The organism is Paenibacillus sp. SSG-1 (genome assembly GCF_002224835.1).
Classification (GTDB): domain Bacteria; phylum Bacillota; class Bacilli; order Paenibacillales; family Paenibacillaceae; genus Paenibacillus_AQ; species Paenibacillus_AQ favisporus.
The window spans coordinates 5517856-5633198 of record NZ_MBRK01000001.1 but is presented as its reverse complement, the minus strand read 5'-3'; the positions used below and the strand labels follow the sequence as shown (position 1 = coordinate 5633198).

102 protein-coding genes and 1 pseudogene (2 of these 103 only partly in view) are annotated in these 115343 nt (G+C 55.4%); 74 read left to right on the top strand and 29 right to left on the bottom strand.

Annotated elements, in window-relative coordinates; all coding sequences use genetic code 11:
- From BCV73_RS25850 to BCV73_RS25825, 6 genes are all read left to right on the top strand, one after another.
- On the top strand, positions 1-304 hold the final stretch of the coding sequence (locus BCV73_RS25850; RefSeq protein WP_076172909.1) for a carbohydrate ABC transporter permease. The gene continues 674 nt to the left of window position 1, outside the view; the window shows 304 of its 978 coding nt (coding positions 675-978); its start codon lies off the left edge, out of view; it ends in the stop codon at positions 302-304.
- A 120-nt stretch (positions 305-424) separates the two neighbouring features.
- Positions 425-1792 carry an ABC transporter substrate-binding protein gene (locus BCV73_RS25845; protein ID WP_089549070.1) on the top strand — a complete coding sequence of 456 codons (1368 nt, stop codon included), beginning with the start codon at positions 425-427 and terminating at the stop codon, positions 1790-1792.
- 264 nt (positions 1793-2056) lie between these two features.
- Positions 2057-3610, top strand: a complete 1554-nt coding sequence (locus BCV73_RS25840) for an extracellular solute-binding protein (RefSeq protein WP_089549069.1) — start codon at positions 2057-2059, stop codon at positions 3608-3610.
- An 18-nt stretch (positions 3611-3628) separates the two neighbouring features.
- On the top strand, positions 3629-5266 hold the full coding sequence (locus tag BCV73_RS25835) for a response regulator transcription factor (protein WP_089549068.1): 1638 nt from the start codon (positions 3629-3631) through the stop codon (positions 5264-5266).
- A complete protein-coding gene (locus tag BCV73_RS25830; RefSeq protein ID WP_076172913.1) occupies positions 5259-7076 on the top strand; it encodes a cache domain-containing sensor histidine kinase in 1818 nt (605 codons plus the stop codon). The genes BCV73_RS25835 and BCV73_RS25830 overlap by 8 nt, the downstream gene beginning before the upstream one ends.
- Before the next feature lie 107 nt (positions 7077-7183).
- Positions 7184-8503, top strand: coding sequence for a family 43 glycosylhydrolase (locus tag BCV73_RS25825; RefSeq protein WP_218828193.1), 1320 nt, complete (start codon positions 7184-7186; stop codon positions 8501-8503).
- Positions 8504-8634: 131 nt separating this feature from the next.
- Here the strand turns inward: BCV73_RS25825 and BCV73_RS25820 are convergent, their stop codons facing one another.
- Positions 8635-9717, bottom strand: a complete 1083-nt coding sequence (locus BCV73_RS25820) for a substrate-binding domain-containing protein (protein WP_218828192.1) — start codon at positions 9715-9717, stop codon at positions 8635-8637.
- 123 nt (positions 9718-9840) lie between these two features.
- Positions 9841-10719, bottom strand: a complete 879-nt coding sequence (locus tag BCV73_RS25815; protein WP_089549065.1) for an AraC family transcriptional regulator — start codon at positions 10717-10719, stop codon at positions 9841-9843.
- Positions 10720-10860: 141 nt separating this feature from the next.
- Between BCV73_RS25815 and BCV73_RS25810 the strand changes: the two genes are divergently transcribed.
- On the top strand, positions 10861-11832 hold the full coding sequence (locus BCV73_RS25810; RefSeq protein ID WP_089549064.1) for an alpha-L-fucosidase: 972 nt from the start codon (positions 10861-10863) through the stop codon (positions 11830-11832).
- Positions 11833-11856: 24 nt separating this feature from the next.
- On the opposite strand, the gene BCV73_RS25805 is transcribed toward BCV73_RS25810, so the two are convergent.
- On the bottom strand, positions 11857-12687 hold the full coding sequence (locus tag BCV73_RS25805) for a helix-turn-helix transcriptional regulator (protein WP_089549063.1): 831 nt from the start codon (positions 12685-12687) through the stop codon (positions 11857-11859).
- Positions 12688-12844: 157 nt separating this feature from the next.
- Between BCV73_RS25805 and BCV73_RS25800 the strand changes: the two genes are divergently transcribed.
- Both BCV73_RS25800 and BCV73_RS25795 read left to right on the top strand, forming a co-directional pair.
- Entirely contained in the window at positions 12845-13600 is a 756-nt protein-coding gene (locus BCV73_RS25800; protein ID WP_089549062.1) for a sugar phosphate isomerase/epimerase family protein, read from the top strand.
- A gap of 18 nt (positions 13601-13618) precedes the next feature.
- Positions 13619-14749, top strand: coding sequence for a Gfo/Idh/MocA family protein (locus BCV73_RS25795; RefSeq protein WP_089549061.1), 1131 nt, complete (start codon positions 13619-13621; stop codon positions 14747-14749).
- Positions 14750-14946: 197 nt separating this feature from the next.
- Here BCV73_RS25795 and BCV73_RS25790 read toward each other — a convergent pair whose 3' ends face one another.
- Positions 14947-16473: an FAD-dependent monooxygenase gene (locus BCV73_RS25790; RefSeq protein WP_089549060.1), complete on the bottom strand. Its 1527-nt coding sequence runs from the start codon at positions 16471-16473 to the stop codon at positions 14947-14949.
- 325 nt (positions 16474-16798) lie between these two features.
- On the opposite strand from BCV73_RS25790, the gene BCV73_RS35960 reads away from it, so the two are divergent.
- Positions 16799-16930 (top strand): hypothetical protein, encoded by a 132-nt coding sequence (locus BCV73_RS35960; protein WP_256993005.1) that lies wholly within the window; start codon positions 16799-16801, stop codon positions 16928-16930.
- Between the two features lie 740 nt (positions 16931-17670).
- Here the strand turns inward: BCV73_RS35960 and BCV73_RS25780 are convergent.
- The 11 genes from BCV73_RS25780 to BCV73_RS25730 form a co-directional block, all read right to left on the bottom strand.
- Positions 17671-18744 carry a phage baseplate protein gene (locus tag BCV73_RS25780; RefSeq protein WP_089549059.1) on the bottom strand — a complete coding sequence of 358 codons (1074 nt, stop codon included), beginning with the start codon at positions 18742-18744 and terminating at the stop codon, positions 17671-17673.
- Between the two features lie 43 nt (positions 18745-18787).
- Entirely contained in the window at positions 18788-19576 is a 789-nt protein-coding gene (locus tag BCV73_RS25775) for a glycerophosphodiester phosphodiesterase family protein (protein ID WP_089549058.1), read from the bottom strand.
- A 42-nt stretch (positions 19577-19618) separates the two neighbouring features.
- Positions 19619-20953, bottom strand: coding sequence for an ABC transporter substrate-binding protein (locus BCV73_RS25770; RefSeq protein WP_256993004.1), 1335 nt, complete (start codon positions 20951-20953; stop codon positions 19619-19621).
- Between the two features lie 46 nt (positions 20954-20999).
- On the bottom strand, positions 21000-21740 hold the full coding sequence (locus BCV73_RS25765) for a carbohydrate ABC transporter permease (protein WP_084204006.1): 741 nt from the start codon (positions 21738-21740) through the stop codon (positions 21000-21002).
- A gap of 187 nt (positions 21741-21927) precedes the next feature.
- Positions 21928-22806, bottom strand: coding sequence for a carbohydrate ABC transporter permease (locus BCV73_RS25760; protein WP_089549057.1), 879 nt, complete (start codon positions 22804-22806; stop codon positions 21928-21930).
- Complete coding sequence (locus BCV73_RS25755) at positions 22803-23852, bottom strand: ABC transporter ATP-binding protein (protein WP_089549056.1); 1050 nt, start codon at positions 23850-23852, stop codon at positions 22803-22805. The genes BCV73_RS25760 and BCV73_RS25755 overlap by 4 nt, the downstream gene beginning before the upstream one ends.
- Before the next feature lie 166 nt (positions 23853-24018).
- Positions 24019-25107 carry an alcohol dehydrogenase catalytic domain-containing protein gene (locus tag BCV73_RS25750; RefSeq protein ID WP_256993003.1) on the bottom strand — a complete coding sequence of 363 codons (1089 nt, stop codon included), beginning with the start codon at positions 25105-25107 and terminating at the stop codon, positions 24019-24021.
- 112 nt (positions 25108-25219) lie between these two features.
- Positions 25220-25981: a DeoR/GlpR family DNA-binding transcription regulator gene (locus BCV73_RS25745; protein ID WP_076172929.1), complete on the bottom strand. Its 762-nt coding sequence runs from the start codon at positions 25979-25981 to the stop codon at positions 25220-25222.
- An 86-nt stretch (positions 25982-26067) separates the two neighbouring features.
- Positions 26068-26796: an MgtC/SapB family protein gene (locus BCV73_RS25740; protein ID WP_076172979.1), complete on the bottom strand. Its 729-nt coding sequence runs from the start codon at positions 26794-26796 to the stop codon at positions 26068-26070.
- Positions 26797-27151: 355 nt separating this feature from the next.
- Positions 27152-27652 carry a hypothetical protein gene (locus BCV73_RS25735; RefSeq protein WP_076172930.1) on the bottom strand — a complete coding sequence of 167 codons (501 nt, stop codon included), beginning with the start codon at positions 27650-27652 and terminating at the stop codon, positions 27152-27154.
- Positions 27653-27657: 5 nt separating this feature from the next.
- On the bottom strand, positions 27658-28344 hold the full coding sequence (locus tag BCV73_RS25730) for a TetR/AcrR family transcriptional regulator (protein WP_089549055.1): 687 nt from the start codon (positions 28342-28344) through the stop codon (positions 27658-27660).
- 106 nt (positions 28345-28450) lie between these two features.
- On the opposite strand from BCV73_RS25730, the gene BCV73_RS25725 reads away from it, so the two are divergent.
- The 20 genes from BCV73_RS25725 to BCV73_RS25630 all read left to right on the top strand — a co-directional run bounded on the left by BCV73_RS25725 (position 28451) and on the right by BCV73_RS25630 (position 52660).
- Positions 28451-28747, top strand: a complete 297-nt coding sequence (locus BCV73_RS25725) for a hypothetical protein (RefSeq protein WP_076172932.1) — start codon at positions 28451-28453, stop codon at positions 28745-28747.
- Between the two features lie 314 nt (positions 28748-29061).
- Positions 29062-29673: a VC0807 family protein gene (locus BCV73_RS25720; RefSeq protein ID WP_076172933.1), complete on the top strand. Its 612-nt coding sequence runs from the start codon at positions 29062-29064 to the stop codon at positions 29671-29673.
- Between the two features lie 71 nt (positions 29674-29744).
- Positions 29745-30338: a TetR/AcrR family transcriptional regulator gene (locus BCV73_RS25715; protein ID WP_089549054.1), complete on the top strand. Its 594-nt coding sequence runs from the start codon at positions 29745-29747 to the stop codon at positions 30336-30338.
- A 159-nt stretch (positions 30339-30497) separates the two neighbouring features.
- Complete coding sequence (locus tag BCV73_RS25710) at positions 30498-31973, top strand: spore germination protein (RefSeq protein ID WP_076172935.1); 1476 nt, start codon at positions 30498-30500, stop codon at positions 31971-31973.
- Complete coding sequence (locus tag BCV73_RS25705; RefSeq protein ID WP_089549053.1) at positions 31966-33048, top strand: Ger(x)C family spore germination protein; 1083 nt, start codon at positions 31966-31968, stop codon at positions 33046-33048. The genes BCV73_RS25710 and BCV73_RS25705 overlap by 8 nt, the downstream gene beginning before the upstream one ends.
- A 19-nt stretch (positions 33049-33067) precedes the next feature.
- A complete protein-coding gene (locus BCV73_RS25700; RefSeq protein WP_179232065.1) occupies positions 33068-34180 on the top strand; it encodes a GerAB/ArcD/ProY family transporter in 1113 nt (370 codons plus the stop codon).
- 155 nt (positions 34181-34335) lie between these two features.
- A complete protein-coding gene (locus tag BCV73_RS25695; RefSeq protein ID WP_089550402.1) occupies positions 34336-34785 on the top strand; it encodes a Dps family protein in 450 nt (149 codons plus the stop codon).
- A gap of 76 nt (positions 34786-34861) precedes the next feature.
- Positions 34862-35281 (top strand): pyridoxamine 5'-phosphate oxidase family protein, encoded by a 420-nt coding sequence (locus BCV73_RS25690; protein ID WP_076172938.1) that lies wholly within the window; start codon positions 34862-34864, stop codon positions 35279-35281.
- A 193-nt stretch (positions 35282-35474) separates the two neighbouring features.
- Positions 35475-36848, top strand: a complete 1374-nt coding sequence (locus tag BCV73_RS25685; RefSeq protein WP_089549051.1) for a helix-turn-helix domain-containing protein — start codon at positions 35475-35477, stop codon at positions 36846-36848.
- A 1215-nt stretch (positions 36849-38063) separates the two neighbouring features.
- Positions 38064-38987, top strand: coding sequence for an ABC transporter permease (locus tag BCV73_RS25675; protein WP_244879424.1), 924 nt, complete (start codon positions 38064-38066; stop codon positions 38985-38987).
- A gap of 15 nt (positions 38988-39002) precedes the next feature.
- Positions 39003-39911, top strand: a complete 909-nt coding sequence (locus BCV73_RS25670; protein ID WP_076173532.1) for a carbohydrate ABC transporter permease — start codon at positions 39003-39005, stop codon at positions 39909-39911.
- Positions 39912-39952: 41 nt separating this feature from the next.
- On the top strand, positions 39953-41572 hold the full coding sequence (locus tag BCV73_RS25665) for an extracellular solute-binding protein (RefSeq protein ID WP_076175986.1): 1620 nt from the start codon (positions 39953-39955) through the stop codon (positions 41570-41572).
- 279 nt (positions 41573-41851) lie between these two features.
- Positions 41852-44152 carry a glycoside hydrolase family 3 N-terminal domain-containing protein gene (locus tag BCV73_RS25660; protein ID WP_256993002.1) on the top strand — a complete coding sequence of 767 codons (2301 nt, stop codon included), beginning with the start codon at positions 41852-41854 and terminating at the stop codon, positions 44150-44152.
- A gap of 23 nt (positions 44153-44175) precedes the next feature.
- Positions 44176-44343 (top strand): hypothetical protein, encoded by a 168-nt coding sequence (locus BCV73_RS35165; RefSeq protein WP_179232064.1) that lies wholly within the window; start codon positions 44176-44178, stop codon positions 44341-44343.
- 214 nt (positions 44344-44557) lie between these two features.
- Positions 44558-45190 carry a TetR/AcrR family transcriptional regulator gene (locus tag BCV73_RS25655; RefSeq protein WP_084204210.1) on the top strand — a complete coding sequence of 211 codons (633 nt, stop codon included), beginning with the start codon at positions 44558-44560 and terminating at the stop codon, positions 45188-45190.
- A gap of 47 nt (positions 45191-45237) precedes the next feature.
- Entirely contained in the window at positions 45238-46719 is a 1482-nt protein-coding gene (locus BCV73_RS25650) for a DHA2 family efflux MFS transporter permease subunit (RefSeq protein ID WP_089549049.1), read from the top strand.
- Between the two features lie 200 nt (positions 46720-46919).
- Positions 46920-47483, top strand: coding sequence for an NADPH-dependent FMN reductase (locus BCV73_RS25645; protein ID WP_076175978.1), 564 nt, complete (start codon positions 46920-46922; stop codon positions 47481-47483).
- Positions 47484-47957: 474 nt separating this feature from the next.
- On the top strand, positions 47958-49268 hold the full coding sequence (locus BCV73_RS25640; protein ID WP_076175976.1) for a hemolysin family protein: 1311 nt from the start codon (positions 47958-47960) through the stop codon (positions 49266-49268).
- A 2-nt stretch (positions 49269-49270) separates the two neighbouring features.
- A complete protein-coding gene (locus BCV73_RS25635) occupies positions 49271-50446 on the top strand; it encodes an AI-2E family transporter (RefSeq protein ID WP_089549048.1) in 1176 nt (391 codons plus the stop codon).
- Positions 50447-50704: 258 nt separating this feature from the next.
- Positions 50705-52660 (top strand): ATP-dependent DNA helicase, encoded by a 1956-nt coding sequence (locus tag BCV73_RS25630; protein WP_089549047.1) that lies wholly within the window; start codon positions 50705-50707, stop codon positions 52658-52660.
- A 157-nt stretch (positions 52661-52817) separates the two neighbouring features.
- On the opposite strand, the gene BCV73_RS25625 is transcribed toward BCV73_RS25630, so the two are convergent.
- Positions 52818-54089 (bottom strand): serpin family protein, encoded by a 1272-nt coding sequence (locus BCV73_RS25625; protein ID WP_089549046.1) that lies wholly within the window; start codon positions 54087-54089, stop codon positions 52818-52820.
- Positions 54090-54332: 243 nt separating this feature from the next.
- Here BCV73_RS25625 and BCV73_RS25620 point away from each other — a divergent pair, with 243 nt between their 5' ends.
- From BCV73_RS25620 to BCV73_RS25610, 3 genes are read left to right on the top strand one after another with little or no spacing between them, the layout of a single operon-like run.
- Positions 54333-54806: a MarR family winged helix-turn-helix transcriptional regulator gene (locus BCV73_RS25620; RefSeq protein ID WP_076175964.1), complete on the top strand. Its 474-nt coding sequence runs from the start codon at positions 54333-54335 to the stop codon at positions 54804-54806.
- A gap of 3 nt (positions 54807-54809) precedes the next feature.
- Positions 54810-56246 (top strand): FAD-binding oxidoreductase, encoded by a 1437-nt coding sequence (locus BCV73_RS25615; protein WP_089549045.1) that lies wholly within the window; start codon positions 54810-54812, stop codon positions 56244-56246.
- Between the two features lie 3 nt (positions 56247-56249).
- Positions 56250-56783, top strand: coding sequence for an MFS transporter (locus BCV73_RS25610; protein ID WP_089549044.1), 534 nt, complete (start codon positions 56250-56252; stop codon positions 56781-56783).
- Positions 56784-56786: 3 nt separating this feature from the next.
- Here the strand turns inward: BCV73_RS25610 and BCV73_RS25605 are convergent.
- Positions 56787-57520, bottom strand: a pseudogene (locus BCV73_RS25605) (ZIP family metal transporter).
- A 240-nt stretch (positions 57521-57760) separates the two neighbouring features.
- Complete coding sequence (locus BCV73_RS25600; RefSeq protein WP_076175953.1) at positions 57761-58516, bottom strand: peptidylprolyl isomerase; 756 nt, start codon at positions 58514-58516, stop codon at positions 57761-57763.
- A gap of 190 nt (positions 58517-58706) precedes the next feature.
- Between BCV73_RS25600 and BCV73_RS25595 the strand changes: the two genes are divergently transcribed.
- Positions 58707-59636 (top strand): hypothetical protein, encoded by a 930-nt coding sequence (locus tag BCV73_RS25595; RefSeq protein ID WP_089549043.1) that lies wholly within the window; start codon positions 58707-58709, stop codon positions 59634-59636.
- Between the two features lie 241 nt (positions 59637-59877).
- On the opposite strand, the gene BCV73_RS25590 is transcribed toward BCV73_RS25595, so the two are convergent.
- Together BCV73_RS25590 and BCV73_RS25585 are read right to left on the bottom strand one after the other, a co-directional pair.
- Positions 59878-60165 (bottom strand): hypothetical protein, encoded by a 288-nt coding sequence (locus BCV73_RS25590; RefSeq protein ID WP_076175948.1) that lies wholly within the window; start codon positions 60163-60165, stop codon positions 59878-59880.
- A gap of 129 nt (positions 60166-60294) precedes the next feature.
- On the bottom strand, positions 60295-61617 hold the full coding sequence (locus BCV73_RS25585; RefSeq protein WP_343220127.1) for an ArsB/NhaD family transporter: 1323 nt from the start codon (positions 61615-61617) through the stop codon (positions 60295-60297).
- A 345-nt stretch (positions 61618-61962) separates the two neighbouring features.
- On the opposite strand from BCV73_RS25585, the gene BCV73_RS25580 reads away from it, so the two are divergent.
- The 3 genes from BCV73_RS25580 (at position 61963) to BCV73_RS25570 (ending at position 66736) form a co-directional block, all read left to right on the top strand.
- The gene (locus BCV73_RS25580) at positions 61963-63660 is read left to right on the top strand and encodes a glycoside hydrolase family 13 protein (RefSeq protein WP_089549041.1); all 1698 of its coding nucleotides are present in this window, start codon (positions 61963-61965) and stop codon (positions 63658-63660) included.
- Between the two features lie 488 nt (positions 63661-64148).
- Complete coding sequence (locus tag BCV73_RS25575) at positions 64149-66143, top strand: endonuclease MutS2 (RefSeq protein WP_076175939.1); 1995 nt, start codon at positions 64149-64151, stop codon at positions 66141-66143.
- 173 nt (positions 66144-66316) lie between these two features.
- On the top strand, positions 66317-66736 hold the full coding sequence (locus BCV73_RS25570) for a TipAS antibiotic-recognition domain-containing protein (protein WP_076175937.1): 420 nt from the start codon (positions 66317-66319) through the stop codon (positions 66734-66736).
- Between the two features lie 131 nt (positions 66737-66867).
- On the opposite strand, the gene BCV73_RS25565 is transcribed toward BCV73_RS25570, so the two are convergent.
- The 3 genes from BCV73_RS25565 to BCV73_RS25555 form a co-directional block, all read right to left on the bottom strand.
- On the bottom strand, positions 66868-68535 hold the full coding sequence (locus BCV73_RS25565; protein WP_089549040.1) for a DUF4179 domain-containing protein: 1668 nt from the start codon (positions 68533-68535) through the stop codon (positions 66868-66870).
- Entirely contained in the window at positions 68483-69049 is a 567-nt protein-coding gene (locus tag BCV73_RS25560; protein WP_089549039.1) for an RNA polymerase sigma factor, read from the bottom strand. The genes BCV73_RS25565 and BCV73_RS25560 overlap by 53 nt, the downstream gene beginning before the upstream one ends.
- Before the next feature lie 179 nt (positions 69050-69228).
- Positions 69229-69708, bottom strand: a complete 480-nt coding sequence (locus tag BCV73_RS25555; RefSeq protein ID WP_076175928.1) for a GAF domain-containing protein — start codon at positions 69706-69708, stop codon at positions 69229-69231.
- Between the two features lie 247 nt (positions 69709-69955).
- On the opposite strand from BCV73_RS25555, the gene BCV73_RS25550 reads away from it, so the two are divergent.
- Positions 69956-70264, top strand: a complete 309-nt coding sequence (locus BCV73_RS25550) for a hypothetical protein (RefSeq protein WP_076175925.1) — start codon at positions 69956-69958, stop codon at positions 70262-70264.
- Positions 70265-70335: 71 nt separating this feature from the next.
- The gene (locus BCV73_RS25545; protein ID WP_089549038.1) at positions 70336-70818 is read left to right on the top strand and encodes a hypothetical protein; all 483 of its coding nucleotides are present in this window, start codon (positions 70336-70338) and stop codon (positions 70816-70818) included.
- A 116-nt stretch (positions 70819-70934) separates the two neighbouring features.
- On the opposite strand, the gene BCV73_RS25540 is transcribed toward BCV73_RS25545, so the two are convergent.
- Positions 70935-71939 carry an alpha/beta hydrolase gene (locus tag BCV73_RS25540; protein WP_089549037.1) on the bottom strand — a complete coding sequence of 335 codons (1005 nt, stop codon included), beginning with the start codon at positions 71937-71939 and terminating at the stop codon, positions 70935-70937.
- Between the two features lie 302 nt (positions 71940-72241).
- On the opposite strand from BCV73_RS25540, the gene BCV73_RS25535 reads away from it, so the two are divergent.
- The 10 genes from BCV73_RS25535 to BCV73_RS25490 all read left to right on the top strand — a co-directional run bounded on the left by BCV73_RS25535 (position 72242) and on the right by BCV73_RS25490 (position 82445).
- The gene (locus tag BCV73_RS25535) at positions 72242-72964 is read left to right on the top strand and encodes a thioredoxin domain-containing protein (protein ID WP_256993001.1); all 723 of its coding nucleotides are present in this window, start codon (positions 72242-72244) and stop codon (positions 72962-72964) included.
- Positions 72965-72976: 12 nt separating this feature from the next.
- Entirely contained in the window at positions 72977-73414 is a 438-nt protein-coding gene (locus BCV73_RS25530; RefSeq protein ID WP_076175915.1) for a disulfide oxidoreductase, read from the top strand.
- Positions 73415-73595: 181 nt separating this feature from the next.
- A complete protein-coding gene (locus tag BCV73_RS25525; RefSeq protein WP_089549036.1) occupies positions 73596-74174 on the top strand; it encodes a GNAT family N-acetyltransferase in 579 nt (192 codons plus the stop codon).
- A gap of 22 nt (positions 74175-74196) precedes the next feature.
- Positions 74197-74970, top strand: coding sequence for an energy-coupling factor transporter transmembrane component T family protein (locus BCV73_RS25520; RefSeq protein WP_089549035.1), 774 nt, complete (start codon positions 74197-74199; stop codon positions 74968-74970).
- 135 nt (positions 74971-75105) lie between these two features.
- The gene (locus BCV73_RS25515) at positions 75106-75723 is read left to right on the top strand and encodes an ECF transporter S component (protein ID WP_089549034.1); all 618 of its coding nucleotides are present in this window, start codon (positions 75106-75108) and stop codon (positions 75721-75723) included.
- Entirely contained in the window at positions 75683-77299 is a 1617-nt protein-coding gene (locus BCV73_RS25510) for an ABC transporter ATP-binding protein (protein ID WP_256993000.1), read from the top strand. The genes BCV73_RS25515 and BCV73_RS25510 overlap by 41 nt, the downstream gene beginning before the upstream one ends.
- Positions 77300-77492: 193 nt before the next feature.
- Positions 77493-79034 (top strand): MDR family MFS transporter, encoded by a 1542-nt coding sequence (locus BCV73_RS25505; protein WP_256992999.1) that lies wholly within the window; start codon positions 77493-77495, stop codon positions 79032-79034.
- 157 nt (positions 79035-79191) lie between these two features.
- On the top strand, positions 79192-80205 hold the full coding sequence (locus BCV73_RS25500) for a S66 family peptidase (RefSeq protein WP_089549032.1): 1014 nt from the start codon (positions 79192-79194) through the stop codon (positions 80203-80205).
- 180 nt (positions 80206-80385) lie between these two features.
- Positions 80386-81096 carry an ABC transporter ATP-binding protein gene (locus tag BCV73_RS25495; RefSeq protein ID WP_089549031.1) on the top strand — a complete coding sequence of 237 codons (711 nt, stop codon included), beginning with the start codon at positions 80386-80388 and terminating at the stop codon, positions 81094-81096.
- 38 nt (positions 81097-81134) lie between these two features.
- Positions 81135-82445: an ABC transporter permease gene (locus BCV73_RS25490; RefSeq protein WP_218828191.1), complete on the top strand. Its 1311-nt coding sequence runs from the start codon at positions 81135-81137 to the stop codon at positions 82443-82445.
- 128 nt (positions 82446-82573) lie between these two features.
- On the opposite strand, the gene BCV73_RS25485 is transcribed toward BCV73_RS25490, so the two are convergent.
- On the bottom strand, positions 82574-83653 hold the full coding sequence (locus BCV73_RS25485; protein WP_089549029.1) for an NAD(P)H-dependent flavin oxidoreductase: 1080 nt from the start codon (positions 83651-83653) through the stop codon (positions 82574-82576).
- Between the two features lie 23 nt (positions 83654-83676).
- Positions 83677-84939 (bottom strand): BaiN/RdsA family NAD(P)/FAD-dependent oxidoreductase, encoded by a 1263-nt coding sequence (locus tag BCV73_RS25480; protein WP_089549028.1) that lies wholly within the window; start codon positions 84937-84939, stop codon positions 83677-83679.
- A 402-nt stretch (positions 84940-85341) separates the two neighbouring features.
- Between BCV73_RS25480 and BCV73_RS25475 the strand changes: the two genes are divergently transcribed.
- From BCV73_RS25475 to BCV73_RS25425, 12 genes are all read left to right on the top strand, one after another.
- Positions 85342-86928, top strand: a complete 1587-nt coding sequence (locus BCV73_RS25475; RefSeq protein WP_240913480.1) for an ATP-binding protein — start codon at positions 85342-85344, stop codon at positions 86926-86928.
- Between the two features lie 121 nt (positions 86929-87049).
- On the top strand, positions 87050-87484 hold the full coding sequence (locus BCV73_RS25470) for a BrxA/BrxB family bacilliredoxin (protein ID WP_076175886.1): 435 nt from the start codon (positions 87050-87052) through the stop codon (positions 87482-87484).
- A 116-nt stretch (positions 87485-87600) separates the two neighbouring features.
- The gene (nadE, locus tag BCV73_RS25465; protein WP_076175883.1) at positions 87601-88410 is read left to right on the top strand and encodes an ammonia-dependent NAD(+) synthetase; all 810 of its coding nucleotides are present in this window, start codon (positions 87601-87603) and stop codon (positions 88408-88410) included.
- Positions 88411-88783: 373 nt separating this feature from the next.
- A complete protein-coding gene (locus tag BCV73_RS25460; RefSeq protein ID WP_089549027.1) occupies positions 88784-90553 on the top strand; it encodes a sensor histidine kinase in 1770 nt (589 codons plus the stop codon).
- Positions 90550-92190, top strand: a complete 1641-nt coding sequence (locus tag BCV73_RS25455) for a response regulator (RefSeq protein WP_089549026.1) — start codon at positions 90550-90552, stop codon at positions 92188-92190. The genes BCV73_RS25460 and BCV73_RS25455 overlap by 4 nt, the downstream gene beginning before the upstream one ends.
- A gap of 106 nt (positions 92191-92296) precedes the next feature.
- Positions 92297-93988 (top strand): extracellular solute-binding protein, encoded by a 1692-nt coding sequence (locus BCV73_RS25450; RefSeq protein WP_076175876.1) that lies wholly within the window; start codon positions 92297-92299, stop codon positions 93986-93988.
- Positions 93989-94184: 196 nt separating this feature from the next.
- The gene (gene pqqA, locus BCV73_RS36220; protein WP_076175873.1) at positions 94185-94289 is read left to right on the top strand and encodes a pyrroloquinoline quinone precursor peptide PqqA; all 105 of its coding nucleotides are present in this window, start codon (positions 94185-94187) and stop codon (positions 94287-94289) included.
- A gap of 51 nt (positions 94290-94340) precedes the next feature.
- Entirely contained in the window at positions 94341-95264 is a 924-nt protein-coding gene (pqqB, locus tag BCV73_RS25445) for a pyrroloquinoline quinone biosynthesis protein PqqB (protein WP_089550399.1), read from the top strand.
- 1 nt (position 95265) lies between these two features.
- Positions 95266-95976 (top strand): pyrroloquinoline-quinone synthase PqqC, encoded by a 711-nt coding sequence (pqqC, locus tag BCV73_RS25440; protein WP_076175870.1) that lies wholly within the window; start codon positions 95266-95268, stop codon positions 95974-95976.
- Positions 95973-96251 carry a pyrroloquinoline quinone biosynthesis peptide chaperone PqqD gene (gene pqqD / locus BCV73_RS25435; RefSeq protein ID WP_076175868.1) on the top strand — a complete coding sequence of 93 codons (279 nt, stop codon included), beginning with the start codon at positions 95973-95975 and terminating at the stop codon, positions 96249-96251. The genes pqqC and pqqD overlap by 4 nt, the downstream gene beginning before the upstream one ends.
- Positions 96242-97387, top strand: coding sequence for a pyrroloquinoline quinone biosynthesis protein PqqE (pqqE, locus tag BCV73_RS25430; RefSeq protein WP_089549025.1), 1146 nt, complete (start codon positions 96242-96244; stop codon positions 97385-97387). Before pqqD ends, pqqE begins: the two co-directional genes overlap by 10 nt.
- Positions 97374-98315, top strand: coding sequence for a dipeptidase (locus tag BCV73_RS25425; RefSeq protein WP_089549024.1), 942 nt, complete (start codon positions 97374-97376; stop codon positions 98313-98315). Before pqqE ends, BCV73_RS25425 begins: the two co-directional genes overlap by 14 nt.
- 85 nt (positions 98316-98400) lie before the next feature.
- Here BCV73_RS25425 and BCV73_RS25420 read toward each other — a convergent pair whose 3' ends face one another.
- A complete protein-coding gene (locus BCV73_RS25420; RefSeq protein WP_076175861.1) occupies positions 98401-98799 on the bottom strand; it encodes a cupredoxin domain-containing protein in 399 nt (132 codons plus the stop codon).
- Positions 98800-99022: 223 nt separating this feature from the next.
- Between BCV73_RS25420 and BCV73_RS25415 the strand changes: the two genes are divergently transcribed.
- Together BCV73_RS25415 and BCV73_RS25410 are read left to right on the top strand one after the other, a co-directional pair.
- A complete protein-coding gene (locus tag BCV73_RS25415) occupies positions 99023-100759 on the top strand; it encodes a pyrroloquinoline quinone-dependent dehydrogenase (RefSeq protein WP_089549023.1) in 1737 nt (578 codons plus the stop codon).
- Between the two features lie 76 nt (positions 100760-100835).
- On the top strand, positions 100836-101990 hold the full coding sequence (locus BCV73_RS25410) for a carboxypeptidase-like regulatory domain-containing protein (protein ID WP_089549022.1): 1155 nt from the start codon (positions 100836-100838) through the stop codon (positions 101988-101990).
- Positions 101991-102128: 138 nt separating this feature from the next.
- Here BCV73_RS25410 and BCV73_RS25405 read toward each other — a convergent pair whose 3' ends face one another.
- Complete coding sequence (locus BCV73_RS25405) at positions 102129-102587, bottom strand: WGxxGxxG family protein (RefSeq protein WP_084204206.1); 459 nt, start codon at positions 102585-102587, stop codon at positions 102129-102131.
- A gap of 226 nt (positions 102588-102813) precedes the next feature.
- Between BCV73_RS25405 and BCV73_RS25400 the strand changes: the two genes are divergently transcribed.
- From BCV73_RS25400 to mutY, 7 genes are all read left to right on the top strand, one after another.
- Positions 102814-103068, top strand: a complete 255-nt coding sequence (locus BCV73_RS25400; RefSeq protein WP_089549021.1) for a hypothetical protein — start codon at positions 102814-102816, stop codon at positions 103066-103068.
- A 332-nt stretch (positions 103069-103400) separates the two neighbouring features.
- The gene (locus BCV73_RS25395) at positions 103401-104297 is read left to right on the top strand and encodes an ABC transporter permease (protein WP_089549020.1); all 897 of its coding nucleotides are present in this window, start codon (positions 103401-103403) and stop codon (positions 104295-104297) included.
- An 18-nt stretch (positions 104298-104315) separates the two neighbouring features.
- The gene (locus BCV73_RS25390) at positions 104316-105194 is read left to right on the top strand and encodes a carbohydrate ABC transporter permease (RefSeq protein WP_076175851.1); all 879 of its coding nucleotides are present in this window, start codon (positions 104316-104318) and stop codon (positions 105192-105194) included.
- A 10-nt stretch (positions 105195-105204) separates the two neighbouring features.
- Positions 105205-106251 carry a glycoside hydrolase family 53 protein gene (locus BCV73_RS25385; RefSeq protein ID WP_089549019.1) on the top strand — a complete coding sequence of 349 codons (1047 nt, stop codon included), beginning with the start codon at positions 105205-105207 and terminating at the stop codon, positions 106249-106251.
- A 22-nt stretch (positions 106252-106273) separates the two neighbouring features.
- On the top strand, positions 106274-108340 hold the full coding sequence (locus tag BCV73_RS25380; RefSeq protein ID WP_089549018.1) for a beta-galactosidase: 2067 nt from the start codon (positions 106274-106276) through the stop codon (positions 108338-108340).
- A gap of 197 nt (positions 108341-108537) precedes the next feature.
- Complete coding sequence (gene acpS, locus BCV73_RS25375; protein WP_089549017.1) at positions 108538-108933, top strand: holo-ACP synthase; 396 nt, start codon at positions 108538-108540, stop codon at positions 108931-108933.
- Between the two features lie 64 nt (positions 108934-108997).
- Entirely contained in the window at positions 108998-110146 is a 1149-nt protein-coding gene (gene mutY / locus BCV73_RS25370) for an A/G-specific adenine glycosylase (protein ID WP_256992997.1), read from the top strand.
- Between the two features lie 137 nt (positions 110147-110283).
- On the opposite strand, the gene BCV73_RS25365 is transcribed toward mutY, so the two are convergent.
- On the bottom strand, positions 110284-110901 hold the full coding sequence (locus tag BCV73_RS25365) for a superoxide dismutase (protein WP_076175842.1): 618 nt from the start codon (positions 110899-110901) through the stop codon (positions 110284-110286).
- Between the two features lie 611 nt (positions 110902-111512).
- On the opposite strand from BCV73_RS25365, the gene BCV73_RS25360 reads away from it, so the two are divergent.
- From BCV73_RS25360 to BCV73_RS25345, 4 genes are all read left to right on the top strand, one after another.
- A complete protein-coding gene (locus BCV73_RS25360) occupies positions 111513-111938 on the top strand; it encodes a GNAT family N-acetyltransferase (RefSeq protein WP_076175840.1) in 426 nt (141 codons plus the stop codon).
- Between the two features lie 155 nt (positions 111939-112093).
- Complete coding sequence (gene lepB, locus BCV73_RS25355) at positions 112094-112699, top strand: signal peptidase I (RefSeq protein ID WP_076175838.1); 606 nt, start codon at positions 112094-112096, stop codon at positions 112697-112699.
- Between the two features lie 45 nt (positions 112700-112744).
- Positions 112745-114520, top strand: coding sequence for a tRNA epoxyqueuosine(34) reductase QueG (gene queG / locus BCV73_RS36100; protein WP_089549016.1), 1776 nt, complete (start codon positions 112745-112747; stop codon positions 114518-114520).
- Between the two features lie 22 nt (positions 114521-114542).
- Positions 114543-115343, top strand: partial view of an HD-GYP domain-containing protein gene (locus BCV73_RS25345; RefSeq protein WP_089549015.1) — the 5' portion only. The gene runs 234 nt beyond the window's last position; only the first 801 of its 1035 coding nucleotides appear in the window; it begins with the start codon at positions 114543-114545; its stop codon lies beyond the right edge, outside the window.

Below are 115343 nucleotides of genomic sequence, written 5' to 3'. Positions count from 1 at the left end.
GCCGCTTGCCCAATCGGCCTGTCTGGTCGTCTTTCTGTTCTCGTTCATCTGGTACTGGAACATGTACTATGAGCCTTCGATGTTCCTGGCCAAGGGTTTCACGCCGCTCTCCATCCGGCTGGACCAGCTGGAGGATGTGCTGAACCCGTCGCTGCTCGGCAGCAAAGACCTGGTCAGCAATCCGGTGACCGAAGGCACCAAAATGGGTGCCGCCTTCTTGATCATCCTTCCGCCGCTCGTGATCTTCATGTTTCTGCAGCGCTGGTTCATTACCGGCATTGAACGGACGGGGATCGTGGAATAAGCCTTGGCATGCCGTTCTGCCGGAAGCATTGAAAGGGGGAATGCCGACCTAGCAGGTATAGCTTGGGAACGAAGGGGTATCGTCAGCATCCGATGAAATCAAATTGGGGAGGAATAAGGATTGAAAAGAAAACGCATCGCGTCATCCATTGTATCGATGGTCATGCTCATGACCTTCACCCTTGCCGGGTGCAGCAGCAATAATGACAGCGCTTCACCGTCTGGAACAGGCAATGAACCTGCACCCACGCCTGCGCCGAACCAGCCGGCAGCAGAGGAAAAGCATGATCCGGTTACGCTCAAATTCATTTCCTGGAAAAACGGAACCTATGACGAGCTGTACGACTTGTTTCATCAGAAGTACCCCTGGATCACCATTGAGCAGGTACCGGTGACCAATTCGCAGCCGATCATGGAAATCATCGCATCGCTGGAAGCCGCAGGCACGCCTGCCGACGTGACCGAGATCGATAGCGATCTGATCACCTTCGAGCAGAACAATCTCATCGAAGATTTGACGCCTTACATCGAGAAGAGCGATATTTTCAAGAACGCCAAATTCCCTGACGGCTTCTTCGAAACGATGATGTTCAACAACAAGAAGCTTGCTGTACCGATGGTTGACGTCCCGATGTGGGTGCTGGTGAACAAGGATCTGCTGGCCAAACACGGCGTGGATATGCCGGCAAACGACTGGAGTTACGACGACTTCCGTAACATCGCCAAGCAGGTGACCGACCCGAGCGCAGGCGAATACGGCATTACGACACAGCCCGAAATCCAAATGCGCCTGCTGTCCTCCAAAGCGATTGCTGACGGCCATGCGGCGAACCATCAATACATGAACGAAGACCTGACCCAGAGCATGCTCAGCACACCGGACGTCATGAACGACGTGAAATGGTTCCAGGAGCTGGTCACGAAGGACGGGTCGATGCAGAGCAACGCAGCCGCGGAAGAAGGCGGCAACGTGACGAAGGATTTCATCAACGGGAAAACGGCCTTCGCCATCGGCGGCGACTGGGTTCTGCCGACCCTGAAGGAGAAAGCGACATTCGACTGGGACGTTCTCCCGTTCCCGAAAGGCAAGGTCAGCCAGCCGGGGTATTCGATTTACGGACCGCTGGCACTTCTGTCCGGTTCGAAGCATAAGGAGGAGGCCTTCCTGTGGCTCAGCTTCCAATTCACGCCGGAAGCCCAGAAGTGGAAAATTGACCAGGGAGCCAATGCTTCCGTCATCGATCCCGAGCTGACGAGCTACTACGATCAGGCTCCGATCTGGCAGGGCAAAAATATCGAAGCGGTCAAGATCGCTCAGAAGAACGCCAAGATCCAATCCGGCCTGACCGTGCCGGGATGGAACGACTACAACTATAACAACATCTTGAACGACATTATCTTCGGCGACCGGGATATCAATGACATCATTCCGGAAACGGAGACATGGAACAAGAAAACGCAGGAAGTGAGAGCCACCTTGAAGCAATAAGAGAGGGGAGGCTGCCGGGCAGACATCAGTCCGGCAGCTTTCTTTTTGAAGATATAAGAGAGCGATCGCTCCACTTTGTTGGGGCTATTTGCCGTGGGCGGACACATCGGCCAATATATGACGGGATTGTTTAATATCGTCCCATTGTCCATTGACAGCACTTCGTTTATATTAATCTTTGTAGATCGAAGAGAGAGCCGCACAATACATTTGGACTCTTTTGTGAAAACGGTTACAAAATAGATGCGGAAAGGAAGAGTAACTATGTCCTTTTGGCGAATTCCGGGATGGTTCGCCGCCTGTCTGCTGTGCATCACACTGGCATCCGGACTGGCGGGCTGCGCGGCCGGCGGCGATGTCCGCATGGACGGCCCCTCTCTTTTCGGCGATGCGGCCGCCACGTCCGGAGAGCCGGAAGCGACGCTGAAGTTTTATTTCGGCGGCGAGAAAAAGGCGGCGACGGATGAAGTTTGGGCGGCCGTGAGCGATTACGTCAAAACCAAAGGATTGAACGTCAAATTTTCCGTCAATTTCATTCCCTGGCCGGAATATTCGGGGAAATTGCTGGTCATGGCAGCGGCAGGGGACCGGTGGGACCTGAATTTCGATTCGGAAGGCTCGTTTAAGCAAATGGCGTCCCGGGGTTCCTATTTGAGATTAAATGATCTTCTTCCGGTGTACGCGCCTCACTTATATGACCGCTACCGGCAGCAGCATAACCTGCCCTCTGCCACGATTGGCGGGGATATCGTCGGTTTGCCCTGGTCGATCAAGATGAATCAGCGGCCCTATGCCGGATGGCGGGTGGACCTGGCGGAGAAGGCGGGAATTTACCGCGAACCTGAATCGGTACGGACTGCCGAGGATGTCGATTCACTTCTCCACGACCTGAAGAAAGCCTATCCCAATCAGAAGCTGAGCCGGATTCCGGCGCTCCCCCTGTATGTGGTCCGGGACGAATGGGTGGACTTGGGCTTTCACGGCCTCGGTTTTTATCTGAATGACCCACATTACAAGGTGCAGGCGATCGAAGATCAGCCTTTTTACGCGGATGCCGCCTTCATGAGCAAGGCATGGTACGAGGACGGGATTCTAAATCCCGATTCAAAGATCGATACCGAAGACGCTGCGGATCAATGGCGCAACGGAAAAATGCTGTTCACGCTCACTTCCCACGAGTGGGCCTATGCAGCCGATCCGGGTTTTGCCGATGCAAGCTACCGGCAGCAGATGTCGCTGTTGTACCCCGACAAAAAAACGGTCAACCGCAGCCCGATCGCAAACGTCGTGGCCATCAACCGGAATGCCGAGCATCCGGAGCTGGTGCTGCGGTTTCTTGATATGCTGGAGACCGACGAGAGGTTGTTTGATCTTGTCGTGTATGGGATTCAGGGGAAAACCTATGAGCTGGACGGAGGGAAGGTCAAGTACCCGGATAACCTGAACTTTTCCACCAGCAACTACATGGACTGGGGAGGACAGTGGGCGCTGTGGAAACCGCAATTTTTGCGCCCCACCGAAACGTACCCGGGGGACTTCTGGAAGGAGGAAGCCCGCTTTGCGGAGCTGCCCGTGAATGTGGATTCCCCCGTGGAGGGACTGCTCCTGAACGATCAGTCGATCAGTCCGCTGCTTGAAGAGCGCGACCAGATCTATGAGGACTACGGCAAATCGATCGAGTACGGCATGGTGCCGGATGTCGCCAAGGCGCTGTCGGATTACCGTATGCTGCAACAAGATAATGGGCTGGATACGATTATCCGGGAAGTGCAGCGTCAGGTCGACCAATTCCTGGCGGCACAGCATCAACATTCATGACAAGGGGAGGATGCCTATATGATCAGCGTATTAATCGTGGACGATGAATTTGAAATTCGCGAGGGGCTCCGCAAGCGGGTCCCCTGGAATGAATACGGCGTTAGCGCCGTCATGGCCGCTTCGGATGGGGATGAGGCTCTGCAAATGGCCCGTCAACATCAGCCGAATCTGATCGTGACGGACATCAAGATGAACCGGATGTCGGGACTTGAGTTTCTGGCGGAGCTGCATACTTTACCGGATTACCTGTGGAAAGCGGTGCTGATCAGCGGTTACGACGATTTCAGCCTGGTCAAGCAGGCGATCCAGCTTGGAGCGATGGACTATATCCTGAAGCCGATCAAACTGGATGAACTGGAGCGGATCGTCCGTAAAGCGGTGGATGCGATCGAACGGGAACGGCTGCAGCAGCAAACGCAAGACCGCCTCACGTACCAGGTGCAGTTTGCGGAGCCGAAGCTTCAGGAGGAGCTGCTGCGTGAAATGGCGGAGAACGAATACGATCCGTACCGCGAGACCCGCATCTCCCACCGCCTGCAGTCGTTGAGACTGGACTGGATGAGCCGGATGCCGCTGCTGCTGATGGCCATTGAAGGGGACGACCTAAGAGCGCTTCCCGCCCGGCCGGGCATGCCGGATGAGAAGGAGCTTGTCCTGTTCGGCATCGGCAATGTCGTCAGCCATACGCTTGCCGAGCAATTGAACATGCCGTCGGCCCTGTTTAAGGATACGCACGAGCGGTGGGTGGCCGTCATCGGCTGCCCCGATCCCGAGATGCTTGATTCATGCCGCACCATCGCTGAGACCTGCCTGCTTCGCATCAACCAATTCGTGAAGGTCAAGGCCAGCATCGGGATCAGCCCCGCACCCAAAGAGCTGAACAAACTGCATCAGCTCTACGTGGATTGCACCGAGTCCCTGGAGCAAAAGGTGGTCTGCGGGGGCAACCGGGTCTTCACCGGCAGCGTGGAGGACGGAGCCGCAGAGGCCGGCAGGCTGACGATCCGGGAGCCGGGGGCGGTGCTTGACCTGGTGAAGTACGGAACGGACGCCGACATTTCGGAATCCATGAGCGACTTTGAGGATATGGTCAAATCGTGGGAGCTGCCCAATCTAAAAGATATCCAGCAGCAGTTGTTCAAATGGCTGATGGGAATTTATCGTACGGCCGCGTCGGCCGGGTGGCCCGACCGGTCCTGGGAGCAGGACCCGATCGGTCTGTGGGAGCAATTGGAGCAGTACGACACGCTGCAGTCGCTTCAGGATCAGGTGGAGAGCCGGCTGCTGTCCCTGGCGGGAGACTTCCGTAAAATGGCGACCTCCTCCAGCCAGATCGTCCAGGAGGCCGAAAAGATAATCCGTACCCGCTACGCCGAAAATCTGTCGCTGCAGTCGGTGGCCGCGGCCGTTCACGTGACGCCGATCTGGCTCAGCAAGCTGTATAAAAAGGAAAAGGGCCGAACCTTCATCGAGGAACTGACGAGCGTCCGGATTGCCAGGGCCAAAGAGATGCTGGGCGATACGAAATATAAAATTTATCAGGTTTCCCATCAGGTGGGATACAAGGATCCGGTCCATTTTACGAAGCTGTTCAAAAAGCAGGTCGGCGTTACGCCCAAAGAATTCCGCCGCCTGCAGGGGATTCTGGATGATTAGGTCTTTTCTCCGGCTGGCCTCCTCGCTGCGGAACCGGATGATACTGATCTTTCTCGCGATTACGATCGTTCCGTTCATTTTGTTCTCGGCCTACGCGCATACCAAGTCGGTGGAAGGAATCCAGCAGGCCAATGCTACCTTCTCCATGAGCTACCTGGAGCAGTCCAAGATCAATCTGGAGGCATACTTGGCCAAATTGAACGACCAGATGAACGAGCTGATCGGAGACAAGAAGCTGCAAGATTTGCTCGAGCAGCCGCCGGCCAGCAGCCAGGATGAAGTGTCGGCCTCGGTGGACCTCCTGAACATTGTGTACCAGAAGAAAAAGCAGATGGATGCCCTGCAGCTGCGCGTCTATCCGCTGAATTCCGAAGCTTATCCCACTTACTTGAGGGCGCTCGAAGTGACGACCTCGACCCGCAATGAAGACTGGTTTCAGAACGCGGCGAACAGTACGCTCCCGATCTGGCATCTATCGGTGGATGGAGGGCCGAACCGCGGTCCGCTACTCTCCTATGTCAAAACGTTCACCAGCCTGCATAATCGAACGCCGAGGGGGCTGGTGGTTGCCGATCTGGCGGATAACCATTTCAGCCGCTTCTTCTCGCCGACCAAACGGCTGCAGGGGCAGAAATTCCTGATCGTCGACGAAACGGGGAAAATTGTATACGATTCGGCGGGAAGCGAGTGGACCGGAGAGCAGCTGCCGTCCCCCAAATTACTGGCGATGCGGAATGTCCGCAAGGAGGGCGTCGAGACGCTGTCCATTTATGACGAGAAAAATTTGATCGCCTTCGTCCGCATGGACAGCCTGCCCTGGACGATCGTCAGTCTGACACCGATGCACGCTTTGACGGAGCCTATTACTGCGATGCAGAGACTGCTGATCTTTTTTCTGATCGCTTATATGCTATGTGCCGTTGGGGTGGTCATCTATCTCACACGGAATTTTACCCAGCCCGTCTTCCAGTTGGTCCGGCTGATGCGCAAGCTGGAGGAAGGGGATTTCAGCATGCTTATTCCGCATCAGAACCGTAAGGACGAGATCGGCTGGCTGTACCGCGGCTTTGGCAGCATCGTCCGGAAAATTGAAGATCTCATCCTGCAGTCCACGCGCGCCGAGCGAACGAAAAGGGAGCTGGAATTTCAGGTGCTCAGCCACCAGATCAACCCGCATTTTCTCTACAACACGCTGGAATCGATTCGCTGGAAAGCGGAAAACCACGGACGCAACGATATTGGGGAGATGGTATCGGCACTCGGTAATTTGCTGCGGCTCAGCTTGAACCAGGGCAAAGACATTACGACCGTCGGACGCGAGGTCGAGCAGGTGAAGGCCTACGTTCAGATCGAGCAGGCCCGCATCGGCATGCCGCTGCGCGTGCTGTATTTTTTTGACGAAGAGATGCTGGATATGACATTCATGCGCCTGCTGCTGCAGCCTTTGGTCGAGAATGCCATCCAGCACAGCATCCGCGGCAATTTCGAGAAGGGCAAGGTCATCCTCTCCGGCCGCGTGGAAGAGGGGGATCTGGTCATCGATATTAGCGATAACGGCAAGGGAATTCCGGAAGAAGTGCTGAAGGAGTTGAACGATACGGCCGGCAATCGAAAAATGGCGGGCAGATCCGGCGTCGGACTGCGCAATGTGAACGAACGGCTGAAAATTTATTTTGGCCCTGATTACCAGCTGCGGATCGAGACCCAGGAAGGCAAGGGAACCAAAATTACGATCCGTCATCCGATTCTCCCGCCCGGCGGGGAAGAGAGGACGACGCCTGAACGGGGTGCGGATCAGGAAGTCAGTTGAGCGATAAATCCGGTATTGCGGCATGGGGAGGCGCCGTGTACAATGTGGTTAGATATATATCAAATAACAAAGTATGATATATCATACAGATGAGGGGAGAACATACCATGACCACTCAGGGAATTCCGAAAGCCTTTATCAAACCGGCCGGCCATAATCCGGTCATCACCAGCATTTATACGGCGGACCCTTCTGCCCATGTGTGGGAGGACGGAAGAATATACATATACGCCTCCCATGATATCGATCCGCCGCGGGGATGCGATCTAATGGACGCATATCACGTATTTTCCTCAGATGACCTGGTGAATTGGGTCGACGAAGGCGAGATTCTCCATTCACGGGACGTGGCCTGGGGGCGCCCGGAAGGCGGATTTATGTGGGCTCCTGACTGCGCTTACAAGGACGGCACGTATTATTTCTATTATCCGCATCCGAGCGGATCGGACTGGAACGATACCTGGAAAATCGGCGTGGCAACCAGCGATAAGCCGGCCAGCGGCTTTGTCGATCAAGGCTATATCGAAGGGCTCGGCGGCTTCGCCATGATCGACCCTTGCGTCTTCGTCGATGACGACAGCAGGGCGTATATGTATTACGGCGGCGGCAGCAAATGCCAGGGCGGAGAACTGGGCGAGGACATGATGTCCATCAAAGGTTCGATGCAGGACATGACGGGGCTGGAGGATTTTCATGAAGCCGCCTGGGTGTTCAAGCGGGGCGGGCTGTACTACCTCACCTATGCCGACAATCTGGAGGACAACAACCGGATGAGATACGCGACAAGCCGGCATCCACTCGGTCCGTGGACCTATCAGGGCATTTTTCTGGAACCGACCGGCTGCTCGACGACACATGGCTCGGTGGTGGAGTACAAAGGACAGTGGTACCTGTTCTATCATAACCAGGACATTTCAGGACACGGGAACCTGCGCAGCGTGTGCATCGACAGCCTGCATTTTAACGAAGACGGGACCATTCAAACGGTGGTTCAGACCAAGAACAGCGTCAAGCCTGTCGGTGAAGCGCCGGAAGCCGAAATTTCGGCCTACTATGCGGCGTCAGTAAGCACTACGGGAGGCGGTGCTGAAGTTACGGGTGGATCTGGAGCAGAAGCAGTCGTCCGCGGACTGGACGCCGGGGGGGCTTACTGCGAATTCGGCGGCGTCGACGGCGGCAGCGGCGGACGGGCCGCACTGTACATTCATTACAGCACGGACGAAGCCCTGGCCAAGCTGAACTTAACGGTCAACGGCCATGATTACACGCTCATCAACGCTCCCGGAACAGGAAGCGGCGAGGAAGCGGTGGGCGTCGCGTCGTTCACGGTCCGGCTGCAGCCTGGAACGCAGAATACGATCCGGTTGACGGGCGGGCACGGCCGCATTGCTGTAGGCGGACTGTCGGTCAGTCGGTTCGAAGAATAAGAGATTTGGGCTTGGCTTAACCAAGCGGCCCCTGTACACCGGTCAGCTGTTAAGCTTACCGGCGGCAGGGGCCGTTTATGGTTGTGCCAGGGATTAGGAAACCGCGTCTCCTGGGCGCTGCCTTCCTTCCGTTAATCCGCCGTTGCAGGCCCGGTCGAGGCCCTGGGAACGAGGCTTACGGGGACGGTCGTGATAACGGGGCGACGGTCTCCGTTCAGAATGAGGTCGGCGATCGTTTCGCCGATGACGCTGAAATTCTGGTCGATGGTGGTGATTTGCGCGCTGCCGGTCACCGCCCACTCGATATTGTCGAAGCCGGTAATGCTCATCTGCTCAGGTACCCGGATCGACAAACCGAGACAGCACATGTACACGTTAAAGGCGACCTCGTCGTTCTCGCACTCGATGGCGGTGACGCCCGACCGGTAAAACCCGTTAATGATATGCTTCAGCATGTGGTAATCGGGCGTGACATTAAATTTGACGTACTCGGAGACCACTTCGAGCCCGTGGTCGTTCATGCATTTCGTAAACCCGCTAAAGCGTGCGGACAAGCTGGACATGTCACGGGGTGAGAAGCGGGAGACGTAGGCGATCCGGCGGTGCCCGTAATCGACCAGATGCCGGGTCAGCTGGTAGCTGCCCCCGAAATTGTCGCAGACTACGCTGCTTAAATAAGGAATATCATGCGGCTTATCCAGGATGATGACCTGCTTGCCCTGCTCGGTAAACTTCCTGAGCACGTCCAAATGCAGCTCGTTACCTGCCGGATACAGTATGAGGGTGTCCACGTCTTGAGCAAAGAGCCGGAGCAGCAGGCTTCTCATCTTATCCGGATCCGGCTCGCAAATATGGATCGCCAAATGAACATTGGCGCCGTCCAGCCGCGCGGTAGCCGCCTCGACAATGCGAAAGAAACCGCCCTGGTTGACGGCGAAAGGCAGGATGACCGGTATGGTCCTCCCCGGTGCCAGCCCCTCCGGAAGGGAAGTGACAGAGCTGGCCGGCTGAGCGGATAGAGGAATACGCCGCACGAAGCTCCCCACCCCGCGTTTGCGGTACAGGATGCCGGCCTGCTCCAAATCCTCGATAGCCCGCTTGGAGGTAATGCGGCTGACGCCGTACTGCTCGGACAAGCTTTTCTCCGTACAAATCGGCTTATCGTATTCGAACTGATGATTTTCAATTCTGGCGAGGATGTCGTCCTTAATCATTTGATATAACAATTTTGATGGGTCCTTCGGCATTATTATTCTCCGATTCTCGTTAACGTTCTTTGAAATGTGCACGCAAGCCTTGTGCAGCTTTCATTTAGTATATCAAACCAAGCCAATATTTCAATCCACCCGGAACACCTGATACCGTTTCCTGTACTCGCCGGGAGTGAACGAGGTTTGGCGTTTAAACAGACGCGTAAAATAGTTGTTGTCCCGGAATCCGCATTGTTCGGCGACTTTGATCAGGGGCATCTCTGAATGCGCCAGCAGCCGCTTGGCCCGCTCCATCTGCAGATGATGCCGGTATTGAAGCGGACTCATTCCCGAATATTGTTTCAGGCAGCGCGCCAAGTAATCGAAATGGTAATGCAGATCACGCTCCATGCCGGCGGAGTCGAAGGGAGCTTCAAGGTTGTCCGCCAAATAGGCTGCGACCTGCTCTCCAAGGAAAAACGAGCGGGCATGCGGGCTGCCTTTTCTCATGCTTCCCTGCAGCTCGATCAGGAACCTGCCGAATAACATGTGCAGTTCGTAGACTCCGTAGGGGGTAAGCATACCGTGCACTTTCAGCATGTCCTGCAGGATCGGCACCATCGTGCGTAAATCCACCTCGGCAAATTTGGGGATGTCCACCAGGCCCGGCTGGGCCTGGGTATCCTGATCCGACCGGTTCAGCAGCGGCTGATGCCAGTGGCTTTTCTCGGTCAGAACCGGCTGCTCATCCGCCGGGTATTCGAAATGAATCCAATACACCTCGGTTTCGCGCTCGGTCGGACGGCAGCCGCGGTGCGTTTTGCCAGGCTCCAGGACGAGCATCGTTCCTTCCCGGATATCATATGCAATCCCGTTCTCCTCCATATATAGCGTGCCTTTGGCGCAAACGATCAGGTCAAAGGCTTCGAATTGGCGCTCGGCGTGCATCACGCCCGCCTGCCACACCGTATGGCCGACCGCGGCCAGCAGCGGAAACGGCGGCACCTTGAGTTCAAGTACGAGCATATTGCTAAAGCTCCTTTATGAAAAAAACGAATGTAGAGATTGTACTATAAGAAGTCGCCATTGTCAGCTGTGTCAAGGGAGATGATCCTGTAGAGTGGTAGATATTATATGATTTAAGTGAAGTCAGGGAGGCAGTGAGTTATGGATCAACAGGCACTCATCCAAAGGCAGCAGTGGTTTGTGAATCAGCGGTTCGGGATGTTTATTCACTTCAACAGCGCAACGTTTCAGTTTGCCGATTCGGACATTATCGATTGGGAATACGATCACGAGAACGGGGATGAGCCCCGCCGGTTTCCTTTTGACCCGAAGGACTGGAATCCGGAGCAGCTGGACTGCTCGCAGTGGGCAAAGGCCGCCAAATCGGCGGGGATGAGCTTTGCGGCATTGACCGCGAAGCATCATGAAGGCTTCAGCTTGTGGCCGACGAAGTACACGGAGCATTGCGTTCGCAACGCAGCGAGTCAGCGGGATGTCGTCAAGGAATACCTGGACGCGTTCCGGGCGGAAGGGATCGAGGCGGGGCTGTATTTTTCCATGCTGGACCTGCATCACCAAATCGGCCGGAGAACATGCACGCCGGCGGATAAGCAGTTCATTAAAAACCAGCTTGAGGAGCTGCTGACGAGCTACGGCGAGCTTCCGTTCCTCATTATCGACGGCTGGAACGCCCATTGGGGAGGCCCTTCGTACGAGAACCTTCCGTTCGAGGAAATCGATGCATGGGTCAAGCAGCTCCAGCCCCAGTGCTTGCTGATGAACATCAGCTGTGAGACCAACCTGAATCATACGGATGTCGTATTTTATGAAAATGCGGCAGGGCAGGAAGTGGAAGACGGCTTTGTGGGACCGGGCGCGAGCTGCAACGTGTTAACGAAAACCTGGTTCTGGAGAACGACGGATACGGCCAGAGAGCTGAAATCAGTGGATTGGGCACTGGACATGGTTCGGGACTGCAACCGCCAGAACGTGACCTTTCTGTTGAACGGAGCTCCCAACCGGCAGGGACTGCTGGACGCGAACGTGCTGGAGCGCTTCCGGGAGATCGGACAGCGGTACCGGAAACCGGAAGACCTGACCGTCATTCCCGAAGGCTGGCTGACCCGGGGGTAAGCTGCTGCAAGCCCCTGGAGCAATTTAATGGAGCAGCATGGGATGACGTTTGGCGGACGGAGCGCAGCCCAGCACCTTTTTATACGCGCGGAAAAAGGAAGAATAATCATGGAAGCCGACGGCGGCCGCCGCCGAACTCGCGGTATGCCCCTGAAGCATCAAATTCTGCGCCATCACGACCCGTTTATGGATGATATAATTGCCGATGGTCGTGCCCGTCGCTCTGCGGAACATTTTGTTCAAATGATGCTTGCTGATGTAAAAGGCGGCGGATAGATCGTCGAGCGAGACCGATTCGGTGATATGGTCGTTGACGTAAGCAATAATCCGCGGGACTGAGGGTCCGGAGGAAGAGGCATCCGAGGTGCCTTTCAGCGCATAGCTGTGGATTAGAATCTGCGACAGCAGCGCCTCAAGACGCACCCGGAGCGCAAGATCGCGAATGGCGGCATCGGCGTGCCGGGCATCCATCAGCTGCTTGAAAAAAGTAAACATGACGCGGTTACCGTCATCCTTGTAATAGATCCCTGCCGGACCATCATCGGGATGGAAGGGAGATAATAAGGCGGACTGGTTTTCGGGCGGAAGAAATCCGGGCACAAAATGGAGCGATATCCTTTCATAAGGGATGTCGCTTTCGATTTTTACGCCGTGGAACACGTGTGGGGCGATGAGCAGCAGGCTGTGCGGTTCCGGTACGTAGCGCTTGCCCTCGACCAGATAGCTGACTTCTCCGGCGATAAAATAGTACACCTCGTAAAAATTGTGGCAGTGCAGCGCATATTGGTCCGTCTTGCGCCGGTCGGCTGCATGGTGGAAATTCAATGAGTCGGTATGGATATTGGCGTACAGCATCCGTTCGCCCCCTCAAGCTTTTGTTGGGTTTAGTCTAACGAATGACCGCTATATTTGCAATGTTATGGCTTCGATTTACAATGGCGATTCCGGGTGCCGGGACTATAATTAAGGGGAGAATGCACTTTTGGAAATCTTGAAGGAGGGGCCAAATTTCATGATTTTAGGCGCACAATTGTACACCGTCCGATCCTTTCTCCAGACGGAAAAAGATATTCGGCGAACATTGCAAAAAATTGCGGCTATGGGCTATACGTCGGTCCAGATTTCGGCCATCGGTTCCATCCGTCCCGAGACGCTTCGCGCCATTTGCGACGAGCTATCGCTTCAAATTGTGCTGACGCATACGAGCCCGGACCGGATCCTGAACGAAACGGATCAAGTCATCGAGGAGCATCATATTCTGGGCTGCGATTACATCGGCATTGGATCGATGCCTGATAAATACCGCGGTCTCGACTGGTACGGGTATTTCGCGGAGGACTTCCGGGAAGCGGCAGGGCGGATCGCCAAGGCAGGCAAGCTGTTCATGTACCACAACCATCATTTTGAGTTCGAAAAAATCGGCGGCAAGCGCCTTATTGAGCGGCTGGTGGAGGACTTCGCGCCGGAGGAGATGGGCATTACGCTCGATACATATTGGGTACAGGCGGCCGGCGCCGACGTATGCGAATGGATCGGCAAGTTGAAGGACCGTCTTCACTGCGTGCATTTGAAGGACATGGCCGTCCAGGGAACGCAGCAGCTAATGGCCCCCGTCATGGAAGGGAACATGAATTTTCCGGCAATTTTGAAAGCGCTTGAACAAGCGAATACAAAATATCTGCTGGTCGAGCAGGACGTATGCCAGACAAGTCCGTTCGACTGCCTGCAGACGAGCTACAACAATTTGGCTTCCCTTGGCTACCGCTAAGGAGAATGGAGGGTCTTGATGTCTAAATTACGGATCGGCGTCATCGGGATGGGCAATATGGGGTCGGATCATGCCAAAAAATTAAACAAGGGTATCGTACCGGAAGCGGAGCTCACCGCAGTGTCGGAAATGGACGGCAAGCGTCTGGAGGACGCCAAAACGTATTTGCAAGGCGACATCGGCTACTTTGCGACGCCGGACGAGTTGATGGACAGCGGCCTATGTGATGCCGTGATTATTGCGACGCCGCACTACGACCATCCAAGGCTCGCCATTATGGCTTTCACCAAAGGGCTGCATGTTTTATGCGAAAAGCCGGCCGGCGTCTACACGAAGCAGGTGCGGGAAATGAACGAGAAGGCGCGGGAAAGCGGCCGCATCTTCGGCATGATGTTCAACCAGCGGACCAATCCGATGTACCGCAAAATGCATGAGCTCGTGCACAGCGGCGAGCTTGGCGCGATTAAGCGAGTGAACTGGATCATTACCGACTGGTACCGGTCGCAGGCCTATTATGACTCGGGAAGCTGGCGCGCCACCTGGGCCGGGGAAGGCGGAGGCGTGCTCATCAACCAATGCCCGCACAACATCGACCTCCTCCAATGGATTTGCGGCATGCCGGCCCAAGTTCGCGCTTTCTGTCATGAAGGCAAGTGGCATAACATCGAGGTGGAGGATGACGTCACGGCATATATGGAATTCCCGAACGGAGCCACGGGCGTATTCGTCACGACGACGGCCGACCTGCCGGGAACGAACCGTTTGGAAATTACGCTGGAAATGGGCAAGCTGGTGTGCGAAAACAATACGCTGACGCTGCATAAGCTGAGCCAGAACGAGCGTGAATACTGTTTTACAACGAAGGACGGCTTTGCGAAGCCTCCTGTGGAAGTGTCCGTCATCGAGACGCAAGGTGACAACAGCCAGCATACCGGCGTCATCGCTTCGTTTGCCAAGGCCGTCCTGGACGGTGCGCCGCTGATCGCTGACGGCGAGGAGGGCATCAACAGTTTAATGCTGTCCAATGCGATGCATCTGTCGAGCTGGATCGGCGACACCGTTGCGCTCCCCATCGACGAGGATCTGTTTTTAGAGGAGCTGAATAAGCGGATAGCGGCGTCGAAACACAAGGTGACTGCTGGGATCTAACGATAGAAAAGGTATGGCGAGTTGAAACCCGCGGAAGGATTGGATAATGTTTTGAGATCCGGACTGAATTCCAGCCGCCGTACCTCGCTGAGAGTTCAAGCAATATCCAAGCGACAAGCCGAATCCGCCACAGCTGCTGCAGCATGTCTCGGGTACAACCGCATCACAGCAACAAATGAAAAGAGCCGACGACTGCGTCAGCTCTTTTCGCTTGTAAGCGGAGCGATATGAAATCGATTGAGGTATGCCTGAATCGCACCGGTATCCTGGTGAGGCTCCGCCAACGCGACGTATCCGTCCGGCCGGACCAGAAATGCCGAATCGGGATGCATGCCGGCTGCTTTCATGGATAGCGTCCACCCCATTTCATGCAAGGGGATGCCTGTCGTTTCGCTGAGCCGGCGCAGACTTTGCGATGCCTGGCCGTACACATGCAGCTGCCAATCGACGGATTGCAGCGGTTCGAAGTTGTCCCCATGGGCGGTCTGAATCCAGGGCAGACGGTCGCCGCCGTGAACGGAGCCGGAAGCACCGCTGCTCAGCATGCTGTCCCGGTAACGGATTTGCGTTTGCGACAGCCGTTGGAAGGCCATTTTTCGTATAGGCGGGACATCGAGAAGCAGGGGAACGATATGGGGAATGACCATGTCCTGAACCAGGGAGGTCATGATGCCGCCCCCTACGATCGATTGGAACAGCCGGTCTGTGGTGGCCACGAGCGTCCGGGCAAAAGCAATCCGCTCCGTCTCGTAGGAATCGAGAATGCCGGCGTCCGCTTTGTCCAGAAGAACCGCGGCAAGCTTCCAGCCCAGATTCACGGCGTCCCCAATACCGGTATTCATGCCTTGCCCTCCGACCGGGCTGTGCACATGGGCCGCATCCCCGGCGATAAAGATTCGCCCCTTGCGGAAATGCCCGCATACCCGGTGATGGCTTTTATAAGTCGAATACCAGTTTACCTGGCCGATGTGCACTCCCGTATTTCTCTCCACATAAGGAATCAGAGGTTCCAATTCCGCGGGAACTCCCTGATTCAGGATCTTAGGCGGAATCAGTCCGATGAGCCGGACCTGTCCGCTCGTGCGGATCGGGAAGACCAGACAGAACCCTTCTTCAAAAAAGTTCATTGTCACGTTTGTCACGGGCTCTTTACTCCCCACATCAGCCACGAAAAACATCTGCTCATACGTTCCTCCGGGAAACTCCAGTCCCATCTCCTTGCGGACCGTACTATGCGCCCCATCGCACCCGCACACATAGGCATACGCTTGTTTCTCTTCGCTCCCTTGCCGGGTCGTGACGGCATGCACCTCTTCATTCCCTTCCTGAAGGGAAACGAGCCCGGTATTCCACTCCACATGGATTCCTTTGGAGTCGAGATGCTCGATGAGAAGGACTTCATGCTCGTCCTGAGGCAGGCTGAGTACATAGGGATAGGGGCTGATTTCTTCTCCAAAATCACCAAAGTTGATGGTTCCCTTAAGCTTTCCGTTCTTCATAATTTGGCCGGTATGCATGGGGATGCCGCGCTGCACAAATGAATCCGCTATGCCGAACTGCTGGTAGAACTCCAGGGTTCTGGCATGAACGACCATGGCTCTGGAGGCTTCTCCCGGTCCGGAGCGTTGATCGATGATCCGAAAAGGAATTCCCTGCTTCTCCAGGGCCAGAGCCAAAACGAGACCGGTCGGACCGGCGCCGACAATCAATACCTGAGGTTGCATGATCGCTGCCTCCTTTTTTTGGAGCTTATGTGTACATTATAGTTTTTACCCTTCGAAATGCCATCAACAAAAGGGCTGGTTGTGATCAGTAAGCGGCACAAACCGGTGGAGTGTTCAGGGAGCCGGGGAATATGGTTTGGAAGCTGGGGCTGTTAAATCAGATTATATCGAAAGAGAGAGGCATTTTTCATGTGAAATGAGAGGATCCGGTGTCCGGATAAGTGAGAGAATTAGCAATTAGCAAATGGTAGATTGTGGTATAATCGAAAGGACAAAGTAACCGGTGGGAGGACGCGGCGAAGCAAACCCGAAAGGGGGTGACGCCGTGTCCATTCTTGAAGTGGCCTTAAAGCTTTTGGACGGACTGCTGAAGCTGGTCGGTATCATTACTGGCCTGAAAACTTTGGTCAGTGCCTGGAAGCAAGCGCGGCATAACAAGAAAAACCACCGGGATTAGGTTGGGAGCCTAGCAATCCGGTGGTTCTTCATAGCCTTATGAAATTCTCGCCGTGGTCGCCCGCCGGCCTTTGTCAAAAGTCACGATGTTACCAGCATCGTGGCTTTTTTAGTTTACGCTTGATCTATTTCAAGTATACCACAAAAAGCGGACCGCTACACGGTAAGCCTTAAGGTAACGGAGGGCATAGATAATAGCAGACAAACAACGGCTGGGAGAAACCCCTGGCTATTCTACTGAATTTCAAGACGCTCTCGATATAGGAGCAGGTACATATAAAATGGTAAATCCGAAAGAATGAAACTATTTCTAGTAACAGGGGTTTTAAATATGAACGAAAAAGTGAGTCGAGGTCTGCTGTCCTTCGTGACTATGGTTAATGATCCTAATTAGAAATGGGGTATAAAAATGACCTTAAAACGAGTGGTTGTGGCGATTCGTGTTATTGTGATCCTCTTGCTCGTTGCGTTCCTTACTTTGAAAAATTTCGGGAATCATCTAGGGGATGTTATGGAGCAAATGGGGTAAAGTGCTAGGGGCAACTGTCAAATGCATCCGCCAAGGATGGCGCGACGTATACTGATATTTCCTTCAAGCCGTAAAATATCAAACACATGAATATTTCCTTTACATTTGCTCTGGGCATAAACTTTTGAGGAATAGCCTTAGAACCTACCCAGAATACGGCTTCATATAAAAAAGGAAGGCGGCCATACACGGCCGCCTTCCTCATTTGAACTTTAATCCTGCAGCGCCTGCTCGGGCAGGAGCCGATCAAAGGCGTAGATGCTGGCGAGCCGGTTAGGCGTAAAGGCGGACGCAAAGCCGAAGCACAGCTCGGCTTTCTGCGGGTGCCTGATGTCCGGAATCCGGATCGACATGCCCTCAGGCTCCCGGTAAGTCAGCTCCGGCGCGGTAAGGATCAGCTGCCGGTCTACGACCTCCCCGGTGCTCAGCTTCACGACAGTGATGTACGTATTGCCGGTGCCTTCGACCGAGCCGGCCGAACCGTAGGCGCTGCCCTCCAGGAGATACAGGTAACCGCCGTAGGAGGCGAAGCCCTGGAACGTGCCGAGGGAAGGCTGGAGGACGTCCGCCACCGGCTCGTAGATGTGCTGCTTAACTTTCTCCAGCTCATATACGCCAAAATGGAAGGCTCCGTTCAGACGGTAACGCATCGTCAGCAGCCCGTTCGCCTGGTCGATATGGACCGTCGTCCGGTCGGCACCGGGGATCAGCCGGTACTTCTCAAGCTCCGACGACTCCGGCGTCAGGATGGCGCCGTCCTGGAAGGCGAACCGGGTCAGCTGGGTTCCCCAGCCGCTGCCCGACTCCGTCACCGAGTCGGTTTCCGTCCATAAGTAGGCCTGCGACCCGTCTGCCTCCACACCGATCTGCACGCCGTGGCCAAATCCCTTCAGGAACATGTGCCCCAGCTCGTTTCCGTTCATATCCAGCTGGGTCAGGGCCAGATCGCCGCTGCTGGAGCGGGCGGCTCCGCTCACTGGCGCGGTTTCGCCGGGTAGCTGCTGTCCGCCGGCCATGAGCTGAACGGTATAAATACGCCCGTTCGCATTATCGATGGCAAAGGACTGAAGCACGGTCCCGTTATGCAGCGGCTTCTCGCGGATCACTTCCTTCGCCTCCTGCGACAGGTCGAACATTTTGGACTTCAGCGGCGACGGCTGCGCATGAGCGCCGGAAGCGGAGAGAGGCAGGAGGGCGGCGATCAGGAAGCCTGCCGTTAATTTCATGAGTGTGCGGCGGGCCAATCCCTTCACGGCCCAACGGCTGTTAAATTTCGAATGATCCATGGACATCAATCCTCCAATCAAGGGTTGGGATGAAACCGGACATTCACGGCTGCGGCATGAAACTTGTGGGTGAGAGATCCATCTGCTCCCGAATCCGCATGGCGGGGAGCGGGTTGTTCACCGTCATCAGCAGGGAACCGCAGCCAATCGCGTAGTAGACCTGCTGATCGTCATCCGGGCAGTAGCACCACGGCAGGATGCCCAGATCCTCGTATTCCTTCACCCGGGCAGGCGTCAGCAGCTTCATGCTGAGTCCCACCGCCCACATTTTCGAAATCGTCCCCTCGGGTCCCGGCACATAGTTATGCATCTGCTCACCGGGAAAGCCCTGCGTCTTAAGGCCATGTTTGTCGTGGATATGCGCCAGAACCGTGGCGTCAAAGCTGGTAAATACGCACCGGTGAAGCTCCCCGCGGGATGCCAGCTGGACAATGGCGGCGTCTGCGGTTTCCAGAGCCCGTTCGTCCGGTTTGATCTCCACGTTCAGCAGGACGTCCGGATAAGGGGCGATCAACTCGCAGAATTCCTCGAAGGTCGGAACTTTAAGTCCCTCGAACACTTTGCCGAACCAGCCGCCGGCATCCAGCCGCTTCAGCTCCTCCAGCGTATAATCGCCGACCGGGCCCGATCCGTCCGTCGTCCGGTCGACGGTGGCGTCATGGATGACCACCACGACATCGTCGCGGGTCATGCGCAGGTCCAGCTCCAGCATATCGACGCCGAGATCCAGCGCCTGTTGAAACGACAAGAGCGTATTTTCCGGATAAGCGGACTTCCAGCCGCGGTGTCCGGACACCACGATGGACTGCAGCTGCTGCAAATGCTCTAGCATAAGACAGTGTACCTCCTTGTTATTGGCGGGAATGGGGTCACGTTAATTTTTCAAGATCCGGTCCACTTCTTCCTTGTAGCTGTTCAGCGTGGCATCGACGTCCTTGTTATCGTACATGATCGCTTGGATCGCCTTGTTAAACTCCTGCTCGACCTGCGGCCACTGGACGCTCTTGTTGGTATCAACGGCATATTGGAGCTGCTCAAAAGCCACCTTCCGGTTCGGCTCCTTTTCCCACAACTGCTTGATGGCGTCCGAATCGACCATCTGCTTCGTGAAAGGAAGGTAGCCCGTATCGATAACGAACTGCTGCGCGCCTTCCGGACTGGTCATCAGCCAGTGCATGAACTCCCAGGCCGCATCCTTATGCTTGGAGGCCGCCATCATGGCCACGTTGCCGCCCCCGGTCGGAGTAGCGTACTGCTTATCCTGCGGAAGAAATGCCGTCACGTAATCGAACTTCGCACCTTGAGTCAGGCCGGAGATCGAACCGGTCGATTGGAAAAGAATCCCCACCTTGCCGCTCGTAAACATCTGGTTCGTAATGTTGCCGGAGTCCTGGCTAGGCGGATAGTAGAGGGCGCCGATATTTTGCAGCTCCTTCAGATACTTGAAGGTCTTGGACGCTTCGGTCGTATAACCGACGGACGTGCCCTCATCGTTGAAGAACTTGCCTCCGGCCTGCGTAATCATGGCGATTGGATACCAGGTATCGTACGGCATCGTCAGCCCGTAGCGTTTCACCTCGCCGTTTTCCTTGACGACCAGCGCTTCGGCTGTTTTTTTCAATTCGTCCCAGGTTGTCGGGATGGACAGGCCTTTTTCGTCCAGCATCGACTTGTTGATGTGCATCACCGGCGTGGAGCGGTTAAACGGAAGGGAGACCAGCTTATCGTTAAAATAGGAATGCCCCATCAGCCCCTCCTCAAAATCGTCCTTGCTGAGGCCGGACTTTTCCATGTAGGGGGCCAGGTCTTCCAGAACTTCAGCGTCTGCAAACAGCTGGACGTTGGAACGCTCAAGCATCGTCACGTCCGGCGCGGTCTTGGCCGCAACGGCCTGCTGCAGCTTGGTTACCGTTTCCTGGTAGCTGCCCTGGAACGTTCCGACGACCTCGATTTTGTCCTGGGAGCTGTTGAACCGCTTGATCATGGCGTCCAGAAACTCACCGTTCTTGCCGCCGATCGAGTGCCAGAACTGGATGGTCTCCTTGCCGGAGCCGGAATTACCGGCATTGCTGGATGCCTCTCCCGAAGCGGCCTTGCTGTCCGTGCCTGCCGTTTCGCCTCCGGACCCGCTTCCGCCTCCGCTGCATCCTGCCAATAATGTCATGATCAGCGCCAGTGTCAGCGCGATGAATGGAAACTTGTTCTTCACAGAAACTCCTCCATTTTCAGGTGATTTAAATAGTAATAGCGACAGTTTATTTAATACCGGAGTATACAAAAGCCTTGACGATCTGCTTGGAAGCAAACAAATACACGATCAGGATCGGCAGGACGAGCACAACGTTGCCCGCCATGATGATATGCCAGTTGGATACGCCCTCGGATTCCCGGAGCATGGCGATCCCGATCGTCAGCGGCCGGACAGCGGTCGAGTCGGTGACGACGAGCGGCCAGAAGTAGTCGTTCCAATGGCTCACAAAGCTGAACAAGGCGACGGTGGCCAAGGCGGGAACGGCCATGGGGATCATGATCTTCTGCATGATTTTGAACTCGCTGGCATTGTCCAGCCGGGCGGACTCAATAATCTCCTGCGGGATTTGCATAAAATACTGGCGGAGCAGGAAAATCCCGAAGGCATTGGCCATGAACGGAATGATCTGGGGCAGAAGGGTGTTGTTGATGCCCCAATCCGCCATCATCAGGTAGACGGGAATGAACGTCACCTGCCCTGGAATCATGAAGGCGAGCAGCACGATGCCGAACAGCAGGTTCCGGCCCCAGAAGCGGTATTTGGCAAATGCATACGCCGCCGGGATCATCACGATCATTTGCAGCACGATGACGGAGACGGTGATGATGACCGAGTTTTTCGCATAGGTCACGAAGGGAGCCGACCTCATGGCCTCGGCAAAGTTATGCCATTGCGGCGCGGCGGGAATCCACGTCGGCGGAAAGGCCAGCGTCTCCTCAAAGGTTTGCAGCGAAGTGGATATCATCCACAGGAACGGAAAAATAAACACGATCAGCACGGCGAGCTTGGCCACGAAGCCCAGAAGCCGTTTCAGAAGCCGGAGGGACGCATGGTCCCGGATCCGGTAACGCAGCTTCCCGCCGACTTGTTTCTTTTCCTGGATCAGCACGGGAAAAGCACCCCCTCAGGTTGTTGTCTGCCCATGGTGCGGCTCATTGGTAGTGAATCCGCTGGGCAAGGACTTTGAAGTAAACAAAGGTCAGCACCGCGATAATCGCCATCAGCACGACGCCGGTGGCCGAAGCGAAGCCGATGCTGGTCGTTCTGAACTCGTAGATGTAGTACACGAGCGTCGTCGTTGAGCCGTTGGGGCCGCCCCCGGTCATGATTTTGACCGTATCGAACACCTTGAAGGAGCCGATCGTCATGATGACGAGGATGAAAAACAACTGCGGCGAGATCAGCGGCAGCGTAATTTTCCAGAACACCTTGAACCTGCTGGCATTGTCCAGCGCAGCGGCTTCGTAGATGGTCGGGGGAATGCTCTGCAGCGCCGCCACCATAATGAGGGCGTAATAGCCGATGCTGTGCCACACCGAGACCAGGATCACGGAGATCATGGAAGTGCTCGAGCTCTGCAGCCAGGGTGATCCCGGAAGTCCGAAGGCCTTCAGCACATAATTGAGCAGGCCATGCCCCGGCTCCATCAGCCACATCCAGACGAGCGCGATGGATACGATCGAAATGATATGCGGCGTAAACAGGCCGGCCTGCAGAATGGCGTTGAACCGCGACCGCTTCCGCAGCCATACGGCCACGCCGAGCGAGAGCAGCATAGTGCAGAGCACGACGCCCACCGTGTAGACGGCGGTGTTGGCCAGGGCGTGATAGAAATCGTCCCGGGTAAAAATTTCCCGGTAGTTGTCAAGACCGATGAACTTGCTTTTGTCCTTATTGAGCAGGTTGTATTTATACAGGCTTAATTTAATGAGGTAAAAGACCGGGTAGACCACGAACAGGAACAAGGCGATCATCGCCGGCAAAATGAGCGCGTACGGCCTGGTCGTCTCCCATACTCTGCGCCGGTTCATTGGAAACGTCCCTTTAGCGCATGAAGGTAGGTGTTATGCCGTCGGTCATCGCGGTAAATCCGCTTGTCATCTGCTCCGAAGAGAAAGAGCTTGGATTCGTCCACCGAGAGATAGATGTCCTGGTCCACGCTGAACAGGTCTTCGGTGCATTTGATCATAAAGGAATGGTCCCGGGTACGGACCTGGTAGATGGTCTCTGAGCCGAGCATTTCCCGGGTGGAGATGACGCCCTTGGCCGTAAAATGGGCATCCGCCGGCTCGGTGGACAGCAGCCCGTGCTCCGGACGAAAGCCAAAGCGGACTCCGTCCTGCCCCATGTCGCCGACGTTCATCGGAGGGACCCCGATAAACTGCGCGGCAAACAGATTATCCGGTTCGCGGTAAATTTCAGCCGGCGAAGCCTCCTGCTGAATCTCTCCCTGATTCATCAGCACGATGGTGTCGGCCATGGACATCGCTTCGACCTGATCGTGCGTGACGTAGACGAAAGTGGAGCCCAGCTTCTTGTGCAGCTCAATGAGCTCGACGCGCATCTGCACCCGGAGCTTGGCGTCTAAGTTGGACAGGGGCTCGTCCATCAGGAACACTGAAGGTTTCTTGACCATCGCCCGCGCGAGCGCCACCCGCTGCCGCTGGCCGCCCGAAAGGGTGGAGGGCTTGCGGTCAAGGTAAGGACGGAGTCCGACCGTCTCGCTGATGCTTTCCACGAGCCGTGTCCGTTCCTCCTTGGGCACTTTGTTGTTTTTCAGGCCGAATTCGATATTCTCGCGTACGGACATCGTCGGATAAATGGCGTAGTTCTGAAACACCATCGCGACGCCCCTTTGGCCCGGGGCAATGGCGGATACGTCGCTGCCGCCGATCAGAACCGACCCCGAAGTCTGGCGGTCGAGCCCGGCGATCATGCGGAGCAGGGTGGTCTTGCCGCAGCCCGAAGGACCGACCAGGACGGTGAATTTGCCGTCTTCGATCTTCAGGTTCAGACGGGGGATGATGGTGTTTTTGTCAAACGATTGGGATACATCGACCAACTCAATGGATGCCACACGGATTCCTCCTTCACCAGCGGTTGCTATGTGTTGTTTGGGTTCATCGTCCACGGCAAGCGCTTTCATATGATGAAGAACGGAGGGAGGAATGCCTGGGCATCCTCCAGCCGTTTTTACTTCAACCCGCTTGTGTGGTACACTATTGAACAAGATTTTCGCTCTCTCACCAGCGAAAATCGAGGTACATCTTTTTCCAGTCTCTGTGAGCCAGGGCGGATTCCATTGCGCCCGCAAAGTCTTCTGCCTTGCTCACCGGGATATAGTCATCCGGCACCAACTGCCGGAGCGTCTCCTGACATTCCTCCTGCTTCATCACTTCAAGCACCTTCCGAAAATCGCTGTGCGAGCTGCGGCTGCTGCCGTGGATCGTAATGCCTTTCTCCAGCACATCCCGCGTATTGATAGGAACAAGCTCCTCGCTGACGCCCATGGCGATCAGATGGCCCCCAGGGAGAAGTAAGTCGATCCCTTGATTGATGGCGCTTTCACTAAATCTTCCGCCTGTGCATTCCAGCACGACATCAACCTTCCAGCCGCCTTGAAAATCGTATTCCTGCACCATTTCGGTCCGCGCAAACGTGAAATGCTCCAGCTTCTCATGAATGGCGCCGAATACCGTCAGGCGCTCCGTGCTGACGCCAAAGGCGTAATGGAGCATGGCGGCAGTCAGGAAGCCGACCGGACCGTCTCCGAATACGGCGACCTGTGCGCTGTCCAGCAGATCGGCCACGGGGCGGATCGCCCGGTAGGATACGCTGCACAGCTCTGCCAGCACGGCAATGTCATCCGGAATCGAATCCGGGATCGGAATGGCGCATGCCTCCGGAATGACGAGCCGGCTCTGCGCGATACCGTCGATCGTACTCCCGAGAAACTTGCCGTTGTAGCAGTAATTCTCCGGAATGTCTCCCCGGCAGGCCGGACAGCACTCGTCGTGCTTGATGCCGTTCAGCAGATAGCCCGGCAGGTTCGGCACGATGGCGACCCGCTGTCCCGCTTGAAGCTTGGAGGAGCCGCCGACGACTTTCCCGATGCCTTCATGAAGCAGGGCCATCGGCAGCTTGCGGGCAAGGACTTCGGGTTTCCGAAGGCCTCCGAAATATCGAAGGTCGGCATGACAGATGCTGGCCAAAGTGGGTTCAATGACGACGAATCCTTCCGCGACGGTCCGATCCATCGTCATTTCTTCGACATGGTGGGGGTGGGTGAGCCGGAGCGACCGGGAGTCCACCGTTTGCGTAATCGTACTCAAATCAGGGAACACCTCCATGTGAGCGTTATTTGTTTTTTTTAATACTGGATTTCCTTATCATTTGTTCGGGTCTGACGTCATCGTCAGCTCCCCTGAAAGGAGCTGCGTTCCGTCAGACGGTTAAAATTTGAATGCCGGCGTCCTGAAACTGCTTAATGTCGTATTCCGCAACCTCGTTGCCCGTGATCAGGGTATGGATCGAGCTATTGGGAGCGACGTTGTACAGCGAAATTTTGCCGATTTTCGTTTCGTCGGCGACGACGATGACTTCCTGGGCGGCCGCGATCATGCCCTGCTTGGCCACGACCAGTTGGGCTTCCGGAAGCGTAAGGCCGTATTTGGGATGGATCGCGGTGGTCGCGATAAAAGCTTTGGATACGTGTACCGACCGCAGCACGTAATCCGTAAACATGCCGTTCAGCATGAAGCTGGACGGATACAGTTCCCCGCCGGTGACCGTCACTTTGACGCCGGGAGCGTCCCGAAGCTCGGCCGCCACGTTCATGTCGTTGGTAATGACGGTGATGTTGGAGCGGTGGACCAGGTTGCGGGCGATGTGCAGCGTGGTCGTGCCGGAATCCAAAATGATGTGATCCCCGTCTTCCACCAAGCTTGCCGCCTTCTGGCCGATACGTTCCTTCTGATCGAGCTGGATGCCTGATCTTTCGTTGAACGAAGGCTCGTGATGCGTGAGCTGTTCCACAATAACGCCGCCGTGCGTCCGTTTCAGAAGCCCTTCCTGTTCGACCTCAGCGAGATCGCGCCGGATCGTCGCTTCATGAACGCCGAATTCCTTGGCTAACGTGCCGACAGAAGCCGACCGATGCTGTCTGACAAATTCGACGATTCTCATTTTTCGTTCAGCTGCCAGCAATATAACCATCCTTTCCGCCAAATCGCATATACGATTGCTTACTTTTGTTCACTTTTGCTCATTTACCGGGATTGCCGTCAATTCGATTACATCTTGAAGTTGGAATACTTGTTGTTTGCGGAGAACTTTTGTGCGAATTCTGAGGAGATTCCCGACGATTCAATGCCGAGCACGTCGGGCAGGGAAGATATTTTGTCCATGGCGGCAACCACCTGCATCGGATTTGGGGAGCGGATATGGAATTTCAGTTCGACCATGGCATCCGCCAGCCCGTCGGGCGTGCGGATTTCGATATTGTTGATCTTGATGCCAAGTACATCCAGCTCGCTGGCGACCGTCACAAGCATGCCCGGCTTGTCGGGCACCCGGATGAGGAAGTCGAAGTTCCTCTTGCGGTGCATGATGAGCTTTTCCCATTTGTTCAGGGCAAACAGGCTGATAAAAGCAAGACCGGTCGTCAGAAGGGCCGAGTAGAGAAAACCGGCGCCGATCGACAGTCCGATCGCGGCCACGACCCATACCGAAGCGGCGGTCGTCAGTCCGGATACCGTCTGTCCCGAGCGGAGAATGGCTCCTGCGCCGAGAAAGCCGATCCCGCTGATCACCTGCGCAGCGAGCCGCGCCGGATCCAGGCGGACGTTCGTTTCGTCCACGAAGGCCTCAAAGCCGTACATGGACAGGATCATGATGGACGCCGAGCCGAGACAGACCAGGATATGGGTCCGAAAGCCGGCGGCGTGATTGTTCCATTCGCGTTCCATGCCGATCAATCCGCCCATGGCGACCGATAACAGCAGCCGGAGCGTCAAATCCATATTGCTGATATGCCACACACTGTCGATTCATCATTCCCCCTTAACTCAAGCGAAAATGAGCATTCAATGCCCAAATCAAACATAAATGAGTATTATTTGCGTAATATATGCTCGTTTATGTTCACAATTTGTTCATTTGTCGCTATATTAACACGCGGATTTGCGGAAGACAATATATCTGGAGGAAATTTTTGAAATATTTTTTTAGAGCAGGGGCGTGGGCGACGGTGGGGCAGCTGAGGCTAGGAGCAGCAGTTTCGATTTGCCCGAGTTCATTTGGAGAACTGACAACAAAAAACAGCGGAACGCTGTAGTAGATAGCGTACCGCTGGATCGTTAAAGGCCTTCCGGATAACTAATGAATCTTCGTCCATCTTTGTTTGTTTTGAAGCCGTAACAGTACCAAGCCGATCCCGTTGACTAACAGCAGTCCGAAAAGGGTGTTGCCAATGGGAGCCCAACCGTTATCTCCGGTCAACATCAGCGACAATACGACCTTTCCAATCAGGGTCACATTCAGAATAACCAGGCCGATTTTAAAAGAATGCTTCCAGAATGCAACGCCCATGGATACGACAAAAGCCATCATAAATGCCAGCGTGAATACGGCCGAACCTGGATCACTCAAAAGCATTTTTTCATAATCCAATACGGCTTCCATCTGGGGATTGATCGTTTTCGGCGCAGGAAACCAAACCATGCTGCTCATCATAAGTAAGAAAGTGATCATCATACCTTTCCAGTTTCGTTTGTAAGCGAAAAAAGCCAATACGATTAAAAAAATGGGGCGGATATACCAACTTAACGGATTCAAGTGTCTTTGGAAAGCCCAATCTAAGAGTTGATGGAATTCCAATTGGATCACTCCTTTGTGGATACTGGCGATATCGTTAAAGCACTGGCAACCGCATGGAACATTATTTCTTCAATTTCGGCGTAAAGCTTCTCGTCAAATTCCTGTTTATGGACTTCGATCAGCATGGCTGCCCGCATCATACCTACAATGACTCCCGAGTCTTTGTTGATGATTTCTCCTTTGATTTGCTGCTGCTCGATATAATTCATTAAAGGGATAACGTTGCGCTGCAGTTTTCTTTCGATGAATTCAGGGGGCACCCTTCGACGCAATAGCTCCATTTCTTGGGGATGCATAATGAGCTTTTTGGTCAGCGGGTTGGTTTTTAACTCAAGAACCATTTGACGCAGATATGCGATAATTCCGTTATAAGCATCGGACTGTTTCTCTACAGCAGCCCATACTCTTTCCTCCATCCCGGCCGATTCCAACTCCAGCAGATCCAAGTACATAGCTTCCTTGCTGTCGTAAAAAGCGTAAAAGGTGCTTTTAGCGATCCCGGTTGCGGCGGTTAACTGTTCCAGTGAAGTTTTTTTAAGGCCCTGTGCCGCAAACAACTTTTTACCGGCATCGATTAAATCCTGACGAAGTTTTTCCTTTTCAGCTGGAGAGAATTGAGGCAATTTAAAACCTCCTATAAAAACAAATTGTATTTTTGTTTTTATAATAATTCGCTTAGCATCATTTGTCAACGATTTCCACCAGAATACTTTGCTCTATTTCATCCATAATAAGGAGAATGATCGGGTCCAAGTATGCCACGCAGCACGGAGCCGAAAACGCAGGGAGGAATCGCCCATGAGTCAAGAAATGAAGGATGAGAAGCGGGCCCTTTCGACAGACCTGTCGACCGTGGAGTCGCAGCGCAACGATCTGGCCTTCGAGGAGTTTCCGGACGGGCCCTACGGGTCGCCGGTCAACGCCGAGCAGTTGGGGAAAAGCACACCATGGCGGGTGGATCAGCGCAGCTCGGGCCGATTCGACTACGAGAATCATGAGCTGCACGAAGGCCATGTCCGGGATTTCCCGGGCCAGGACGTTTTCGATGAGCGGATTCCGGATGACGTGAATAAGCCGAGGGTTCCGGAGGAATGAGCTTGGGGATGAAATAAAAATTCATAACAAAAGCGTTAAAAATGACCGGTGCATCATGTACCGGTTTTTTCGTATGCATCTTGCGGATTGCGGGCTGCGGATTGCTTCAAGGAAATCAACCGGATGGAGGGAGATTGCAAGTTTGATTTTGATGTTGACATACCTACCGAAGGTAGGTACTATTATAGTCATAGAAAATACCTACCGAAGGTATGACTAACGAAGCAGCGGCCATATTATTGCAGTTCTATTCCCGATTGGATTTCACAGCCTGACACAAACGAATTATTTATTGGAAAGGACGGTTCAAACCAATGACCAAATCGAAAAATGCTATTATCGTGACGCTCATTGTCAACATTGTACTGCCGTACGTCGTGTATACCTTGCTGCTGCCGCACACGAGCAGCCTGGTGGCCTTATCGGCCGCCGCCATTGTACCGCTGATCGATACCGTGTACAGCCTAATACATACCCGCAAGGTCGATATGTTTTCCGGCTTCATTTTCCTCGGGCTTGTTCTCGGCATTGCCGCGGTTCTGCTGGGCGGCGACGAACGGTTCATTTTGCTGAGGGAGTCTTATGTTACAGGGATCATGGGCCTGGTATTCCTTGGATCCCTGCTTGCCGCACGCCCGCTGATCTTTTATTTTGCCGAACGGTTCGCCGGCCGCGATCCGGAAATGCATGACAAGTGGAACCGCCTGCCCGCCTATCGTCAGACCTTTCGCCGCATGACGGCGGTGTGGGGCGTCGCGCTTTTGCTCGAAGCTTGTGTTAAAGTAGGGTTGGTGTACACTTTGTCGATTCCTGCCTTTCTGGCAGTTTCCCCGTTTGCCACCTACGGCATCCTGGCGCTTACGATCTGGTGGAACGTTACCTACGTGAAACGGGTCAAGCGGGAGGCTGCTTTAAACCGTAAATAATTCAGCAATACAACATAAATCATTCAGCTTATGAATCAAATAATAACCCAAGCGATATGGAGGAATAGATGATGGACGACAAGTCGATGAATCCCAGCCTGAAGCTGCTGCTGGACACGGCCGAAGAGATGATCCTGGAGAGGGGATGCCGGGCGACGACGCTTCAGGATATCGCTGACCGCAGCGGTCTGACCAAAGGAGCCATTTATCATTATGTCAAAAGCAAAGACGAACTGTTCGCCCTGATCCTGCAGTCAGGGATGCAGAATACGAACCGACTCTTCTACGAGTCGGTATCCCGGGCGGTCGGAGAGGATGCGGGTCTTCAAGGGCCGCTGTCCGCCCTATCGGGAAAGATGCAGCATATGTCCAGCACGGAGACTGCTTCGAGCCTCATTTTTATTTACCTGCTGAGTCAAAAGGATAAGCCCGCCGTGGCCGACATCCTGAAGCGATACCAGGAGACGGCCATTCAAAATTCGGCTGAGTGGATCAAGGTTGGGCAGGAGCACGGCGTGATCCCGGCCCATGTGGACGCCGAGAAGGCAGCGCGGCTGCTGTCCATCTTCAAGAACGGCCTGCAGGTACAGCAGATTGTGTCCCCGGATGCCGCGGAAATGAGCGAAGAAGATATTTTTAGGTTTATGAAAAATGCGCTGAGCTAATCAAAGGACCCCCAAATGAGCCGATACGGACTGCCGGCTTTCCCTGGGGGTTCTTTTCGTTCTATTCCGTGAGCTGCAGCCGGGAAATGAGGTATGTTTTGACCGGGCGCCGAACATAATGGGATCTATGCTCATTTTCTCACAGGAAAGGAAATCGTCATGAAGCCTGATGCACCCAAGACCCTCCGTGAAATATTGGAGCAAGCCGCCAAGTCCAGCGATTTTCGGCAGTTTTCCCCCTTTGCGGAGAACGACCGGATCCGGATCAGCTACTATTCTTCTCTTGTGGATGCGGAGAAGGTCAACCGTTATCTTATCGCTGAAATCCAGCAGCATGATGATGATATTCATCGGCTGGCGGACATTCAGAACCGCATCCCGTTCGATGAAGCGCAAATCACCGAGGATACGTCGGAAGTCGAGTCCAAGCTGGTCAAAGGGTATGTGATCCTCCAGATCGTGTCGGAAGAGCCGGCTTTTTTGATCGTTAATATCAACCAGACCGAACAGGGGCACCGCCAAAGCAACGAGACCGAAAATGAATTCAGCGTCGTGGGACCCAAAATCGGCTTTGTGGAAAACATTCATGTTAACGTCCATTTGCTGAGACAGCAAATCGCCGTCACGAGGCTGGTGATCGAGGAGGTTTCGGTCGGCAGCCTGTCCAATACGAAGGTCATGATTGCTTATCTTGACGGAGTGACGAATCCGCAGCATATCGAAACGATGAAACAGCGGCTCGGCAGGATCGACTTCGAGGTCGTATTCGACACATCGATTCTCGATCAGATTATATCCGATCATACCAACTCCCCGTTCCCGCTTTTTCTGTCGACGGAAAGGGTAGACCGGGTGGCTTACGCCATTACTTCCGGACAGGTCGCGGTGTTCGCGGACGGATCACCCTATGTCTTTACGGGCCCTTCCACGTTTTTGGACTTTTTCGTATCGCCGGAGGACTATTATTTGCCCTGGATTATCGGGTCTTTCTTTCGCATCGTCCGCATTCTGAGCGTCATCTTCTCCATTTTTGTCACGCCTGTCTATGTCGCCGTATTAACGTATCATTTCGAGGTTATTCCGGAAAATATACTGGAGCCGTTAATCATGTCCCGAACCCATGTCCCGCTTCCTCCCGTGCTGGAGGCGCTCTTCCTGGAAGTGACGATCGAGCTGCTGCGGGAAGCCGGAGCCCGGCTCCCGACCAAAATCGGCCAGACGCTCGGCATCGTAGGCGGGATCGTCATCGGCCAGGCCACGGTGGAAGCCGCCCTGGCGAGCAGCATCCTGCTGATCATTGTGGCGTTGTCGGCGCTGGCCTCGTTTACGACTCCCATTTTTAAAATGGCCAATACGATCCGCCTCCTGCGTTTCCCGCTGATCCTGCTGGCCGGCCTATGGGGCGGGCTGGGGATTGTGGCCGGGCTCTTTTTGCTGCTTGGGCACCTGCTGCGGCTCAAATCTCTCGGCACCCCGTACTTGCTGCCGCTGTTCCCGCTGCGGACCGGCAATTTCGGTGACAGCTTCGTACGGCGATCGTACCGGTATATCACCAACCGGAACATTTACCTGAGGCCTCTGGATTCCAAGCGGTACACCCCGAGTGAAGACCAGGAGGATATTGAGCATGAGTAGCCTCGTAAGATGGCTGGGGATATTCGGTATCGTCTTTGCGCTTGGGGGATGCGGAAACGACCGAATGGTCGATAAGATCCGTATCGTCACGGTGCTCGGATTTGACGACGGCCGCCCAGGTTATATCGGGACCGCTCTCTACAGCGATTTTACACAGAGGGGGAAGGTCGGCACGCTGCAGGGGCGGGCGGGGCAGACCCAGCTCGTCCTGAATGAAATGAACGGCCAGTCAGCCCAGCCGGTCAAAATCGAGAAGCTGCGGCTGCTCCTGTTCAGCCGGGAGCTCGCGGAGAGCGGCCTTTCGTATTTCATCAATTCGATCTGCCGCAACCCGCTGATCAGTAATTATTTGACGGTGGCCGTATCGGAGGAGCCGGTCACGTCCCTGGCCAAGGTCATAGCCGAGCAGGGCAGCCGTGAGCTGCCGTACCATCTCATTGAGCAGAATATGAAATCGGGGAATATTCCGAGATCCAACCTCTCGACGATGTTGTTTGATTACCATGGCCTGGGGAGGGACGTTTCGCTTCCGGTCATCCGGTTAAACGCTGCGGGCAGATTGCAGGTATCGGGCTATGGCATTTTCAAAGGGGACCGTTTAAAACTCACCTTGAATCCGGAGGAAATGTTCTATTATAAGCTTCTTCAGGGATACTCCATGCGCGGGGAAATTCCTTTTACCCTGAAAAAGCACGGGCAGGAAGGAACAGCCCTTTTTTCGGTGAGCTATGGAAGGGAATCCAAGCATGCGGTCATGAGGGCAGATGGCTTGCATATTCAAGTCCAGCTCGCGATCAGCGGAATGGTGAAGGAGTATCCGAGATGGATGGACTTAAGGAAGGACTCCAATGACCGCGAGGTAGACCGCCAGCTGGAAAAGCAGATACGGGAACGCCTGATGTCGCTGCTCGCCAAACTGAGGGACAGCGGTGTGGATCCGCTGGGCGTAGGGGATCTGGTCAGGGCATATTCCCGGGACTGGGACGAGAAGGAATTTTACGAAAGGCTGTATCCGAAAACGGCTTTCGATATCGCTATCAACCTTCAACTGACCAAATCGGGAATCGGAGAATAATAAGGACAGGTGAATGAAGATGTCCAGACAGATCAAGGAAAGCTTAACCGTATCCCCTTATTTGCTGTGGTTCATGATTCACGGAACGCAGTCCGGCATCGCTATGCTGAGCTTTCAGAGCCGTAACATTAAGGGGGCGCAGCAGGACTCCTGGTTATCCTTACTGCTCGTCGGCCTCAGCCTGCACGCGGTCGTGTGGATCATTTATGCGATCATGAAGCACGCGGATGGAGGCGATATCCTCCACCTGCATCGGCAGTTGTTCGGCAAATGGATGGGAGGAGCGATGAATCTCCTGTTCTACGGTTATATGCTGCTGTTTATCGTCTATCAAATCCGGTCTTACATGGAGGTCATCCATATTTGGGCGTTTCCCACGACGCCGCTCTGGTTCGTATGCCTGCTCATTTTGCTGACTGCCGTATATATCGTGACCGGGGGGTTGCGGGTGATCACGGGAATCTGCTTTTTCTGCGTCGTCATTCCCACCCTGCTCCTGGTATCGATTTATTTTCCGCTGCAGTATGCCCATTGGACGAATTTCCTGCCGCTGCTGAACCATTCGCCGCGTGAATATGCCCAGTCGGCGTTCCATTCGCTCAATTTATTTTACGGGGTGGAGTTTCTGCTTCTGCTGCACCCCTTTATCAAGCATCCAGAAAAGTCTCGGAAATGGGCTCATATCGCCGTGGCCCATTCCACAGTACTTTACTTGATCGTCGCTATAGTCACATTGGCGTTCTTTAACGTTCAGCAGCTGGAGCATACGATCTGGCCGACGCTGATTCTGTCGAAGGTGGCCCGGCTCCCGTTCATCGACCGGTTCGATTACGTGTATGTGTTCAATTGGTTTATCGTGATTCTGCCGCCGGTATGTATGGCAATGTGGGCGGGAACCAGAATTTTGAGACAGGTCACCCCATTGAGATCCAAGCCGCTGGTATGGTTCACATGCGGGATGTCATTTGTCATTATCGCCGTATTACAAGGACCCAAGACGATCGACAAGCTGGATTCTGTGGTAACCTGGGCCGGACTGGTCCTGCTGTACGTCTATCTTCCGCTGCTGTGCCTCTGGGTGCATATTGTCCAACGGTATCAAAATCGAAGGGCGGCAGTGGAAGGGGGGTGAAATCGTACCCATGCCTGGTTGGGATTAAAATGATAGAAATGGCATATTGATTTACTGTAACTAAATTGTGTACAATTCAGTTACAGAAGAAAGCTTGCGAACCGAAAGGCTTGCCGAAGGCCTTCACTGACTGATAATAAAGGATGGGATAAATGATGACAAACACAACGACATTAACATTGGAACAGGCATTGAATCAGCAGGTGGCAAACTTCAGCATCCTTTACGTGAAAATTCATAACTATCACTGGTATGTAAAAGGAGAACAGTTCTTTACGCTGCATGCGAAATTCGAGGAACTGTACAACGACGTTACGCAAAAAACGGACGAAATCGCCGAACGCCTTCTGGCGATCAAGGGCAGACCGTCTGCTACATTGGTAGAGTATCTGGAAATCGCTACGATTGCGGAAGCTACAGGAAAAGAGGACGCGCGCGGCATGGTGCAGTCGCTCATCCATGACTTCTCGGCGGTAAGCAAGGAACTGCATGACACCATCAACTTGGCGGAAAGCGCCGGTGACCACCCAACCGCGGATATGCTGATCGCGATGCAGGCGGACTTGGATAAGCATGTATGGATGCTTGAATCCTACCTTGGCTGATTTCAACGATTTCCAATGAACGAGGGGCTCTGACCCCTTCGTCGATGATGTCAGAAGAGAAGGGGTGTGATTATTAATGGAAGCTAAATTCGCCATGGAGCATGAGGTTGCCAAAATTCTGGATCACCACGAATACGCCGCCGTTGCGACGGTGGAGAATCAGAAGCCACGGCTGCGCCGGATGCCGAAGTACAACAAAGGACTGAGCATCTATCTTGTCGCAAATCGGAAAAGCCAAACCTGGGACCTGGAAAGCAAGACGCCGGTGTCGCTGCTGGTAGGGCATGGGGAGAACGACTCCCGGGAAACGGTGGAAATCGACGGAAAATTAACCGTGAACACGGAGGAAGCTCTCCGTCAGCAGATTTGGCGGGAAGAGTTCAGCGCGGATTTCTCCGGCCCGGATGATCCGGATTATGTGATCCTTCAGGTTAAGGCCATTCGTGTAGAGTTAACCGACAAGGACGGACAGAAGCACGAGTGGTTCGATTATTGATTGAATCCCGCGGCAGCGGTGAGAGCCGCCTTATCAGGTTGAAACCTAATAAGGCGGCTTTTTCGTGTGCTGACAACAATCCGTTGTTCTTACGGAGCTGCAGTGAATTGGCGGACTCAAGCAGCGCTTGATATACAAATGCCCGGCGAACCGATACACTTAAGCGCAAATAACCTTTGAAGGAGTGTCGAGGATGTTTGATATGGTCAAGATCGGGAGAACCATTGCCCGGCTTCGCAAGGAAACGGGTTTTACGCAAATGGAGCTGGCGGATCGGATGGGAATCAGTTATCAGGCGATCAGCAACTGGGAACGCGGGGAAACGATGCCCGATATATCGAAACTGCCGCAGCTCGCAGACATTTTCGGCGTCAGCATCGACCGTATTTTGGAGAGTTCGAAAGGGACGCAGATCATCCAGACGATTGTCGAGGACAAGACGTCCGAATTTTTGCAGGCGAACGAGGTATCCGTCGAGGAGTTCGCGAGTATCGCCCCGATTCTCAAGTCAGCCCAGGTAGACGAGGTGTTTGGGCACATTAAAAACAAGTTCAAACCGAAGGACATCCAGTCCATCGCTCCGTTTGTCAGCGAGGAAGTGATCGATGAGGTCGCGCTGCAAGCCTTCGAGAGCGAAGGGATCGGTGCGCTGTCACCGATCGCACCGTTTATGAGCGATGAAGCAATCGATGAGTGTGCGAGGAAAGCTTACGAGAACGAAGGGATTGGTGCGCTGGCACCAATCGTACCGTTTATGAGCGATGAAGCAATCGATGAGTGTGCGAGGAAAGCTTACGAGAGCGAAGGGATCGGTGCGCTGTCACCGATCGCACCGTTTATGAGCGATGAAGCAATCGATGAGTGTGCGAGGAAAGCTTACGAGAACGAAGGGATTGGTGCGCTGGCACCAATCGTACCGTTTATGAGCGATGAAGCAATCGATGAGTGTGCGAGGAAAGCTTACGAGAGCGAAGGGATCGGTGCGCTGTCACCGATCGCACCGTTTATGAGCGATGAAGCAATCGATGAGTGTGCGAGGAAAGCTTACGAGAACGAAGGGATTGGTGCGCTGGCACCAATCGTACCGTTTATGAGCGATGAAGCAATCGATGAGTGTGCGAGGAAAGCTTACGAGAGCGAAGGGATCGGTGCGCTGTCACCGATCGCACCGTTTATGAGCGATGAAGCAATCGATGAGTGTGCGAGGAAAGCTTACGAGAACGAAGGGATTGGTGCGCTGGCACCAATCGTACCGTTTATGAGCGATGAAGCAATCGATGAGTGTGCGAGGAAAGCTTACGAGAACGAAGGGATTGGTGCGCTGGCACCAATCGTACCGTTTATGAGCATTGATGCAATCGATGAGTGTGCGAGGAAGGCTTACGAGAGCGAAGGAATCGGGGCGCTAGCGCCGATCGCACCGTTTATGAGCATTGATGCAATCGATGAGTGTGCGAGGAAAGCTTGCGAAAGGGAGGGGCTCGGGGCCTTGGCGCCGATTCTCCCGTTCATGGATCGGGAGCGGATTGACGCCTGGGTGAGGGAAGGAATCCGCCATATGTCCTGACCGAAGTACACAAGGCAATTATGAAATCCAGAAAGATGAAGACGTTCAAGGGAAGCCGAGAAGGACCGGCTGAGCTTGGACGTTTTTTTAGATATCAGAAAGTATAAGCGAGAAAAAGAGAAAGCAGGGCTGCAGCATCCAAAAGGCGGAAGTGAAATGACCAAACGCCATTGTCAGCCGGTTGTGACGGCAAAATCGATGTAAACGCATACATGTTATTTTTGACCTGCCGCAAAACCGCGCCCCATAAGGGCTCGTGCGGGAATTGTCATTTTTGATATATACACCTTAAAGGTTGTCCAAATCATCAAAAATGACATATTCGGTTCCTGAATCACAAGTGAATGTAACCACCGGAGCCAGATTTCAAGCCGATTTGATGAGGGGGCGAAAACGACATATTTACGCATGGCGGGGGCTCCGATATGTTTAGTGTAAGCGTTATCACACGCCGCTGAAGCGAGATGTGGGGGAACGGGCAGGCTTAACTAACGATCAAAAACCGTGGCCGAGAAACAGGGACATTTGGAGGAGGATCGGCCCGCCGATAGATGCGTTGAAGATGGAAGCTTCACCGAAGAAGGATGTTTCATTTAAAGAGAAGGTTTCATTGAAGAGGGATGTTTCTTCATTGTACGAAGCCATCGGAACCGATCGAAAGAACTCTCAGGATCCTGCTCGAAACGAGGGCGCTAAGCTGCTTGACTGGTTGAACGGCCCTCACCTTTCGAGGAAGGGCATCGCTTAGATGCTGGTCAGCTGAAATTTTTGTTCCCTTAGTAAAAGGAAGAACAGCGTAAGTCGGCTGGTAGGGAACATCATGATAGGGCTCACAAGGGGAAGTTTAACCACAACTCGTCCTTAGTCAGGTAGTATATCAAACATATTTGTGTAACTTAAGTTATCATTGTGATGTTAAGTACTGACTGATTCACCCGAATTCGATGCAAAAACAACATATTCCTCTGGCCAAAACCGGTCGATTTTCTTCTTGTTCGTACGGGTTTTGCCCTGAATTTCAGGCTCATGTGGAAAATGACATATTTACGAAGGTTTTACCGATCGAATACGTTTAGATCACAAACCTTGTTCACCCGCCTTTTTCGGGCTTTAACATCCGTCATCACGGAGAGATAAAGGCAACAAAGAATCTACCAGAGAAGGAGTGATACGATGCATGAGACAAAAGCTGCCATCGCAGGCACGCCGGCTGTGATGCCGAGAAAGAAAACCCACAAAAGCTTGTGGAAGCGCATCATTCTGAACTGGGAGCTGTACCTGTTTATTGCGCCGGCCTTTTTCTACTTTCTTATTTTCTGTTACGGGCCGATGTACGGCATCCAGATCGCGTTCAAGAACTTTATTCCGACAAAAGGAATCACGGGAAGCCCGTGGGTCGGCTTCGACCACTTCATCCGCTTCTTTCATTCCTATTACTTCTGGGATCTGCTCTGGAACACGCTGAGCATCAGCTTGTACTCGCTGGTCGTCGGGTTTCCGATCCCGATCATTCTGGCGCTGGCCTTCAACGAGGTCCGAAACGGCTTCTTCAAGAAGCTGTCCCAGACGGTGACGTACGCACCGCACTTCATTTCCATGGTCGTTATGGCCGGGATGATTATCACGTTCCTTTCGCCGTCGACGGGGATCGTCACCCACATGATCGAGGGTCTGGGCCTGAAATCACCGGACTTCCTCACCGACCCGCGCTGGTTCAAGACGATGTACGTCTTCTCGGACGTGTGGCAGAGCGCCGGCTGGGGCACGATCATCTATCTCGCCGCGCTCTCGGGCGTTGATCCGGGGCTGCATGAGGCGGCGATTATCGACGGGGCCTCGCGCTTCCAGCGCTTGCGGCACATCAACATCCCGGTGCTGGTCCCGACGATGACCATCCTGCTCATCCTGAATATGGGCAGCCTGCTCGGGGTCGGCTTTGAGAAAATCCTGCTGCTGCAAAACCCGCTCAACATGAGCTCGTCGGACGTCATTTCCACCTTCGTCTACCGCTCGGGTCTGGTGGATGCGCAGTACAGCTTCTCGACCGCCATCGGCCTGTTCAACTCGGTCATCAATGCGGTATTGCTCATCGTCGTCAATCAGATCGTCCGCCGTACGAGCGAGAACAGTTTGTGGTAGAGAGGAGGGGCTTCGATGTTATCCGGAGTCAGAGAAACCCGGCGGGATAAAGTTTTTCTCGCCTTCAATTACCTGTATGTGTTTCTGGCGTTTCTAATCGTGTTCTACCCGCTGGTGTACATGGTCAGCGCCTCCATCAGCGACCCGAAAGCGGTCGGGTCGGGGGAGATGTGGCTGTGGCCGAAAGGCATTACGTTTGACGGCTACAAGCGGGTGTTCGAGAACACAAGCATCTGGACGGGGTATGGCAACACAATTCTGTACACCGTGGTCGGGACCGCGATCAACCTGCTCGTGACGCTGCCGGCGGCGTATGCGCTGAGCCGCAAGGACTTTGTCGGCCGCAACTTCTTTATGGGCATGTTCATGGTCACGATGTTTTTCGGGGGCGGCCTGGTGCCGACGTACCTCCTGGTGAAGCAGCTGGGCATGGTCAACACGATGTGGGCGATCGTCATTCCGTCGGCCGCGTCGATCTGGAACATCATCGTCTCGCGGACGTTCTTCCAGAGCTCGATTCCGAAGGAGCTGCAGGAAGCGGCGCAGATCGATGGGTGTACAAACATGCGGCTGTTCGTGAAGATTATCCTGCCGCTGTCGATGCCGATCATCGCGGTCATGGCCCTGTTCTACGGGGTGGGCAACTGGAACAGCTACTTCTCGGCGCTCATTTACCTGAACGACTCGGCGAAATACCCGCTGCAGCTGGTGCTGCGCCAGATTCTGGTGCTGCAGGAAATGGCCGCGCAGGGCGGAGGAGCGATCGATGCCTCCACGGCGGCCGCGATGAACAACAAGGCGGAAATCGCCGCTCTGGTGAAGTATTCCGTGATTATCGTCGCCACGATTCCGGTGATTGTCATTTACCCGTTCCTTCAGCGTTATTTTGTGCAAGGTGTCATGATCGGTTCGGTTAAGGGCTGATCTTGCCATAGATCAATAACTTTAAAAGGGGAGTTGTTGTCATGAAAAATCTTCGCAAAGCATCATCCATTCTGCTCTGCCTGACGATTTCCGCCAGCCTGCTTGCAGCCTGCGGATCTTCTAAGGGAGACGGAGGAAGCGGATCCGCATCATCCGATAGTTCGGCGACCGTGGAGGGAGTCAAGAAGGAAGGCTTTCCGATCGTGGATAAGCCGCTCACGCTGAAAGTCATGTCCCAGGACGCGGGCGTGGCCGACTGGAACAAAATGCCCGTGCTGCAAGAGATGGAGAAATTGTCGGGCATCCATCTGGAATACCAGCTTTCGCCGATCGACAGCTTTGAAACGAAGAAGAATCTGATGTTCGCCAGCGGCGATCTGCCGGATATGCTGTATGCGGCTGACCTGAAGCCGTCGGAGCAGGTGACGTACGGAACCCAGGGCGTCCTGATTCCGCTCGAAAAGTACATCGACGAAGGCTATGCGCCGAACATCAAGAAAATTCTCGATGAGCATCCGGATGTACGCAAGTCGTTTACGACGCCTGACGGTCATATGTATGCCCTGCCGTTTATCGACACGGCCGCCGTCTGGTACCGCAGCCCGATGTGGTATAACGGCAAGTTCCTGAAGGCGCTGAACGTAACCGAGCTGCCGAAGACGACCGACGAGCTGTACACGCTGCTCAAACGCTTTAAGGATGAAGACCCGAACGGCAACGGCAAGAAGGATGAAATTCCGCTGACTTCGGTTAAGCTGGATGATTTGCGGATGTATTTCTTCGGATTCTGGGGCATGTATGACGAGAAGATTTACGCAGACAAGGACGGCAAAGTACACTACTCCCCTCAAGAAGAAGGTTACAAGGGTTACTTGACTTTCATGAACAAGCTGTGGAAGGAAGACTTACTGGATCACGAGACGTTCTCGCAGACGGCCGACCAGAAAAAGGCCAAAGGACAAAACAACCAGATCGGCCTGTTTAACGACTATTTCCCTTACTTCACGCTGGGCGGCGAGCCAAGCTCGGACAACCCGCTCATGACACCGGTTGCCAGCGAAATTGCGGGAACGCCGGTTTACGGCAAACATCCGGGCATGTCGGCTAACGGCACGTTTGCGATCACAAGCAAGGACCCGGCGCCGGAAGCGACGATGCGCTGGATCGACTATCTGTACAGCTATGAGGGTTCGACCCTGTTTAACCAAGGACCGGAAGGCGTGCTGTGGAAGTACAAAGACAAGGAAAACCACGTCAAGGAATGGCTGCCGGTACCGGGCGGCGGTGACCGCGAAGAATACCGCGGCAAAATTACGCCGAACTTCGGCATCCTGACGCCGGGCGTCAACGATCCGGAAGTGACCAAAGGCCTCAGATCTGAGTTCGACGACTGGATTGACAAGGAGAATGCGGAGAAGCTGACGCCAATCGGCAAATCGCCGTTCCCGAACGTCTATCTGACGAACGAACAGCAGAGCGAAGCGTCCGCCTTGATGTCCGACCTCGATACCTACGTGCAGCAGATGGAAGCGAAGTTCATTACCGGACAGGAGCCGCTTTCCAACTGGGATAAATACTTGGCACAAGTGAAAAAGATGGGGTCTGACCGCATCGTGGAACTGTACCAAGCCGCATACGACCAGTGGAACACCGGCAAATAAGCCGATTCATACCAAGTGCAAGGAGCCAACATATCCCGGCCGCGAGGCCGGGGGTTGGCTAATTGTCATTTAAGGTGGGAATGAGGCAACTTGCCCCATCATCCATTTCAATTTTTAACTTATATAAATACATAAAAAACCGTAGCATTTCCGGAAGAAGGCCAATGAGGCGCTGCAGCTTGCGACCCAACGATTCCGTTTACGGGTTCGGTGCAGCCCTTGGTAACCGTCCGGAACCCAGAGGGTGCAGCGGGAACAAGGGATACGGAGGGAAATCCATTGAGTTATCAAGATTCTGCTTTGAGCAGCGAGGAGAGGGCGGAGCATCTGCTCAGCCTCATGACGCTGGAGGAAAAGGTCGGACAGCTTGTGCAGCTGTTCGGCTGGAAAACGTACCGGCGGGAGGGAAACGGCGTCGCGCTGGACGAAGCATTCAAAGATGCCGCCGAACGCGGCGGCATCGGTTCGCTGTACGGCGTGCTGCGCGCCGACCCGTGGACGGAAGTGACGCTGGCGACAGGACTGTCGCCTAAGGAAGGCGCGGAGACGATCAACGCGATCCAGCGGTACGCGATCGAGCGCTCGCGCCTCGGCATCCCGATCCTGTTCGGGGAGGAGTGCTCGCACGGTCATATGGCGATCGGGGCGACCGTGTTTCCGGTGCCGCTGACGCTGGCCAGTATGTGGAACCCGGCGCTGTATGAAGAGATCTGCCGGGCGATCGCTCTGGAGACGCGCAGCCAGGGCGGAGCGGCCACGTATTCCCCGGTGCTCGACGTCGTCCGGGACCCCCGGTGGGGGCGGACGGAGGAGACATACGGGGAAGACCCGTGGATCGCTTCCGTGATGGCGGAAGCGGCGGTGCGGGGGCTGCAGGGCAAGCGGCTGGACGCCGACGACAGTGTCATTGCGACGCTGAAGCATTTTGCCGGCTACGGCAGCTCGGAAGGCGGACGCAACAGCGCGCCGGTTCATATGGGACTGCGCGAGCTGCACGAGGTGGACCTTCGGCCGTTCAAGGCGGCGGTCCGGGCCGGTGCGAAATCGGTTATGACCGCGTATAACGAAATCGACGGGGTGCCGTGCACCTCCGATAAATATCTGCTTACAGACCTGCTGCGCAAGGAGTGGGGCTTCGACGGATTCGTCATTACCGATTGCGGTGCCATCAACATGCTGGTGTGGGGGCATGACACAGCTGCCGACCCGCAGGAGGCGTCCGCCATGGCGGTGAACGCCGGCGTGGATATGGAAATGTCCGGCGACATGTTCCGTGCGCACTTGGCAGCGGCTGTGCAGAGCGGGCGCATCGAGATGAAGACGCTGGACCAAGCGGTACTTCGCGTACTGAAGGCGAAGTTCGAACTGGGGCTGTTCGAGCAGCCTTACGTCGACCCGGAACGGGCATCCCGCGTCATCGGCAGCGAGGAGCACATCCGGCTCGCCCGGCAGGCGGCCGTCGAAGGGATCGTCCTGCTGAAGAATCAGGGGGACACGCTGCCGCTGTCCAAGGAGTCGGGGACGGTCGCGGTCATCGGACCGAATGCCGACAACGTGTACAATCAGCTCGGAGACTATACCTCCCCGCAGCCGCGGGAGCAGGTGTCGACCGTGCTGGACGGCATCCGGGCCAAGCTGGCGCACGCGCCGGAGCGGGTGCTGTACGCGCCGGGCTGCCGGGTTAAGGATGACAGCCGGGAAGGCTTCGACCTGGCGCTGAAGACGGCTGCCGCCGCGGACACGATCGTGCTCGTGCTCGGCGGGTCGAGCGCGCGCGATTTCGGCGAAGGCACGATCGACCTGCGCACGGGTGCGTCGGTCGTGACGGACCGCCCGCACAGCGACATGGACTGCGGCGAGGGCATCGACCGCTCCACGCTGGGGCTGTCCGGCGTGCAGCGGGAGCTGGCGGAGGAGCTGGCCAAGCTCGGGAAGCCGCTGGTCGTGGTGTACATCAACGGCCGGCCGGTTGCGGAGCCGTGGATCGACGAGCATGCCGACGCCATCCTGGAGGCATGGTACCCGGGACAGGAGGGCGGCCACGCGATCGCCGATATCGTATTCGGCGACGAGAACCCTTCCGGCCGGCTGACGGTCTCCGTTCCGAAGCATGTCGGCCAGCTGCCGGTCCGCTATAACAGCAAGCGTACGACCGGACGGCGCTACCTGGAGACGGATTTGGAGCCGGCCTATCCTTTCGGGTTCGGGCTCAGCTACACCGAGTTCGAGTATGGCCCGGTGACCGTCTCGCCGGCGGAAATTACGCCGGAAGGACGGGCGGAGGCTGCGGTAAAGGTGACCAACACCGGCAGCCGGGCCGGAGCGGAAACGGTCCAGCTGTACATCTCCGACAAGGTCAGCACGGTGACCCGGCCGAAGAAGGAGCTGAAAGGCTTCGCCAAGATTTGGCTGCAGCCGGGTGAGACGAAGACGGTCACGTTCGGGATCGGGCACGAAGAACTGTCTTTCATTGACCGTGATCTGAATCCGGTCGTCGAAGCCGGCGAATTTGAAATTCAGATCGGCCGGCATGCCCAAGACGTGCAGTCCGCTGTACTGACGGTCCGGGGAAAAGAGTAAGGCCGCGGGAAACAAACCCTTGTTTGCTGACTGACCCGGCCAAGCTCTCAGAAGTGCCGAGCCGGATCGCGTCGCGGCGGAACGGAAGCCGCCGGTTCCGGCTGGAGCTTCAGGCCGATGAAGGCGGGATCGCGCTGTATGACCGGAATGCCGGCAGTTATCCGCTGGATATCTTGATCCACTGCCAATAACGCAGTCACTTTAATAAAGCAATCGCACGATGAAATAGTTGAGAGGCCTGGCGGCATGATGCTGCCGGGCCTTTTTTTTTTGCGCCCGAGATCCCCGGTTCATCCTTATGTATTTTTTTACAGATAAATATTGACAAAGGGGGGCGGCCGAGAGTAAATTAAACAACGTATTAAACACTGTTTAAATTTGCTGCATGACAGGAGAGGGGGGCAGGTGAAAGAACCGATGAAGGAAGACACCACAGGGCATACCTCAGGAACCGACACCAAACACGATATATTAAAAGCCACCGTTGAGCTGATTCGGGATGAAGGCATTGAGTGTGCCACCTTGCGCCGGATCGCGACCAAGGCCGACACCAACCTCGCGCTGGTCAATTATCACTTCGGCTCGAAGGAAAAGCTGATCACCCAGGCCATCCGTTCCCTCGTGCTGACGTTTAAGGACGTGTTTAACGCGCTGGAGGACGACACGATGCCGGCGAGGGAAAGACTGAAGCAGTTCTTTTACCGCTATGTCCGCCATCTGCAGGAATACCCGGGGCTGGTGAGACAGATGATCGATCAGACCCGCGTTATTTTCGAGTCGCAGCATGAGTACTCGCATTACTGCAAGGTGATGAAGACCCGGCGGCTGATCGGGACGGTCCGGGAAATTACCGGGGAAGAAGACGACGATAACATCCGGAAGATGCTGATGCAGCTGTACGGGGCGATCTTTTTCCCGGTCATCATGAAGTCCTTTCTGGCCGAAGGCGACGAGGATATGGCCTCAACCATCCATATCGCGCCGCTTGAAGAGCAGATTGACACGTTGTTTGAGCACTATTTTCACCAATACAGCTAGAGTGGAACGGGAAACCAAACTATATATAGAAATGAGTGGAGAGATTTATGTCTAAAACCTTGGCGGGCAATCCCGCCGCAGAAGTTCCATTCTCGCTGAAAAAGATCATTCCGCCCATGCTGGCCATTATCGTCGGTATGATCATGGTCATTCTGGACAGCACCGTGGTCAACGTGGCGGTGCCGAACCTGGTGAGCTATTTTCACACCGATCTGAAGACCATTCAATGGGCGATTACCGGCTATACGTTGGCTCTATCGGCTGTTATTCCGCTGGCGGGCTGGATGACCGATAAATTTGGCTCCAAGCAGGTCTTCCTGGCCACCATCATTATGTTTGTCATCGGATCGGCGCTCTGCTCCATGGCGCAGACGTCGACCCAGCTGATTATTTACCGCGTCATCCAGGGGCTTGGCGGGGGCATGGTCGCTCCGATCGGCATGGCGCTGGTCTTTAAGCTTGCTCCTCCGGAGCGCCGCGGCTCGATCATGGGGCTGCTCGGCATTCCGATGCTTCTCGCGCCGGCGCTTGGCCCGATTCTGTCGGGCTGGCTGGTGGAGTATGTGAACTGGCACTGGATCTTCCTGATCAACGTTCCGATCGGGATCGTCGGCGTCATCCTGGGCGTGAAGTTTCTGCCGACAGCGGATCGGCAGCAGACTCCGCACCTCGATTTGATCGGCATGATTCTGGCTCCGATCGCATTCGCCATGCTGGCTTACGGCGTCAATGAGGGAGGCAGCGTAAGCTGGTCCTCGACCGGCGCATTGACCGGGCTCATCGTCGGCGGGGCAGCTCTGCTGATTTTTATCGCTGTGGAGCTTCGGCAGAAGAACCCGCTGCTGGAGCTGCGCGTCTTCGGCTCCTCGGATTTTACCCGGGGCATCATTCTCTCCTGGATCATGCAGGCGGCCTTGTTCGGCTCGATGCTGTTCGTTCCGCTGTATCTGCAGCAGATCCGCCAGTTTACGCCGCTGGAGACCGGCTTCATCCTGCTGCCGCAGGCGCTGGCTTCCGGGATCGGCATGCCGATCGGCGGGAAGTTCTTCGATAAATACGGCGCCCGTCCGGTGGCGATTATCGGCCTTCTCCTCATTTCGGCAGCGCTGTTCAGCCTGTCGCATATTACGGCCGACACGTCGCTGTGGAGCATTATGCCGCTGCTCTTCATGCTCGGATTCGGCATGGGCTTGTCGATGATGCCGCTCAATACCCACGTGCTGAACGCCGCACCGCGCAAGCTGGTGAACCGGGTGACGCCGCTGACCGCCGCTGCCCAGCAGGTCGTCGTGTCCTTTGCGGTCGCCGGCATGTCAGGCTACCTGATCAGCCGCACCACCGCTCACGCGAGCCATGGAGGCAATACGCTGAACGCGGCAGTGCAGGGTTTTGACGATGTGTTCTTCCTGGCCTCCTGCTTTGCGATCGTCGGTGTGGTGCTGTGCCTCATTCTGCGCAGACCGAAGCCGGCCGCCACGGATGCCACAGACGGAAGCCAGCCGGATCCGTCGCTGATGATCAGCCACTGATCGGCAAATCTTCGAATACATGTCTATATGGGAACCCGGAATCCTTCTTGATGGAGAGAGGCCGGGTTCCCTCCTTTTTGGAAAAATTTGATGTTCACCCGTCGAATTCTGTCGTATCATGAAGCTAGGGCCTTTACGGGCACGGAGCGTGCTGCCATATCCCTTACTTCTATACTTACGATAAAAAGGAGAAATCGATCATGTCTGAACGTTTTCATATCGTGGGGATTTCCGGAAGTCTCCGCAAGCATTCCCACAATACACAGCTGCTTCATAACGCGGCAGCGCTTCTGCCGGAGGATTTTCGCTTCACGCTTGCCGACATTTCCGTACTTCCTTTATACAATCAGGATTTGGAAAGTGAACTGCCGGAAGCGGTGAAGCAGTTTGCCGAGCTGCTGCATTCGGGGAATGGCTTTTTGATCAGCTCGCCGGAATATAACGGGCAGCTGTCAGGCGCGTTGAAGAATGCGCTGGATTGGGCTTCAAGACCGGCCCTTCAAACGCCGCTGGCCCAGAAACCGGTAGCGCTTATGGGCGCCACGCCGGGCATGGGGGGTACGGGCAGAGCCCAGGTTGGCATACGCTCACTTTTGTTTGCGCTCAATATGGATTCGGTGAACCGGCCGGAATTTCTGCTCCCGCAATCGCATACCAAATTTGACGAATCCGGTGCGCTGACAGACCCGATGGCCCAACAGATTATGCAGCAGCTCGTGGACAATTTGGTCACCAAAATCAAGAAGCATGCCAGCGAGCAGTAAGTAAAGCCAGCTGGCCTTGCACGTTGATTGCAATCAAGCTGATATCGGCCTATTCCCGGTCAGCCGTCCCGTTCAACGGGGCTTCGGGTTTCTACGCTGCGGTAAGCATTGGGAACGAAATACTTAACAACTTGCCGCTGACAAAGGCCTGTCCAATAAGGGATATGGATGAATCGCTTCGTGCACGCCGTAGGGGCGTCCGCTTACTGGGCGGGAAAGGCTTCGGTACACGGGAAGCGCCGTGATGGCTGGAGCCTTTTTTTAGGAGTCGGTTGAAACCTGAACCCGGGCTTCTGCGTATTACCTAGTTATCCAGCAATATGCGATGGACCTGTTTCGGCGGGCCGCCACATGGTAAATGAATGGGGAAGGCTTAGTTCTGCCCCGTCTACTGCCTTAGCGGCAGAACACGGAGCTTCCTGCAAAATGCCGGATGGAATCATCAAGACTACTTTATAAGGAGAAGATGTTGAAGTGGAAAGTGACAGGTATGTGTTAAATTTGGTTTTGGTTGCATTACTGATCGGTTTGTCGGCCTTTTTCGTTGCGGTAGAGTTTGCCGTGATCCGTGTACGGGGAAGCCGGGTCGATCAGCTGATCGCCGAAGGGCGCAAGGGCGCAAAGGCTGTGAAGAAGGTTATCGACAATCTGGACGGATATTTGTCCGCGTGCCAGCTCGGGATTACGATTACATCACTCTGTCTTGGTTTCCTCGGGGAGCCGACCGTGGAGAAGATCCTTACCCCGGTGTTTGAGAAATGGCATATGCCTGAAGCGTTAGGCCATTTTCTGTCTCTGCTGATTGCCTTTACGGTCATTACGTACCTGCACGTCGTTATTGGCGAATTGGCGCCGAAAACAGTGGCCATCCGCAAAGCGGAGACCATTGCCCTGCTGACGGCGACACCCATTATCTGGTTTAACAAAATCATGTACCCGTTCATTTGGCTGCTGAATGGATCGGCGAACCAGCTGGTCCGATTGTTTGGCGTAAAGCCCGCTTCCGAGCATGAGGAGGCCCACTCCGAGGAGGAGCTTCAGATTATTCTGAGCGAGAGCCATGAGAGTGGAAAAATCAACGATAACGAATTCGGTTATGTCAGCCGGATTTTCGCGTTCGACAACATGCTGGCTAAGGAAATTATGGTACCGCGTACGGACATGATCTGTTTGGACAAAGACAAGTCGCGGTCTGAAAATATGAAAATTATTAAAGAACAGCAGTACTCCAGGTTTCCGCTTATCGACGGAAGCAAGGATAATGTCATCGGCATCATTAATACGAAGCAATTTTTCCTGGCTTATGAAGAAAACGAAGAGTTGGATGTGGCGAGCCTGATCCATCCGGTGATGGCGGTATCCGAAGTGACACCGGTCAATGTGCTGCTGCAGCGGATGCAGAAGGAAGCGACGCACATGGCGATTCTGATCGATGAATACGGCGGAACTTCCGGTCTTGTCACGATCGAGGACATTATTGAAGAGATCGTCGGCGAAATTCGCGACGAGTTCGACAAGGACGAAGTCGAGGACGTCCAGGAGATCGGCGAGCAGCATCTGATTGTGGACGGCAAAGTATCGATTTCAATGATCAATGATTATTTCTTTATGGATCTGGATACAAAGGAATGGGATACGATCGGCGGCTGGCTGTACAGCCAGATCAGCGAAATGGCGGAAGGCGAGACGTTCGTGTACGAAGGAACGGCCTTCACCCTGCTGGAGCGGGATCATAACCGCTACTGCCGCATCGAAATCAAGAAGATCAAGATGAGTGAGGAATAAATATGGACAATCCGGTGAATTGGGCAAGCCGTTTTAAGCGGTTTCTACTAAATAACAGATTTGTATTGTTTATGCTGGTGCTGCTGCTCCTGGGACTGAATATTCTGGTTCTCACCAAGATTTCATTCGTATTCGAGCCGGTGATCGTCCTGGTCAAAACCGTCGTGCTGCCGCTCATTCTCGCCGGAATTGCGTATTATTTGCTCAATCCGATTGTGGATTTTATGGAAAAGCGGAAGGTGAAGCGCCTGCACACCATTCTGCTGCTGTACGTCTTCATTATCGGCATGCTTGCCGCGCTCGTGACGCTGGTCATCCCGGTCATCCGGGAGCAGATTATGGATTTGGTGAACAATTTCCCGGGCTACGCCGAGATTGCCCGCATCAAGGTCGAAGAACTGATGGGAAGCAATCTGGTCAGCAATCTGCAGGAGACCGTGTCGTTCGATCCGCAGGAGTTGATGAAAACCGTCTCGGAGAAAGGCTCGGAATTTCTGAACCGCACCTGGACGGGGCTTGGCGGATTCGTGGGCGGGCTGATTGAAGTAGTTCTGGCCATCGTGACGCTGCCCTTCATTCTGTTCTACCTGCTGAAAGACGGCAAACGGCTGCCGGGTTACATTTTACACTTTGTGCCGACGCGGCTGCGCGGAGAAACCTCGCGGGTCATGAAAGAAATGAACCATCAGATCAGCTCTTATATCCGCGGGCAGATCATCGTCAGCTGCTGTATCGGGGTGCTGCTGTTTGCCGGGTATATCATTATCGGCTTGAAGTATTCGCTGATTCTGGCGATCATTGCTGCATGCACCAGCGTCGTCCCGTATCTGGGACCGGCGATCGCCATTACGCCGGCACTCATCGTTGCGGTCGTCACCTCGCCGATCATGCTGCTCAAGATGGTGATCGTCTGGACCGTCGTCCAGCTCATCGAAGGGAAGTTCATTTCCCCGCAAATTATGGGCAAGACGCTGAAAATTCATCCGATCACGATTATCTTCGTCATTTTGACGAGCGGCAACTTGTTTGGCGTCGTCGGCATTCTGCTTGCGGTGCCGGGATATGCCGTGCTGAAGGTCGTCGTATCCCATTTGTACCGTTGGTTTCGGGTACGCTCGGGGCTTTACGAGCCGGAACCCCCGCCGGCGGTTGCAGCGGGCGACTCCCGGGAGCCGTGATGGCGAGAGCCGATCGAGAGCCGCTATAGAGAAAATCGAGTTTTGCTGCAGATGTCGTACGTCATAAGACGTGGAACGACTTTGCTTGCCTAAATCAAAGAAATTGGCCGTCCCCCGGATGTATGGGTCCGAAGGGGGCGGCTTTAATTTTTGACCGCCCCATTGTAATTCGGGAGGGAGCATGTGATAATGGGTTGTTCGCCTTCCCGAAAGTGGGGGCGGCTGCATTTATGAGTAGCTTGGAGGGAACCAAAAGACGTGGAGCGGTATCCTTTTACGTATGATCCAAAGCGGCCTTTCGTCCAGCAAGCAGGCGAATGGGTCGCCGATGTGTTTTATGATGTTCTGCCGGAAGCGGGATTTGAAATCCGCGACGAGCAGATTTATATGGCTTTTCAGCTGGAGAAGGCTTTTGCCGAGAAGAAAACGATATTTGCCGAGGCGGGGGTCGGGACGGGCAAGACGCTGGTGTACTTGCTCTACTCCGTATGCTACGCGCGGTATACCCGCAGACCTGCGGTGATCGCCTGCGCCGACGAATCGCTGATCGAGCAGCTGGTGAAGCCGGAAGGGGATATTGCGAAATTGGCCCGCCACCTTGGGCTTCACATTGATGCCCGGCTGGGCAAGTCGCCCGACCAGTACCTGTGCCTGCGCAAACTGGACGACGTCCGGCTGCGGGACGAAGAAGGGGTGCGCTGGGACGACTTGGCCGCCGGCCTGCCGGATTTCGTGTATTCTACCGCGCCGATGCAGTACTTTCATGCTTACGGGGACCGGAAGGGATACCCGGAGTTAACCGATGAGGAATGGAGCCGGATTAACTGGGATCCATTCCAGGACTGCTTCACCTGCGACCGCCGCCACCGCTGCGGCCAGACGCTGTCGCGGGATCACTACCGCCAGGCGGCGGACCTGATCATCTGCTCGCATGATTATTACATGGAGCATGTATGGACTTACGAGGGCCGGAAGCGGGAGGGGCAGCTGCCCCTGCTGCCGGAGCACTGCGCCGTCGTCTTCGACGAAGGGCATCTGCTCGAATCGGCCGCCATGAAGGCCCTCAGCTACAAAATGAAGCATGTCGTGTTTGAGGAACTCATCACCCGACTGCTTCAGGGCGAGATCCGCGAATCGCTGGCGGTGCTGATCGACGAGGCGATCGTGCAGAGCGAAGCGATGTTCGCGGCATTCGGCCGGCAGAGCCGCAGCGTAGCCGGCTCCGACCGGAAGGAAATCGTGCTGGACGGCGCGCTGCTCGCCGAGGTGCACCGGTTCCGCTCGCTCCTCACCTCGATCGAGGAGGAGCTCGTGTTTGAGAGCGAGCTGTACACGCTGAACGAGTACGAGCTCCGGATCGTAGAGGAGCACCTGGAGATGATGCAGAAGGCGCTCCATCTGTTCGAGCGCTCCGAGGCGCTGATCTGCTGGGCCGTCGACGGACCGGACGGGCTGACGCTTTCGATCATGCCGAGAACGGTCAAGGAGGTACTGCAGGAGCAGGTATTCGGCGCGAAGATGCCGATCGTGTTCTCCTCAGCTACCTTGTCGGTTCAGGGCGCGTTCGATTACGTGGCGGACAGCCTTGGCATCGAGAGCTTTCTCTCCTTCTCCGTACCTTCCCCGTACGATTACGCGGATCAGATGAAAGTGCTGACCCCGGCGGACTCCAGGTCGACGGCCGATTTTAACGGCAAGCTGGAAGCCGCTGCCCGCCTTCTTCGCGAATCCGGGGGCCGGGCACTGATCCTGTTTAACGGCAGGGAGGAGCTGCGGCGGTTTAAGCAGGAGCTGGCCGCAGGCACCGTCCAGGTGCCCGACGTTCCGTTTTACTTCGAAGGGGACCAGGAGATCAGCCATCTGATCTCCGCCTTCCAGCGCGAGGAGACCAGCGTGTTGTGCGCGGTCAGCCTGTGGGAGGGACTGGACGTGCCCGGCCCGGCGCTCTCGAACGTGATCGTCTGGTCGCTGCCGTTCCCGCCGCATGATCCGGTGTTTACGGCCAAGCGCAAAGAATCGGCAGCGCCATTCGAAGAAGTGGACATGCCGTATATGCTGCTTCGGCTCCGCCAGGGCATTGGCCGGCTGATCCGCTCCCGCGAGGACCGGGGCATCGTCACCATCCTGGGCGAAGAGCTTGCCGGCAGCACGCCCGTACGGGAGCAAGTGCTGGCGGTGCTGCCCGAAGGCGTGACGCTGCATGCGTTGTCTTAACCTGCGGAGTCTTAGCCGGGTTCAAAGTCGCTCAGGAAACGCCAGCTGCCTCATGTTGTTGATCCCGTTAATTTTTCATGAGGTGAACCAACTGCCCATGTTTAAAAGCCAACCCTAGCCTATGAAGGGGTTGGCTTTTTTGTTGTGCGCGAGCCGGTCATTCGGGATCGTTCACCGAGCCGATAAACAGCCAGGCATGGGTCTGTGTGTCCTCAATTGCCAGGAAGAACGGCCGATTCACCGTCATTTCGTGGACTTTTACCGGCATAGAGCCGGATTCCTCGCTGATGACCGTTGCTGCAGCAGCCTCGGTTCCCTTTTCGTTTACGTCGAGCACCATCCGGTGCAGAACCTTGGACAGGAAGAGGGGGCGAATGTCGGCCATATGGGAAAAGTCAGCCTCATCCGGCTGGAAGGCCTGCTTCATGCCGAGCCGGATGAGCGGATCATTCAAGTCGCTGCCGTACTCGGCTTTGAACCGGGGCAGCCCAAGCTGTACGGATGCCTCGTCAAAGGGCTGCTGCCACGGAGCGGGGTCCGCCCAGAGCTGCTGCTCCAATTGGTCCAGCGAAGAGCTGGCGGCGGGGAGGATGACCAGCATATCCATGCGGCCGTCTCCGTAAGGAAGGCGGACGGCCTGCCAATCGGGTGTCTCCTTGTACGGCAGCATGTTGGCGGTATGCATCATCGGCAGTGTCCGGACGCCGCCGTCAGCCAGCGTAAACGGTTCGTCTTTTGTGTATTCCGGATTAAACGGATCGGTCCATGATCCGTTGAAATAAATCGCGTTGGCTAGCACTGCAATGGTCGTTGGCGACAGCGGCTGCCCCAGCATTTTCTCGATTTTGCCCTCGGTTTCCTTGCTGATCCAGCGGTTGATCGTCTGCACGGACTTGTCGGAAGCGAAATCGACCTCCTGAACCTCGGCCCCGTAGCTCTCCTTGCCTGCCTGGATAAAAGAGTCCTTGAACGGAACGCCCTGCTGATGCCAGACCGCATTGGCGATGTTCAGCCGGACGCCGGAGTCTTCCCCTTCCAGCAGCCTGGACAAAATCGCGTTCCCCTCGTTCATTTCGTTAAGCGGCATGTCCTTCACCCCCAATACGGAGGCCATTTCGCGTGCCGTCGTGCCGGCGCTGCCGTTGTATGCGATGGACAGGGCCGTCCAGATGCTGTAGGGGGAGAGAAGGACATTGTCTCCGGCTTCGGCCCGCCCGGTTAGTTCGCGGTGGAGCTGCAGCCCAAGGCGGTTGTGGGCGGAGATGAGGGCAGGATCGATTTTGCCTGCCTCCTGCTTCCGGGCCGTTAGCGAGATCGGAGGAGTCGGATTGCTGCGTTGGTTCCGGCTGCCGTCTTCCTGCTTCGAGCATGCCGGTAATACTAGCAGAAGTAGGGCGAACAGCAGCGGCAGCGTTTTGGTTGTTGGCATGGATGGTCAGCCTCCTTATCGGTGGAATCAGCAACGCTTTGCACTAAAAAGTGGAAAAAATCGCGTTACCTACCAGACGTTTCCGGGCTGGCGGAAGTTGCGCCCAAAGCCCATTTCATGATGGAAGCGGTGCCACTTTCCGGAATTTGATTCACGCATCTCGGGAACGGTATAATGAGAATGCTTTGAAGTCAATCTAACTGACCAATTTATTCCTTTAAGACAGCAAGGAGTTGTACAACCATGTCCAAAACGTTCCCATATAATCAAGATTTGGCTTCCCTGTTATCGCTCTCCTTCAGCGCGATGAACCAGGAGCTTCATAACCGCCTGAAGGAGGCGGGGTTCGGCGATGTGCGGCCGGCGCACAGCTTTTTGTTCCAGGGCTTGATGCCGGATGGGGCGACGGCCAAGACGCTCGTAGCGCACCTGGGCATATCGAAGCAGGCGGTCAGCCAAATGCTCGACTACCTGGAAGAGTGCGGCTATGTCGCGCGCAAGCCCCATCCTTCCGACGGCCGGGGCAAGATGGTTGTCCTGACCGAACGCGGCTGGTCGCTGGTACGGACGAAAGAGAATATCTACAAAGAAATTGAGCAGCGCTGGGCCCGGATGATCGGAAGCGACCATATGAAGACGCTGCAGCAGGATTTGAAGCACATTATCGAAAACGTCAACGAAGAGGATCTACAGCACCCACTGCGCCCCGTATGGTAGGCGATGGCGAAGAGGGGAGCGGTGCTGCTGCTGTTAGTCATTCTTTGCGTGTATGAATATATCCGCACCGATACGCCGGACCAGAACCCTTATCTCATTACCGACTACAGCCGGCTTCATCCCGTTAAGGTTGACAGGGTGGTCAAAGGCAAGGAGGAGGAGCAGCTGGTCCGGCTGCTTCAGGAGGCAAAGGAGAAGCACCTTACCGTATCCATTGCGGGCCAGCGTCACAGTCAGGGAGGGCATACCTATTACAAGGACGGGATTGTCATCGATATGACCGATTATAATCAGGTCCTGTCGGTCGATCCGGATCAGCGGCAAATCCGTGTACAGGCGGGGGCCACGTGGGAGCAGGTCCAGAAAGCCGTTAATCCGTACCATTTGTCCGTGAAGACGATGCAGTCGCAAAATATTTTTACCGTTGGCGGCTCCATTAGCGTAAATGCGCATGGACGCGACATCCGAAGCGGTTCCCTGATCGGCAGCGTGGATTCGTTTCGGCTGCTGACCGCAGACGGTCAAATCCGCAGTGTCAGCAGAGAAGAGAACCCGGAATTATTTCGGCTGGCGCTCGGCGGGTACGGCCTGTTCGGCATGATCCTGGATGTGACGCTGAATTTGACGGAAGATGAAGTTTACCGGATGGAGAATGAGGCGATAAAGGTTGAGGATTACAGCCGGTATTTTCAGGAGAATGTACTTGGCGATCCCGATGTGAGAATGCATATTGCTAGAGTTTCAGTTGCCCCGGACCGCTTCTTGACGGACATGTATGCGATCAATTATACGGCAGATCCTGCGCTTCCGCTGGAAGATTACGATAAGCTCCGGACCCGCGAGCAGGGCGTCATTCCTAGCAAAATGATGTTCAGTCTGAACCGGAGCAGCGATTGGGGAAAGAACGCATTCTGGTCTTTGCAGAAGCTGTATTTTACCAAGCAGCAAAATAAGGCGATCAGCCGAAACAATGCCATGCGCTCCGAGAGCGAATTTATGGAATACGGCCAGCCCGGCGCGAATGATCTGCTGCAGGAGTATTTTATTCCGGTGGATCAGTTTGCGGATTTCGTTCACGGGATGAAAGATATCGTGCGCGATCACAAGCTTAATTTGCTGAATATTACCGTCCGTTATGTCCAGGAAGATCGCGAAGCCGTTCTCTCCTATGCCCAAAAAGACATGTTTGCCCTTGTATGCCTGTTTCACGTACCGTTATCGGAGCAAGGGCAGGCGCAAGTAAGGGAAGGAATCCGGGATCTGATCGATGAAGTGGAGTATGAGGGTGGAACCTATTATCTGCCTTATGCGGCATATCCTACGGTCGAGCAGTTTAGACGGGCCTATCCGGAGTACGACGATTTTTTTCGGAAAAAGGATGAGTATGATCCACAGCACCTTTTTATGAACTATTTTTATGAACAATACAAAGGGGAGTAGGCCATGAACATGAGGTGGCTGATCCGTTCCCAAAGCATGGTGACGCTTGCTTCCGGCATGATTTATCCTTATTATCTCTTGTTTCTGAAAAATCTGGGCAACAGCTATGCCAAATACGGCCTGGCTTTTGCGGTGTTTACGATCAGCTCCGCGGCGTTCTCCCAATGGTTGGCTCCAAGGATCGACCATAGCGGACACCGGGTGCTGCTCATCAGCTCCCTTGGCATGATGCTGGCGATGCTGGCATTCCCCTGGGTTGAATCTTATGCGTGGGTACTGTTTCTCCAACTGATCATGGGGTGCTGCAGTGCGATGCAAAAGATGAGCGAACGCCTGCTACTTGCCGATCATACAGTCCAGGGGGAGCGGGGGCCTGTGATTGGTTCTTATCATTTCTGGACCTCAGCCGCATCCGGCTTCGCCGTCATTCTTGGCGGTTACCTGATCGATTGGCTGACGATCGACGCCTTATTTTATGCCAGTGCCGTCATGTATGGAATCAGTGCCTGGGCGGTTTGGAAAATGCGAAAGCCATGACGCTCACCCCAGCAAATGCGTCATGGCAATCATGGAGAGCAGGCCGAAAATAAAAGAAAAGGTCGAAGCCCGCTCGTTGCCGTCCCCGTGGCTCTCCGGGATGAGCTCTTTATATACGACGAACAGCATGGCGCCAGCGGCAAAAGCCAATCCGTACGGGACGATACCGGCGAAGGAAGCTGTAAATTTCAGCCCGGCCCAGCAGGAGAGGAACTCCAGCCCGCCCGTAAGTGCGGCGAGAAGAAAGGCGTACCGCCTTCGCATGCCGTGCGTAACGAGGAGAGCGCGGTCAGAAAGCCTTCGGGGATGTTTTGCAGGCCGATGCTCAGCGCCACGATCGCCCCCAGCTCCTGGTTGGGACTGCCATAGCTGACGCCGACCGACAGCCCTTCGGGTAAATTGTGCAGCGCCATGGCCGACAGAAACATCCAGGATCCCGTCTGCGTGCTGTCGCTCCGCTTGATATCATGGGCCGGGTCCGTGTGTGGGATGAGCAGCTCCATCAGGGTCAAGGTCACCGTACCAGTGAGGATGCCGATCGTCAGCACCCATAGGTTCGACAGCTTGAGGGAGGACGGGATCAGCCCGTACGTCGAGGCGGCGACCATGATACCTGCCGTGAAAGCGAGCAGGCTGTCTCTGCCCCGGTGGCTGATATTCGAAAACAGCAGGGCGGGAAGGGCTCCCGCCGCCGTACATAGGGAAGTCGCGAGGCTTCCCAGAATCATTGCGTTCACACAGGCCTCCTGCTGCCAGCGGCTGAGATGCTTTGTTTTCTCCCGAGTTTAATCCGGTGAACATCCGCAGCCGTCGGGCTTGTTCTTGTTTAATTTACAATATGAACAAGCCTGCTGAAGCATGACCTGGACTGGAGATTTATGCGCGGTCAAACAAAGAACCGTCCACCCTCAGGGGCGAACGGTTCTTTGTTGTATCATGATGTGCTGCGCCGTACAAGCGTGCGGTTTCGCACTGGTTTATTTTTCAGTAATCGTGACGCCGTCGATCGTAACTTTCTCGGTCGGGGTGCTTTCCTCGCCGCTAGGTCCGACGGTGACCGGTGTTTTGGCGATCTTCATCACGACATCCATACCCTTTGTGACTTTACCGAAAATGGTGTAGTTCGGCTGTTGGTTCAGATAATCGCTGTCCGCACCGGTACAGATAAAGAACTGGCTGCCGTTCGTATCCGGTCCAGCGTTTGCCATGGCGACGATGCCCGGCTCGTATTTATAATTCGTTTTCTCATCCTCGAAAGAGTATCCTGGTCCGCCGGAGCCTGTTCCGGTCGGGTCCCCGGTCTGTACCATGAACGTTTCGATGATCCGGTGGAAAATGACTCCGTTGTAAAAGCCTTCCTTGGACAGGAATACGAAGTTGTTGACCGTCTTCGGCGCGTCCTTGGCGAACAGCTCAATCGTAAACGTGCCTTTAGATGTTTTGACTTCTGCCTCGTACTTTTTGTTCTGGTCAATCTGCATGGCAGGCGGGCTTGTCCAGCTCTTCTGCTGCTGACCGGAAGCCGAGGTTGAGCTGTCCGTGGAGGAATCCGATCCTGTCGTGCCGGACGATGACGAATTGCCGGAAGTCTGGTCCGTCGTCTGTTCTGTAGCTTGTCCTCCGGATGTGTCCTTTGATGCGTCCTCATCGCTGTTTTTCTTGCCGCATCCGCCAAGCGCAAGCGCCGCTGTCAGCACGAGCACGAGCGGAAGCGTGAATGTCTTCAGTTTCATGAAATTGAGGTTCACTCCTTTGTGCAATCTGGTTTAATCATAGCGATTTTTGCGGATAAAATCCACTTTGGCAGCAGCTGGATCACGTAAGGCTATTGCTGCATACTGAACATTTCATGAAACTTCGCGGCATGCTATGACGTTTATTACATATAACAACAGATCGCAGACTGGAAACGGAGGGAACGTTATGTTTGAAGAAGCCAACCGTCAGTTGACCAAGCTGAAAGAGGACATCCGGAACAAAACGAAGTATGAAAACCGGATGCAGGAACTGTCGCGGGAGCTGAGAGAGCAGCAGGACGAAGCCGAGCGCTGGAAGCTCAGGCTTGCCGATGAGGAGAAGGACGTGGAGCGCCTGACGGGGACTTCGCTCTCCGGTTTGTTTTACAGCATGATCGGCCGGAAAGAGGAGAAGCTGGAGCGGGAGCAGCTGGAAGTGCTGGAGGTCAAGGCAAAATACGATATGGCTGCGCGCAGCGTGGCTGATATCCAAAACGAGCTGCAGGAGCTGGAGCGGAAGTTCCAGGAGGTCCGTTACGCGGAGTTTGAATATGAGAAGATTCTCGACGAGAAGGAAAAGGTGATTTTGCAAAATAACGCCGAGCTGGCGGGACTTGCCGAAGAACAGGCCGACCTGTCGGTCCAGCTCAAGGAATTGAAAGAAGCGGTGCGTGCGGGCGAGGCCGTACTGGAGGATCTGGAGCGGGCGGATGACAGTTTGGGCTCGGCCGGAAATTGGGGCACCTACGACATGCTCGGCGGCGGCATGATCTCCACGCATATGAAGCACAGCCGTATTGACGAGGCGATGGAGCACATTGAATCAGCGCAGTTCAGCCTGCGCCGGTTCGGCAAAGAGCTGAAGGATGTGCAAATGGCGCTGGATATCGAAATCGGGATCGGGAGCTTTCTGAAATTTTCTGATTATTTCTTCGACGGCTTTATATCCGACTGGCTCGTGCAGGGGAGAATCCGGGATACCCAGGACGACGTGCAGGAGAAAATATCCGAGGTGGAGCGGATTGTCCGCCGCTTGGAGGGGGAGTATTCACGTCTCGATACCCGGCTGGCGGATACGAAGCGGAAATACGAGTCGATCATTGAGTTGGCGGAGTAGCATTACGCGCTGTAAAAGAGCGCGATGTTGAACGAAACCTCATAAGCGCGTGAAAAGAAGCCGCCGGTCTCTGCTCGAAAGGAGCAAGCCGGGCGGCTTCTTATTTGACTAACGTATTAACCCTGGCATAAATGGCGCTGCCACATTTTCAACGTAGAAGTAAATGTGAAGCGCATCTATTTTGCAGCAGCCAATGGCCTGAATAGATCAACAGCGAACGCACCGCCAGCGGGCAGAGGCCCTAAGGCGAAGGCTTCCACTCCACACTCTGCAGCAGCTGATGCTTCATCAGTGCCAGCACGAAATCCACGTAGTATTCCTTCCGTACGATTGCACCGTACTCGTGATTTTTATAGACATAAAACAAGGCGTCCGTGTAGATATCATTGTCCTCGAAAAAGCGCCTGATCTGCTTGAGCCTAGCCAGATAAGGCTCTTCCTGCAGCAGCCGGATGCGGAACTCCGCGTCCTGCTCGTTGACGCTTTCCGTAATCTGAATGATGCTCGGGTCGTAACGATACTCCAGCATAAGTTGATCCTCCTTCGCACGTGTCATTTTGCGCTGCTTTCAGGGGCTGTCATGTCCTTGCCTGGAAGCATCAGTGCCACCGGCTGCCCCAATCTGCAGCAACACCATCGCCCCCACTGCCTTCGGCCGCTACATCAAATACCGAAGATACACGTATGCGCTGGCCAGAACGATGGACAGCAGCATCATCGGAAAACCGAGCTTCAGAAACTGGGCGAACTTGATCGGATATCCTTCCTTGGCAGCCATGCCGGCCACGATCAGGTTGGCGCTCGCACCGATCAGGGAGCCGTTGCCTCCAAGGCAGGCGCCCAGGGCCAAGCTCCACCATAGCGGCTCCAAATTGCTGATGCCGAGGCTGCCCATGTCCTGGATCATCGGGATCATGGTCGCGACAAACGGAATGTTGTCGATAAAAGCGGACGCGATCGCGCTCATCCACAGGATGAGCATCGACGTTGCCGCGACGTCGCCGCCGGTGAGATCGGTAGCTTTTTCCGCCAGGGTGGCGATGACCCCTGTTTCGATCAGGCCGGCCACCAGCACGAACAATCCCACGAAGAAAAAGATCGTCGGCCATTCAACCTTGGCAAAAGCCTCCTCCAGCATATGCTCGCCCGTCAGCAGAAGCAGCAGGAAAGCACCGGCGAGGGCGACGGTGGCCGACTCAAGGTGAACCAGCTGGTGAAGGAAGAAGCCGATGATCGTCAGACCCATCACCGTCAGGCATTTGATCAGGAGCTTGCGGTCGGTGAGCAGCTCTTTTTCATCCAGATCCATAATGCTCTGCATCAGCTCCGGCGTCGTCTTGATCTGTTTGCGGAACATGAGAATGAATAGCGGAATAAATACGACGAGAATGATCACCGCAATGGGCGTCAAGTTATTGATAAAGGCGACAAAAGTCAGCTCCTTCACCGCGCTGCCGATCATTATGTTAGGCGGGTCACCGATCAGGGTGGCGGTGCCGCCGACGTTGGACGCCATGATCTGGGTGATCAGAAACGGCGTCGGGTTAACCCGCAGCTGCCGGGTAATGCTGAGCGTGACGGGCACCATAAGCAGAACGGTGGTCACGTTGTCGAGAAACGCCGATCCGATCGCGGTAATCAGAATCAGCGCCACCATGATGGCGACGGGCCGGCCCTTGGCCTTTTTCGCGGCCCATACGGCAATGAATTTGAATAATCCCGTCTCAGCTGTGATATTGACGATGATCATCATGCCGACGAGCAGGCCGAGCGTGTTGAAATCGATATGATGAATCGCGGTTTCCTGGCTCACGATGCCGAATATGACCATGAGCGCACCGCCGATCATCGCCACGATCGTCCGGTGAATTTTTTCCGCGATAATAAATGCGTAAACAATGAGAAAAATACCAATAGCCAGTATTGCTTGCTGTTCCATAGCGTGCCTCCCCATCCTGTATATGTGCGAATCCTGAATCATGCAGCCCGGGTTTGGTTTCTTTGAGTAGAGAGCCATGCCGTATAGCGTATCCAGATCTCTACATTTTTTACCGGGACTTTAAAATCAACGCGTCTATCCTCCTTTACATCAGGATGGAGGAGTGCATGGCGGACCCGCACAACGAATGAGAGGGAAAAAAAGACAAAGGGAGCCCGCACATGGCAGGCTCCTCCAATTGAATTCTATTTGATTGAAATGTAAAAACTTGCTCTCATTCTGAAAGGTAAACCGGAAATCGGTTTACAATAATTATAAAGTGTTCGCGCGATCTTGTAAACAACCGTCGGATATCCGGCACAAAATGGAGCACGTAAGGAGCAGGTTATGAACAAAAAATGGTGGAAAGAAGCCGTAGTGTATCAAATCTATCCGATCAGCTTCCTCGACACGAACGGTGATGGCAAGGGGGATCTGCTCGGCATTATATCGAGACTGGATTACTTGAAGGACCTGGGGGTCGACGTGATCTGGATTTGCCCAATCTACAAGTCCCCCAATCACGATAACGGATACGATATCAGCGACTACTGCGACATTATGGACGAGTTCGGCACGATGGAGGAGTTTGACCGTCTGCTGCGGGAGGCGCATGCGCGCGGTCTCAAAATCATGATGGATCTGGTCCTGAACCATACCTCGGACGAGCATCCATGGTTTGTCGAGTCGCGGTCGAGCAAGGATAATTCGAAACGGGATTTTTATATATGGCGCAAAGGCAAAGACGGACATCCGCCGAACAACTGGGAGTCCTATTTCAGCGGCTCGGTCTGGGAATACGACGAGAAGACAGGCGAGTATTATCTCCATCTGTACTCCAAGCACCAGCCGGACCTGAACTGGGAAAATCAGAAAGTGATCGACAGCATGCATGAAATGGTGGAATGGTGGCTCAAAAAAGGCGTGGACGGCTTTCGTTTCGACGCAATCGCGCATATTGTCAAGGCGGTCGGCCTGCCAGACGGGGACAACCCGGACCAGCTGCCGACGGTGCGCGCGTATGAGCTGTTTTCCAACCTGGAAAATGTGCACACCCTGCTGAACAACCTGTACGAACGGGTACTGTTCCACTACGACATCATGACCGTCGGCGAGACGTCGGGTCTGGGTCCGGAGCAGGCGCTCAGCTATGTCGGGGATACGCGCAACGAGCTGAACATGGTGTTCCAGTTCGAGCATATGCAGCTTGATGCGGGTTCTTCCGGTTCCGGCAAGTGGGATATTCGTCCCTGGAACCTGCTTGAGCTGAAAAAGGTCATCAGCGGGTGGCAGACGGTGCTGCACGACAAGGGCTGGAACGCGAATTATTGGTGCAACCATGACCAGCCGAGATCGGTGTCCCGGTTCGGGGACGACCAGAAATACCGGGTGGAGTCGGCGAAGATGCTGGCGACCTTTCTACACATGCTCGAAGGCACGCCGTATATTTACCAAGGCGAGGAGATCGGCATGACGAACATCGCCTTCGCCTCGATCGATGACTACCGTGACGTGGAAACGCTGAATTACTATGAGGAGCAGCTGGATCAGGGCGTGCCCGAAGAGCAGGTCATGCAGGCGATTTGGAAAAAAAGCCGGGACAACGCCCGTACGCCGATGCAGTGGACCAATGGGGAGCATGCAGGCTTTACACGGGGCACGCCATGGATCGAGGTGAACTCGAACTATCCGCTGATCAATGTGGAGGATGCGATTAAGGATCCGAATTCGATCTACCATTACTATAAAAAGCTTATCGCCCTCCGCAAACAGCATGAAGTGATCGTGTACGGCGAATACAAGCTGCTGCTTCCGCTCGACAAGGAGCTGTATGTGTATACCCGGACGCTGGAGGACCAGTGTCTCCTGGTCATCCTGAACTTTTTCGGAGGCGAGCCGGTGCTGAAGCTGCCGGCGGAGCTCGTGCCGGAGGCCAAGCAGCTGCTGATCTCCAACTACCCCATCAAGGGGGAGGAGGATCTCGGGAATTTGAAGCTGCGGCCGTATGAAGCGAGAGTGTACCTCATGAAGACACCAGCCCCTTGACTTCGTGGCGCAAACTTGGTAAATTTACCTCATCCTATAACAAGGGAGAGATTTTGATGACGGTGGTTGTTCTTAACTAATCAAACTCCATATCGGCTGTATGATGTGAAGACAGGCGGGGAATGCCCAGGAGGGCACTCTTTCTTTCAATGCGCCTCTTTGCAGAATGCAGTCTTGGAAATAGTTAAGAACACGCGAAGCATCAAACGGCAATCCCTTGCGGACTGTTTGAAACCTTTGTGATCCGAATCGGTGGAGCGTTGGCCGCTCGACCGTTGTCATGCCGGATACGGGCCGCCGCCTAATGGGCGGCTGGCTCTCCGGCGTACAGGACCGTGCTCTTTGCAGCACGGTTTTTTTGCGTACAGCAAAGGCAGCAGACAAAGGCAGTCCGGCAGACCAGGGGCAGGAATCGCATGCGCGTATTCTCTGCCCCTTTTTGCGTTGCCATAGGAAGAAATAACAAGAAACAGGAGGATGAACTACCAATGGATCAAACGACGATGATCATGCTGGAATACGACAAAATGAAGGAAGCGTTGAGAGACTATGCGGTTTCGTATGAAGGACGCAGGCATATCGATGAATTGGAGCCGCTGACCACGGCCAGTGCAGTCCGCAGGGCGCTGGATGAGACGGCGGAAGCCAAGGCGCTGCTGGATAAAGGGGCCAGCGTCCCGCTGCCATCCCTGGAAGGGATTGACCGGATTGTCTCTCTGCTTCATACAGGGTACCTGTTCGACGAGCAGGATTTTACCGCGGTCCATACGTTTCTGCACAGCTGCGGGCAGCTGCGTAAGTACATGGCCGGGAAGCGCGACATCGCGCCGGGCATCAGCTCCTATGCTTCCTCGATGCAGGAGCTGGCGAAGCTGAAGAGCGAAATTGAGCGCTGCATCCGGTTTGGCCGGGTGGACGATCAAGCCAGCAAAAACCTGGAGCGCGTCCGCAAGAAGATCGCCATCGTTAAGGAGCGCATTCAGAAAAAGATCGCCGCGATTCTGTCCAGGCACGGCTCGATTTTGCAGGAAAATCTGGTCAGCGTCCGGGGCGGCCGATACGTCATTCCGGTCAAGCGGGAGTATCACAAAACGATCAAGGGCTCAGTGCTCGACCAGTCGACGAGCGGGCAGACCGTCTTTGTGGAGCCGGAGGAGGTCGCCCATCTTCAAAGCGAGCTTGGCATGCACGAAGCGGACGAGGCCCGGGAAGAAGGCATCGTGCTGAGCGCGTTGACCGGGCTGCTTGAGGCGGCTTCGGCCGATCTGCTGCTGAACATCGATATCACGGGAACGTACGATTTTATTTTTGCCAAAGCGAAATACAGCCGCACTTTGGGCGGGAACAATGTTCTTCTTAGCGACAGCGGGCGCATCAAGGTAAGCGGAGCGCGGCATCCGTTCATGCTGAAGACGATGGTGCCGCTGCGGCTGGAGCTGGGCGGCGGTTACCGCTCGCTGATCATTACCGGGCCGAATACCGGCGGCAAGACGGTGGCGCTCAAGACGCTCGGGCTGCTCACCCTGATGGTGCAGTCGGGTCTGCTCGTGCCGGTGGAGGAAGGCAGCACGTTCACTGTATTCACTAAAGTGCTGTCGGCCATCGGGGACGGGCAGAGCATCGAGCAGTCGCTCAGCACCTTTTCCGCCCAAATTAAGCGCCTGATCGGGATGGTGGATGCGGCGGACCGCCATACCCTGCTGCTGATCGACGAGCTGGCGGCTGGAACGGATCCGGGGGAGGGGATGTCCCTGTCGATCGCCATTCTGGAAGAACTCAGCAACAGAGGCGCCATGATCATGGTCACGACGCATTTTAACGAGCTGAAGACGTTTGCAGCACGGACGCCGGGCTTCCAGAATGCCCGGATGGAGTTTGATGTCGAGACGCTGGAGCCGCTTTACCGGCTGACGATCGGAGAGGCGGGGCAGAGCTACGCGATTCAAATCGCCACAAAGCTGGGGATGACAGCAGGCATTATCGAGCGGTCGCAGGAAATTTTGCACAGGCAGAAGCCGCTGCCTGCCCTGCAGCCCGATGCAGCCGAGGAACATCCCATTGTTCAAACAGCGTCTGAGCAGATGGAGGAGACAGCTCAGTCCTCCGGCCCACTTGAAGCCAATGAGGGCGATGGAGCAGGGAGCCGGGATCAGGCGGATGAGGATCAGGAGCAAGCATCGGCCGCACCCGTGCGCAAGCTTGAGGTAGGAGACGCTGTCTATGTCAGCTCCTATGGGCGAACGGGCATCGTCTATGAGCCGGAGGACGCCATGGGCATGGTAGGGGTCATGATCCAGAAGGAGAAGATCCGGATCAACCAGAAGCGGCTCAAGCTGTTCATTGAGAAGAGCGAACTGTACCCTGAGGACTACGATTTCGACATTATTTTTGAGTCCAAGGAGAACCGGAAGAAGAGCAAGCTGATGAACCGCAAGCATGTCGAGGGGCTGTCCATCATTCGCGATTCCGACTCGAAGCCCTAAATTGTGAATCGGGTTAAGGAAGAAAAAAATGTTAAAAAAAGTGGATAAATGCTCTTCCGGCAGCGGTTAAATTCCTGCGAAACGGGTAATTGGAAGATGACAAGACCTGACATCAAACGTGCAGACCCTGAGGCAAAAGATATAGATCAGAAAGTCAAGTGGAGGGAGAAACGATGGAACCAGACAAAAGAGGCCGGGACTCAGGCCCGGCCGGATCCAATGTGACCGAGCAGGACGTGCTGACCCAGCTGGGAGGCGAGTCCGAAACGCAGGAGAGCCAGCATAAAATGCAGCTGTGGACCAAGGAAGACTACCTGCGCTCCCAGCGGGAAATCGATCAGATTAACCGGGATTTAAAGGCGGCCATCGAGGAAGGTCATCACCCGGGTGCTCCGCAGGTTCAGCGGATCATCCGCAGGCATTATGAATGGATGAGCCGTTATTACACGCCGTCGGCAATGGTATATATCGGACTGGGAAACTTATATGTGGAACAGACCGAACACAAGCAGCTGTTTACGGCATACCATCCGCAGCTTCCCGTTTTTTTACGGGACGGCATGATCATATTCGCCGAGCGCGAGCTGATGTAAGAAAGATGAACAAGGGTGAGCACAAGAAGCCCGCCTGGCCGATGAATGGCCGGGCGGGCTTCTGCCGCATACGGGGGAGCATTTGTTCATTTCATGGGGTCGGATCCGAGAACTGACTTTACCAAAAGGCGTTAATTAATGGCCGCTTCAACCGTCTCGTCCGGCTCGAGCAGCACGTACACGCCCGGGTTCAGCTGCAGCGCCGTTCCTTCCGGAAGGTTCGAATACGTCTCCACTTTGGTAAACGGCCCGCTCGAAGGCGGCGCAGGGACGTAGTCCGGGAGGATCTCTTTTCCGCCGGCACGGATCACCGATTGCGATACCCCTTTAAAGGTCGGGTCCTCAGAGGAAGACTTCACGATCAACTGGCTGCCCTTCAGATAGTAGGTGAACGTGACCTTCCGTCCGTCCAGATCCATCTGCACCTGCTGTTCAGTGGCAGTCGGCGCGGCCAGATCGTACCAATGCTTCGAAAGGTCCCTTTTTGTAATTTCCAAACCTGAGAAGATAAGCTTCATCGGTTCCCCCGACCAGTCTTTAAACCATGTCGGCGACTCAAAGCGCAGGTAGCCTTCATCCAAATATTCCCGGTGCCGGACCTTCTCGTACATGCCGGTATGATAGTCACTGCCTTCGATGCGCTGGTCTCCCAGCTGCAGGGATACTTTCGTAAAGCGTCTCACGCCCTCAGTCCAGTCATTGGAATCCTGCCTGTATGGGATTCGGATCTGAAGCGGCGTGATGACCAGCTGTTTCAGGTTCAAATTGACGTTTGCGGCCTGTTCCTCATTTGCCGGAAGCGGTTTGCTGTAAATGGCTTCGCTGGCCTTGCTGCCGTCTGCGTTGAAGTCAAAAGCCCAGGTTCCCGCTACTCTCTTGACCTCCTGTAAATAGGTCAGGTGTAGCTTGGTTCCCTTCCATTCCCGTTCCGGAATGGTGAAGGTCGACTGGCACAGCAAATCGTTACCGTCCGGGGGCAGGACCGCCCGGGACACGCTTTGATACGTGTGCGAACCCGAGGTGATCTCCAGGTGGGGGTCCAGATCGCCTGGATCCTCAAGCGGTGACGTCAGGGCATACCGGATGGTCAATTGGTCGTTTTTCCGGACGATCGATTGGATCTCCACCGCCGCGAAGCCGCCTGAAGACGACGATGGAACCAGCCTGGAGCCTTCGGCAATATCTCCTGCAAGAGGCAGATCGTCATATTGGTAAAAAACCAGGTTGCTGGCGTCCAAGTGCATGCTCCGTTTAGACTTCTTCAGCTCATCCTGCAGCTCGAACATCCCTTTCAGTGTATCTTTTTCCTCATCGCGCTTGAGCAGAACGTTTGGCTTGGCATCTTTCCCCTTAGAATCGGACAGGGAGACGGATTCGAAATCGACGGCGTCATAATCCGGAAGGCCCGGAACCTGCATCGTAAAAAGCACATCCATCTGCTCGCCGTCCGTCACGACGCCGTGCAGCTTCATCGTTGTGCCCGACTGCCGGGCACTCAAATCCAGCGGCTCGCCAAAGCCGTGCTGAATGGCATTGTTCACACCCGGCCGTCCCCACAAGTCCCAGCCCGGGTTTATGGCTGCAAATACGGGAACGGCTACCGCCAGGAAGACCACAGCGGAAGCGGCCGCCGGAACCCACTTGCGGGTCACCGATGACCTTTTTACAGTTGAAGACTGGCCTGAATGCCGTCGTCCAACCTCTTCCTCGATCGTGCTCCACATCGCTTCAAAATCGGGAGCGGGCTCAGGCTTTCGTGAAATGGCCCGTTCCATCTGTTCCAAGCTGAATCGGTTCATCGTCGTTCTCTCCTTTCATGAGGGGGCAGGAGGGCTTAGCGATATATTTTCTCATGAGCGAAAGCCCCTTATTGATTCTGGATTTGACGGTCCCCAAAGGAACGCGGATCATATCGGCGATCTCCTGCTGGGACAGCCCGTTAATGTAACGGAGAATCATCACCATCCGTATGTTCGCGGGAAGCCGCCCGTACAGCCGGGACAGCTCCAGGGCCAGTTCCCGCCCTTCGACCGTTTCCTCGACCGAATGCGGGGCAGCCGCCAGATGCCGATAGGAAAAGAGCTTTTCCTTGATGACGCCCGCTTTCGAGCGGCGAAGCGAGTTTTTGCACAGATTGGCGGCGATTTGAATAAGCCAGCGCCGGATATCCTGAATAGAGCTCCGGTCCGCGAGCAGTGCCCGGATAAACGTCTCCTGGCAGAGGTCTTCGGCATCTTCCCTGCGCTGCATCATATAGTAGCAAAAGCTGTAGACATCCCGGTTAAAGGTCTCGAACAGCTCTTTGTCCGTCATTGCCTCACCTTCCTTGACATGCAAAGATCCATGGAACCGATGCCGGCCGGCGGTTGTTCCATCTGACCATAAGACAAACAACGCCGTGTTTTCGTTCATTATCTTATCATGCAGGAATGGAAAAAAGCGGTCTTCCGCATCATAAGCAGAAGACCGCTTTACTTTCCCAGGATCCTATATTACAGCTGTGCCGTCAAAATACCGGCAAACTGTTCGAGAAACTGCCGCTCATCTTGGTCAAACCGCCCCTTCAGCGGGCTGTCGATATCGAGTACGCCGATCAGGCGCTCTCCCTGGACCAGCGGAACGACAATTTCGCTGTTCGAGGCGGCATCGCAGGCGATATGCCCGGGAAACTCATGCACGTCATCGACCACAATCGTTCTCCGCTCGGCTGCCGCTGTACCGCATACCCCTTTACCCAAAGGAATGCGGATGCAGGCCGGGAGCCCCTGAAACGGTCCGAGAACCAGCTCAGTTCCATCGAATAGATAGAAACCAACCCAATTTATGTCAGGAAGGAAGCTGTTCAGCAGGGCCGAGGCGTTGGCTAGATTGGCAATGGAGCTGGGCTCATCATGGATGAGCGACTTAAGCTGTTCGAGGACGGCTGCAAATTGGTCATTCCGGTTTCCTTCGTAGGGAAGGGCTTGAAACATGACGATCCACCTCATTTCTGTCTTTTAACCGTTGGTTAATTATAAAAGATAGTATACAGGAATTCCTTCCACGTCAAGTGAAATTCCTCCCTCTAAAAATCATGGTCATATCCTGTGAAGCCTGCTGATTCCGGCGTCCGGCATGGCTTAAACAGGGATTCTTATTGTTTCCCGGCAGCGGAAGAAGGGTAAACAATGGTAATGACAGGCTCATTTTTACAGGCGTTCGCCGGAAGGAGAGGAATCTATGCGTGCAGACGTACAAAATTTATTCATGAGTATCCACATGCTTTACCATGCCCATCACCATGACTTGACCATCCGTGATATGCAGCCCGTGCTGGAGGCGCACGGCTACAAGGTGGGGGAACGGGAAGTGAAGCAGCAGCTGGAGCGCCTGACCGAATTGAACTTTCTGACGGCTCACGGCGATGAATACAGCTTGACCGGAACGGGAATCGGGGAGTTCAAGGAAATTCAGGTCATGCTTCAGAAACTGTGCGGGGAAGTGCTGGCACCCCTTGAAGAAACGGAGAGCGCGAATGCCGGTGCTTAACGCCCAGGCTTCCAAGATCAACTTCCTGCCACCTAGAATCGTTGCCGCATCTTAGAATGGAGGGAATGAATATGCACAAATGGTTGACTACGGTTTTAACGACAAGCCCGGTGCGGGTGCTCGCGGCGGAGCTGCCCGATGCAGGGACTGAGCACAGCGCACATGGAGCATGGTATTGGTTGTCCTATGCGCTGGCGATTCTTGTGTTCGGATTTGCCATATATGTCATGATTGGAGCGCGTTTGAAGCGCCGGCTCAGTCGTTTGAAGCATACGCTGTCGGATGAATTGGTAAAGGTCAACGGCACCCTGGTAGCCGAAAAATCCTCGGAATTAACAGAGGAAAGAGCAGGCCAATATGCGCAGTCCCATATCCGCAGGCTGACGGATTTGAGGGACCGGCTGAGATCGGATGTGGATGAACTGAGCGAGCTGGATGTTTCCGTATTCGACCTGAAGGGATTAAACCAAGCGATCAGTCATTACAATGCGGAGAAAATGAGCATCCGGGAAGACATTGCGGCAGAGGAGAGCAAGCAGTACAGGATGCGATAAGGCTGTCTGGCTTCATGTTCAGAAAATGGAAAAGCCCCTTGGTCCGAAGGAGAGGAGTCCGGAGTCCAAGGGGCTTTTTTGAGTTGTAATTAATGTTGTGAGATGGTGCAGAAGTCTTACATATTAAATTCCGGCTGAGGAAGCCCCGCCTGCACAGGTTCTTCCACAAGCTCCTCGGCCTGTTCCGGCTGCATGGCAGGAACGGCCCCTTCCATCACATCGCGGACAAATTCCTGCACGGCTTTTTTATACAGCTCCGGGTTGACCCCCAGCGCATTGCCGTGGGAGGCTCCTTCAACGAGAAGAAGCCGTTTCATTCCTTCTTTGGCGGCAAACAGTTCCTCGCTCATTTCCGTCGGGATATAGCGGTCCCGTGTGCCATGGATAAACATGACGGGAACGGGGCTGTACCGGGCGGAGCGGACGGGGCTGACCTGATTCAGCGTAAAGCCTGCTTTCCGGAACAGTCTGCGGTCGACGAGCGGAAGGAACACAGCCGCGGGAATACGGTTCAGCGCCTGCATTTGATGATGCATCAGGCGCGTCAGATCGGAATAAGGGCAGTCGGCGATGACAAAGGCGGCGTCCGTGTGAGGCAGCGACAGGTATTCCAGCACGGTGCCTCCCCCAAGGGACATGCCGTGCAGGCCGACGACCGAGTCGCTGTCGTACGTCGCGCGAATCCACCGGATCCAGGAGTCGATGTCGTGCTTTTCGTGGAACCCGTAGGTCGTATATTTGCCTTCGCTTTTTCCGTGCCGGCGCAGGTCGATCAGAAGCGTGTTGAACCCATCTTCCCGGAAAATGTCCATAAAGGGAATCGATGCCGGAAGCGAGGCGGTATATCCATGGACGAGAATGACGAAACGGTTGGAGCCCGACGGGTGCGGTATGAGCATGCCGTTCAGTTTCAGCCCGTCATAGCTCGTAATTTGAACCTCTTCCTTGGGCAGCGACTCAAAGTAATCCTGCTTGAACAGCCCGACCTGCTCCATGGCTTGAAAGGTCTGCTCGTATGTGAGGGCCTTCATCTGCGTCATTTGATAAAAGGCGTAACGCGTAATTCCTATCGCGGCCAGGACAGCGGCAAAAACGACAATAACGGCAGTCTGCCACTCCATAATATTCCCCCCTTCTTTTTAAACAGTTAAGGTAAAAGTAGTATCACCGGAACGTTTCAAGTCAACTCATATTTTCATGAAAAAACTCACTACGGGCTGTCATGTAATTGATTTTGTTACAATTTATTTAACAATTCCCGATTTGACCGGTTTTGGAAGCGGTTCTTTCTGGTCATCGGCGGGGGGAGATGCTAGAATAACCTAGAGAAGAAGTGTTAAGTAACTTACATTAAGGAAGAACTAAAGACCCAAATGCCAAGGCGCCTCAGCTTTAGTTCACAGGAAAGGAGACGTCAGGCTTCGTGAAACCGAAGAAGAAGCAAGTCAACACCGTGGCCCAACGTAAAGCCGAGCGGGCAGCGCAGGAGAAACGCATGAAGCGGATCATGTGGATTACAGGTGCATGTATCGTCGTGCTGGTCCTGCTGCTGGTGTTTATTCGGCCGCAATCCAAGGAAGCATCGTTTGATTACAGCTCGCTCCCGGTGCTGGGAAATCCGGAAGCCCCGATCAAGATCGTGGAGATGGGCGACTACAAGTGCCCGGCCTGCCAGTATTTCAGTCAGGACATCGAGCCGAGCCTGCAGAAGGATTTTATCGATTCCGGTAAAGCTGCGCTCTATTTCATGAATTACCTTATCATCAGTCCGAATGCAGACTCCAACACGGCTGCACTGGCCGCGCAATCGGTGTTCCATCAGAACAAGGATGAATTTTGGAAGTACTACCACGTACTCTTCGACAACCAGCAGGATGAAAAAACCGAGTGGGCAACGCCAGAGTTCCTGGTGAAGCTGGCCCGCGACAATAACATCAAGGTGGATTACGATCAGCTCAGCAAGGACATCGAGGAGAAGACGTACCAGGATGAAGTGGACAGCCATATGGCTACCGGCAACAAGCTGGGCGTGAACAGCACGCCGACGCTGTACGTAAACGGCGAGAAGGTAGCGGAGAATGTCACGCTCGATTACAACGCACTCAAGAGCTATTTGGATAAAAAGTCGGCTGACACCGACAAGTAAGGGGAGTTTCGGATGGAAGGCAACCGTTTCATTGCGTTCATCAAGCCCTACAGCCTGTATTTTGCCTGGATCGTGTCCCTTATCGCCACGGGAGGCAGCCTGTATTTAAGCGAAGTGATGCACTATGAACCGTGCAGGCTGTGCTGGTTCCAGCGGATATTCATGTATCCGGAAGTGATTCTGCTCGGAATCGCCAGCTATAAAAATGACCGTAAAATCATTCCTTATGCGGTGACCCTCAGCGCGATCGGCGGCTGCATCTCGATCTATCATTATGCGGAGCAGAAAATTCCGGCGCTTGCCAATGCACTGCCGTGCAAGGTAGGCATTCCCTGCAATTTCGATTATTTGAACTGGTTTGGCTTCATTACGATCCCGCTCCTGGCATTGATCGCTTTTATTTTTATCATTGCGTTTCTGCTGATGGGAAGAACGGAAGCACAGCAATAATGGTGTAAAATACAGCGATGGACAAGCACTCCGGCTGCAACCCTCCTCAAGGACACAGGGTAAGCGCCGGGGTGTTTTTTGCGTTCATATGGCAGAAACCGGGAGGGGAGGCGCTCTTGTGCTGCAGGGGGCAGGCGTTGTACATTGATAATATTGCAAAGTACATGAAGGGGGCGTTGGGATGAGCTATCAATGCAGCGGGAACATTCCCGAGCTTGAAGGGCCGCGGATCCGGCTCCGTCCGCTCGAGGAAGGCGACGCCCCGGCGCTGTATGCGTGCTGGACCGACGAGGAGGTGCGGAGGTACTCGGATCTTCCGGACCTGCCGGACGAAGCGGCGGCAGCGGAACTCATCCGGCTGCTAAATCGTTTGGCGGCCACCGAGGATGGGCTCCGCTGGGGAATTCTCCTGCCGGAGGCCGGGATCATCGGCAGCTGCGGCTTGAATTGGTGGCAGCTGGAGGGTGCTTACCGGGGAGAAATCGGCTGCGAGCTTGCGAAGCCCCATTGGGGAAAGGGCTACATGCGCGAAGCGATCGGCCTGATGCTCGGATTTGGCTATCGGACGATGGGCCTTAACCGGATCGAAGCGCTGACCGATCCGCGGAATGAACGAGCCGTCCGTCTGTTCGGGTCCCTCGGATTCACGGCCGAAGGTCGGCTGAGACAGTACCGCCATACGGCTTCAGGCTTTCAAGATGCACTGCTCCATTCGCTGCTGCGTGAAGAATGGGAGCAGGCGGAGTATAACAAGTTTTAGATCAAGAAGGAGCGATCAGACGATGATCCTATCGTATCAAGGGGGAGGCTCGCCGCTGCACCGTATCGACCCGCTCAGCAAGCTCGTGGTCCTGCTATGCATCGCCGTGCTGACGATGCGTTTGCACACATCGGCAGGGCAGGCACTGCTGCTTCTGGCGGCCTCGTTCATGGCCCGAACGGCAGGCGGAGTCAGCTGGAGAAGGCAGTGGAAAGCGATGGCTTTCCTGATCGGTTTAGCGGTTCCGTACTTTATACTGACCCTGCTGACCGTACCCGGCAGCCACACCATTTGGCAGTTCGGCGTGCTGCACGTCACGACGGAGGGAGCCGATGCGGCCGGTTCGGTGACGCTGCGCATGTTTACGGTGTTTCTCTCATCTTTTGTCTACATGGTCACGACCGATCCCGGCGATCTTGTCACCGCGTTAACCCGGCGGATGAGGGTTCCTTACCGGTTCGCCTTCGGCATTTCGATGGCGCTCACGTTTTTGCCTTTGCTTCAAGAAGAAGGGAGAAGCATTTCGGCAGCCCATCAGGTCAGGGGAGCAGCCCGCCCTAAGGGAGTCAAGCAGCGGTTAGGCTGGTGGAAGGTGTTTGTGTCCGCCATGTTGCATAATGCCGTGCGCCGGATTCAGCAGACTGCTGGAGCGATGGAAGCCAAAGGCTTTGGCGCATATCCCGAGCGTACGTTTTTAAGGGAGCAGCAACCGTCTGCTGCCGGGCATATCACGGCGGTTGGGGCCGTGCTGATTACCGCGGCATTGTGGTGGTATATCCACATTGTTAACCTGTAATTTATTTTTTAGGTTGACGTTTCGAATCCGATCATGCACAATAGCAGGGAGGCTAGGCCAATCGCAGGGAATTTGCGATGCGAGTCTTCAAGGGTGAGAAATCCCACCATTTTCCTGATTAGGAGTTGACATGAGATGGAAACTTTATCACAATCAAAGAGACGTGTTGTCCCGTTTACGACGCTGGACATCGTGCTGATGGCGATGCTGGCCACAGCGAACGCGGTATTGACCTTTTATTTATCTTACATTAATAAAATGCTGAACAGCCTGGGCGGGCCCGTGGCGACCTCTACCATCGTCGGCGTGTACATGGTGTACGGCCTGCTGGCCTATTACATTATCCGCAAGCCGGGAACCGCGGCGATTACATACGGAATCGGCGGTGCGATCCAGTGCTTCGTAGGCAATACGTACGGGATTGCGGCGAGCATCGTGGCGGCGCTGTGTTATCTGGTTGTGGCGGAGGCCGTATTTTTTCTGCTTCGTTACAAACGCTGGAATGCCGGTGCGATGATGCTGGTCGGCGGCGCGATGGTGCCGATCTGGTTCATTTGCGCGGCGAACATGTTCGGGTATACGTCCTGGAGCTTTCAGGTGCTGGCAATAACGATGGTGGTGCGGATCATCAGCGGCATCGTGCTGTGCGGCCTGCTCACCAAGGTGCTCGGGGATATGCTTCAGCGGAGCGGACTGCTTAAACGTTTTGCCATTGGCAGAAAGGCTTCTGCGGATGCAGGGAACTTCCATTGAGCTGACGGAGCTTTCTTATTGGTACGAAGATGTGGAGCAGCCTGCGCTCCGCGGCGTGTCGCTCACGATTCCCGCAGGACAGTTTACGGCGGTAATCGGACCGGGCGGCAGCGGCAAGTCTACCCTGTGCCAGCTGCTTAGCGGCTATCTTCCGCGGAGCGGAGGCGGCCGCCGGGAAGGGAAGGTACGGCTGAACACGATTGACCCGGCGGAAGCTCCGATCGCTGAGATCGCCAAGGTGGCCGGCATCGTGTTCCAGGATCCCGACGCCCAGCTGGTGAGGGGCGTCGTCGAGGATGAGGCCGCGTTCGGGCCCGAGAATCTCCGCGTGCCGCCGGCGGAGATCGAGTCCCGCGTGGCCGAAGCGCTGGCGGCGGTGAACCTGACCGCCCGCCGCCGCTCCCCGGTGCGCGAGCTGTCCGGCGGACAGCGCCAGCGCACCGCCATTGCCGCGGTGCTGTCGCTGTCTCCGCGGATGATCGTCTTCGACGATGCATCCGCCAGCCTCGACCCCGCGGCGCAGGCGCAGTTCGTGCAGCTCTGCCGCAGGCTGCACGCCGAGGGCCGGACCGTCGTCACGGTGTCCGGCCGCTTCGACGATGCCGCGCGCGCTGCGGAGCGCGTCATCGTCCTGGACGGCGGCGCAGTCCTGATGGACGGAGCGCCGCAGGAGCTGCTGCGCACCAGTCGGGACCGGCTGGCGCAGCTCGGCGTGCTGCCCCCGTGGGAGGGGGCAGCGGAAGCCGGCGCGCATGCAGCGGAGCCGGCCGCCGGGACCCTGCAGAGCGCCGGCATGGTGACGGCGCCGGCGCAGAGGCCGCCGGATGCGGATGGCCCCGGCGGTGACTCGGCTTCCGGACCGCTGCTGGAGGTCCGGAACCTGAGCTACACTTACCCCGGAGGGCAGGAAGCGCTCCGGGACGTCTCGTTTGCGATGCATCCGGGAGCGTGGGGCATGCTGACCGGTGAGAACGGTTCGGGCAAAACGACGCTCACCCGCCTCCTGATGGGCTTGCTGCCGGTTCCTTCCCGTTCGGTATATTGGAAGGGGCGGGACGTATCCGGGATGCCGGTTCATCAGCTGGCCGGGGACATCGGATACGTGTTCCAGCAGCCGGAGCATCAATTCGTGGAGCATACAGTGTGGGATGAGCTCGTGTACGGCTTGCGGATTCGAAGCGGCTGGCGCCGGCGGCAAGCTGAACTGACGCCTGAGCAGACCGAAGCGGCCGAGGCGCTGCTTGCGGCTGCCGGGCTGAGCGGACGTCGTCAAGACTCTCCATACTTGCTCAGCCAGGGTGAGAAGAAGCTGCTCAGCGTCATCGGCCAACTGATCCAGCCGAAAGCCCTCTACATTCTCGATGAGCCCACCTCGGGCATCGATTACCGCGCCGCGCAGCGGCTGCTGAAGCTGTGCCGGGGTGCCGCCGCCCGGGGCGCTGCCTTGCTCATGATTACCCACGACCCCCGCCTGGTGGAGGAGGATGCTTCTTTCGTGCTCCGGCTCGATCAAGGCAAGGTCGAGGATTACCGGCAGTTGGGCCGGAATCACGGACTTATTCATGTACGGTCATAGACAGGAAGATTTCGTTTGACGACGGTCGAAGGATCGTCTACGCCTGAAACTTCATGCCATTCTATTTTAATAAACCCTATGCATCCGCCCAGTCTGAAAAGCGGTCTCTTACCGGAGGCCATTTTTCGTGCACTGGGTGGATACGTTTCGTTATAAGGAAACTTTGTCAAAACGGGAGAAAGGATACAATAACGTGAATCGATCTGACCATTTGCCTGGAAAGCAGAGCCGGAACTGGATTCTGGCCGGAATCCTCGTATCCACGTTCTTGTCGGCCATCGAAGGAACCGTAACGGGACCGGCCGGTCCGGCCATCATCAGCAGCTTTGGCGGCATGAAGCTCCTCAGCTGGATTTTTACCGCGTACCTGCTGACCATGGCTGTATCCACTCCGATTTTCGGAAAAATCAGCGACCTGTATGGCCGCAAACCGGTATTTCAAATCGGGTCGCTGCTGTTTGTCCTGGGATCGCTGCTGTGCGGCTTCTCGCAAAGTATGGGCCAGCTGATCGCGTTTCGGGCCATTCAGGGCATCGGAGCGGGGGCGGTCATTCCGGTCACTTTTACGATTATCGGGGACGTCTACCGGATTGAAGAACGCGCCAAAATCCAGGGACTCATCAGTTCGGTCTGGGGCATTGCCTCCCTGATCGGACCGCTCATCGGGGGATACTTTGTCGACTATTTGAATTGGCGCTGGATTTTCGGCTTTAACGTGCCGTTCGGGCTGCTGTCCATGTGGATGATCGCCCGCCATTTCCACGAACAGCGGCAGGAGCGTGCTGAAACGCATGTCGATTTCGCAGGTGCCGGAACGTTTACGGTGGGGATGACGGCGCTGCTGTTTGCGCTGGCGACCGGCGGGCAGTTTTTTGCCTGGTCTTCGGTTTGGATCGTGCTCTGCATCGTGCTTGCCCTGGTTTTCCTGGCAGCCTTTATCGTGGTGGAGGCCCGGGCGAAGGAGCCGATGCTGCCGCTGAAGCTGTTCAGGATCCGCGACATTTCCGTATCCACCGTCGCCGCCATGCTGACCAGCGCGCTGCTGATCGGCCTCACGACGTATACGCCGCTCTGGATTCAAGGGGTCATGGGCAAAAATGCCACGATGTCCGGGCTGACGATGGCACCGATGTCGATCGGCTGGCTGTTCGGCTCCGTAGCGGGGAGCCGGCTCATTCTTACCGCCGGTTCGCGGAAAACGACGCTGATCGGCCTGGCCGGCATCGTGATCGGGGCTCTCGGGTTAGCCTGGATCGGCGAGGGGACGCCGCATTACGTGATTTTGATTTTTACCTTTATCTACGGCCTCGGCTTCGGATATTCCAACACGGTGTTCACGATTATTGCACAGTCCTCGGTCGGTTACTCGCTTCGCGGCGCGTCGACGGCGCTGAATACCTTTATCCGCTCGCTGGGCCAGACGGTCGGCGTCGCTGTCTTTGGATCGTTAATCAACTTGACGCTCGCCGGGCGGCTCGCCGATACTCCCGGGCTGGAGCGGGTCGGCCAAGAAGAGGTCAACCAGCTGCTGACTCCGGAAGGAAGCGCATCGCTTCCCAAGGAGTTGTGGAGCGAGCTGAGGCATATTCTTGAGGGGAGCCTCCATTCTCTGTATGTCGTGATGGCAGTCATCGCTGTCGTAAGCCTTCTGATCGTGCTCGGACTGCGAAATACGGTTCCTTCGGCCGGGCCGGAGGAAGAGGAGGAAAGAGCGCGGGAGGGCGCGAATGGATAAAACATCATAGCGTTGCTATCGCAGCAAGGATTCTTCGATGTCCGGAGAATCCTTGTTTTTTTGGAATCTCGGGGCTCGCCAATACCGTAACATCGTCATTGTTCCAGCCGTCCTTTTCTAGTAAGATAATGGGAAAATCTTATGGGGGGGATGGGCAGTGATTCAATATCCGCAAATGGAAAAAGGGGCTGTCGTCGGTGTGACGGCTCCCTCCTCGGGCATAGAGCCCGGTCTGCACGACATGTTCCGCACGGCCGTCAGCCGTATGGAGGAGAGGGGCTATCACATACGCGTCGGGGAGACGGTCTGGACGCAGCACAAGGCCAAGTCGGCCCCGGCCAAGGTCCGTGCCGAGGAGCTGAACGAGATGCTCGGGGATCGCCAAATTGGTGCGATCATTCCTCCGTGGGGCGGGGAACTCCTCATCGAAATGTTGGACCGGGTGGACTTTGACCACATGCCGCCGAAATGGATTCTCGGCTATTCGGACCTCAGCGTCCTTCTTCTGGCCATTACCTTGAAGACGGGAATCGCCACTGCTCACGGGCTCAATTTCGTCGACCTGCGGGGGACGTATTCGGATCATACCTCGGCCATGTGGGAGGCCGTGCTGACGGCCAAGCCGGGCGATCGGATTGCTCAGCAGGCATCGGCCAAATACCAGAAGGAGTGGCGTCATGACGATCCGAGCCCGTGCATCTTCCATCTGACGGAGCCGACGGTGTGGAAGACGGTTTCGGGCGGACCGGAGTCGCTGCAGGGCCGGCTGCTCGGGGGATGCGTTGACGTTATCCGCCATTTGATCGGCACGCCTTACGGGGATGTGGCAGCATTCCGGGAGCGCCATATTCCGGGCGAACCTCTCCTCTGGTATTTGGAGAACTGCGAGCTGAACACAGCCGATCTGCGCAGGTCTCTTGTTCAGATGAAGTATGCCGGCTGGTTCGAAGGCTGCGCCGGGCTGATGTTCGGCCGGAGCGCGGCCAACCGTCCCATGGAAGGATACACGGTGGAGGAAGTATACCAGGAGCTGTCGGAAGAACTGGGCGTACCGGTCATTTACGATATCGACTGCGGTCACGTGCCGCCGCAAATGACGCTGGTGAACGGCGCTTATGCCGAAGTGAAGGCGGTTGGCGGCGGAGGAACGCTGGTCCAGCATTTTAAATAAGCCCGCCGGCTGTAGATCGATTTCAGTCCCGGGACGTATGGATTATCGGGTGAACTTTTCATATAGTTAAATTATGCAGGGTCGGGACGCAGCCGTTCCGATCCATTTGGTTTTGGTGGCCTTTGTTGATATACATAAGCTCTATGGCTCGAAACGGATTATTTTTTCTGGAGGTGGATCATGGAGCCTTTGCTGCCTGTGCTCGATGTGCATATCGAGGAAGCGGGATATGAAGAAGGACAGCCGCGCATTTGGGACGTTTCTTTTCAAGTGGCGCCTGGCGAGCTGCTGGGCGTCATCGGTCCGAACGGTGCTGGAAAAAGCACGACGCTGAAGACGCTGCTCGGTCTGCTAAGATACTCCAAGGCGTCCGTAACGATCGGAGGGGAGAGCGGGCGGTACGCCTACATCCCCGAGCAGCCGGTATTTTATGACGATTTGACGCTCTGGGAGCATCTCGATTTGGCTGCGGCCGCTTACGAATTGGAATACGAGGCTTTTGTCCGCCATGCGGAGGAGCTGCTGGCCCAGTTCGGCATGAGCGGGGTGAAGCATCAGCTCCCGGCCGGTTTTTCCAAAGGGATGAAGCAGAAAATGATGCTCATGCTCGGATTTCTGGCGGAACCCGATATTTATATCGTGGACGAGCCCTTCATCGGCTTGGATCCGCGGGCGACCAAGGATTTTCTGCGGCTCCTGGAAGAGGAGCGGGGCAGGGGCGCCGGCGTGCTGATGTCTACCCATGTGCTGGATACGGCCGAGCGGATCTGCGATGCGTTCGTGATGATCTCCGGCGGGCGAATGGTGGCCAAAGGGGATTTGACGGATATCCGCAGGACGGCCGGGCTGCCGGACGCCTCGCTGTTCGACTGCTTTGATGCCCTGACCTGAGGCCGGATGCTTCGACGAGCCCAGTCTTCGTGGACCGGATGTTTCTTCGCAGACTGGCTGACATCCATGGAAAGGAGATGAACATGGCGGACTCAAGCAATACCGGTTATGCCTACCCAACCCCCGGGCGATTGTTCTGGCACCGGCTCCGGACCCACTGGAAGGAAACGATCGCCGTCATCCGGTCAGTGGCGGACTGGACGGTGCTCCTGTATATGCTGATTCCGGGCGCGCTGCTGGGGGGAAGGCTGTATTACGGTTTATGGAAGGAGCCGCTCCCGCAGTGGAGCAGCCATATGATATTCGGCGTTATTCCTGTATTTCTGTTATTGTGGCTGTCAGCGGGAAAAATGTTCCTTATGGTTCGGGAGGCCGACGTTCTCTTCATTCATCAACGCGTGCGGTGGCTGCGCGGGCTGATGCTGAGGGGAGGCATTTACAGCATGATCGCCACAGCCCTGAAGGCGGGAGCGGGCTTTCTGCTGGTGCTTCCCTTTATGGTCCGCAGATATGGGATCAGCCTTGATGCTGCCTGGTACTGGCTGCTCTTCACGGTGATGGCCGGCGGCCTGATGGTCTGGCTGAAGCATTTCGCACGGATCCGGGCTCACGGCTGGCGGAGATGGCTGCTGTATCTGCCCATGGTCGTGCTTCCGGCCGCAGCATACGTCATATTGTCGGTATGGTGGATAGACAGCCCGTCCCGGCTGGCTGCCGCTTCCGCCCTGCTGGCGGTGATCAACGTGCTGCTGCTCCTGGTGCGGATGAGAGCTCGCGGCACATTTATGAACGATATCCAGGAAGAGCTGGTTCAGCGGACCAAACTGACCGGACTCGTGCTGAGCAGCGCCATGGACAAACCGCGGAAAATTCGCAGCAGACCATGGATTTTCCGGCGGTCCCAGCGTCTGTTCCGATCGACAACGCCGGTCCATCGCCTGGCCGGGGCATGCGTGAAGGCATATGTACGCCAGACGAAGCAGCTTACAGGATATGCGCAGGTTATGTCGCTCAGCGCGGCCATTCTGTTGACGCTGCCCCCCGGGGTGAAGATTCTGGTCTACGCCGCGCTTCATTTGCTGCTGGCTTACTGGCTGTATTTGAATGCAGCGGCCTTTATGAAGGAATGCTTTGTTACGATGCTGCCCTGGGCGGACGAGGTGAAGCTGGGCGCCATGAAGAAGGCCGTGCGGATGCTGCTTGCGCCGTATGCGCTCGTGACGTCAGGGCTGCTGCTGTTCTCGATGCTGCCGGTCTGGGCAGCTGCGGTTGTGCTGATTCCGCTGGCGCTCGCAGCTGTTTGGATCACGGTAACCCTTCTTCAGTTGCTGATGCTGCGAAAGATATGATCAACAGCTCTGCTCCAAATATATACGTTCTTAATCTAAAAAAACGCCGGATCTTAGATCCAGGCGTTTTTTGGTAGGAAAGCATAACGTCACATCATTGCATCACAATCGTACGAATCGCGCAGGAGCTAAGATTCCAATATTTCGAGCGCCTGCCGGACGGTTTCCTCCACGATGTCTGCGGCGCTCTGGCCCGCTTTCAGCATTCTTGTCGCCTGCCCGGCCCATAGCGACATGTAACCGGCTTGATTCTGCCGGGCGGCCGCGTTCCGAATATCCCGGGTCGCCGTGTTCTGCGTCGGGAACGGCAGCGGCTCTACGCCGCTCTCGTTCCACTCCCGGACGAAGGCGTTGGCGATGCCCCGGGCGGGCCGGCCCGAGAAGGCCTTGGTCAGCACCGTGCTCTCTTCGGTGCTGGCAAGCAGCGCCGCCTGATAGGCGGGATGCGCACCGGATTCGGCTGCCGTCAGGAAGCGGGTGCCCATTTGGACCGCCTGCGCTCCCAGAACCATGGCGGCGACCATGCCGCGCCCGTCCATGATGCCGCCGGCGGCGATGACCGGGATGGACACCCGGTCGGTAATCTGCGGCACGAGGGCAAAAGTGCCGATGTTCGCCCCCATTGGGTGAGCATCGACGTTGAACGTGCCGCGGTGGCCGCCGGCCTCGCTTCCCTGGGCGACAACCGCATCGCAGCCGGCGCGCTCGGCTTCCAGCGCCTCCTCAACGGTGGTCGCCATGGCGACCACCTTCATCCCGGCCTTCTTGGCCAGCTCCATATGCCGCGGGGACAGCACGCCAAAAGCGGTGCTGATCACGGGAACGCCGGCTTCAAGCACTTCGGCGAACTGCCGCTCCAAGTGATCCGGCGTTTGGACCGCCTGGGGCGGGGCGGGCGGCAATCCCAGATCGTCCCGGATGGAGTCGAGAACACGCTGGACCTCGGCAGTCCGGCGATTGTCGTCTTCCATCGGGACGGTGAACAGATTGACCGCAAACGGGGCGCTTGTCCGCCCGCGGATGTCCGCGATCGCTGCGCGGATCGCCGCAGGCTCCATGTAGGCCGCTCCCAGAGTACCGAGACCGCCGGCATTCGATACGGCGGCCACGAGTTCAGGCGTCGTGGGACCGCCGGCCATGCCCGCCTGAAAAATAGGGTAACGAATGCCGAATTGCCGGCAAAAATCATTGTTCAGCTCCATCCTCATACCGATCACCTCGAATTGGATTATTAATGGTAACACGCTGCGTGCATGCCGGCGGTATAGCCGGTCGAGAAGGCGGCCGTAATGTTGTAGCCGCCGGTGTATCCGTGAATGTCGAGTACTTCGCCGCAGAAAAACAGCCCCGGCATCAGCTTCGATTCCATCGTCTTCGGATTGATCTCCTTCAGGTTGACGCCTCCGCCGGTGACAAACGCCTCCTCGATCGATTTGGTGCCGACCGCGCGGAAACGGAACTGCTTCAGGCAGGCGACAAAATCCCCCCACTGCTGCTTGGGCAGATGGGCGTAGGTCGCGTCCCCGTCCAGCTGGGATTTATCGAACAGCAGCGGAAGCAGCCGATCGGGGACCTGGCCCTTGAGCACGTTACGGATCGCCTTTTTCGGCTCGGACGCGAGTTTGTCCCTAAGCAGCTGGTCGAGTGACGAAACGTCCAGATTCGGGAACAAGTCGATGGCCATTTCGACGTCGGGCGTATGAAACTTATTTTTGACCTGCCGCAGAAATTGGCTGCATCGCAGGGCGATCGGACCGGATACGCCGAAATGGGTAAAGATCATATCCCCGCGGTGCCCGATCACTTTTTTACCTTTGGGATTCCACACGGAGAGCTCCACGTCCCGCAGGGAGAGTCCCTGAAGCTCCTTGGACTGGATCCACTTTTCATGGGAAACGATAGGGACTTCGGTAGGGTACAGCTCGGTAATCGTGTGGCCGGCGGCCTCTGCCCAAGGGTAACCGTCACCGGTGGATCCAGTATGGGGCACGGATTTGCCGCCGGTGGCGACAATGACGCTGGGGGCTCTGTAAATATGGCCGGACTTCAGACGAACGCCTGCCGTTCTTCCATCCTCATAGAGCACCTCCTCAATCGGGCTGTCCGTTTTGATCTCCACGCCGAGCCTCTTCACCTCCTGAATGAGAGCGCCCACGACGCTGGCGGCCTTGTCGGATACCGGAAACATCCGCCCGTTGTCCTCTTCCTTCAGGGCAATGCCGAGCCCTTCAAAAAAGCTCATAATATCCCGGTTGTTAAAATGCTGGAACGCGCTGTACAAAAAGCGGCCGTTGCCCGGGATATGGGCGATCAGGTCATCGGTTTCTTTAGCATTGGTTACGTTGCAGCGGCCGCCTCCGGAAATGCCGAGCTTGCGGCCAAGTTTATTTCCTTTGTCCAAAAGCAGGACAGATGCCCCATGCCGGGCGGCCGAGACACATGCCATTAGACCCGCGGATCCGCCTCCGGCAACAATTACGTCATATCGGTTCACTGGTTAAACTCCTTTATTTTTACGTCAGTCTATTTTCCTGTTTCGTGTGTCCTTTTTTAGGATATATCAGGATATATTGTAATATCGTGTTGGCTGTGATTTAATCAAAAGGAAATCGTCTTTCATCATAAAACAGCGGTACATCTTCCTATTCCTTGTAGTCCGTTAAACCTGTAATGAATCGCTTTCACTCGAACGGCAAGAAGAACCAGCTGCAATCACTAAAGATTCGTATTGGGAACTACACATACCTGCCCTGGCGGGGAGGAGGGATTGGCGATTATTTACGCACTGAAAAACATTATAACACAGGTACTTATGGCCGGTTCCTTCGCTTTTCTCTTCCCAATGGGACTGGACAAATATGTCCGGGTTTTTAGGCGTAGAAAGCGAATGGAAGCCATGGATTTTGATCTTGTCATTATTTTGTCCAGCGCTCTGACGATTTTGCTCTGCTCGATGTTTTCCACCTCCATTTTTAACTACATTCCATTAAACCTGGGCATTCTGCCGCTGTTTATCGGGATGCTGTATGGAGGATATAAGACGGGCCTGCCTCTGGCGGGGCTGTGCCTTCTGTGCGACTTCATATTTAATCCCAATTGGACGGTTCTCGGTTTGTTTCTGCATACCGGATTACCGCTATACCCTCTTCTGATCTGGATGTCCCCAAAGTTCCGGAAAGGGCCGCTCACGGAGAAGATCAACAAGCTGTGGCTGTGCCTTATGCCTGCGATGCTATTGATCACGGCCGCCCCGATTATCGAATCTCCCAACCTGAATTTAACCGATGCAGGGCTGGTGCTGATCGTTCTCTTCTATATATTAACCAGTATGTTCACCGGGGGTACTCTGGTGTATATGATTGAATTTGCTCTGGAGAAGCTGCGGCTGAAGGAGCAGGTTATGGGCATCTCCGAGAAATATCTCAGGGAAGAGGAGAAGCTGCAGCAGGTCATCGATGCTACGCCCATTTCAATGGTTTCGGTTGATCATGCCGGAAATATTACAAGCATCAACGACACGATGATGAACCTGGTCAAGACGAAGGACCCCGACCTTACTAAGCAGGACGTGCTCGGCTACCCTGTCACGATGTTCGTGGATATCATGGGTCAAGACTACATCAACTACCGGATCGTTCAGGCGCTTCAGGGCAAGAAGCTGGGCAATGAACTGATCCGCATCGGAACGCATAACTACTACATAAGCACATCACCATTAACGAATACACATACAGGTGCCATTATCGGAGCGGTCCTCGCTTTTCAGGACGTGACCGAGCTGGCGAGGCTGCGAAGCGAGCTGGAGAATGTGGAAAGACTCAGCCTTGTCGGTCAGATGGCGGCCAGCATCACCCATGAAATACGCAATCCCATGGCCGTCGTCCGGGGCTTCCTGCAGCTGATGAAGGAGAAGAGCCCGGAAGCGCTCGACCATTACTACCGGATCGTCATGGAGGAACTGGACCGGGCGAACGGTATTATCAACGACTTTTTATCCCTTGCCCAGAACCGTATCGCCGAGAAAGAACAATGGCATCTGCATACGATCATCAGCGATTTAAGCCCGCTGTTGTGGGCGGATGCGAATCTGCGCGGACAGACGATCGAGCTGATCCTGGACGAGAAGGTCCCGGAGCTGAGCCTGAACGCCAAGGAAATCAAGCAGCTGGTGCTGAACCTGTCGCGCAACGGCATGGAAGCCATGGAGGAAAAAGGGCAGCTGACGATCGAGACGAGGCTGAACGACTCCTTTGTGGAGCTGATCATCAAGGATACGGGGATGGGGATCGCCAAGAGCAGGCAGGAGCGGCTGTTTGAGCCGTTTTTTACGACCAAAGCCAAAGGTACCGGGCTCGGTCTTGCCCTCTGTCTCAGCATCGTGGAGCGCCATCACGGCAAAATATCGGTAGAATCGGAGGAGGGAAAGGGGACGGCTTTCACCATTCAGTTCCCCGTTACGGATTCGTGGGCGGGAATGATCTGACAGCCCGCAAGGCCGCTGCTTCTCTTGATTTCGACCCTTATGGATGTATAATAGGAGTATTAACAGCGGATGTTGTTATGAGCTTGTCCATTGATATTTTGTATCCAAGGAGTGATAGGGAATGGCCATGTCTTTTGACAGATATATGAAGGATATGATTCAACCGATGCGTGACGAACTGACGCGCCTCGGCATTAAGGAACTTAGAACCGCGGAAGAAGTGGAGACTCACCTTCCGGACGCGCCAGGCACCACGCTGGTTGTCGTTAACTCGGTGTGCGGCTGTGCCGCCGGCCAATGCCGTCCCGGCGTAGCTCAGGCTTTGCAGCATGACATCGTGCCTGACAATCTGTTTACGGTATTTGCCGGACAGGATAAAGAAGCGACCGCGAAAGCACGCGAGTATTTCGCTCCGTATCCGCCGTCTTCTCCATCCATCGCCCTGATGAAGGACGGGGAGCTTGTTCATTTTATTGAGCGTCACCAAATCGAAGACCGTTCGGCCCAAGAAATTGCCGACGATCTGATCGAAGCGTTTGACCGGGTGTGCCGTTAATCGGCGCACCTCGTACATAATGCCCCGGGTATTCGGACATCCGATACGTACGGGGCTTTTGTGTTTGAAATCACACCATATTTAATCGACTATTCTGTTCAAGAGAGGTGCTTATCGTGAGTTTGCAGGAAGAAATTATTGCGGCCCTTGGCGTGAAGCCGGCAATCGATGTGGAGAGCGAAGTCCGGAAAAGGGTGGATTTCCTGAAATCCTATGTGAAGAGCGCGGGGGCGAAGGGACTGCTCATTGCCATCAGCGGGGGGATCGACAGCGCCGTGGCGACCGGCCTGTGCAAACGGGCGACCGACGAGCTCAGCGAGGAGGAAGGCAAGGAATATATGACGCTGGGCGTGTTCCAGCCCTATGCGGTTCAGGAGGATATCGAGCACAGCTACGCGGTGGCGGAAGCTTTTAACCTGAAATATAAGGCCGAGACCAATATCGAGGATGCCGTCGGCGAAATTGCCTTGGAAGCGGAGCATGGGCTCAAGCAAATTGGCATCCACCGCCACCTGACCCCGCAGGGCAAAGGGAATATCAAGGCGAGAACACGCATGGTGATGCAGTATGCGCTGGCATTTGACCTGAACCTGCTCGTCGTGGGAACGGACCATGCTTCCGAAGCCATTACCGGCTTCTACACGAAGTGGGGCGACGGTGCGGTGGACATTACGCCGCTCAGCACGCTCAACAAGCGTCAGGTCCGCCAGCTGGCCGGCTACCTTGGCGTGCCGCAGGCGATTCTGGATAAGGCGCCTACCGCCGGTTTGTGGGAAGGCCAGACGGACGAAGGCGAGCTCGGCATTACTTATGACGAGAACAGCGACTATCTGGAAGGCAAGGAAGTGAGCCCGCAGGCGAAGGAGCGCCTGGAGAGCTACTATAAGCGTACCGCACATAAGCGCAATTCGATTCCGGGCATCTAAGCTGACTCCGGGGAATCAAGGGCAGGCCGCAAACAGCGGCCTGCTTTTTTTTGACCTCATATCGGGCGTAGCTATGCCGTTCTCCATCCGTTTGGTTGCGAAAAGTGCTGAATTGTTGAAGAATGAACCATTTTCGGGGCGGAGCAGGCTCCCTACAATAATAAGAGAACGGCTCTCCGATTCATCCGGTCATTTGATCACGCGTTCCATGGCGGGTTCACTTAAGGCAGGTGGGGCTTCTTCTTTGGTGAAAAGAACGCTACTCGCATGCATCCGTTTCCAGTATAATGATGATGCTTTTAGACATGTTCTGACAAAGATCTACGTCTTGCTGATCCATGACTTTAAAAATATGCGTAAGGTGTGAACTGCCGTGCCCAGAAATACATTATTCCGTAAAATGGTGCTATTGCTCGTCATGATGCTTGTTCCGATCGTGGGCCTTTACTTCTATTCCAACCGTACGAGCACGGAAGTGCTGGGGACGGAGCTCAGCCAATCGAGCGCCAACCAGCTGAACTTTTTCCAGACGCAGGTCAACACGAACATCGAGCGCTTTTCCTTGTGGCCGACCCTGCTGATCCAGGATCCCGATATTTTCGGATTTAAGGACGTTTTTCTGAACAGTGAGTATTTCAATCTCGACATGATTAACCTGGTGAAACGGATCCAGACGAAGCTGAACATTCAGGAAAGCTCGTCGGACTGGAAAACGAAGCTCTACATTTTTTCCCCGTCGCTGGGGCGGATGGTGTCGGACAACGACGTGGAATCGTACGATAACGACGATTTGAAGAAGCGGATGAGGCCCGGCTGGCAGGTGCAAAAGATGGTGGAAGGGGACGAGGCGTATTATTCGTTCTCCTTGTTCACGGCGTATCCGTATTCTTCCTTCAGCCATCCCGAAGACGCCAATCTGATCATCGAGCTGCAGTTTGACAGCAGCAATATCCAGAACATGCTGGACAAGTTCAAAAGCGACGGGCGGCGCGACCCGATCTACTACAGGCCGGACATGGGCGTGATCTATAACCGGTCGGCGGACCGGCCGCTGACAGACTCCATCCTGCGGCAGCTTCGGCAGGAGCCGCTGAAGAAGGCGGAGAACCGGAGGCTCGAGCTGGACGGCGAGACCTATCTGGTCAACATCGCCGCTTCGGACACCACCGGCTGGTACCTGATCGACTACGTGCCGCTGAAGGAAATCGTTGCGCCGATCGAGCAGTCGAACCGGCTGTTTTATGTTTCCGTCGGCTTGACGCTGCTGCTCAGCTGTCTGGCGGCTTATATGCTGTATGCCCAGGTCCAGGTTCCGGTGAAGCGGCTCGTTTTGGCGTTCAAGAAGCTGCAGCACGAGGACTATTCCGTCCGGCTGGAGGCCAAGGGCAACAATGAGTTCGGCTTCGTGTTCCAGCGCTTCAACTCGATGGTCGGGCAGATTCAGGAGCTGTTCGAGAACGTGTATATGGAGCGGATCCACGTCAGGGAAGCGCGGCTGAAGCAGCTGCAATCGCAGATCAATCCGCATTTTTTCTACAACTGCTTTTCCTTCATTTCCAGCATGGCGAAGCTCGGGAACATGAAGGCCGTGGTGGCGATGGCCCACAACCTGTCGAACTATTACCGATACACGACACGGCAGGAGAGGGATGTCGTTCCGCTGCAGGAAGAGCTGGACTTTGTCCGCAGCTATTTGGAGATTCAGAAGATGCGCAAGCCTCAGCTCGAATTTGCTGTTGATATCCCTGAGGTGATGCGCAAATGGGAAGTACCGCTGCTGGTCGTCCAGCCGCTGGTGGAGAATGCGGTGCTGCATGGAATCGAGCCAAAGTCCGGTGCAGGCAGCGTGCGGATCGCCGGTGAAGTCGGTCCCGGTGAAATGCGGATCATCGTCGAAGACGGCGGCCGCGGCATGACGGAAGAGCAGATGGAGGGGCTGCGCCGTTCCTTGACCCTGCCGATGAGCCAGGATATGGGCTGCGGGCTGTGGAACGTTCGGCAGCGCATGCTGATCCATTACGGCGACACCGCCGGGCTCCGCTTCGCAAAGTCCGGTCTGGGCGGCGTCCGGGTAGAGCTCCACTGGCCCATTGAGCATACCAAATATACGAGCGGGCAGCAGGTAAGGGGGAACATAGAATGATTGAGATTTTACTGGTGGATGACGAATCCTATGTCACCGAAAGCATTAAAGCCACGATCCCGTGGGACGACTTGGGGATTGCCAAGGTTTATCAAGCCGACTCGGCCGAGGCGGCTATGGCCGTTCTGTCCGAGCAGTCCATCGATATCGTCGTATCGGATATTCGGATGCCGGAAACCGACGGCCTGCAGCTGATTGAGCGGATTCAGCAGGACTGGCCGCATATCCGCTGCATGGTGCTGACCGGATATTCGGACTTTCAATATGCGAAGAAGGCGCTGCAGCTGCAGGCGTTTGATTATATTTTAAAGCCCGTGAACGACGAGGAGTTCATTCTCAGCTTGTCGAATGCGATCGAATCTTTGAAGGACGAGTGGGAGGCGGCGGAAAAGGTGCATCAGTTAATGTACGCCATCAAATCGGATTCCGGCGTGCTGAAAGCGAGCCTGATGCACGATCTGGTGCTGGGCCGGACCTGGTCGCACCGGACCGTGGCGGACAAGCTGGCCCAGTACGAAATTCCGCTGCAGGTCGGCGAACCCGCCGTGCTGCTGCTCGTCCAGCTCGGGCGGCAGTTTGCCCATTACGACCACCATTCGATGGCGCTGATGGAGTACGCGGTGGGCAACATCGCGGAAGAGACCCTTGCGGAGGCGTTCCATGTGTGGGGCTGCAAGGCGCCCCATGACTGTCTGGTGCTGGCGGCCGCGTTGAAAACCTCATACCGGGAGGGCATTGAGCTGCTGCCGGATTTTGAGAAGCGCCGCAAAGCGAAGCTTCACGGGCTTGCGGAAAACTTCCGCACGCAGGTGAGCAGTTATTTGAAGGGCGATATCACGCTGGTCATCACCGACTGGTTTCCGTTCCCGGACGGCATCGCCCAGGCTTACCGGGCCGGTCTCGGCTCCTTTATGATGTCTGGCGGCGGCGAGTCCGGGGGCATCCTGTACCTCGATGACGTACGGTCGCAGCCTGTCAGCCCGGTCCAATCGATGGAATCGCTGTATAAGCCGCCGACGCTGATTCACCTGCTGGAATCCAAGCAGTGGGATGCCGCGCGGAACAAGCTTGACGAAGTTTTTGCCGATTTGGAAGGGACGAGCTACTCCCGTGAGCATCTGTACGAGGTGTATTTGCTGATGACGAATGCGTTCATGTATATGGTGCACAAGCAGGGCCAGTTTGCCTATCAAGTCGACCAGTCGGGCTTTGACCTTGTCCATGACCAGGGAATGATTCTGTCGCTGGACAAGCTGCGAAGCTGGGCCTTGCGGATGCTGGACAAGCTTCGGACGGAGCTGTCGGCCAGCGATCAATATACGCGCAGCTACATTATCCACCAAGTGCAGGAGCTCGTCTCCCGCGATTTGGGGCAGGACACGTCGGTGAAGACGATTGCCGACAAAGTCTTTTTACATCCGGTCTATTTGTCCAAAATCTATAAGGCCGAAACCGGTGAGAGCCTGGGCGATTATATTATCCGGATGCGGATGGAACGTGCGCTCTATCTGCTAAAGAAGACGAACAAAAAAATATACGAGATTACCGCCGAGCTCGGATACCAAAACCCGCAATACTTCAGCAAAATGTTCAAGAAGCATTACGGGCTGAATCCAAACGAATTCCGGGACCAGTAACAGGTTGCAAAAGGTGCAGAAATGTTCGGAGAATGACATAGGACGCCGATTGGGGCACCTCTATAATGAAACATGTAGAAGGAATATAGATTTAAGGGGGAGCGACATGAAGGCATATACGAAAAAGGCATTGACGCTTGCATGCAGCCTGGTGCTGGTCAGCGCGCTGTTCACCGGATGCTCGGGGTCCAAAGGAGGAACTTCTGCGGATTCGGCCCAGAACCCGCCGGCTGCAGCCGAAAATGAAAACGCTTATAAAGACAAATACGACCCGCCGGTGACGATCAGCACGGTGTGGGGCGTCGATCCGGAGCTGAAGTTCAAGAACGGAGAGTCGATCGAAAATAACGTGGCTACCAAGTGGGCCAAGGACACGCTGGGCATCGAGATCAAATCGCTGTGGTCGGTAACCGACACGAACGGGGCATTTGCAACCAAGCTCCGGCTGGCGATGTCTTCCGGCCAGGAAATGCCGGATGTGGTCACCGTCGGCGATGCGCAGCTGGCGCAGGACCTGATCGATTCGGGCATGTTCCAGGATGCGGGCGCGCTGTTTGACAAGTATGCCAACGACACGTGGAAGCAGGCGATCGATCAGGATAAGAACGTATGGAACCCCTATATCCGCGATGGCAAAAGAATGGGCATCCCGGTGCTCGATTACGCCTACAACCACGATTATTTGCTGTGGATTCGCCAAGATTGGCTCGACAAGCTGGGACTTGCCGCGCCGAAAACGATCGATGAGCTGGAGAAGGTCATGGACGCCTTCAAAAACAACAATCCGGACGGTCTGAAGCCGGACGAGGTCATCCCGCTGAGCATCGGATTCAAGACCACGATGAATACCTGGATGGGTGATCCGTCCTGGATCTTCGGCGCCTACGGCACCATCCCGCAGCAGTGGAACAAAGGCGCGGACGGGAAACTGGAGTACGGCTCGATCAACCCGGGTATGAAGCCGGGGCTGCAAAAGCTGAACGAATGGTTCACCAAAGGCTATATTCCGAAGGAAGCGGCGCTCTGGGATGAGAACAAGACGTCCGAACCGGCCGTCGCCGGCAAAGCCGGAATCATCCCTGGACCTTACTGGATGAGCGGATGGCCGCTGAGTGACACAGTGAAGAACGTGAAGACGGCGGTCTGGAAGCCGATTGCCCTGCCGGCTGGGCCGGACGGGAAAGCCGGGCGCCACGGCACTCTGTTCACGAACGGCGTGACGCTGATCAACAAGGACATGAAGCATCCGGAAGCGTTCTTTACCTACCAGAACTACATGTTCGACAATTTGGCCAATTCCCAGCCGGGAGGCGTGTTCGACAACGGCCTCTTCAAGGGATACGATTACGATCTGGACGCCAGCGGCAAACCGCTTCGGTATGAGGACATCCCCGGCGGATTCGTGAACAGCCTGCGCTACCTGCTGGTGCGCGACGGGGCACGGATTCCGGACGCGCAAATGAAGGCGCTGCTGAACCTGGCGGACGGCAAGGAGGCGACAACCCGCCTGGAAAAAGAAGTGAAGCTCAACTACGGTCTGGATACGCCGGCAGCGGCCAAGGTATTGATGTCCCAGAAGGACATCGCTTATCCGAACCTGTACACCGGCCCGACCACGGCAACTATGAAATCCAAGCTGGACTATTTGAATAAAATCGAAAACCAGACCTTTAACGAAATTATCTACGGCAAGCAAGGCGTGGATGCGTTTGATAAATTCGTCGAGACCTGGAAGTCTTCGGGCGGCGACCAAATGACAAACGAAGTGAATGATTGGTATTCCAAGCTGGGGCAATAACCGGCGCACAGAAGGGAAGCGGCATGCTGAGGCATGCCGCTTTTTTTGCCGCCGTCTGCGAAGCATATTGGCGAACCTCGCGAATTTTGACTTTGGGAGAGAACGCTTAAGTGAACACCCCTTCGCATGGTTACGTGTTATAGAATGCCAAAATACAACATATGATTAAACAGACTTGTGCTCTCTACTGGCAGGCATGGTGGGATATTTCATCAAAGGGGGTGGCGGCATGTGGGTTAAACCCGATTTTGAAGTCATAGAGGTTTGTGCAGAGGTTACCGCATACGCTTATCAGAAGTGACGAACCATGCCGGAGCAATCCGGCATCTATTTTTTTGAGGGGGGCAGAAACATGCTGTTGAAGGTGCTGGGATCGGCGGCGGGGGGAGGCTTCCCGCAGTGGAACTGCGGCTGTCCGAACTGCCGCCGCGTGCGGATGCAGGATCCCTCATTACGTGCCCGGCTGCATAATTCGCTGGCCGTCAGCGATGATGGCTGCGATTGGGTTCTCATCAACGCCACGCCGGATATCGGTGCACAGATCGAGGCCCATGCCGAGCTTGCTCCGGGTTCCACGATCCGACATACGCCCATTTCAACCGTGCTGCTGACGGACGGGGAGCTGGATCATACGATGGGCCTCCTCCACTTAAGGGAGTCTTCGGCAATCGACGTTTACGCCGCAGCTCCCATATTGGACGCCCTGATGGAAGCCTTCCCGGTCAGGCAAATCCTGAAGCCCTATGCTTCATACCGGTGGCACGAAGTCCGGCCGCAGGAATCTTTTCCACTATTTGGGGGCAGAGTAATGGTATATCCGTTCTTCCTGGGCTCCAAGCCGCCGAGGTATGCGTCGTTCCTTCGGGATCCCGATACGGATGGGGCGCCTACATCCCCTTGGGTCGTCGGCTACCGCATGGTAGACCAGCGGACCGGAGGGACTGCTGTATACGCACCCGGTGTCGAGTCCTGGTCGAACGAGCTTCATACCCAATTGGAAGCAGCCGACTGCGTCCTTGTGGACGGCACCTTTTGGCATTCGGATGAGCTTCGGCGGCTGGATATTTCCCGATTAGTGGCATCCGATATGGGGCATGTCCCCATTGCCGGACCGGGTGGAAGCCTGGAGCACCTTTCCCGTATATCGGTTGGGCGAAAAATTTACATCCATATCAACAATACCAATCCGATCCTTGACGAGGCTTCTCCGGAGAATCGCAGCCTTCGGGAGCTGGGGATCGAGGTCGGTTATGACGGATTGGAATTGGAGGTCTAACATGAACCAGCATTTGCTCTCGAACGAAGAATTAACGATGAGGCTGCGCCAGGTCGGGGAACAGCGCTATCACGACAAGCATCCTTATCACGTACGCATGCATGAAGGAAAGCTGAGTCCCGAGCAGCTTCGGGCTTGGGTGGCGAACCGGTTTTATTATCAGAAAAATATCCCCGTCAAGGATGCCATCATCCTTTCGAAGCTGCCTTCCAGAGAGGAGCGCCGCCACTGGATACAGCGCATTGTGGACCATGACGGAACGGAAGGGAGCGAGGGAGGGATCGAAGCCTGGATCCGCCTTGGCGAAGCCGTCGGCATTCCGAGAGAGGAGATGCTGGATGAGCGCCATGTCCTTCCCGCCGTCCGGTTTGCGGTCGATGCCTACGTGAATTTCTGCCGCCTGCAGCCGTGGCTCATTGCCGTAGCTTCCTCTTTGACGGAATTGTTCGCTCCCGTCCTCATCTCCCAGCGAATCGCCGTGTTTGAACAGCTGTATCCATGGATCCGTCCGGAAGGACTGGAGTATTTCCAGGCGAGGCTGCATCAGGCACCGCGTGACGCGGACCACGGTCTGGAACTCGTTTTGCGTGAATGCAAAGACCGCGGCGAGCAGGAGCAGGTCATATCCGCCCTGCACTTTAAATGCGATGTCCTCTGGGCCATTCTGGATGCGTTAAGTCTGGCATATCCCGATGCGGAGGCACAGCGATGATCGCTTGGGGGCAGTCGGAGCAGCTCAGGCTGCGAAGTCCCGCACGGCTGAAGTTCGATAAAGCCAGGCAAACCGATATGCTCCTGCTCCCCGAACGCGTCGTCAACCTGAATCCGACGGCCGGGGCCATTCTTTGGCTGTGTGACGGGACACGGTCGGCTCACCAAATTATCGGGGAGCTTGAGGCGAAATACAATCAATCCAATCTGCAGGAGGATGTTCTCGAATTTCTCACGCAAGCCATTGAGCGGGGGTGGATCGAAAAGTGTCCGTAAGCATACCGTATGCCCTGTCGGCGGAAATTACCCACCGGTGCCCCCTTCACTGCGCCTACTGTTCGAATCCGGTAGAGCTCGCCAAAAGGGAGCATGAGCTGAGCACGCAGGAATGGATCAGAGTATTCACGGAAGCCAGTGAGCTTGGGGTCGTGCAGCTTCACCTGACAGGCGGCGAGCCGCTCATGAGACCGGACGTGGACCAGCTGATCCGGCAGGCCCGTGAACTGGGCTTTTTTGTAAATGTCATTACCAGCGGGGTTGGCGTGACAGAGAAACGCATGCAGCAGCTGGTGGACGCGGGGGTCGACAGTATGCAGCTCAGCGTACAGGCGTCCGAGCCAGGCCTGGCGGATGCGATTGCCGGCTCCCGGGCACATGAATTCAAACAGAAAACGGCTGCCTTGATCCGGGAGGCGGGGATCCCCTTACATATGAACGTGGTCCTGCACAGGCAAAATATCCACCTCGTAGAGGAAATCATCGAGATGTGTGTGTCATGGGGAGCCGTTCGGCTGGAGCTGGCGAATACCCAGTACTACGGCTGGGCGCTGCTTAACCGCCAGCATCTGCTGCCGACCAGAGCGCAGCTCGCGGCGGCTGAGGAAGCTTTTTTTCGGGCCAAAGCGCGCTTTGACCGCCAGATTGAACTGATCTGGGTTCTCCCGGATTACTATGAGGATTTCCCAAAACCCTGCATGGGCGGGTGGGGCGAAATTTCGATGACGGTGACGCCCGACGGAACCGTGCTGCCCTGCACCGCGGCATCCAGTATTCATACCTTGACCTTCGAATCCGTTAAAAAGCGGACCCTCGAATGGATATGGCGGGAATCCGCAGCATTCAACAGCTTCCGCGGCTTCGACTGGATGGCGGAGCCCTGCCGGAGCTGTGAACACCGTTTCCGCGATTTCGGCGGATGCCGCTGCCAAGCTTACCTGTTGGCCGGCGACGCGCGGCAGGCGGATCCTGTCTGCCAGTGGTCGCCTCATCACGAACTGATATCCGATATTTTATCTTCCCTCAATCAAGACCACGATGAACCATCCGTTACTGTGCCTCATCGCCCTGTGCCTTCTTATTCCTATCGCGGCAGGTTCAAGAAGAACGGAGGAATGACCGGTGACCATATTTGACGCCCACTGCGATGTGCTTAGCAAACTGCTCGAGCATCCGCAGCTGGATTTTGTGCACGAACAGGATTTGCTGGATGTCACGCTGGAACGCATGCAAGAATCCGGCATCCGGTTCCAGAATTTTGCCGTCTATTTGCCTGAGAAGTATGCCGGAGAGTTTCGTTATGTGCTGGAGAGCATTGACCTGTTTCATGAGAAGGTGCTCGCAAGCGGCCCCATCCATTTTATCCGGTCCAAGGAGGACCTCGAATACGCAGAGAAGAACGGGCTGACCGGGGCGCTGCTATCGCTTGAAGGAGTCGATGCGCTGCAGGGAAACCTGGCCTATGTGCGGATCCTGCATCATCTGGGCGTCCGGAGTATCGGCATCACCTGGAATTACGCCAATTGGGCGGCGGACGGCGTCATGGAGTCCAGGAGAGCGGGATTGACCGAGAAAGGCCGGCAGCTGATTCAGGAATGCAACCGTCTGGGCTTGATCCTGGACGTGTCCCATCTCTCGGAAAAAGCGTTCTGGGAGCTGGCGTCGCTGTCCGCGAAGCCGCTTATCGCCTCCCATTCCAATGCCGGTAAAATATGCCCGCGCCGCAGAAACTTGAGCGATGAGCAGATTGGCTCCATCATCCGGGCGGATGGCGTCATCGGGGTCACCTTTGTGCCGCCTTTTGTCCATGCGGAGGAACCGGTAACGATGGACCGGCTGCTCGCGCACATCGACCATATCTGCTCCCTTGGGGGCCGCCGGCATATCGGGCTGGGATCGGATTTTGACGGTATCCGTGAAAAGATCATCGGTCTGGAGCATGCGGGTAAATATCATGATCTGGTCAATTTACTGCAGAAGCATTACAGCGAGGAAGACGTGGAAGGCTTTATCTGCGGTAACTGGTATCGTTTTTATTTGAAGCACCTGCCCGCGGCGACCTAATGTCTGCTTCCTGCAGCTTTCCATAAGCCATAAATCGAAAAAAAGGAGTTCCATCTTGGGATGGGCTCCTTTTTTGTTTTTGTCTTTAGGATACCGTAATCGTACCCGTCATATTGTCGTGGCCTGAGCCGCATTGGATCGAGCAGTTGAAGTCGTAAGTCCCGGCCTTGTCTACGGTAAAGGTGGCCGTTTGTCCGTCCTGAAGATTGACGTTCAGGTCAGGAATTTCGAAGCCGTGTACGCCATCCGCGTTTTTAAAGGTCAGCTTGACCGTATCGCCGGCTTTCAGATCGATATTGGGCGGGTCGAAAGCGAAGTTTTTCGCCGTTACGGTAATTTCTTTGGTTTGTCCGCCGCCGGTGGACGGGGCTGTATTGTTGGCGGGCGGAGCCGCCGTACCGTTATTACTTTTGCCGCATGCGCTTAATACCAATACGATCGAGAGCAGCGCTATCGTAAAGATCAAACGGAATTTCGGTTTCATCGTCGTCCTCCTTGAATGCAAATCTGGGTGGTGTGATTCTTCTCCTTCAAGATGACCGATTTGAGCCGCTTTTATACCTGCATGACATCAGCCGGAAATGCTGCTTGGGTGCAAACCAGGTGCATGTACGAAGGGCTGTATATTTTTTCTGCATGATTTTTGGTCTTGCTGGAAATATTACGTTACAACGCTTCTAATGAAAAAATGAGGAGATCGTTCCAACATGAGAAAAACTCACGTGATGATTGGCGCAGCCCTTTTAAGCACAAGCCTGGCTCTAAGCGGCTGTAATACGAATAAGAACAATAACGCAGCGACACCGGCTCCGGCGCAAAATACAAACGAAAACAAACCTTCCACGACGCCGGGAAAAGTGACGGGCACCTCTTTTAAAAACTTCGGCACCTATGGATTCGATCTGAAAAATACCCGCCATGTCCCTTATAAAGAGGTGACCGCGGCCAACGTCAAGGACCTGGGCGTGATCTGGAGCGCGGACCTGAAGGAGCTTGACAAAGATGTCAAGAACGGGAATCAGTGCTATCCGGTATTCGTCGACGGCATCGTGTACATTACGACCGCCGGGAATCAGGTATTCGCCTTCGACGGTGCAACCGGCAGTCAAATCTGGCACTGGAAGCCGTCCGCAGAACAAGCTGCGACATTCAGCAAGTCGGGGATCATTGCCAACCGCGGCGTCGCTGTTGGGGAAGGCAAAGTGTTCATGCTGACGGTCGACAATCAGATTGTGTCCCTGGACCAGAAGACCGGCAAGCTGATCAAAATGGTGCCGATCTCCGAGTCCATCAAAGGTGTGACGCTGGAGAACGGTTATTACGAAACGACCGCGCCTGTGTATTACAAAGGCAACATTTATATCGGCAGCAGCGGCGGGGACAACGGCATCCGCGGGTTTGTCAACGCCTATAAAGCGAGCGACCTGTCGCCGGCCTGGGCCTCTCCTTTCTACACGGTCCCGCCTAAAGGCCAGGACTGGCTCGCCAACAGCAAGTTCCAGGGCGGAGGTGCGGTATGGAACCCGCCGGCCATCGATGAGGAGACAGGGATCATGTACTTTGCCGTGGGCAACCCGGCGCCTGACTTTTACGGTGAATCCCGGCCGGGAGACAATCCGCACACGGACTCGGTGGTTGCCGTCGACGCTGCTACGGGCAAGCTGATTTGGGCGAAGCAGGAAATCAGCCATGACCTCTGGGATTATGACGCCGCGGCTTCGCCGATGATCCTGAATGCCACCGTCAAAGGCAAGCAGCAAAAAATCGTCGTGCAGGGCGGGAAGTCGGGACAATGGTATGCATGGGACGCCAAGACCGGCGCTGTCGTTTGGGACGGGGTTCCTTTTGCCAAGATCGATCATCCGAAGCCGACACCGGAGGGGGTTACCGTGTACCCGGGCGTGCTCGGCGGCGAGAACTATGCTCCCGAAACGTATGATCCCGCAACAAATTATGTGTTGATTCCGGGCGTGGAACAGGGGGCCGTCATCAAGTCTGCGAAAAGCCAGACGGAAGCCTCGACACCGGACATGCCCGGAGCGGCCGCGTTCGGTACGACGACCTCGGCGCCAGCGAAGGATGTACCGTACGGCACTATCACGGCGATGGACGTGAATACCGGCAAAAAAGCCTACCAGATCAAGACGAAGGATCCGATGCGCGGAGGCTTTACGAGCACGACGACGGGACTTGCTTTCTACGGCGAGCTCGACGGGAAGATCAACGCCCTGGATATTAAAAGCGGCAAGGTCATCTGGACCTTCCAGACGACGGGCAGCAGCATTCAAGCAGCGCCGGCGATTTTCGCCGTCGACGATAAACAATATATGGCCTTTACATCCGGCGGTCCCAAACCGAAAGTGTTCGTGTTCGGTCTTGGCGGCGACAAAACCCAAGGCAAAGCGGGTACAGCGGAAGACACGAACGCTCACCAGAAAAAATAAGGTTCATGAAGCGGGGCAGAGCCTATGGCTTTGCCCCTGTTTATTTGCGCACAAGTAAAGGGGAGGAATCGAATCCATGTGGTATTTGCAGCGACTGTCCATTTTGATCATGACGGTATGTCTTGCCGGATGTGCCGGGATGCCCTCGAAGCCGGTATCCTCGGAGGCTCCGGCATCGGCGCAAGCGGCGGACCAAGGCGTACAGCTGACGATTGATTCGCCGTCCTTGCGGCTTAAGCAGTGGAAGTCGGACGGGTCCCATATGACCTCCGTTCACGGCAGGCTGCTCCTCGACAATCAGCCTGTGGCCGGCGCCACGGTGCATACGAGCCAGAGCCAAATTGACGCTCCCACAGGGAAGGACGGATCGTTCAACCTGACCGTTGACCAGAGCCTCCTGGCTGAGACCAAGATCAGTATCGCTTCCCTTAAGGACGCCACCGTATCCGGGAAACATCTAACGCCGGAAATGTCGAAGCGGCTTCTTACTGCTTCGGCCATGCTCAGCGTAAATTATCCGATTGAGGTGCTGAAGGTGGAAGACGATCCTGAAGATGCGTCCAAGGTCCAGGTTCACGGACGGGTCATCGCCGGCAGCGGTGACGTCGTATCTTATTTTCAAGTGGATAAATACCGGATGGGTGGGGTTGTCAAAGACGCGAACGGCAGACCGGTCGAGAACGCGGTGGTCTGGTTTGACCGGGATCAAGGCGAAGGCTTCGGGAAATCGACGCCCACCGATCAGGACGGCAGATATTCCATTTTCTATTGGCCAGAGGATGAAGAAACAAATCTGTCGGTCACGATCGGCACCAAGAGGTACACGCTTCCTGAAGGCAGGGTATTCAAGATGCCCGAGAACACGAGCGTGGAGATCGACATCACACTGCCGAAAGAGGGCACGGTCATCACGGATCGTCCACCGTATCTGGTGAGCCGGACATCGTCTGGCGCGATGTACACCGGAGTGCTGGTCGGACTGAGTTTGCCCAAGGATGTCCCTTATTCCGTCACCATTCCGAACAAGCGAGGGGAATTTACCGTGACCGTTGCCAAAAAGGTGTGGAAGCAGCGGCCGGCCTTTTTCGAGACCCGGATGTCCAAATTCGTCGAGGGGCGCTTAACTTGGGGCGATACCCTTCCGGCCGGTTTTGTTCAGCCTGCCGCTGAAGATCCGAAAAATATCCCTTTTAAATATGATGAACGTCCGGCTCACTCTACAGCCATTTAGGATAGGACATTTAGATAGCGATAGACAACAGAATGTGCTGTTGATTGATCGACCGGGAGTCGAAGCACTAAAAATCCCTGACCTACATTTGAAGTAAGTCAGGGATTTTTATGATGGCTGACCATGCACTTGGGCAAACTAACCGCGGTCTCGTTCCGGGTTTCCTTTGCGCATGCCGGCTAATCCGATTAGACCCAGCAGTCCGAGCCAGCCCCAGCCTCCGCCGCGGTTCGTGTCCGTCGCTGCGTTCGTCCGGATTCGGTTATTGTCAGTCAGCATATTCGTATTGGATCCGGTGTAGTTGTTTGTTCCCATCCGGCCGGTGTTGTTCGTTCCGTAATTCGTATTCAAGTATTGGCTTCCTGTTCCAGTGCCATATACGCTGACATGGTAATGGGATGTCGTTCCGACATTGTTCACCCGGTAATGCGAACCACCGGTGGATTCGGTTCCGAGAGTCCCCGTGCCCATACCTGTGCCCATGCCGCCATTTCCGCCGTCTTGCGCCGTTCCAGCCGCCCCATAAGCAAAGGCCGGAGCAGCCAGCATCAAAGACATGCCTGCAATCAATACACCGATTCTTAACTGTTGTCTCATTGAGGCTACCTTCCTTCGGAGTATGTTTTTAAACTTACGTTATTGTGTCACGGAAGAAGTGAGCTTATACAGATGGGGAGCCAGGGGCTTTTTAACGGTTATTCGGGAATATTCGATTTTGTCCACGACATATATATCACAAAAGGCAGGAAACAAAGAACTTTGGCGTGCAGGCCTATTGCTTGTCGATTCAGATTATAAGGAATCAGGCGGGGGAGTGTGTCCAATGGGAAAAATGAGTTTAAGGTCATCCGTAAAGGGCGCAGTGATGGGGGCGGCCATGACCGGAGGGTGGCTGCTTGCCGATCTGCTGCTGCCGGAGCCCTGGGGTGATGTGGTTTTATTTGGAGCGATGGCGGTTTTGAATATAGGCATCGGCTGGAAAATCGGCAGAATGTTCGATCAGCGCGAAGCGCAGGAAGCCGGCACCCATGGCGAGGCGGCGCATGCCAACAGCCCGGCCAGCCTGGAGTCCCAATAACAGAATGGATGAGCGGGAATCACCGTCTCACAATACGCTGTAACTCCGTTGTATCGGCGTTTCAATGGAAGAGTCGGTCGCCTGGAAACCGGTGAAAATCAATCATTTGATTTTTGCCGGTTTTTTTGTATTCGGCAGACCTGGCTTCATGAACTCTCCATTGGCGGAGGCAAGGCTCAGCAGAGGGACAAGCCCTTCGCGGATTCATGCCTGCAATTGGTTTCAATAGTGCCATTTATGTTGGTTTTATGAGCTACGACGACATTTGGGCGGTTGATATAATGACGGTACCAAAAGAGAAATTGGCATTCCAAGAGGGGGAACGACCTTTTATGAACCGTCTAAAAAGAACCTGGCCGCTGCACGTCATGCTGCTGCCGGCGCTGGTGTTTCTGGTCATTTTCAGCTATGTGCCGATGGCGGGGATCGTCATGGCCTTTCAAAATTTTAAGCCCTGGCTCGGCTTTGCCCACTCCGAGTGGGTTGGACTGGACAACTTCCGCATGCTGTTTGAACGGCAGGACAGTGTGGAGGTGATCTGGAATACGCTGATCATTTCCGCACTCAAGATCGTGCTGAACCTGCTGGCGCCGTTTACGTTTGCGCTGCTGCTCAACGAGGTGCGCAGGGCGTTCTTCAAGCGTTTCGTGCAGACGCTGGTCTATTTGCCCCACTTTTTGTCATGGGTCATTCTGGGCGGCATTCTGCTGGATTTTCTGTCCACGGACGGCGGGTTTCTGAACCGCATCCTGAGCTCCTGGTTCGGCATCCAGCCGATCTTTTTCCTTGGCGATAACAACTGGTTCCGGTTTACCGTCATTGCCTCGGACGTATGGAAGGAGTTCGGCTTCGGCACGATCGTATTCCTGGCTGCGCTCGCGAACGTGAATCCGTCCCTTTACGAAGCGGCGGAGGTAGACGGGGCAACCCGCTGGAAGCAGACGCTCCATATTACGATTCCGTCCATGCTGCCGATCGCAGTGGTCGTCGGAACGCTGGCGCTGGGCAACATTTTGAACGCGGGCTTTGACCAAATTTTCAACCTGTACAATCCGCTTGTGTACCAGAAAGGGGATATCATCGACACCTTCGTGTACCGTACCGCGATTCTGAACGGAGAGATGGGGCTTGGCACGGCGATCGGTTTGTTCAAGTCGGTCATATCGATGATCCTGATCCTCATTTCATACCGGCTGGCCTACAAGCTGGCGAACTACCGGATTTTTTAAGAGGGGGATATCAGAAGGATGTATCATAAAACCGCTTCATACCGCATATTTTCGGTCGCCAATACCTTGGTGCTGCTGTGCCTGTCGCTGATGTGCATCATTCCGCTGCTGCATGTGCTGGCGGTGTCGTTCAGCGCCAAGTCGGCGGCGGACGCCAATCTGGTCGGCCTGTGGCCGGTGCAGTTCTCGACGGAGGCCTACAAAAAAACGATCGACAACCCCGTGTTCCTGCACTCCATTTGGGTTTCGGTAAAGCGAACGGTGCTGGGCACCGCGCTCACGCTGCTGCTGGCCTTTCTGGCGGCCTATCCGCTGTCGAAGGAAGCTTCGGTCTTCCGGGCGAGAAACGTGTACTCCTGGGTGTTCGTGTTCACGATGATCTTCAGCGGCGGGCTGGTGCCGTTCTATATCGTCATCCAGAAACTGCATCTCATCAACTCCTTCTGGGTGCTCGTTCTGCCAGGGGCGGTCAACGTGTATCTCACGATATTGCTGCTGAACTTTTTCCGGGGAATCCCGAAAGAGCTGGAGGAAGCGGCGTTTATCGACGGTGCCGGGCATTTCCGCACCCTCTTCTCGATTTTTCTGCCGGTATCGCTTCCTTCGATCGCAACGCTGGCCCTGTTCAGCATGGTGTTCCACTGGAACTCGTGGTTCGACGGGCTGCTGTATCTGAACAATGCCAAGCAGTTTCCGCTGGCGACCTTCCTGCAGACGGTCATTGTGCAGAAGGATATGAGCACCATGAGCATTGATCCGAAAGAGGTGGCGCTGCTCTCGCAGAAAACGGTCAACGCCGCCCAGATCTTCATCGGCGCGGTGCCGGTGCTGCTGGTTTATCCGTTTTTGCAAAAGTATTTCGTCAAGGGCCTTGTGATGGGCTCGGTTAAGGAATAGGAGGCAGGGTATGGAAATCGAAAAGATGTGGATCAAGGGCATGGACGTGTCCTTCCTGGATGAGATCGAACAGGGGGGAGGCGCGTTTCATGAGGGTCCGGACAAGGTGGACGTTCTCGAGCTTTTACAGCGCAGCGGCACCACCTCCATACGGCTGCGGATCTGGAATGATCCGCCGGGAGGCTACTGCAATCTGGAGCGGACTCTGATAATGGCCAAAAGGGTCAAGGAGCTCGGCATGCATCTGCTGCTGGATTTTCATTACTCGGACAAGTGGGCCGACCCGGCGAACCAGTGGAAGCCGGCCGCTTGGGAAGGACTGCGCGGGGCGGCGCTGGAACAGGCCGTTTACGATTATACGTACGAAGTGATGGCGGTGCTGCGCGACGGCGGTGCCCTGCCGGATATGGTTCAGATCGGAAATGAGATTACTAACGGCATGCTCTGGCCGGATGCGAAGGTGGATCCGAAAGCGGAGGCCGATGCGGATGAGGAGCCATGGGCCCGCTTGTGCGGGCTTCTCAAATCCGGTGCAAGCGCTGTGCAGGCGGTGGACCGATCAGTCCGGGTGATGCTGCACATCGACCGCGGCGGGGATCCGGAAGGCAGCCTGACCTTTTTTGAGCGGATGGAGGAGCAGGGGGTTCCTCATGACGTGATCGGATTATCGTACTATCCATGGTGGCACGGTCCGCTGGAGCAGCTCGAACGGAATTTGCAGGATTTGTCTCAGCGGTTTGGGCGGGACATCGTCGTCGTGGAAACGGCTTACCCCTGGACTTTTCGGACTAGGGAAGGATTTCCCCTCATCGTGGAGAATGATGAAGCATTGCCGTCCGCGTTCCCCGTTTCGCCGGAAGGCCAGCAGGCTTATTTGAAAGCGCTAACCGACATCATCCGCCGCACGCCGGACGGCCGGGGCTTGGGCTTCTATTATTGGGAGCCGTGCTGGATCCCGTCGCAGCAGGTGTGGTCTGTCGGCCATGCCAACAATTGGAGCAATCTGACGCTGTTTGATCATGACGGTTATCCGCTCCCGGCGCTTTATATCCCATAACAGAAAAGAGGCTTGTATTCATATGAAGAAATCCTATCCACCGATCAGCCCTGAAATTTCAGGATTCATGCATGGTGCCGACTATAACCCGGACCAATGGCAGCACGATCCGGACGTGCTTGAAGAGGACATCCGGCTGATGAAGCTGGCCCATTGCAACGTGATGGCCATCGGCATTTTTGCCTGGGCTGCGCTGGAGCCGGAGGAAGGCGTATTTACGTTCGATTGGCTTGACCAGGTGCTGGACCGGTTTGCAGCAAACGGAATGTATGCATGGCTGGCAACCCCCAGCGGCGCAAGGCCTGCATGGATGTCGCAGAAGTATCCCGAAGTGCTGCGCGTAGAGGAGAACCGGGTGCGCAATCTGCATGGCGGGCGCCATAACCACTGCTATTCTTCGCCCGTATACCGGGAGAAGACCCGGATCATCAATACGAAGCTGGCGGAGCGGTATGCGAACCATCCGGCCGTGATCGGCTGGCATATTTCTAATGAATACGGCGGAGAGTGCCACTGCAATTACTGCCAGGAAGCGTTCCGCGAGTGGCTGAAGGCGCGTTACGGATCGCTGGAGGCTTTGAATCAGGCTTGGTGGACGTCGTTCTGGAGCCATACGTATACGGACTGGTCCCAGATCGAATCTCCCGCCCGGCACGGGGAAAAGATGGTCCACGGCCACAATCTGGACTGGAGAAGGTTCGTCACGGACCAAACCGTGGACTTCTGCAAAAAGGAAATCGCTCCGCTCAAGGCGATCCGGCCGGACCTTCCTGCGACCACGAACATGATGGACTGGTTCGAAGGGCTGGATTACCGCAAATTCGCGGATGTCCTGGACGTCATCTCCTGGGACGCCTATCCGACGTGGCATGACAACCAGGAGCCGGGCAAGCTCGCATCCTGGTTCTCCTTTAACCACGATCTGTTTCGTTCACTGAAAGGCGGGCAGCCGTTCATGCTGATGGAGAGCACCCCGAGCCTGACGAACTGGCAGCCGGTCAGCAAGCTGAAGCGCCCGGGCATGCATCTGCTCTCCTCGCTGCAGGCCGTAGCGCATGGCTCGGACACCGTGCAGTATTTTCAGTGGCGCAAGAGCCGCGGCTCCAGCGAGAAGTTTCACGGCGCCGTCGTCGACCATGCCGGGCACGAGCACACGCGGGTGTTCCAGGATGTAGCCCGGCTGGGCGGCCTGCTGGAGCAAATCGCCGTGGTGACCGGTTCCGGGGTGCCTGCGGAGACGGCCATTATCGCGGATTGGGACAACCGCTGGGCCGTGAAAGATTCTCAGGGGCCGCTGAACCGGGGAATTGACTACGAAGGCACGGTGATGCAGCATTACCGCGCCTTCTGGAACATGGGCGTGCCCGTGGACGTCATCGGCTCGGGCGACGACTTCTCCCGGTATAAGCTGATTGTCGCCCCGATGATGTATTTATGCACGGCGGAAGCCGGTGCCGCGCTCGAGGCGTTTGTGGCCGGCGGAGGCACCTTGGTGGCGACCTACTGGTCCGGCATCGTCAATGAGAGCGACCTGTGCCATCTGGGCGGATTCCCTGGACCGCTTCGCAAGACGCTCGGCATCTGGTCCGAAGAGATCGACGGCCTGCATGAGGGCGAGCTCAACCGGATGATCCCCGTCCAGAACAACGGACTGGGCCTCGAAGGCGATTATGAGCTGTACGAACTGTGCGACCTGATTCATCCTGAAGGCGCCCAGGTGCTGGCGGAGTACGGCGACGATTTTTACGCGGGGCGTCCGGTGCTGACGGTACATTCGTTCGGACAAGGCAAGGCCTATTACCTCGCCTCACGCGCGAAGGAGCCGTTCTACGGCGATTTCTATGCCTGCCTTATTCGGGAAGCGGGGGTCAGCCCGGTGCTGGATACCGAGCTTCCGCAAGGGGTTACGGTCCAGCTTAGGTCGGACGGCAGCACGGACTATGTGTTTGTCCTGAACTTCACGGGTGAGGACAAGCAAGTGGATCTGGATGAGCGGGGATACCGCGATCTGCTTGGCGGCGAGCCCGTCGCCGGAAGCATCAAGCTGGAGGGATACGGTGCGCGGCTGCTGGCGCGGAGCACCGTATAATCGTAGACGGTAACAAGAATGCGGAGCCCGGCGAAGGGCTCCGCATTTTTCGTGTGCGCTACAGCTTTTGAGGTATTGCCGGGGATCGTTCCAGGAAGAACAGCTGGTAAAAGCCGCCTATTCACAAGCGGCTCGTTTTTGGGACGTGCACCTGTTACAATAGGATTTGTATGTCATGGAAGGGAAGGTGCGGGGCATTGATTTACGGAATCGGGCACGATGTGCTGGAAATCAAGCGGGTTGGGCTGCTTCTCGGCAGCCGTCAGGGCTTCCGTTTTATGGAGCGGGTGCTGACGGCCCGTGAAAGGGAGGAAGCCAAGAAACGCGGCGGAAACCTGACCGAGTTTGTCGCCGGGCGCTTCGCCGCAAAGGAGGCTATCTCCAAAGCCTTTGGCTGCGGTATCGGCGGGGTAATCGGCTTTGTGGACATAGAAGTGCTTCCCGATGAGAGCGGCAAACCTGTCGTGGTGCTGAACGAGCAGGCTTGGGAGCGCCTCGAGCTGCCGGGCGAGCCGGAATATGTAATCCATCTATCGATCTCCCACCAGACCGAGCTGGCTTCCGCCTTCGCTGTTGTAGAGAAGCGGGAATAGGCCGGCTCATGATCAAGCCAGCCAGAAAGGTATGAAGGACCTCATGAGCAGTTCGATAAGTTCAATGGAGCAGAAACGGCATTTCAGCATCAACCTGCTGGAATGGTACGACAAGCATAAACGGGATTTGCCGTGGCGGCGCCACCGCAATCCCTACTATATTTGGGTGTCGGAAATCATGCTGCAGCAAACGCGGGTGGACACGGTCATTCCGTTTTTCAACCGGTTCATCGAGCGGTTTCCGACCGTGGAGGACCTGGCCGACGCCCCTGAGCAGGATGTGCTCAAATGCTGGGAGGGCCTCGGATATTACTCCCGGGCGCGCAATTTGCAGGCTGCGGCCAAGCAGGTGAAGGAGCTGCACGGCGGTATAGTGCCGGACGACAAGGCGTCCGTGTTCGCCTTGAAGGGGGTCGGCCCGTATACGGCCGGCGCGATTCTGAGCATTGCCTTCAACAAGCCGGAACCGGCCGTTGACGGCAATGTGATGCGGGTGCTGTCGCGATACTTCCTGATTGAGGAAGATATCATGAAGGGAAGCACCCGCGCCTTTATGGAAAGCCTGGTCGTGGAGCTGATCCCGGACGGGCGGGCATCGGACTTCAACCAGGCGCTCATGGAGCTGGGCGCCTTGGTGTGCACGCCCAAGTCGCCGCACTGCCTGACCTGCCCGGTGATGGAGCACTGCTCCGCCAGGCAGGAAGGCAAGGAGGAGCAGCTGCCGATCAAGACCAAGGCGAAGCCGCCGCGGCCCGAGTACCGGGTGGTGGCCCTCGTGGAGGGCCGCGGCGAACATAGCGGCCGCGTCCTGATCCGCCAGCGTCCGCAGGAAGGGCTGCTCGCCCGCATGTGGGAGCTGCCGCATTTGCAGACGCCGGCGGCGCGCAGCGGGCGTCTGCCGGACGAGCCGGCGATGGATATCCTCGCCGGGGCGCTGCTCGAGGAAGGCATCGCTGCGCGGCCGATCGCGCATTTAACGGACGCGGAGCATACCTTCAGCCATATTCACTGGAACCTGCAGGTCTACCGCTGCCGCGAAGAGGACCTGCCGCAGGCAGCCGAGCTGAAGGCGATGTACGCGGCCGGGGACAGCGGCGAGCCGTCCGTCCAGACGGAGTACCGATGGATCGATGAGCAGGATATGCAGCATTATGCTTTTCCTAATGTATTCTTGAAAATTTTACAGAACTATTTTAAACATTCATCCTATTAATCGTTTAAAACGTGAACCAGAGCTTGTTCCCAGCCGCCGGTAATTACCCGGTTTAGAGACAAGCAAAAGGGGCAGCCCCTCAAGAAACTGCAATGCAGTTCTTGGGGGCAGCCCCTTTATTTCCGGGAAGGTACAGCTTACGGCTGTACGATTTCCTGGTAACGTTTGCTGACAACATCCCAGTTCAGAACGTTCCAGAACGCTGCGATGTAGTCAGGGCGTTTGTTTTGGTATTTCAGGTAGTAAGCATGCTCCCAAACGTCCAGACCGAGGACCGGTGTTTGACCTTCCATCAGCGGGTTGTCTTGGTTAGGCGTGCTAGTTACAGCCAGTTTGCCGTTCTTGTCCACGACGAGCCATGCCCAGCCGCTGCCGAAACGGGTTGTAGCCGCTTTGGTGAATTCTTCCTTGAATTTGTCCAAGCCGCCAAGCTCGCTGTCGATCGCTTGAGCCAGAAGGCCGTTTGGCTTGTCTCCGCCTTTAGGGGCGATGATTTCCCAGAAGAGGGAGTGGTTAGCGTGTCCGCCGCCGTTGTTGCGAACGGCTGTACGGATGTTCTCAGGTACGCTGTCCAGGTTGGAGATCAGCTCTTCAAGGCTTTTGTTTTGCAGTTCAGGAGCATTTTCCAGAGCCGCGTTCAGGTTCGTTACATAAGTGTTATGGTGACGGTCGTGATGGATTTCCATCGTTTGAGCGTCGATGTGCGGCTCGAGCGCATCATTCGGGTATGGAAGTGGTGGTAATTGAAATGCCATAATAAATACCTCCTGTTAATGTTTTTTTGGGTAGAATCAACGCAGGCGGTTGATTCATATGAATAAAGGAACGCTTTTGTTGTCCAAAAGAGCCCTTTATCGGCATAGGTATGTAGCATGGAACGTGATTCCATTTCTATTAAACCGTATTTTTTCGATTAAATCAACATTTATGTTTACAAAGTCGAATTAATCCTGAGGCGGGCTTGCCTGCTGTATTGGAACGGACTTAACCGCAGCCTTTTCCAGTGAGAACCTCAAATGATCCAGGCGGGAAGTGCCATTCTTTCATCGCGAGAAAAAAACTTTTTTTGATTCCATGAAGGCACGTCGAAAGACGCATTTGTTATCCTTTACCCAAATCCCGAAGGATTATGCCGCAAAACTAGTCCATTATATGGGAAATTTACAGATGATAGAATGAAAACGCTTGCCATAAAGCGCTTTCAAAAGAAAACGCGTGTTTTTTAAAGTAAACTATGGTTTAATGGATGATAAAGAAGGATTTTCACGGTTTTTGTCGTAATACTATACCTTGGATTAGAGGGTTTTTTTGTTTTCCCTGAAAATCCCCTTAATCCTATAAAGCTAACGAAAAGGGAGATTTAAACATGCATGTTCGTTCCTTTCAGTTAAGTGATGCGACTCGTGTCAACGAGCTGCTGCAAATCGCGTTATCCGAAGAATGCTACGAGAATACGATCGAACCTTTCTCCAGGCAGCTCTACTGGGATTCTGACCTGATTATGGTTGCAGAAGAGGATGAACAGATCGTCGGTGCCCTGATCGGCACGATCGAGCATAACCACGGCTTCTACTATCGTATTGCCATCCATCCGGATTACCGCCGCAAGGGAATTGGCAAGGCACTGGTCACCATGATGGAAGGCCGGTTCCAGCAGCGTAAGGTCAGCGGAATTATGATTGCAGGAGACGAGCATAACAAGGCCGCGATGCCTCTGTATGAGGCGATGGGCTACGGGGCCAACAAGGTGCTGCAGGCATTCCAGAAACTCAGCATTGTCGCGCCGCAATAGAGATAACGACCCTTTGGTATTATGGAGAAAACCTACATCCATATCGTTAATAAGCAATATTTACTATACTTGAGCATATCTTTGCGGCGTTGCAAAAGGCCCGAAGATATGCTTTTCTGTATATATGGGAATTTGTCATAAAAATGAGGTGTAGCATGAATCAAGTCGATCAGCGGGAGCAAGGCCGCCCCGAGCCGGTTCCGGTTACAACGCCGGGAGAGCAGGCAGGCAAGCGCGGCTGGCTGTCCGAATTTTGGGACTGGGCCAAAACACTGGTTATCGCATTTGTCATTATGATGCTGCTGAATTTATTCGTTTTTAATCTGTCCATGGTCCGCGGGCAGTCGATGCAGCCGACGCTTGTAGAGCAGGAACGGCTGTTTGTCGATAAGATCGTATATGATTTTACCGCACCGAAGCATGGCGAGGTCGTCGTGCTTCGCGATCCGAGCAACGGTCCGGAGAAAAAGGAATTTCTGGTAAAGCGGATCATCGGCGTGCCGGGTGACACCGTGGAAGTGAAGAGCCACAAGCTGTACGTGAACGGTAAGGAGCAGAGCGAGCCTTACACCGAGGTGGAAATTCAGGATGCGGATTTCGGCCCGGTCAAGCTGGACAAGGATCACTATTTTGTGATGGGGGACAACCGGCATGCCGGCGCAAGCCGGGACAGCCGTTCCTTCGGCAGCGTGGAAGCGAGCGCCATCGTGGGGCGGGCTGAATTTATTTTCTGGCCGTTATCCAAAGCGAGATCGCTGTAAGACATTATGGAACGACTCTTAACGGAAAGGAGGCCGCAAGGAGAAATGACATCAGGTAAACCACAGGCTGCGTACGCTCCTTCGGCTTCGCCGTGGGAGCAGCTGAAACAGGACATTAAAGAGGCGGCGGCCGGGTTCGGCATTGACGATATCGGTTTTGCTTCGGCTGACCCGTTTGTCTCTCTGAAATCGATTCTCGAGAACCACCGCAAGCTTGGTTACGAATCCGGCTTTGAAGAGCCGGATCTGGACAAACGCGTCACCCCGGCACTCCCCGATGCACAGCCCGCCTCCCTCATTGCTATCGCCGTAGCCTATCCATCCAAAATGGAACAAAAGCCCAAGCAGGTGCCCGGACAATACCGGGGGATCCTTGCCCGTTCCGCGTGGGGGCGGGATTACCATCAGGTGCTGCGGGACGCTATGGGCAAGCTTGAGGCGTTTATCCGGGAGCGGGTGCCGGATGCGGTGATGGAGAGCATGGTGGATACCGGGGCATTGGTGGACCGCGCGGTTTCGGAGCGGGCCGGCATCGGCTTCAGCGCGAAGAACTGCTGCATCATTTCGCCCAAATGGGGTTCGTGGATCTATCTCGGGGAGATGGTGACCAACATTCCGTTTCCGCCGGATACGCCCGTCACGGAGGACTGCGGCGACTGCACGATGTGCATCGACGCATGCCCGACGGGAGCGCTGGTCGGCCCCGGCCAGCTCAATGCGCAGCGGTGCATCTCCTTTTTGACCCAGACCAAGGGCTTTCTGGAGGACGAGGTGATGCGCAAGATCGGCAACCGGCTGTATGGATGCGATACCTGCCAGGTCATCTGTCCAAAGAATAAGGGGAAGAACTGGACGCATCATGAGTATCTGCTGCCGGATCCCGAGAAGGACAAGCCGCTGCTGCTGCCAATTCTGGATTTAAGCAATAAGGAGTTCAAGGAGAAGTTTGGGGAAAGCGCAGCCGCCTGGCGCGGCCGCAAGCCGATTCAGCGCAATGCCGTGATTGCGCTCGGCAACTTCAAGGATACATCGGCGGTGCCCCGCCTCGGCCGGGTGCTGCTGGAAGACCCAAGACCGGAACTGCGGGGTGCCGCAGCGTGGTCTTTGGGCCGGATAGGAGGGGAAGAAGCTTTGAATTGGCTGAATAAAGGTCTGGCTTCAGAACAAGACGAGAAGGTGATAGACATGATGAGCGAAGCGCAGGAAAAGCTTCAGCCCGCTGGAAGCGGACAACCCGCAGATGCCGAAATGGCTGCGGATGATTTTTCTCCCGGTCTGGGAGGCGAGAAGGAAACGGTCTATTATTCGGAGATGATTTCTCCGATCGGCCCGTTGACGCTGTGCGCAACGGAGAAAGGGCTGTGCCTGATCGAGTTCGGACCGTTTAACGTCAAGGAGGCGGTTCTCCAGAAATGGTCCCGCACCTGGTGCGGCGGCGGTGATTTCGTTCAGGACGACGAGCGTTTGGCAGAGGCGAAGCGCCAGTTGGGTGAGTACTTTGCCGGGGAACGCAAGACGTTCGACGTGCAGCTGGATATGCGGGGAACGCCGTTCCAGCTTCAGGTTTGGAGCTCGCTTGCCGATATTCCTTATGGAGAGATCCGATCCTATGCAGATATCGCAAATGCGATTGGCAGACCGAAGGCCGTCCGTGCCGTCGGCGGAGCCAACAACAAAAATCCCGTACCGCTGATCGTCCCGTGTCACCGGGTGATCGGCGCCGACGGCAGTCTCGTAGGATATGGCGGAGGGATGGAGATCAAGCGCCATCTCTTGACCTTGGAGAACTCCCTGCCCGAAAGAAAGGGATGGGCCGATTAAGTAACCAATCGGGGGAACGTTCATGAGGTATGTAGGCATTGAAAGTGTGGAGCCCGGGCAATTTTTGGGGAAAACCATCTATTCCGGGAATGGGACGGTACTGCTGTCGGCGGGAGTCCAGCTTACCGTGTATATGATCAGTACGCTGAACCGAATCGGGGTCACGATGCTCTACATCCAGGATCCGCTGTACGCGGACGTGGATACGGAGGACATTCTCAGCGAAGCAACCAAACAGGGCCTGATTCAGGAGATGAGTGACGCTTTTGAAGCGGTGCGGTCCGGGAAGGAATGGAACACCCAACTGATCGGCGCGAGTGTGGACCATCTCCTCGAGGACGTGATGAATAACAAGGAGCTGCTCGTGCAGCTTACGGATGTCCGGACCGAAGACAACGCCCAGTATGTGCACGCGATGAATGTATGCTTGCTGTCCACGGTAATGGGCGTCAATATGGGCCTGAATTATCAGCAGGTCAAAGAGCTCGCTACGGGCGCCCTGCTGCATGATATCGGCAAGAACGGCATGCGGGAGGGAGACGAGCTGTTCCCGGATTCCAAGAGCCATCACACCTGGCGCGGTTTCGAGAAGCTCAAGAACAAAAGGGAGTTCGGCCTGCTGATCGCCCACGTCGCCCTTCAGCATCATGAGCGGGTGGACGGCTTGGGCATTCCCCGGGGATTGACCGGAGACGAGATTCATTTATATGCCAAAATCGTCGCCGCTGCGGACGCTTACGACCGGATGATTCATCCGCTGAAGCCTTCGGGCCGGAGGTTAATGCCGCATGAAGCCTGCGAGCAAATGATGGCCATGTCGGAA

What these genes read in the sequence shown, in the direction of transcription:
- BCV73_RS25840 (WP_089549069.1), top strand. Translation starts at nt 2,057, where the DNA reads ATGTCCTTTTGGCGAATTCCGGGATGGTTCGCCGCCTGTCTGCTGTGC.
- BCV73_RS25835 (WP_089549068.1), top strand. Translation starts at nt 3,629, where the DNA reads ATGATCAGCGTATTAATCGTGGACGATGAATTTGAAATTCGCGAGGGG.
- BCV73_RS25830 (WP_076172913.1), top strand. Translation starts at nt 5,259, where the DNA reads ATGATTAGGTCTTTTCTCCGGCTGGCCTCCTCGCTGCGGAACCGGATG.
- BCV73_RS25825 (WP_218828193.1), top strand. Translation starts at nt 7,184, where the DNA reads ATGACCACTCAGGGAATTCCGAAAGCCTTTATCAAACCGGCCGGCCAT.
- BCV73_RS25820 (WP_218828192.1), bottom strand. Translation starts at nt 9,717, where the DNA reads ATGATTAAGGACGACATCCTCGCCAGAATTGAAAATCATCAGTTCGAA.
- BCV73_RS25815 (WP_089549065.1), bottom strand. Translation starts at nt 10,719, where the DNA reads ATGCTCGTACTTGAACTCAAGGTGCCGCCGTTTCCGCTGCTGGCCGCG.
- BCV73_RS25810 (WP_089549064.1), top strand. Translation starts at nt 10,861, where the DNA reads ATGGATCAACAGGCACTCATCCAAAGGCAGCAGTGGTTTGTGAATCAG.
- BCV73_RS25805 (WP_089549063.1), bottom strand. Translation starts at nt 12,687, where the DNA reads ATGCTGTACGCCAATATCCATACCGACTCATTGAATTTCCACCATGCA.
- BCV73_RS25800 (WP_089549062.1), top strand. Translation starts at nt 12,845, where the DNA reads ATGATTTTAGGCGCACAATTGTACACCGTCCGATCCTTTCTCCAGACG.
- BCV73_RS25795 (WP_089549061.1), top strand. Translation starts at nt 13,619, where the DNA reads ATGTCTAAATTACGGATCGGCGTCATCGGGATGGGCAATATGGGGTCG.
- BCV73_RS25790 (WP_089549060.1), bottom strand. Translation starts at nt 16,473, where the DNA reads ATGCAACCTCAGGTATTGATTGTCGGCGCCGGTCCGACCGGTCTCGTT.
- BCV73_RS25780 (WP_089549059.1), bottom strand. Translation starts at nt 18,744, where the DNA reads ATGGATCATTCGAAATTTAACAGCCGTTGGGCCGTGAAGGGATTGGCC.
- BCV73_RS25775 (WP_089549058.1), bottom strand. Translation starts at nt 19,576, where the DNA reads ATGCTAGAGCATTTGCAGCAGCTGCAGTCCATCGTGGTGTCCGGACAC.
- BCV73_RS25765 (WP_084204006.1), bottom strand. Translation starts at nt 21,740, where the DNA reads ATGATATCCACTTCGCTGCAAACCTTTGAGGAGACGCTGGCCTTTCCG.
- BCV73_RS25760 (WP_089549057.1), bottom strand. Translation starts at nt 22,806, where the DNA reads ATGAACCGGCGCAGAGTATGGGAGACGACCAGGCCGTACGCGCTCATT.
- BCV73_RS25740 (WP_076172979.1), bottom strand. Translation starts at nt 26,796, where the DNA reads ATGGATTTGACGCTCCGGCTGCTGTTATCGGTCGCCATGGGCGGATTG.
- BCV73_RS25725 (WP_076172932.1), top strand. Translation starts at nt 28,451, where the DNA reads ATGAGTCAAGAAATGAAGGATGAGAAGCGGGCCCTTTCGACAGACCTG.
- BCV73_RS25720 (WP_076172933.1), top strand. Translation starts at nt 29,062, where the DNA reads ATGACCAAATCGAAAAATGCTATTATCGTGACGCTCATTGTCAACATT.
- BCV73_RS25715 (WP_089549054.1), top strand. Translation starts at nt 29,745, where the DNA reads ATGGACGACAAGTCGATGAATCCCAGCCTGAAGCTGCTGCTGGACACG.
- BCV73_RS25710 (WP_076172935.1), top strand. Translation starts at nt 30,498, where the DNA reads ATGAAGCCTGATGCACCCAAGACCCTCCGTGAAATATTGGAGCAAGCC.
- BCV73_RS25705 (WP_089549053.1), top strand. Translation starts at nt 31,966, where the DNA reads ATGAGTAGCCTCGTAAGATGGCTGGGGATATTCGGTATCGTCTTTGCG.
- BCV73_RS25700 (WP_179232065.1), top strand. Translation starts at nt 33,068, where the DNA reads ATGTCCAGACAGATCAAGGAAAGCTTAACCGTATCCCCTTATTTGCTG.
- BCV73_RS25695 (WP_089550402.1), top strand. Translation starts at nt 34,336, where the DNA reads ATGACAAACACAACGACATTAACATTGGAACAGGCATTGAATCAGCAG.
- BCV73_RS25690 (WP_076172938.1), top strand. Translation starts at nt 34,862, where the DNA reads ATGGAAGCTAAATTCGCCATGGAGCATGAGGTTGCCAAAATTCTGGAT.
- BCV73_RS25685 (WP_089549051.1), top strand. Translation starts at nt 35,475, where the DNA reads ATGTTTGATATGGTCAAGATCGGGAGAACCATTGCCCGGCTTCGCAAG.
- BCV73_RS25675 (WP_244879424.1), top strand. Translation starts at nt 38,064, where the DNA reads ATGCCGAGAAAGAAAACCCACAAAAGCTTGTGGAAGCGCATCATTCTG.
- BCV73_RS25670 (WP_076173532.1), top strand. Translation starts at nt 39,003, where the DNA reads ATGTTATCCGGAGTCAGAGAAACCCGGCGGGATAAAGTTTTTCTCGCC.
- BCV73_RS25665 (WP_076175986.1), top strand. Translation starts at nt 39,953, where the DNA reads ATGAAAAATCTTCGCAAAGCATCATCCATTCTGCTCTGCCTGACGATT.
- BCV73_RS25650 (WP_089549049.1), top strand. Translation starts at nt 45,238, where the DNA reads ATGTCTAAAACCTTGGCGGGCAATCCCGCCGCAGAAGTTCCATTCTCG.
- BCV73_RS25645 (WP_076175978.1), top strand. Translation starts at nt 46,920, where the DNA reads ATGTCTGAACGTTTTCATATCGTGGGGATTTCCGGAAGTCTCCGCAAG.
- BCV73_RS25635 (WP_089549048.1), top strand. Translation starts at nt 49,271, where the DNA reads ATGGACAATCCGGTGAATTGGGCAAGCCGTTTTAAGCGGTTTCTACTA.
- BCV73_RS25625 (WP_089549046.1), bottom strand. Translation starts at nt 54,089, where the DNA reads ATGCCAACAACCAAAACGCTGCCGCTGCTGTTCGCCCTACTTCTGCTA.
- BCV73_RS25620 (WP_076175964.1), top strand. Translation starts at nt 54,333, where the DNA reads ATGTCCAAAACGTTCCCATATAATCAAGATTTGGCTTCCCTGTTATCG.
- BCV73_RS25615 (WP_089549045.1), top strand. Translation starts at nt 54,810, where the DNA reads ATGGCGAAGAGGGGAGCGGTGCTGCTGCTGTTAGTCATTCTTTGCGTG.
- BCV73_RS25610 (WP_089549044.1), top strand. Translation starts at nt 56,250, where the DNA reads ATGAACATGAGGTGGCTGATCCGTTCCCAAAGCATGGTGACGCTTGCT.
- BCV73_RS25600 (WP_076175953.1), bottom strand. Translation starts at nt 58,516, where the DNA reads ATGAAACTGAAGACATTCACGCTTCCGCTCGTGCTCGTGCTGACAGCG.
- BCV73_RS25595 (WP_089549043.1), top strand. Translation starts at nt 58,707, where the DNA reads ATGTTTGAAGAAGCCAACCGTCAGTTGACCAAGCTGAAAGAGGACATC.
- BCV73_RS25590 (WP_076175948.1), bottom strand. Translation starts at nt 60,165, where the DNA reads ATGCTGGAGTATCGTTACGACCCGAGCATCATTCAGATTACGGAAAGC.
- BCV73_RS25585 (WP_343220127.1), bottom strand. Translation starts at nt 61,617, where the DNA reads ATGATTCAGGATTCGCACATATACAGGATGGGGAGGCACGCTATGGAA.
- BCV73_RS25580 (WP_089549041.1), top strand. Translation starts at nt 61,963, where the DNA reads ATGAACAAAAAATGGTGGAAAGAAGCCGTAGTGTATCAAATCTATCCG.
- BCV73_RS25575 (WP_076175939.1), top strand. Translation starts at nt 64,149, where the DNA reads ATGGATCAAACGACGATGATCATGCTGGAATACGACAAAATGAAGGAA.
- BCV73_RS25570 (WP_076175937.1), top strand. Translation starts at nt 66,317, where the DNA reads ATGGAACCAGACAAAAGAGGCCGGGACTCAGGCCCGGCCGGATCCAAT.
- BCV73_RS25565 (WP_089549040.1), bottom strand. Translation starts at nt 68,535, where the DNA reads ATGAACCGATTCAGCTTGGAACAGATGGAACGGGCCATTTCACGAAAG.
- BCV73_RS25560 (WP_089549039.1), bottom strand. Translation starts at nt 69,049, where the DNA reads ATGACGGACAAAGAGCTGTTCGAGACCTTTAACCGGGATGTCTACAGC.
- BCV73_RS25555 (WP_076175928.1), bottom strand. Translation starts at nt 69,708, where the DNA reads ATGTTTCAAGCCCTTCCCTACGAAGGAAACCGGAATGACCAATTTGCA.
- BCV73_RS25550 (WP_076175925.1), top strand. Translation starts at nt 69,956, where the DNA reads ATGCGTGCAGACGTACAAAATTTATTCATGAGTATCCACATGCTTTAC.
- BCV73_RS25545 (WP_089549038.1), top strand. Translation starts at nt 70,336, where the DNA reads ATGCACAAATGGTTGACTACGGTTTTAACGACAAGCCCGGTGCGGGTG.
- BCV73_RS25540 (WP_089549037.1), bottom strand. Translation starts at nt 71,939, where the DNA reads ATGGAGTGGCAGACTGCCGTTATTGTCGTTTTTGCCGCTGTCCTGGCC.
- BCV73_RS25530 (WP_076175915.1), top strand. Translation starts at nt 72,977, where the DNA reads ATGGAAGGCAACCGTTTCATTGCGTTCATCAAGCCCTACAGCCTGTAT.
- BCV73_RS25525 (WP_089549036.1), top strand. Translation starts at nt 73,596, where the DNA reads ATGAGCTATCAATGCAGCGGGAACATTCCCGAGCTTGAAGGGCCGCGG.
- BCV73_RS25520 (WP_089549035.1), top strand. Translation starts at nt 74,197, where the DNA reads ATGATCCTATCGTATCAAGGGGGAGGCTCGCCGCTGCACCGTATCGAC.
- BCV73_RS25515 (WP_089549034.1), top strand. Translation starts at nt 75,106, where the DNA reads ATGGAAACTTTATCACAATCAAAGAGACGTGTTGTCCCGTTTACGACG.
- BCV73_RS25495 (WP_089549031.1), top strand. Translation starts at nt 80,386, where the DNA reads ATGGAGCCTTTGCTGCCTGTGCTCGATGTGCATATCGAGGAAGCGGGA.
- BCV73_RS25490 (WP_218828191.1), top strand. Translation starts at nt 81,135, where the DNA reads ATGTTTCTTCGCAGACTGGCTGACATCCATGGAAAGGAGATGAACATG.
- BCV73_RS25485 (WP_089549029.1), bottom strand. Translation starts at nt 83,653, where the DNA reads ATGAGGATGGAGCTGAACAATGATTTTTGCCGGCAATTCGGCATTCGT.
- BCV73_RS25475 (WP_240913480.1), top strand. Translation starts at nt 85,342, where the DNA reads ATGGATTTTGATCTTGTCATTATTTTGTCCAGCGCTCTGACGATTTTG.
- BCV73_RS25470 (WP_076175886.1), top strand. Translation starts at nt 87,050, where the DNA reads ATGGCCATGTCTTTTGACAGATATATGAAGGATATGATTCAACCGATG.
- BCV73_RS25455 (WP_089549026.1), top strand. Translation starts at nt 90,550, where the DNA reads ATGATTGAGATTTTACTGGTGGATGACGAATCCTATGTCACCGAAAGC.
- BCV73_RS25450 (WP_076175876.1), top strand. Translation starts at nt 92,297, where the DNA reads ATGAAGGCATATACGAAAAAGGCATTGACGCTTGCATGCAGCCTGGTG.
- pqqA (WP_076175873.1), top strand. Translation starts at nt 94,185, where the DNA reads ATGGTGGGATATTTCATCAAAGGGGGTGGCGGCATGTGGGTTAAACCC.
- pqqB (WP_089550399.1), top strand. Translation starts at nt 94,341, where the DNA reads ATGCTGTTGAAGGTGCTGGGATCGGCGGCGGGGGGAGGCTTCCCGCAG.
- pqqC (WP_076175870.1), top strand. Translation starts at nt 95,266, where the DNA reads ATGAACCAGCATTTGCTCTCGAACGAAGAATTAACGATGAGGCTGCGC.
- pqqD (WP_076175868.1), top strand. Translation starts at nt 95,973, where the DNA reads ATGATCGCTTGGGGGCAGTCGGAGCAGCTCAGGCTGCGAAGTCCCGCA.
- BCV73_RS25420 (WP_076175861.1), bottom strand. Translation starts at nt 98,799, where the DNA reads ATGAAACCGAAATTCCGTTTGATCTTTACGATAGCGCTGCTCTCGATC.
- BCV73_RS25415 (WP_089549023.1), top strand. Translation starts at nt 99,023, where the DNA reads ATGAGAAAAACTCACGTGATGATTGGCGCAGCCCTTTTAAGCACAAGC.
- BCV73_RS25410 (WP_089549022.1), top strand. Translation starts at nt 100,836, where the DNA reads ATGTGGTATTTGCAGCGACTGTCCATTTTGATCATGACGGTATGTCTT.
- BCV73_RS25405 (WP_084204206.1), bottom strand. Translation starts at nt 102,587, where the DNA reads ATGAGACAACAGTTAAGAATCGGTGTATTGATTGCAGGCATGTCTTTG.
- BCV73_RS25400 (WP_089549021.1), top strand. Translation starts at nt 102,814, where the DNA reads ATGGGAAAAATGAGTTTAAGGTCATCCGTAAAGGGCGCAGTGATGGGG.
- BCV73_RS25395 (WP_089549020.1), top strand. Translation starts at nt 103,401, where the DNA reads ATGAACCGTCTAAAAAGAACCTGGCCGCTGCACGTCATGCTGCTGCCG.
- BCV73_RS25390 (WP_076175851.1), top strand. Translation starts at nt 104,316, where the DNA reads ATGTATCATAAAACCGCTTCATACCGCATATTTTCGGTCGCCAATACC.
- BCV73_RS25385 (WP_089549019.1), top strand. Translation starts at nt 105,205, where the DNA reads ATGGAAATCGAAAAGATGTGGATCAAGGGCATGGACGTGTCCTTCCTG.
- BCV73_RS25380 (WP_089549018.1), top strand. Translation starts at nt 106,274, where the DNA reads ATGAAGAAATCCTATCCACCGATCAGCCCTGAAATTTCAGGATTCATG.
- mutY (WP_256992997.1), top strand. Translation starts at nt 108,998, where the DNA reads ATGGAGCAGAAACGGCATTTCAGCATCAACCTGCTGGAATGGTACGAC.
- BCV73_RS25365 (WP_076175842.1), bottom strand. Translation starts at nt 110,901, where the DNA reads ATGGCATTTCAATTACCACCACTTCCATACCCGAATGATGCGCTCGAG.
- BCV73_RS25360 (WP_076175840.1), top strand. Translation starts at nt 111,513, where the DNA reads ATGCATGTTCGTTCCTTTCAGTTAAGTGATGCGACTCGTGTCAACGAG.
- lepB (WP_076175838.1), top strand. Translation starts at nt 112,094, where the DNA reads ATGAATCAAGTCGATCAGCGGGAGCAAGGCCGCCCCGAGCCGGTTCCG.
- queG (WP_089549016.1), top strand. Translation starts at nt 112,745, where the DNA reads ATGACATCAGGTAAACCACAGGCTGCGTACGCTCCTTCGGCTTCGCCG.